General features: G+C 60.5%; 93 protein-coding genes, 1 tRNA gene and 1 riboswitch (2 of these 95 running past the window's edge). Of the genes, 43 read left to right on the plus strand and 51 right to left on the minus strand.

The features are described from left to right. The 3 genes from ESZ00_RS13285 to ESZ00_RS13295 form a co-directional block, all read left to right on the plus strand. Positions 1–841, plus strand: the 3' portion of a protein-coding gene (locus ESZ00_RS13285; protein ID WP_129208967.1) for a glycoside hydrolase family 127 protein. Its footprint begins 1,205 nt before the window's first position; only the last 841 of its 2,046 coding nucleotides appear in the window; its start codon lies off the left edge, out of view; it ends in the stop codon at positions 839–841. Positions 842–917: 76 nt separating this feature from the next. After that, positions 918–2,759 (plus strand): beta-L-arabinofuranosidase domain-containing protein, encoded by a 1,842-nt coding sequence (locus ESZ00_RS13290; RefSeq protein ID WP_129208736.1) that lies wholly within the window; start codon positions 918–920, stop codon positions 2,757–2,759. A 7-nt stretch (positions 2,760–2,766) separates the two neighbouring features. Then, positions 2,767–3,825, plus strand: a complete 1,059-nt coding sequence (locus tag ESZ00_RS13295) for a LacI family DNA-binding transcriptional regulator (RefSeq protein ID WP_164981509.1) — start codon at positions 2,767–2,769, stop codon at positions 3,823–3,825. A gap of 109 nt (positions 3,826–3,934) precedes the next feature. On the opposite strand, the gene ESZ00_RS13300 is transcribed toward ESZ00_RS13295, so the two are convergent. From ESZ00_RS13300 to ESZ00_RS13335, 8 genes are all read right to left on the minus strand, one after another. Beyond that, positions 3,935–4,026, minus strand: a tRNA-Ser gene (locus ESZ00_RS13300). A gap of 220 nt (positions 4,027–4,246) precedes the next feature. Continuing rightward, on the minus strand, positions 4,247–4,909 hold the full coding sequence (locus tag ESZ00_RS13305) for a translation elongation factor Ts (protein WP_129208737.1): 663 nt from the start codon (positions 4,907–4,909) through the stop codon (positions 4,247–4,249). Positions 4,910–5,086: 177 nt separating this feature from the next. Next, positions 5,087–5,974 carry a 30S ribosomal protein S2 gene (gene rpsB, locus ESZ00_RS13310; RefSeq protein WP_129208738.1) on the minus strand — a complete coding sequence of 296 codons (888 nt, stop codon included), beginning with the start codon at positions 5,972–5,974 and terminating at the stop codon, positions 5,087–5,089. 160 nt (positions 5,975–6,134) lie between these two features. Next, entirely contained in the window at positions 6,135–6,530 is a 396-nt protein-coding gene (gene rpsI, locus ESZ00_RS13315) for a 30S ribosomal protein S9 (RefSeq protein ID WP_129208739.1), read from the minus strand. A gap of 23 nt (positions 6,531–6,553) precedes the next feature. Then, positions 6,554–6,988, minus strand: a complete 435-nt coding sequence (gene rplM, locus ESZ00_RS13320; protein WP_129208740.1) for a 50S ribosomal protein L13 — start codon at positions 6,986–6,988, stop codon at positions 6,554–6,556. Positions 6,989–7,389: 401 nt separating this feature from the next. Further along, the gene (locus tag ESZ00_RS13325) at positions 7,390–7,773 is read right to left on the minus strand and encodes a VOC family protein (RefSeq protein WP_129208741.1); all 384 of its coding nucleotides are present in this window, start codon (positions 7,771–7,773) and stop codon (positions 7,390–7,392) included. A gap of 5 nt (positions 7,774–7,778) precedes the next feature. Further along, positions 7,779–8,282 (minus strand): hypothetical protein, encoded by a 504-nt coding sequence (locus ESZ00_RS13330; protein ID WP_129208742.1) that lies wholly within the window; start codon positions 8,280–8,282, stop codon positions 7,779–7,781. A 229-nt stretch (positions 8,283–8,511) separates the two neighbouring features. Continuing rightward, positions 8,512–9,324, minus strand: a complete 813-nt coding sequence (locus ESZ00_RS13335) for a dienelactone hydrolase family protein (protein WP_229741264.1) — start codon at positions 9,322–9,324, stop codon at positions 8,512–8,514. Between the two features lie 130 nt (positions 9,325–9,454). Here ESZ00_RS13335 and ESZ00_RS13340 point away from each other — a divergent pair, with 130 nt between their 5' ends. Next, positions 9,455–9,832: a VOC family protein gene (locus ESZ00_RS13340; protein WP_129208744.1), complete on the plus strand. Its 378-nt coding sequence runs from the start codon at positions 9,455–9,457 to the stop codon at positions 9,830–9,832. A gap of 116 nt (positions 9,833–9,948) precedes the next feature. On the opposite strand, the gene ESZ00_RS13345 is transcribed toward ESZ00_RS13340, so the two are convergent. From ESZ00_RS13345 to ESZ00_RS13375, 7 genes are all read right to left on the minus strand, one after another. Continuing rightward, positions 9,949–10,800, minus strand: coding sequence for a TrbI/VirB10 family protein (locus tag ESZ00_RS13345; protein ID WP_129208745.1), 852 nt, complete (start codon positions 10,798–10,800; stop codon positions 9,949–9,951). A 253-nt stretch (positions 10,801–11,053) separates the two neighbouring features. Continuing rightward, positions 11,054–12,727, minus strand: coding sequence for a hypothetical protein (locus tag ESZ00_RS13350; protein ID WP_129208746.1), 1,674 nt, complete (start codon positions 12,725–12,727; stop codon positions 11,054–11,056). Next, the gene (locus ESZ00_RS13355) at positions 12,715–13,539 is read right to left on the minus strand and encodes an ABC transporter ATP-binding protein (protein WP_308419073.1); all 825 of its coding nucleotides are present in this window, start codon (positions 13,537–13,539) and stop codon (positions 12,715–12,717) included. Before ESZ00_RS13355 ends, ESZ00_RS13350 begins: the two co-directional genes overlap by 13 nt. Before the next feature lie 204 nt (positions 13,540–13,743). After that, the gene (locus ESZ00_RS13360; protein ID WP_129208747.1) at positions 13,744–14,799 is read right to left on the minus strand and encodes a ribonucleotide-diphosphate reductase subunit beta; all 1,056 of its coding nucleotides are present in this window, start codon (positions 14,797–14,799) and stop codon (positions 13,744–13,746) included. A 56-nt stretch (positions 14,800–14,855) separates the two neighbouring features. Continuing rightward, positions 14,856–17,306 (minus strand): ribonucleoside-diphosphate reductase subunit alpha, encoded by a 2,451-nt coding sequence (locus tag ESZ00_RS13365; protein WP_129208748.1) that lies wholly within the window; start codon positions 17,304–17,306, stop codon positions 14,856–14,858. Between the two features lie 103 nt (positions 17,307–17,409). Then, a riboswitch (cobalamin riboswitch) is annotated at positions 17,410–17,602 on the minus strand. A 104-nt stretch (positions 17,603–17,706) separates the two neighbouring features. Then, positions 17,707–19,416 carry an alpha/beta hydrolase-fold protein gene (locus ESZ00_RS13370; protein WP_129208749.1) on the minus strand — a complete coding sequence of 570 codons (1,710 nt, stop codon included), beginning with the start codon at positions 19,414–19,416 and terminating at the stop codon, positions 17,707–17,709. A 92-nt stretch (positions 19,417–19,508) separates the two neighbouring features. Further along, on the minus strand, positions 19,509–20,495 hold the full coding sequence (locus ESZ00_RS13375) for a quinone oxidoreductase family protein (RefSeq protein ID WP_129208750.1): 987 nt from the start codon (positions 20,493–20,495) through the stop codon (positions 19,509–19,511). A 100-nt stretch (positions 20,496–20,595) separates the two neighbouring features. Between ESZ00_RS13375 and ESZ00_RS13380 the strand changes: the two genes are divergently transcribed. Both ESZ00_RS13380 and ESZ00_RS13385 read left to right on the plus strand, forming a co-directional pair. Beyond that, the gene (locus ESZ00_RS13380) at positions 20,596–21,228 is read left to right on the plus strand and encodes a TetR/AcrR family transcriptional regulator C-terminal domain-containing protein (RefSeq protein ID WP_129208751.1); all 633 of its coding nucleotides are present in this window, start codon (positions 20,596–20,598) and stop codon (positions 21,226–21,228) included. A 70-nt stretch (positions 21,229–21,298) separates the two neighbouring features. Continuing rightward, positions 21,299–22,978: an alpha-L-fucosidase gene (locus tag ESZ00_RS13385; protein ID WP_129208752.1), complete on the plus strand. Its 1,680-nt coding sequence runs from the start codon at positions 21,299–21,301 to the stop codon at positions 22,976–22,978. A gap of 71 nt (positions 22,979–23,049) precedes the next feature. Here ESZ00_RS13385 and ESZ00_RS13390 read toward each other — a convergent pair whose 3' ends face one another. Further along, positions 23,050–24,081 carry an alcohol dehydrogenase gene (locus ESZ00_RS13390; RefSeq protein ID WP_129208753.1) on the minus strand — a complete coding sequence of 344 codons (1,032 nt, stop codon included), beginning with the start codon at positions 24,079–24,081 and terminating at the stop codon, positions 23,050–23,052. A gap of 139 nt (positions 24,082–24,220) precedes the next feature. Here ESZ00_RS13390 and ESZ00_RS13395 point away from each other — a divergent pair, with 139 nt between their 5' ends. Continuing rightward, positions 24,221–25,066 (plus strand): energy transducer TonB, encoded by an 846-nt coding sequence (locus tag ESZ00_RS13395; RefSeq protein WP_129208754.1) that lies wholly within the window; start codon positions 24,221–24,223, stop codon positions 25,064–25,066. 10 nt (positions 25,067–25,076) lie between these two features. On the opposite strand, the gene ESZ00_RS13400 is transcribed toward ESZ00_RS13395, so the two are convergent. The 8 genes from ESZ00_RS13400 to ESZ00_RS13435 form a co-directional block, all read right to left on the minus strand. After that, positions 25,077–25,628, minus strand: a complete 552-nt coding sequence (locus tag ESZ00_RS13400; protein ID WP_129208755.1) for a P-loop nucleotide/nucleoside kinase family protein — start codon at positions 25,626–25,628, stop codon at positions 25,077–25,079. Beyond that, on the minus strand, positions 25,625–25,993 hold the full coding sequence (locus tag ESZ00_RS13405) for a VOC family protein (protein ID WP_129208756.1): 369 nt from the start codon (positions 25,991–25,993) through the stop codon (positions 25,625–25,627). Before ESZ00_RS13405 ends, ESZ00_RS13400 begins: the two co-directional genes overlap by 4 nt. A 263-nt stretch (positions 25,994–26,256) precedes the next feature. Then, positions 26,257–27,069 (minus strand): enoyl-CoA hydratase/isomerase family protein, encoded by an 813-nt coding sequence (locus ESZ00_RS13410; protein WP_129208757.1) that lies wholly within the window; start codon positions 27,067–27,069, stop codon positions 26,257–26,259. A gap of 163 nt (positions 27,070–27,232) precedes the next feature. Next, positions 27,233–28,120, minus strand: a complete 888-nt coding sequence (locus ESZ00_RS13415; RefSeq protein WP_229741266.1) for a hydroxymethylglutaryl-CoA lyase — start codon at positions 28,118–28,120, stop codon at positions 27,233–27,235. Continuing rightward, positions 28,117–28,449 (minus strand): hypothetical protein, encoded by a 333-nt coding sequence (locus ESZ00_RS13420; protein WP_129208758.1) that lies wholly within the window; start codon positions 28,447–28,449, stop codon positions 28,117–28,119. Before ESZ00_RS13420 ends, ESZ00_RS13415 begins: the two co-directional genes overlap by 4 nt. 139 nt (positions 28,450–28,588) lie before the next feature. Continuing rightward, a complete protein-coding gene (locus ESZ00_RS13425; RefSeq protein ID WP_129208759.1) occupies positions 28,589–30,238 on the minus strand; it encodes an acyl-CoA carboxylase subunit beta in 1,650 nt (549 codons plus the stop codon). 132 nt (positions 30,239–30,370) lie between these two features. Then, positions 30,371–32,356, minus strand: coding sequence for a GH39 family glycosyl hydrolase (locus ESZ00_RS13430; protein WP_129208760.1), 1,986 nt, complete (start codon positions 32,354–32,356; stop codon positions 30,371–30,373). 50 nt (positions 32,357–32,406) lie between these two features. Further along, on the minus strand, positions 32,407–33,030 hold the full coding sequence (locus tag ESZ00_RS13435; protein ID WP_129208761.1) for an HAD family hydrolase: 624 nt from the start codon (positions 33,028–33,030) through the stop codon (positions 32,407–32,409). A gap of 193 nt (positions 33,031–33,223) precedes the next feature. Between ESZ00_RS13435 and ESZ00_RS13440 the strand changes: the two genes are divergently transcribed. The 3 genes from ESZ00_RS13440 to ESZ00_RS13450 all read left to right on the plus strand — a co-directional run bounded on the left by ESZ00_RS13440 (position 33,224) and on the right by ESZ00_RS13450 (position 35,504). Next, positions 33,224–33,766: a helix-turn-helix domain-containing protein gene (locus ESZ00_RS13440; RefSeq protein ID WP_129208762.1), complete on the plus strand. Its 543-nt coding sequence runs from the start codon at positions 33,224–33,226 to the stop codon at positions 33,764–33,766. Positions 33,767–33,841: 75 nt separating this feature from the next. Continuing rightward, positions 33,842–34,453 (plus strand): flavin reductase family protein, encoded by a 612-nt coding sequence (locus ESZ00_RS13445; RefSeq protein ID WP_229741268.1) that lies wholly within the window; start codon positions 33,842–33,844, stop codon positions 34,451–34,453. A 214-nt stretch (positions 34,454–34,667) separates the two neighbouring features. After that, on the plus strand, positions 34,668–35,504 hold the full coding sequence (locus tag ESZ00_RS13450; RefSeq protein ID WP_229741270.1) for an isoprenyl transferase: 837 nt from the start codon (positions 34,668–34,670) through the stop codon (positions 35,502–35,504). A gap of 92 nt (positions 35,505–35,596) precedes the next feature. On the opposite strand, the gene ESZ00_RS13455 is transcribed toward ESZ00_RS13450, so the two are convergent. Beyond that, positions 35,597–36,535, minus strand: a complete 939-nt coding sequence (locus tag ESZ00_RS13455; protein ID WP_129208763.1) for a vWA domain-containing protein — start codon at positions 36,533–36,535, stop codon at positions 35,597–35,599. A 185-nt stretch (positions 36,536–36,720) separates the two neighbouring features. Between ESZ00_RS13455 and ESZ00_RS13460 the strand changes: the two genes are divergently transcribed. The 4 genes from ESZ00_RS13460 to ESZ00_RS13475 all read left to right on the plus strand — a co-directional run bounded on the left by ESZ00_RS13460 (position 36,721) and on the right by ESZ00_RS13475 (position 40,817). Then, a complete protein-coding gene (locus tag ESZ00_RS13460) occupies positions 36,721–37,545 on the plus strand; it encodes a phosphatidate cytidylyltransferase (protein WP_129208764.1) in 825 nt (274 codons plus the stop codon). A gap of 37 nt (positions 37,546–37,582) precedes the next feature. Next, on the plus strand, positions 37,583–38,770 hold the full coding sequence (locus tag ESZ00_RS13465; RefSeq protein WP_129208765.1) for a 1-deoxy-D-xylulose-5-phosphate reductoisomerase: 1,188 nt from the start codon (positions 37,583–37,585) through the stop codon (positions 38,768–38,770). An 85-nt stretch (positions 38,771–38,855) separates the two neighbouring features. Continuing rightward, entirely contained in the window at positions 38,856–40,229 is a 1,374-nt protein-coding gene (gene rseP, locus ESZ00_RS13470) for an RIP metalloprotease RseP (RefSeq protein ID WP_129208766.1), read from the plus strand. Positions 40,230–40,325: 96 nt separating this feature from the next. Further along, positions 40,326–40,817 carry a GAF domain-containing protein gene (locus ESZ00_RS13475; RefSeq protein WP_129208767.1) on the plus strand — a complete coding sequence of 164 codons (492 nt, stop codon included), beginning with the start codon at positions 40,326–40,328 and terminating at the stop codon, positions 40,815–40,817. Between the two features lie 51 nt (positions 40,818–40,868). Here ESZ00_RS13475 and ESZ00_RS13480 read toward each other — a convergent pair whose 3' ends face one another. Further along, positions 40,869–41,201: a CHY zinc finger protein gene (locus ESZ00_RS13480; RefSeq protein ID WP_129208768.1), complete on the minus strand. Its 333-nt coding sequence runs from the start codon at positions 41,199–41,201 to the stop codon at positions 40,869–40,871. 74 nt (positions 41,202–41,275) lie between these two features. Here ESZ00_RS13480 and ESZ00_RS13485 point away from each other — a divergent pair, with 74 nt between their 5' ends. The 4 genes from ESZ00_RS13485 (at position 41,276) to ESZ00_RS13500 (ending at position 45,151) form a co-directional block, all read left to right on the plus strand. Then, on the plus strand, positions 41,276–41,707 hold the full coding sequence (locus tag ESZ00_RS13485) for an acyl-CoA thioesterase (RefSeq protein WP_129208769.1): 432 nt from the start codon (positions 41,276–41,278) through the stop codon (positions 41,705–41,707). 144 nt (positions 41,708–41,851) lie between these two features. After that, positions 41,852–43,261 (plus strand): hemolysin family protein, encoded by a 1,410-nt coding sequence (locus ESZ00_RS13490; protein ID WP_129208770.1) that lies wholly within the window; start codon positions 41,852–41,854, stop codon positions 43,259–43,261. After that, complete coding sequence (gene nikB / locus ESZ00_RS13495; RefSeq protein WP_129208771.1) at positions 43,261–44,196, plus strand: nickel ABC transporter permease; 936 nt, start codon at positions 43,261–43,263, stop codon at positions 44,194–44,196. The genes ESZ00_RS13490 and nikB overlap by 1 nt, the downstream gene beginning before the upstream one ends. A gap of 106 nt (positions 44,197–44,302) precedes the next feature. Further along, the gene (locus tag ESZ00_RS13500) at positions 44,303–45,151 is read left to right on the plus strand and encodes a DUF4097 family beta strand repeat-containing protein (RefSeq protein ID WP_129208772.1); all 849 of its coding nucleotides are present in this window, start codon (positions 44,303–44,305) and stop codon (positions 45,149–45,151) included. A gap of 73 nt (positions 45,152–45,224) precedes the next feature. On the opposite strand, the gene ESZ00_RS13505 is transcribed toward ESZ00_RS13500, so the two are convergent. From ESZ00_RS13505 to ESZ00_RS13515, 3 genes are all read right to left on the minus strand, one after another. Further along, positions 45,225–47,324: a DUF6600 domain-containing protein gene (locus ESZ00_RS13505; protein WP_129208773.1), complete on the minus strand. Its 2,100-nt coding sequence runs from the start codon at positions 47,322–47,324 to the stop codon at positions 45,225–45,227. Between the two features lie 240 nt (positions 47,325–47,564). Then, positions 47,565–49,559 (minus strand): excinuclease ABC subunit UvrB, encoded by a 1,995-nt coding sequence (uvrB, locus tag ESZ00_RS13510; protein WP_188590870.1) that lies wholly within the window; start codon positions 49,557–49,559, stop codon positions 47,565–47,567. Positions 49,560–49,620: 61 nt separating this feature from the next. After that, the gene (locus ESZ00_RS13515; protein ID WP_164981510.1) at positions 49,621–51,960 is read right to left on the minus strand and encodes a GH92 family glycosyl hydrolase; all 2,340 of its coding nucleotides are present in this window, start codon (positions 51,958–51,960) and stop codon (positions 49,621–49,623) included. A gap of 168 nt (positions 51,961–52,128) precedes the next feature. On the opposite strand from ESZ00_RS13515, the gene ESZ00_RS13520 reads away from it, so the two are divergent. Next, entirely contained in the window at positions 52,129–54,906 is a 2,778-nt protein-coding gene (locus tag ESZ00_RS13520; protein ID WP_229741271.1) for a glycoside hydrolase family 31 protein, read from the plus strand. A gap of 88 nt (positions 54,907–54,994) precedes the next feature. Here the strand turns inward: ESZ00_RS13520 and ESZ00_RS13525 are convergent, their stop codons facing one another. The 3 genes from ESZ00_RS13525 to ESZ00_RS13535 all read right to left on the minus strand — a co-directional run bounded on the left by ESZ00_RS13525 (position 54,995) and on the right by ESZ00_RS13535 (position 60,172). Continuing rightward, on the minus strand, positions 54,995–57,544 hold the full coding sequence (locus ESZ00_RS13525; protein ID WP_129208775.1) for a TonB-dependent receptor: 2,550 nt from the start codon (positions 57,542–57,544) through the stop codon (positions 54,995–54,997). A gap of 352 nt (positions 57,545–57,896) precedes the next feature. Then, positions 57,897–58,589 carry an HAD-IA family hydrolase gene (locus ESZ00_RS13530; RefSeq protein ID WP_129208776.1) on the minus strand — a complete coding sequence of 231 codons (693 nt, stop codon included), beginning with the start codon at positions 58,587–58,589 and terminating at the stop codon, positions 57,897–57,899. A 158-nt stretch (positions 58,590–58,747) separates the two neighbouring features. Next, positions 58,748–60,172 carry an MATE family efflux transporter gene (locus tag ESZ00_RS13535; RefSeq protein ID WP_129208777.1) on the minus strand — a complete coding sequence of 475 codons (1,425 nt, stop codon included), beginning with the start codon at positions 60,170–60,172 and terminating at the stop codon, positions 58,748–58,750. 38 nt (positions 60,173–60,210) lie between these two features. Here ESZ00_RS13535 and ESZ00_RS13540 point away from each other — a divergent pair, with 38 nt between their 5' ends. Next, on the plus strand, positions 60,211–62,307 hold the full coding sequence (locus tag ESZ00_RS13540) for an alpha/beta hydrolase family protein (RefSeq protein WP_129208778.1): 2,097 nt from the start codon (positions 60,211–60,213) through the stop codon (positions 62,305–62,307). A gap of 68 nt (positions 62,308–62,375) precedes the next feature. Continuing rightward, entirely contained in the window at positions 62,376–62,855 is a 480-nt protein-coding gene (locus tag ESZ00_RS13545) for a L,D-transpeptidase family protein (protein WP_268235307.1), read from the plus strand. A gap of 26 nt (positions 62,856–62,881) precedes the next feature. Here ESZ00_RS13545 and ESZ00_RS13550 read toward each other — a convergent pair whose 3' ends face one another. From ESZ00_RS13550 to ESZ00_RS13580, 7 genes are all read right to left on the minus strand, one after another. Continuing rightward, positions 62,882–63,310, minus strand: a complete 429-nt coding sequence (locus tag ESZ00_RS13550) for a DoxX family membrane protein (RefSeq protein WP_129208780.1) — start codon at positions 63,308–63,310, stop codon at positions 62,882–62,884. A 39-nt stretch (positions 63,311–63,349) separates the two neighbouring features. Beyond that, positions 63,350–64,624: a carboxypeptidase-like regulatory domain-containing protein gene (locus tag ESZ00_RS13555; protein ID WP_229741273.1), complete on the minus strand. Its 1,275-nt coding sequence runs from the start codon at positions 64,622–64,624 to the stop codon at positions 63,350–63,352. Between the two features lie 14 nt (positions 64,625–64,638). Next, positions 64,639–64,911, minus strand: a complete 273-nt coding sequence (locus tag ESZ00_RS13560; RefSeq protein ID WP_129208781.1) for a hypothetical protein — start codon at positions 64,909–64,911, stop codon at positions 64,639–64,641. Further along, positions 64,908–65,384, minus strand: a complete 477-nt coding sequence (locus ESZ00_RS13565; protein ID WP_129208782.1) for a cytochrome c-type biogenesis protein CcmH — start codon at positions 65,382–65,384, stop codon at positions 64,908–64,910. Before ESZ00_RS13565 ends, ESZ00_RS13560 begins: the two co-directional genes overlap by 4 nt. Continuing rightward, the gene (locus tag ESZ00_RS13570) at positions 65,384–67,456 is read right to left on the minus strand and encodes a heme lyase CcmF/NrfE family subunit (RefSeq protein ID WP_129208783.1); all 2,073 of its coding nucleotides are present in this window, start codon (positions 67,454–67,456) and stop codon (positions 65,384–65,386) included. The genes ESZ00_RS13565 and ESZ00_RS13570 overlap by 1 nt, the downstream gene beginning before the upstream one ends. A 192-nt stretch (positions 67,457–67,648) precedes the next feature. After that, entirely contained in the window at positions 67,649–68,035 is a 387-nt protein-coding gene (locus ESZ00_RS13575) for a response regulator (RefSeq protein ID WP_129208784.1), read from the minus strand. A 204-nt stretch (positions 68,036–68,239) separates the two neighbouring features. After that, positions 68,240–71,659, minus strand: coding sequence for a TonB-dependent receptor (locus ESZ00_RS13580; RefSeq protein WP_164981512.1), 3,420 nt, complete (start codon positions 71,657–71,659; stop codon positions 68,240–68,242). 237 nt (positions 71,660–71,896) lie between these two features. On the opposite strand from ESZ00_RS13580, the gene htpX reads away from it, so the two are divergent. The 3 genes from htpX (at position 71,897) to ESZ00_RS13595 (ending at position 74,279) form a co-directional block, all read left to right on the plus strand. Next, on the plus strand, positions 71,897–72,769 hold the full coding sequence (htpX, locus tag ESZ00_RS13585) for a zinc metalloprotease HtpX (RefSeq protein WP_129208786.1): 873 nt from the start codon (positions 71,897–71,899) through the stop codon (positions 72,767–72,769). Between the two features lie 125 nt (positions 72,770–72,894). After that, a complete protein-coding gene (locus ESZ00_RS13590) occupies positions 72,895–73,383 on the plus strand; it encodes a DUF4149 domain-containing protein (protein ID WP_129208787.1) in 489 nt (162 codons plus the stop codon). Between the two features lie 176 nt (positions 73,384–73,559). Beyond that, positions 73,560–74,279 carry a ZIP family metal transporter gene (locus ESZ00_RS13595; protein WP_129208788.1) on the plus strand — a complete coding sequence of 240 codons (720 nt, stop codon included), beginning with the start codon at positions 73,560–73,562 and terminating at the stop codon, positions 74,277–74,279. Between the two features lie 115 nt (positions 74,280–74,394). Here ESZ00_RS13595 and ESZ00_RS13600 read toward each other — a convergent pair whose 3' ends face one another. Next, entirely contained in the window at positions 74,395–74,934 is a 540-nt protein-coding gene (locus ESZ00_RS13600) for an NUDIX domain-containing protein (protein WP_129208789.1), read from the minus strand. Positions 74,935–75,574: 640 nt separating this feature from the next. Between ESZ00_RS13600 and ESZ00_RS13605 the strand changes: the two genes are divergently transcribed. From ESZ00_RS13605 to opgC, 10 genes are all read left to right on the plus strand, one after another. Further along, complete coding sequence (locus ESZ00_RS13605; protein WP_129208790.1) at positions 75,575–78,421, plus strand: ATP-binding protein; 2,847 nt, start codon at positions 75,575–75,577, stop codon at positions 78,419–78,421. Beyond that, positions 78,414–79,847: a sigma-54-dependent transcriptional regulator gene (locus tag ESZ00_RS13610; RefSeq protein ID WP_129208791.1), complete on the plus strand. Its 1,434-nt coding sequence runs from the start codon at positions 78,414–78,416 to the stop codon at positions 79,845–79,847. Before ESZ00_RS13605 ends, ESZ00_RS13610 begins: the two co-directional genes overlap by 8 nt. A 134-nt stretch (positions 79,848–79,981) precedes the next feature. Further along, positions 79,982–80,761, plus strand: a complete 780-nt coding sequence (locus ESZ00_RS13615) for an MlaE family ABC transporter permease (protein ID WP_129208792.1) — start codon at positions 79,982–79,984, stop codon at positions 80,759–80,761. Between the two features lie 4 nt (positions 80,762–80,765). After that, positions 80,766–81,614: an ABC transporter ATP-binding protein gene (locus ESZ00_RS13620; RefSeq protein ID WP_129208793.1), complete on the plus strand. Its 849-nt coding sequence runs from the start codon at positions 80,766–80,768 to the stop codon at positions 81,612–81,614. 223 nt (positions 81,615–81,837) lie between these two features. Beyond that, positions 81,838–83,316, plus strand: a complete 1,479-nt coding sequence (locus ESZ00_RS13625) for a family 43 glycosylhydrolase (protein WP_129208794.1) — start codon at positions 81,838–81,840, stop codon at positions 83,314–83,316. Positions 83,317–83,418: 102 nt separating this feature from the next. After that, complete coding sequence (locus ESZ00_RS13630; protein ID WP_229741274.1) at positions 83,419–84,144, plus strand: DUF305 domain-containing protein; 726 nt, start codon at positions 83,419–83,421, stop codon at positions 84,142–84,144. Then, entirely contained in the window at positions 84,141–85,973 is a 1,833-nt protein-coding gene (locus ESZ00_RS13635) for an LVIVD repeat-containing protein (protein WP_129208795.1), read from the plus strand. The genes ESZ00_RS13630 and ESZ00_RS13635 overlap by 4 nt, the downstream gene beginning before the upstream one ends. Positions 85,974–86,095: 122 nt before the next feature. Then, complete coding sequence (locus ESZ00_RS13640; RefSeq protein ID WP_129208796.1) at positions 86,096–87,250, plus strand: acyltransferase family protein; 1,155 nt, start codon at positions 86,096–86,098, stop codon at positions 87,248–87,250. Between the two features lie 83 nt (positions 87,251–87,333). Then, a complete protein-coding gene (locus ESZ00_RS13645) occupies positions 87,334–88,512 on the plus strand; it encodes an acyl-CoA dehydrogenase family protein (RefSeq protein ID WP_129208797.1) in 1,179 nt (392 codons plus the stop codon). A gap of 143 nt (positions 88,513–88,655) precedes the next feature. Next, positions 88,656–89,873, plus strand: a complete 1,218-nt coding sequence (gene opgC, locus ESZ00_RS13650) for an OpgC domain-containing protein (protein ID WP_129208798.1) — start codon at positions 88,656–88,658, stop codon at positions 89,871–89,873. A gap of 54 nt (positions 89,874–89,927) precedes the next feature. Here the strand turns inward: opgC and mqnE are convergent, their stop codons facing one another. Beyond that, positions 89,928–91,100: an aminofutalosine synthase MqnE gene (gene mqnE / locus ESZ00_RS13655; RefSeq protein ID WP_129208799.1), complete on the minus strand. Its 1,173-nt coding sequence runs from the start codon at positions 91,098–91,100 to the stop codon at positions 89,928–89,930. A 288-nt stretch (positions 91,101–91,388) separates the two neighbouring features. Here mqnE and ESZ00_RS13660 point away from each other — a divergent pair, with 288 nt between their 5' ends. After that, positions 91,389–91,958: a hypothetical protein gene (locus ESZ00_RS13660; protein WP_129208800.1), complete on the plus strand. Its 570-nt coding sequence runs from the start codon at positions 91,389–91,391 to the stop codon at positions 91,956–91,958. Between the two features lie 9 nt (positions 91,959–91,967). Here the strand turns inward: ESZ00_RS13660 and ESZ00_RS13665 are convergent, their stop codons facing one another. Genes ESZ00_RS13665 through ESZ00_RS13675 form a run of 3 tightly spaced genes read right to left on the minus strand, consistent with a single transcriptional unit; the run spans position 91,968 to position 97,733 of the window. Continuing rightward, positions 91,968–94,610 (minus strand): ABC transporter permease, encoded by a 2,643-nt coding sequence (locus ESZ00_RS13665; protein ID WP_129208801.1) that lies wholly within the window; start codon positions 94,608–94,610, stop codon positions 91,968–91,970. 12 nt (positions 94,611–94,622) lie between these two features. After that, positions 94,623–97,376, minus strand: coding sequence for an ABC transporter permease (locus ESZ00_RS13670; protein ID WP_129208802.1), 2,754 nt, complete (start codon positions 97,374–97,376; stop codon positions 94,623–94,625). A gap of 12 nt (positions 97,377–97,388) precedes the next feature. Continuing rightward, on the minus strand, positions 97,389–97,733 hold the full coding sequence (locus tag ESZ00_RS13675; protein WP_129208803.1) for a PadR family transcriptional regulator: 345 nt from the start codon (positions 97,731–97,733) through the stop codon (positions 97,389–97,391). A gap of 176 nt (positions 97,734–97,909) precedes the next feature. On the opposite strand from ESZ00_RS13675, the gene ESZ00_RS13680 reads away from it, so the two are divergent. Further along, positions 97,910–98,683, plus strand: coding sequence for a GntR family transcriptional regulator (locus ESZ00_RS13680; protein ID WP_129208804.1), 774 nt, complete (start codon positions 97,910–97,912; stop codon positions 98,681–98,683). A gap of 78 nt (positions 98,684–98,761) precedes the next feature. Here ESZ00_RS13680 and ESZ00_RS13685 read toward each other — a convergent pair whose 3' ends face one another. Next, entirely contained in the window at positions 98,762–99,928 is a 1,167-nt protein-coding gene (locus ESZ00_RS13685; RefSeq protein ID WP_129208805.1) for a potassium channel family protein, read from the minus strand. Between the two features lie 90 nt (positions 99,929–100,018). Between ESZ00_RS13685 and ESZ00_RS13690 the strand changes: the two genes are divergently transcribed. Genes ESZ00_RS13690 through glmM form a run of 3 tightly spaced genes read left to right on the plus strand, consistent with a single transcriptional unit; the run spans position 100,019 to position 103,058 of the window. Then, on the plus strand, positions 100,019–100,243 hold the full coding sequence (locus tag ESZ00_RS13690; RefSeq protein ID WP_129208806.1) for a DUF2905 domain-containing protein: 225 nt from the start codon (positions 100,019–100,021) through the stop codon (positions 100,241–100,243). Between the two features lie 53 nt (positions 100,244–100,296). Then, complete coding sequence (gene xseA, locus ESZ00_RS13695; RefSeq protein ID WP_129208807.1) at positions 100,297–101,712, plus strand: exodeoxyribonuclease VII large subunit; 1,416 nt, start codon at positions 100,297–100,299, stop codon at positions 101,710–101,712. Then, positions 101,709–103,058, plus strand: coding sequence for a phosphoglucosamine mutase (gene glmM, locus ESZ00_RS13700; protein WP_129208808.1), 1,350 nt, complete (start codon positions 101,709–101,711; stop codon positions 103,056–103,058). The genes xseA and glmM overlap by 4 nt, the downstream gene beginning before the upstream one ends. A gap of 70 nt (positions 103,059–103,128) precedes the next feature. Here the strand turns inward: glmM and polA are convergent, their stop codons facing one another. From polA to ESZ00_RS13715, 3 genes are all read right to left on the minus strand, one after another. Continuing rightward, complete coding sequence (gene polA, locus ESZ00_RS13705; RefSeq protein ID WP_129208809.1) at positions 103,129–105,891, minus strand: DNA polymerase I; 2,763 nt, start codon at positions 105,889–105,891, stop codon at positions 103,129–103,131. A 106-nt stretch (positions 105,892–105,997) separates the two neighbouring features. Next, positions 105,998–107,053 carry a tRNA preQ1(34) S-adenosylmethionine ribosyltransferase-isomerase QueA gene (gene queA, locus ESZ00_RS13710; RefSeq protein ID WP_129208810.1) on the minus strand — a complete coding sequence of 352 codons (1,056 nt, stop codon included), beginning with the start codon at positions 107,051–107,053 and terminating at the stop codon, positions 105,998–106,000. 48 nt (positions 107,054–107,101) lie between these two features. After that, on the minus strand, positions 107,102–108,118 hold the full coding sequence (locus tag ESZ00_RS13715) for a mechanosensitive ion channel family protein (protein ID WP_129208811.1): 1,017 nt from the start codon (positions 108,116–108,118) through the stop codon (positions 107,102–107,104). A 75-nt stretch (positions 108,119–108,193) separates the two neighbouring features. Here ESZ00_RS13715 and ESZ00_RS13720 point away from each other — a divergent pair, with 75 nt between their 5' ends. Further along, positions 108,194–108,574, plus strand: coding sequence for a hypothetical protein (locus ESZ00_RS13720; RefSeq protein ID WP_129208812.1), 381 nt, complete (start codon positions 108,194–108,196; stop codon positions 108,572–108,574). A 27-nt stretch (positions 108,575–108,601) separates the two neighbouring features. On the opposite strand, the gene ESZ00_RS13725 is transcribed toward ESZ00_RS13720, so the two are convergent. After that, entirely contained in the window at positions 108,602–109,762 is a 1,161-nt protein-coding gene (locus tag ESZ00_RS13725) for an FUSC family protein (protein WP_129208813.1), read from the minus strand. A gap of 132 nt (positions 109,763–109,894) precedes the next feature. Between ESZ00_RS13725 and ESZ00_RS13730 the strand changes: the two genes are divergently transcribed. From ESZ00_RS13730 to ESZ00_RS13740, 3 genes are all read left to right on the plus strand, one after another. Further along, positions 109,895–110,338, plus strand: a complete 444-nt coding sequence (locus ESZ00_RS13730) for a thioredoxin family protein (RefSeq protein WP_129208814.1) — start codon at positions 109,895–109,897, stop codon at positions 110,336–110,338. Positions 110,339–110,445: 107 nt separating this feature from the next. Next, positions 110,446–111,159, plus strand: coding sequence for a molybdenum cofactor biosynthesis protein (locus ESZ00_RS13735; protein ID WP_129208815.1), 714 nt, complete (start codon positions 110,446–110,448; stop codon positions 111,157–111,159). Between the two features lie 17 nt (positions 111,160–111,176). Further along, a complete protein-coding gene (locus tag ESZ00_RS13740) occupies positions 111,177–112,118 on the plus strand; it encodes a VWA domain-containing protein (protein ID WP_164981513.1) in 942 nt (313 codons plus the stop codon). Here the strand turns inward: ESZ00_RS13740 and ESZ00_RS13745 are convergent. Further along, positions 112,112–112,807, minus strand: coding sequence for an outer membrane beta-barrel protein (locus ESZ00_RS13745; protein ID WP_129208817.1), 696 nt, complete (start codon positions 112,805–112,807; stop codon positions 112,112–112,114). The two genes, ESZ00_RS13740 and ESZ00_RS13745, sit on opposite strands and share 7 nt — an antisense overlap. 224 nt (positions 112,808–113,031) lie before the next feature. Further along, on the minus strand, positions 113,032–115,343 hold the 3' portion of the coding sequence (locus ESZ00_RS13750) for a PBP1A family penicillin-binding protein (protein WP_129208818.1). Its footprint extends 265 nt past the window's final position; the window shows 2,312 of its 2,577 coding nt (coding positions 266–2,577); its start codon lies beyond the right edge, outside the window — the gene reads right to left on this strand; it ends in the stop codon at positions 113,032–113,034.

A 115,343-nucleotide genomic window follows, 5' to 3' on the forward strand; every position in this document is an offset into this window, starting at 1 on the left:
CTCCGGTATGTCGCTCAGCGGCACGATGTATTGCTATCGCAATCCGCTGGCCTTCAATCCTGCGACCGGCGATAAGATTCGTAATCCGTGGTACGACACCACCTGCTGTCCTCCGAACCTCGAGCGCACTTTCGCCTCGTTGCCGGGATACTTCTACAGCACTTCGCCCGAGGGCGTTTATGTGCACTTCTATGACAACTCCACGCTGCAATGGAAGCTGGAGAGCGGCACAGCGCTCACACTGCGGCAGCAGACGAAGTATCCATGGGAGGGCACCGTGCGCATTGCAGTCGAGCCGGCGTCTGCGGAGGAGTTCACACTCTTCGTGCGTATCCCGGAGTGGTCGAAGCAGAACAGCGTGAATGTCAACGGCAAGGAAGTGCCGGGTGTTACAGCTGGCCGCTATCTGCCGCTGCGCCGCCGCTGGTCTTCGGGAGACAGCGTCGAGATCGTCTTCGATATGAGTCCGCAGGTGGTACATGCCAATCCGGCTGTGGCCGACGATCGCGGCCGTGTTGCCCTGCAGCGCGGCCCTGTCGTCTATTGCATGGAGCAGCTCGACCAGAAGCTCTCGGCCTCGGATTCCGCGGATTTTCCACGCTATGTCGCACGCCTTACGGAGACGACTTCATCCCGCTACGAGCCCGATCTTCTTGGCGGTGTGGTGACTCTCCATCATCCCGGCGCGCTGCTGACTGCTGCGACGCCGGCGCTCTATCAGGAGTCTTTGCCAAGCCAGCATGCGGAGGAGGAGACAAGCCTGCAACTCATTCCGTACTACGCATGGTCCAACCGCGAGCCCTCTGCGATGCAGGTGTGGATTCCCTATCAACAGGTCTGATGCCGTTTTGCACGCCGGGCTGCGCCATGCAGCAGCCGAACCACTCTCTTAACCCGGAAAAGGGATACTCCTGACGATGAATCGCCTGTCACGACGGACATTTTTGAAGCACTCCAGCCTTGCAGCGGGCGCAGCCCTGACCATCCCGCGCTCCTCTTCCCTGCGCGCCGCCACCACGGCCCCGGCGGCCATCCGGCCGAAGCTTGCGCAGTTCGAGTATGCGCAGGTGCGTCTGCTCGATGGCCCCATGCTGGAGCAATTCGATCGCAATCACCGTTTCTTTCTTGGCCTCGATGAAGATGGCCTGCTCAAGCCTTTTCGCGAGCGCGCCGGGCAGCCTGCTCCCGGGCCGGTGATGGGCGGCTGGTATAACGACAACCCGGCGTATGATCCGCCGAAGAACATGACCGGCTACATTCCCGGCCACAGCTTCGGGCAATACCTCTCTGGGCTGGCGCGCGCCTATGCGATCACCGGCAACAAGCCGACGCAGGAGAAGGTACAGCGGCTGGTGAAAGGCTTTGCGCCCACGGTGACGGAGAAGTTCTACGTCGATTACCCGCTGCCTGCCTATACCTTCGACAAAACCAACATCGGTCTTCTCGATGCACATCAGTTCGCCGGAGACTCGCATGCGCTGCCTGTGCTGAGCCGCGCGGTAGATGCGGTGCTGCCGCATCTGCCTGCCGGTCCGCAGACACGCGAAGAGGCCTGCGCCGTGCCGCACAAGAACATCTCCTACTGCTGGGATGAAACTTACACCCTGCCGGAAAATTTCTATCTCGCCTACCTGCGCAGCGGCGATGCCCGCTATCGCCAGCTTGCCGCGCGCTTCCTGCAGGACAAGGATTACTTCACACCGCTTTCGCAGGATGAGAATGTGCTGCCCGGACTGCATGCTTACAGCCATCTCAACGCGCTTGCCTCCGCGGTGCAGTCCTATCTCGTCGACGGCAGCCAGATGCATTTGCGCGCGGCACGCAATGGCTTTCGCATGATCCAGCAGACGCAGAGCTTTGCCACCGGCGGCTGGGGCCCGGATGAGACCTTCCGCAAGCCGGGCAGCGGCGATATGGGCGCGAGCCTGACCAAAACCCATGCCAGCTTTGAGACGCCCTGCGGCGCGTACGGCCACTTCAAGGTGACACGCTATCTCATGCGCATTACCGGCGACAGCGCCTACGGCGACAGCATGGAGAGCATGCTCTACAACACCATCCTCGGCGCCAAGCCCATTCTCGAAGACGGCACCAGCTTCTACTATGCCGACTACAACAACGTTGCCAGCAAGTTCTATCACCAGGACAAGTGGCCTTGCTGCTCTGGCACCTTTCCGCAGGTGACGGCCGATTACGGCATCAGTTCCTACTTCCAGTCGCCGGAAGGCGTGCATGTGAACCTGTATGTGCCCTCGCAGCTCACCTGGACGCAGAACGGCAGCCGCTGCGTGCTGACGCAGCGCACGGAATATCCCTATCACCCCGAAGTGACGCTCGAGGTGCGCACGGAACGGCCGGAGAGCTTCGCTATCGCACTGCGCATCCCCGCATGGGCCGGCCCGGGAACGCATGTAGCCATCAACGGCAAGGCAATCGCAGAGGAGGTCAGGCCCGGCATCTTTCTTTCGTTGCATCGCACATGGAAAGACGGAGACCGCATCGAGCTCACTCTCGACCGCACCTATCGCCTAATCCAGGTCGATCCGGAGCATCCGAATCTGGTCGCTCTTCTGCATGGCCCACTTTCGCTCTTTGCCGTCGGCGAAACTCCTGCCACGCTCTCGCGCCGCGAGCTTCTCGCCGCGCAGGAGCGCTCGGGAAGCTGGAGCGTGTCGTCCGGATCTGATGCGGTCACGCTGCTCTCCTACCCGCAGATCAAGGATGAGAAGTATCGTCTCTATCTGCCTGTCTCTGTGTAAAGCCGGTATGCCAAAACGAGTACGCGCAGAGTCGAAAGAGAAGAAGCTGGATATCCGCGACGTGGCGAGGAGTGCGAAGGTCTCCGTCGCCACGGTTTCGCGCACGATGAACCTGGTGCCGACGGTCGACGAGAAACTGTCACGTCGCGTATGGCAGGCGATCGAAGAGCTGAACTTTTATCCCAATACGCAGGCTCGTGCTCTCAAGTCTGGACGCAGCCGTATCTTCGGGCTCATCCTCTCGGAGATTACCAATCCGTTTTTCCCGGAACTGGTTCAGGGATTTGAAGAGAGCGCGATCAAGGATGGCTACGAGATACTGATTACTTCCATCAGCCATGACCATAGCCGCATGGAGCTGGCTGTGCGGCGCATGCTCGAGCGCAAAGTGGAAGGCGTCGCAGTCATGACCTTCGGCGTCGAGCTACCTTATCTCGACAGGCTTGCAGCGGCCGATATCCCGCTGGTCTTTGTCGATGACGGGCCGCCAGTTCCGCGCCGTACCATTCTGCAGGTCGATTACGCGACTGGTATTCGCCAGGGTGTGCAGCATCTCGCCGCACTCGGTCACCAGCGCATTGCCTGCATCAGCGGTCCTCCGCAGCAACTCTCCAGCCGCCTGCGTTACGACGCTTTTCTTGAGTCCATGCGCGAAATGGATCTGCCTATCGAGCCAGAGCTTCTTGTCAAAGGCGATCATACGCTGCAGGGAGGCGCCGCCGGTGCACGCCGGCTTCTATCCTTGCAGCAACCGCCCACGGCGGTCATGTGCTCCAACGACCTCACTGCCATCGGCTTGTTGCGCGCAGCCTCCCAGGCACATGTTTCCGTTCCCCGCGATCTCTCAGTCATCGGCTTCGACGATATTCATCTCGCCGATTTCGTCTCACCGCCGCTCACCACCGTGCGCATGTCGCGGGCCGCGCTTGCCGAGGCCGCCGTCGGAGCCCTGCGCAGCCATGCCGAGGCTAGCCCAGACCGTATTGCACCCGAAAATGCGCGCTTCGTCTCTATTCCCACCCTGCTCACTGTCCGGCGCTCCACCGGGCTATGTGCGTGGCCATAAAGAATGGCTCAAGGCCGATAACGGCCAGTCAATGACGCAGGCAAAGCCAGCCTTAAATGCTTGATGGAATGGGTATTTCTTTGAACCTAAGGAGATTAGGCGACTTATATGGCGGAGAGGGAGGGATTCGAACCCCCGATAGCCTTACGACTATGCCTGATTTCGAGTCAGGTGCATTCAACCGGGCTCTGCCACCTCTCCGCAGCGGCTCTCAAGGAGTGAGGCGACAAAGACAATATTATCACGCTCTTCGCGTCGGAAAAGCCGATTATCCACACTTTGGCCAGGGTTCTTGAGCAGGCCGACGCCGCACACGCAAATTGTAACCGTCGCAGTCACAATCACAAACAGCAAGAGGCCCGAACCATACGGCCCGGGCCTCTTTGTGCTTAGAAAACAGCATCTCGCTCGACAGCGAGGCTTAGCTTGCAGCCTCTTCCGTCTCGCTCAACTTCACCTGGGCAACGGTCCAGTTCGGATCGCCGACCTTGAAGCGCGCGAAGCGGCGCAGAGTGATGTTCTCACCCAGCTTGCCCACCTTGGTCGCAATCAGGTCCTTGATGGCCACCGACTGCTCCTTGATGAAGGGCTGTTCGAGGAGGCAGACTTCCTCGTAGAACTTGCTCATCTTGCCTTCGACGATCTTCTCGACCACCGGAGCGGGCTTGCCGGTTGCAGCAGCCTGCGCACGATAGATTTCCTTCTCGCGCTCCAGGTCCTCGGCCGTCACATCTTCCTTGCGGATGTAGCGAGGATCGACCGCGGCGATGTGCATCGCGATGTCCTTCAGCAGCTCCTGGAAGTCCTCGGTGCGGGCGACGAAATCGCTCTCGCAGTTGACTTCAAGCAGCACGCCGATCTTGCCGCCGGCGTGGATATAAGTACCGACTGCGCCCTCGTTCGTCGAGCGCGAAGCCTTCTTGGCGGCTGACGCCATACCGCGCTTGCGCAGGATGACGAACGCCTGCTCCATGTCGCCCTTCGACTCCTGCAGGGCCTTGAGGCAGTCGCCCATCGGCGCGCCGGAGTTGTCACGCAGTTGCTTTACCAGCTTGGCATCAATCTTTTCAGTCACAGTCGACATCCTTTTTCCCTGTTTCCTTCCTTACAGAATCCCACTCCGCACCGGTCTGGCGGATCAAGCCGCCATGAATTCCAACCTCGGCGCGAAAGAGGCTCTACGTAACGAAAGCGTGGCTGTTGTTGAATCGCAGCCACGCCTTCGGAGCCTGATGGCGGCCTGAAAAGCCGCCGTCCGCAATTAGATACCGCTTTCGGCTGCCTCGGCCTCGTCCAGCGCCGCAACAATGGCCGGAGCCTTGCGGATTCCGCCGCCCAGAGCCGCCTCGAGGTCGACAACCTCGCCTGTAGCTTCTTCGGCCGAAGCCGCTGCATCGCCTTCCACCGCCGGCTCGGCATCGCTCTGCGTGGTCACACCCGCGATCTCGGCATATTGCTTGTCGCCGGCCATCTGCACGCCCTCGACCACCGAATCGGAGATCTTGGAGGTGAAGAGGCGGATGGCGCGCAGCGCGTCATCGTTGCCCGGGATCACGTAGTCCACAACCGTGGGATCGCAGTTCGTGTCAACCACCGCGACAACCGGGATACCCAGCTTGCGGGCTTCCTTCACGGCAATCGCTTCGTTGTTCGAGTCGACGATGAACAGAGCGTCCGGCAGGCGGCGCATGTTCTTGATGCCGGCAAGGTTCGCCTGCAGGTGCTTGCGCTCACGCTCGAGCTTGATGACTTCCTTCTTGGTGAGGAGGTCATAACGGCCGTCCGTGGCCATGTCATCCAGTTCCTGAAGGCGCTTCACCGACTTCTGCACCGTCACCCAGTTGGTCAGCAGGCCGCCCAGCCAGCGCTGGTTGATGTAGAACATCCCGCAGCGGGTCGCTTCTTCCGCGATGGCATCCTGAGCCTGACGCTTGGTGCCGACAAACAGAATCACCTTGCCCTGAGCCGTGAGGTCCGTCACGTACTTGCTGGCTTCCTTGAACATCTTCAGGGTCTTCTGCAGGTCGATGATGTAAATGCCGTTGCGCTCGCCGAAGATGTATTCCTTCATCCGCGGATCCCAGCGCTTCGTCTGATGCCCGAAGTGAACACCTGCTTCGAGCAGCTCCTTCATGGTGATCGTGGCCAAACAGCCTCCTTGTGGATTGCATCGCAGCTTCACGCCGCGATTGATTCCCTTGATTCCCTCTCGGGAAGATTGAACTCCCTAATGCTTCCGGTTCCTGCCCCCACCGAACTTCCGGAGAAGCAGGAACCGGCAAACCTGATACAGCAGAACCAGCCAGCGACTAGCGCTTGGAGAACTGGAAGCGAGCGCGAGCGCCCTTCTGACCGTACTTCTTGCGTTCCTTCTGACGCGCGTCGCGCGTGAGCAGGCCATCGGTCTTCAGCGTCTTGCGCAGCTCGGCGTTGAACTCAAGCAGAGCGCGGGCGATGCCCATCTTCACTGCATCGGCCTGCGCGCTTACGCCGCCGCCGCGAACCGTGGTCACCACGTCAAACGAGCCGGTCAGCTCGGTCAGACCCAGCGGACGACGCGAAGAGACGCGCTGCTGCTCGGTGACGAAGTAGACTTCGCTCGGCTTGCCATTGACGGTGAAGTTGCCCGTGCCGGGGCGAAGGAAGACGCGGGCAATCGCCGACTTGCGGCGGCCCGTTCCGTAATACTGAACCAAATCTGCCATGCTCTGTCCTGATCCTCTGGTGCTTACGCGTTAATCTCGAGCGCCACCGGCTTCTGTGCCGCGTGGGGGTGCTGATCGCCCTTGTAGACATTCAGCTTGGTCGCCATCTTGCGGCCCAGCTTGGTCTTGGGCAGCATGCCCTTGACCGCTTCTTCGATGATCTGTTCGGGCTTGCGCTCGAGCAGGCGGAGGAACGACTCCTCGCGCAGACCGCCCGGGAAGCCGGTGTAGCGGCGGTAAACCTTCTGCTGGGTCTTCAGACCGGTCAGGCGGACCTTCTCCGCGTTAATGACGATCACATGGTCGCCCATATCAATGTAGGGAACGTACTGCGGGTTCCTCTTGCCGGCCAGCACGCTGGCCGCTTCGGTTGCCAGGCGCCCCAGCGTCTTGCCGGTCGCGTCCACCACGTACCACTTGCGGTCAATCTCGTGTGCGCTCGGAATAGTTGTCGACATCGCTCTTTCCTTCTCCCTCAAAAACCGGGCCGGCCTTGCCGTCCGAGACCCAGGTCGGCAGCCACTTCGGGCCACCCCAAACATGTTTCATCCACGCGCAAAAAGCTGCCGCGGACCGGATTCCCCGCAGCTTACAGAATGCTGTTCGCGTGAGGCTGGCGCAGACGCACTTCCTTCGGTCTTTCTACGTACACGTCCTGGCCAGAGGACTGCACACAGCCAGGCAGACGCACACTGCGCAAGGACTTTAGAATACGTCAATTCTTCGCCGGGGTCAACGAAATCGAAACAATCGCCCGGGGAACCCACGCCGCTCACGGCGCAGTCCCTCCGAAGATCCGGTCTCCCTGCCGCAGAGCCCTGGAAGAATCCTTTTCAGTCTAGCCGATTACCAGCGGATCTCATTCATAATTCGAGATTTCCACCAGATTCCGGTCAGGGTCCCGGATATAGACCGACTGCATCCGGCCCATGGCTCCGTTTCTTTCCACCGGCCCTATCTCGATATGCACCCGCAGCGCCGCCAGATACTCCACCACCTCGGGCATGGGTGCCTCGGTGATCAGACATAGATCCGCCGCGCCGGGCATGGGGTGAGCGGCCTTCGGCTCGAACTCATGTCCCCGCTGATGCAGGTTGATTTTCTGCTCGCCGAAGAGCAGCGCGGTACGTCCATTTGCCGACTCGACTTCCATGCCCAGCACTTCGCTGTAGAAATCGCACGTGGCCGGGATATTCGTCACGGTCAGCACAAGGTGGTCAATCCGATCGATGGAAAAAGCCATGCTCTCTACTCCCAATGCCCGATGAGGGACAGGCTCGCTGTTCCCGGTGTCTCCACGATCTGCGTGTCCTGACTCTGATAGTAGTTATGCATGATGAGCGTCACCGTCGTCCCTCCGGTCACCGGAATGCGAACACTCTGACTCAGCAGATAATGCGGCCGCTGGGTCAACGCGCCGGCCCGCTGAGCGGCAAAACCCGTCAGTTGCTCATAATGACCGGCTGTCGTATCGAGGTACCACTCCGGAGGCGTCGGGGTCTCGCTGTCATAATCGGCTTCGGCAAACAAGGTGTCGATCACGAAGGTCCGGCCGGCGGGAACAGCGATACAGAGATATCCCTTGCTGGCCGATTGCGGGTTGGTGTCGAAGCTCTCGAACTGGTCGTAACCGCCGCCGCTGGACTGCGGGTTGAAGCAGGATGGGGCCTGATCGGTGGGCAGGACCAGCTGCGGATCGTTGACCGGCGCATTCGGATAACGAGGGTGATGCCGGCTCTGCGCCGAGGACATGCTCGTGCATGCCGCCAGAACTGCGACCCCAAGCCAGCTGTACCTGTTTCTGCATGCTCCACGGAACCGCCCACAGAACTGAATTTCCATGCACACCCCCTGTATTGCGATGAAGTTGCCTGCAACCCACTCCAGACGCACCAGCCCGCTGCCAGGACTCACACGCTCTGTGCGATACGAGCCCAAAGACAAGCCGGAGATTTGTCACCACCTCCGGCACAGATTGCAACTATAGCCCCTTCAGCAGGGTCTTCCAGCGAGCCCAGGCCTCGGTGCGCGCCTTTACATTCGCCTCGTTGCCCGTGGTCCGAGTTGGATCTTCGCCAGCACGCATGAAGCCGTGTCCCGCGCCTTCGTAGATCACGTCCTCATACTTTTTGCCGGCCTTCTCCATCGCAGTCTTGGTGTCGGGCACCGTGGCCGAGATGCGCGCATCGTTACCCGCGTAGAAGCCATACACCGGCGCGGTGATCGCGCCCAGGTTTTCCGGCGGCGGCCCATAAAAGACAAATGCCGCGCTCAGGTCATGCCGGTTTGTCGCGAAGCGGAAGCTCTGCCCGCCGCCCCAGCAGAAGCCTGCGACCACCAGCTTTCCGTTTACTGCGGGCAGCTTCTTTACGTAGTCGGCCGTGGCGTTCAGGTCCGCCGTTACCTGGTCTGGATTCAAGCCGGAGACCGCCTTTACCGCATCGTCCTGCGTGGGAAATGCGCTGCTGCCGTCCTTGCCCGTCGTGCTGCCGTCGGGCCTCTCACCGGAAAGCAGATCGGGTGCGATGGCCACGTATCCCGCCGCCGCAACCTCGTCCGCCGCCTCGCGCGCCCAGTCCGTCAGCCCGAAGATTTCGTGGATCACCAGCACCGCCGGCGCCTTCGCGCCCACCTCCGGATAAACCACGAAGGCGTGCACGGTGCGATTCCCGTACTTGATATCGACCCACTCGTGGTGCCGCGGCGAAGCATCCAGCCGCGCCTTTGCCCACTCCTGCGCCTGCGCCACGACGGCTCCCAGAAGCCCTGCAGCCAGCACCGCATTGCGCACCATGACCCCTCGCCGCATCCTCATCAGACTCCCCACCCTTCTCTGCGCGTGGCAGTATGGTTGGCAGATTACCGGCAGCTCCCGGAACGAATCAACGGACAAATCTACCATCGCCACACCATAAGAGGTGCCCGTGAACCTGAATCAACCTGTTACCTTCCTGCTGACCGCGCAGCCCGATCAGGCTACCGCGTTCTACCGCGATATACTCGGCCTCACCTTTCTCCGTGACGACGGCTTCGCGCTCGTCTTCACCACCGGCCCCATCCTGCTGCGGATCGGCAAGGTGCAGGCGCATTCTCCTGCGCTGCATACGGTGTTGGGTTGGGAAGTCCCCGACATTACCACCGCCGTCGCAGAGCTCGCAGCGAAGAACATCGCCTTCGAGCAGTATCCGGGCATGGGGCAAGATCCGAGCGGCATTGCCACTTTCCCGAATGGGGACAAGGTCGCCTGGTTTAAGGACCCGGACGGCAATGTTCTCTCACTCTCGCAGCACGCGACCCAATAAGGCGCTAAAAAGCACAACGGGCGAGACCGAATGATTCGGCCTCGCCCGTTCGAGAGTCCAAGGAACAGTGTGGATGCAACAAGCCCGCCATCCTGCACGGGCAAAACTCTTCCTGTTTAGTTAGCCTGCGGCTGCGGCTTGGGCAGCGTGTTCTGCGCAGCGCCCACCGGCGTCGTTACCGGACCCTCATAGCCGGTCAGATTGCTCATGCCCTGCAGCTGCTGCTCTTCCACCTGCAACGGCCGCTGCATCACCATGGTGACGTTCGTCCCGGCCGGGAAGGTGATATCCGCGCCATGCTTCATGAACATCTCCACGACACCTGCCGCGGCACCTGCGCCAGCTCCGACGCCAAGGCCCAGCCCCGGCGAGCCCGCAGCCCAGCCGACCATACCGCCGACACCAGCGCCGGCCAGCGTTGCACCACCTACTGTCTTGGCATCGTCGGTCTTGGAGTTCTTGCTCTCGATGAGCCCTTCCTTATCCTTTACCTGCGCGTTCTGCGCCCCCGGAACATTGTCCACCGCGCCCGGCAGCGAGATGACCACACCATTCGGGAAAGCCATCGAGACGAAATGCATCATGATCTGCGCGCGGCCTTTCACCTTGCCGCCACGCTCCACACCATCAATATAGCCCTGCACGAAAACACCTGCAGGGATAACCACGCGTCCGGCTTCAATGACCGGAAAATCGCTGGAAAGATACACGGCATCGCCGGCCTTCGCGGTTGAGGTGCTGATCGCGGACTTCAGCGTAAGCGGAATCTTCGTTCCTGCGGGAATCACGAATGTCTGACCGCTGGCCGGCGCAGGTGCCGCTACAGCAGGAGCGACCGGAGCAGCCGGTGAGGCGGCAGCGGAAGTCGCAACCGGTGCGCTCTGAGCCAGCGCCAGCGGCGCGGCAAACAGGCAGGAACCAAGAACCAGCAACGGCAGACGAGAAACGGTGCGAGCGGGGTGAGTCATTCGATGATCTCCATGGGGAGCGGAAGCTACAACCTCTTATGGGCTGCCGGTCAGGGCCCGTAACACCGGCACTGCCTGCTCTCGCTCCGGGTGGACGGGCTTAACTCTCCCGTCGCTTTCGAACTGCTCTTATTGTTCCACCGGTGGCAACAAATTGTGCTCCTCAATTGGTAACCCGGCATAAGTCATTAGTTACCGTATTCGTCACACTATCGTGGGAATACGCCAGCATAAAATGTCCCGGGAAAGAGGGTTACCGCACCAACTGGCTAATCAGCGCCTCTCGCCGATGGAGCGCAATCCCGTCCACCTTTTTCGCAACCTGGAACCAGAACGCCCACCCAATAGCAGCGATCGCCAACAGCGCCAGCATGGCGGCGGCAACATGTCCGTGGACCGCCAGCAAGGCATAGACGGCCGCTCCCACACCCAGGATGGCCAGCTGAATGGCCATGCTCAGCAACCCGTTGCCCGCCGCGCCCTGCTCGCGCGACATGCGGGTCAGCGTCATGCGATAGGCCATGAACAGCGACAGCAGATTTCCCGCAGCAAGCTGCGTCGGCAGAGCAAAAAGCAGCCAGCACGCGGTCAGTTCGATCATCTCCGGCTTCGGTAATCCAAAGCGGAAGACGACGACCGCGGTCACAAGGATCAGCTCGACGAAGAACAATCCCAGGTGCACAAGATTCTTTGCCAGCAGAATCGTCCGAAAGCGCACAGGAGCCAGAAAGTAGAGCTGAACTCCGCCGCCATCGCCGCCGAGGCTGTTCGCGATCAGCCGCGTCAGTCCGAGAAAGCTATAGGCAGCAGCGATGGGTAACGCGAAATGGGCGAAGCCCGGAATACTGCCGTGCCCATGCCGTCCACCGCTGCCGAAAACCATCATGAGAATCGGCGGCGCAGCCAATCCATAGAGCAGCACACCACTGCGCATCAGGTAGTGCAGCTCTTTCTCGACAATCGCGCCGATCGGCCCCGCGCCATCCAGCCATCCTCCACGGACGGCAGCCTTGCTCCTCGCTTTTCCTGTTGTGCGGCCCGGACTTTCTCCGAGGCTTTCTCCGCGGTATTCCGCGCGCAGCCGCACCCCGAGCACGAGTCCAGCCAGCGCGGCATAGAGCGCGATGCCGCCTGCCTGCATTGCCTGCGCCGATCGGCTGCGCAATGCCGACTCGACGGCCATGGCCGTCATTCCCGGCGGCAGCAGCGCCTGAACCTGCTCCAGCATGGGCGCGGAGAAATGGCTTGCGGCTTTTGTCCGCCCATTCCCGTCGTCACTGAAGTGCCGGATCGCCGGTCCCACCAGCTGCAGACCAAGAATCAGAAAGAGAAAGACCGCGCCCAGAATCTCCCGCGTCTTGCGCTGTGCCAGCCAGCGATCGATCCAAGCGAAGATCATCCGCGTGAGCAGGAAATTGAACAGGGCAAAGAATACCAGCGCCAGCGTTACACCAAAGATAGCCGAAGGCCGCGCCACCACCAGGCCTACCCATATGCCGTAGAGGCAGATCACGCCCATGATGGTGGCGATATCCAGCGCGCCGTAGGTCAGAGTGAGCAGCATCCATGAGCCGAAGCTGAGCGGGAACCGCCGCAGCGCGCCAAAATCCATGTGTTCCTGAAACGATGCCACCATCAGCGGCAGAAACTGCCACAGCGCGAAGACCGGCCAGAAGAGCGCGGGCAGCAGCACGAAATGCCGGCTGCTTACGATGGAATAAGCGCCGAAACCCAGCCCAATGCCTATCAGCAAGGCAATACCGCCAAAGAAGACGCTGCTGAAGATCTGCGCTCCCAACTCGAAATTGCCACGTTTTGTGCGCAACCCATGCCGCAACATCTGCAGACGGATCGCCGCCACAGCCGCATACTGCTGCCGCGCCAGAGCGGAAAAGATTCCGTAACTCCCCGTGCCTACGCCAGCCATGACAACTCCGCCGCGGATTCCTGTCCATCCGCGCCTACGGCATTGAGGAAGATCTCTTCGAGGGTCAGCCGCTGCTCCCCTGCTTCGCCCGGCAGCTGCGATGCCACGCCAGCGCGCAGCTCCTCGAGCGAGCCGTTGGCCACGAGCCTGCCCTTCGCGATGATCGCGACGTGGCTGCACAGCCGCTCGACGATCTCGAGCACATGCGAGGTGAGGAAGATGGTCGCGCCATGCTGGATCATTCCCTGCAGCATCGTCTTCAGTGTGCCTGCAGCGACTGCATCCACGCCCTCGAATGGTTCATCGAGAAAGAGCACCTTCGGCCCATGCATCACTGCCGCAGCTAATGCCAGCTTTTTCTGCATGCCATGCGAGAAGTCCGTGACCAGCTTCTTTGGCTCGGAGGCGAGGCTCATGAACTCCAGCAGCTCTTCCGTACGCCGTGCGGTCGTTTCCTTGTCGAGACCATACATGCGGCCTACAAAACGCAGATATTCGGAGGCCGTGAGCCGGCCGAGCAGCGCCATGCCTTCGGGCACCACGCCAATCTGTCTCTTGATATCAAGGGATCCGGCGGTGAAAGCCTGCCCGAGTATCTCGATGCGCCCAGCCGTCGGTTCGAGCAGCCCGGTCAGCATCTTGATCGTCGTCGACTTCCCTGCTCCGTTCGGGCCGAGAAAACCGAAGAACTGCCCCGGAGCGACCGAGAAGGAAAGATCGTCTACAGCCGTGAAATCGCCAAAACGCCGCGTAAGCCCATACGTTGCCAGTGCCGGAGTTCCCATGCCCGCCAGCATATCTGGAAGCTTCACGGCTACAAACAGAAAAAGGCACCGGAGGCCGAAGCCTCCGATGCCCTTTCGGCTTGCAGGTGTTCAAGATGCAGGGTGACCTATACAAGCCCAGTGTTGGCTTGTGTGGCGGAAGCACGAACCCTTACTAGAAGATTCGTGTGAGCCCCCCATGACGAAAAACTGTCATGGGGGGCACCCGGCGGCCGCCTCGATGGCAAATCGCTAGAAGTCTTCGTGATGAAAGGAGACTTCGCCTTCGACTGCGACCTGATAGGCCGAGACGCGACGCTCGAAGAAGTTGGTCAGCTCCTGCACGTCCTGAAGCTCCATGAACGCGAAGGGATTCTGCGTCTTGAAAACCGGCTCGATGCCCAGGCGCGAGAGGCGCGCATCGGCCACGTAGCCAAGATACTGACGCATCTCACGCAGCGAGAGACCGGCCACCCCGCCCGAAAGCAGATCCTCGGCAAACTGTGCCTCGGCATCGACGGCTTCCCGGAGCATTTCCTTGATCTGCTCTACCAGCTCGGCATCCCACAGATCCGGCTCCTGAGCACGCACCACCTTGATCACCTCATAGGCAAACTCCAGGTGGCAGCTCTCATCGCGGAAAACCCAATTGGTACCGCCGGCCAGGCCATGCAGCAGGCCACGCGAACGGAAGAAGTAGACATAGGCGAAGGCCGCGAAGAAGAACAACCCCTCGATGCAGGCCGCAAAGCAGATCAGGTTCAGCAGAAACTGGCGACGCTGTTCCTTCGTCTCGAGCTGGTCGAGCTTCTGAATCGAGTCCATCCACTTCATGCAGAAGTCGGCCTTCTTAGCGATCGAAGGGATGTTCTCGACCGCGGCGAATGCGCCCGCGCGCTCATCGGGGTCGGGAATGTAGTTGTCGAGCAGCGTGAGATAAAACTGCACATGTACAGCTTCTTCAAATAGCTGGCGCGAGAGGTACAGGCGCGCCTCGGGCGAGTTCACGTGCTTGTAGAGGTTCAGCACCAGGTTGTTCGACACGATGCTGTCCCCGGTCGCGAAGAACGCCACGAGACGCTTGATGAGGTGAACCTCGGAGGGCGTGAGCCGCTGCCGCAGATCGACCAGATCTGTCTGGAAATCGATCTCCTCGACCGTCCACGTGTTCTTGATGCCGTCACGGAACATGTCATAGAACACCGGGTAGCGCATGGGGCGCAGCGTGAGGCAAAGGCCCGGATCGAGGATGTGCTCGGGCGCTTCGACCGACGAGCTCTTATTGACTGCTTCTTCCTGTACCGACATAGAAAACTCCTACCTTCTGTCAGTTGATATTTCGTGTTGGATCGCTGGAGACCCGCCTACTGGCAGGCCTCGCACGACTCCGGATTCTCAAGCGAGCAGGCAATCGCTGCGCTCGCAGTCACTGCAGGCGCCGGAGCAGCCGGCGCCGACACGCGGGCCGCGGCTCCCGGCACTGTCGTCTTGGCGATCTTCGTCGCCGGACGCGAACGCAGGTAGTAAGTCGTCTTCAGGCCCTTTTTCCACGCATACATATACATCGAAGAGAGGCGGCCGATGTTCGGCGACTCGGCAAAGAGGTTCAGTGACTGCGACTGATCGAGATACGCATTGCGCGCTGCGGCCATATCGATCAGCGAGCGCATCGGGATCTCCCATACGGTGCGGTACAGCAGACGCACATCTTCGGGCAACTCTTCAATGCCCTGCACCGATCCTTCCGCCATCTTCAGCCGCACACGCATCTCCTCGTTCCACAGATTGCGCGCCTTCAGCTCGTCGATCAGGTAGCGGTTCACCTGCAGGAACTCGCCCGAGAGCGTCTCGCGCTTGAAGAGGTTCGAGATCTGCGGCTCGATGCACTCGTAGCAGCCAGCAATCGAGGCGATGGTTGCCGTCGGAGCGATGGCGATCAGCAGCGAGTTGCGCACGCCGCTCTTTGCAATCCGTGCCCGCAGCGCTTCCCAGCGAGCGAGATCGGCAGGCTGCACGCCCCACAGGTCGAACTGGAACTTGCCCTTGGCCATGCGCGTCTGCGCGAAGGTCTCATGCGGACCATACTTCTCGGCCAGCTCGCAGGTAGCTTCCATCGCCGCGTAGTAAATTTCTTCCTGGATGCGGGTCGAGAGCGCCTGCGCTTCAGGAGAATCGAAGGCCAGCCGCATCTGGAAGAAGACGTCCTGCAGGCCCATCAGGCCGAGACCCACCGGACGCCACTTCGCGTTGGAGCTTGCCGCTTCCTCGATCGGATAGTAGTTGATGTCGATCACGCGATCGAGCATCGGCACCGCAGTGTGCACGGTGCGCGCCAGCTTCTCGAAGTCGAAGCTCGGCCGTCCGTCGGCATCCCAGGTCACGTGCCGCCCAAGGTTGATCGAGCCCAGGTTGCACACCGCTGTCTGGTCGCTCGAGGTCACCTCGGTGATCTCGGTGCACAGGTTCGAGAGGTGCACCACATTGCCCTGCTCGCCGGTCTGGTTGCACTTCAGGTTGGTCGCGTCCTTGAAGGTCATCCAGCCATTGCCGGTCTCGGCCAGCGTGCGCATCATGCGTGCATACAGGTCGCGAGCCTTGATCTGGCGGCGATAGAGCTTTTCCTCTTCGGCTTTCTCATAAGCAGCCTTGAAGTCATCACCATAAAGGTCGGGCAACTGCGGCACGTCCTTCGGATCGAAGAGCGACCAGGTACCGTCGGCCTCCACGCGTTGCATGAAGAGGTCGGAGATCCAGTTGGCCAGATTCAGATTGTGGGTACGGCGCGCCACGTCGCCGGTGTTGTCTCGCAACTCGAGGAACTGCTCGATGTCCGCGTGCCACGGCTCCAGGTACACGCAGCATGCGCCCTTGCGCTTGCCACCCTGGTTGACCGCCGCCACGGAGCTGTCCAGCGTGCGCAGCCACGGCACGATGCCGTTTGAGAGGCCATTTGTCGCGCGGATCAACGATCCTTCGGAGCGCACACGGTGGAATGCGAGCCCGATACCGCCGGAGAACTTCGACAGCAGTGCAACATTCTTATAGGTGTCGTAGATGCTGTCGAGCGAGTCGAGCGGCGAATCGTGCAGATAGCACGAAGACATCTGCGCATGCTTGGTGCCCGAGTTGAAGAGCGTCGGCGAGGATGGCAGGTAGTCGAGCGACGCAATCAACCGATAGAAGTTGATGGCCTCATTCGGCGACTGCGCCAGACCGCAGGCTACACGCAGAAAGAAGTGCTGCGGCGTCTCGATGATGCGGCGCGAAAGCGGATCGCGCAGAAGGTAGCGGTCGTAGACTGTGCGCAGGCCGAAGTATTCGAAGCGATCGGAGAAGCTGTCATCGATCGCGTCATTCAGCTTGCGGGCGTGGGTATGCACGAACTCGGCCGTGGCGTTGCTGACCACACCTTCATGGTGCCCGTAGTTGATCGACTGCGAGAAGGAGTAGAGGTTGAAATTCGAAACCTCCTTCGTGATGGTCGCCAGCAGCAGGCGTGCCGCCAGCCGCGAATACTGCGGCTCTTCGGCGATCAGCGAAGCCGCCGTGTCGATCGAAATCTTGTCCAGCTCCTGCGTGGTCGCGCCATCATACAGGCCGCCGATCGTCTTCGAAGCCACGCGGATCGAATCCACATGCTGCAGCCCGTGAGCGCATCGCTGCACCGCACGCACGATCTTGTTTACGTCCACCGGCTCGAGTGATCCATTGCGTTTGCGCACATGCATCACCGCCGTCTCTTCGGGCACGGGAAAACCCGGCGTCACATCGGAGAGGGTCGTCTGTACAGGAATGCGATCGGTAGTAGCGGCCATCGGGAGAGTCTCCTGGGCCTCGGAAAGCATGCGAAGAAACAGCACCAGCCGCTCCGGGCGGAGCAGCGCCAGTTACCGTTACTTCGCCTCCCCTCGGAGGCGCGAACGTATATTTCCGTTGGCAGGTCTTCGGACTATGCAGGTTCGAACCTACTTGCCAGACTTCCCGAGGTCCGAACGGGACCCAGTGTCCTCGTGGCTTTCGTACCTGCTAACCGCTGCGGGGCAGTTCCGGAGTTTCACCGGATTCCCTTTTCATCCTCCTCATAGAAGGAACCATCGGAATAAACCCACTATAAGTTGAGTCGACAGCCACAAACAAGACCACCCATTGTGGATATTCTGCAAATCTCTGCAAAACCCCACCATGGGTGACCGGTAGCCGCTCTCTATTAACGAATCAGTAACGCCAGCTCTTTACATCCGCTCCTTCGGGCGCCGTTCTCAGCATGTGATCGACCATCTGCGGAAGCACCCGCTGCGGCCAGTTCGCATTGTTTTCCTGCATCGTGTACTCGGCCGGACCGCCCGTATAGCAATGCGGCTCACCCGGCCCGTACTGAAACTGGGCGTCCGAGTGCGGATTGCGCGTCGCCTCGAGCGACTTCTGTAGATCATGCACCGCGTTGTTCAGGAAATAGGTGTCGCCGTCTCCGACCGCGAGGTGCAGCTTGCCCTCGAGCTTCGGTCCCAGCGTCGCCCAGTTCTTCTGCATATAGGCGTTCAGGTCGTAGTGCTCATGCCAGTACTCGACGACCTGCTTGTCGATCTCCCCCGTCAGCGGATCGATCACCTGTGCCGGGTAGCCATCTGCTCCCTGGGGTGAAAAGACCGCCTGCCAGATATTCCACTGCTCGGTGGAGCGCCCATGCGTGCCCAGCACATATTCGAAGCGGAACTCAGCATCGGTGTTCGCGATGATCGAGCCATCCGGCTTGCGATCAGCCGCTATCGGAATCTCGCCGAAGTCGCCCTTGCGGACAAAGGCATTCGCATCGTTGTAGAGATCGATGTTCTGATAGCCGTGGAAGTCCACCGGGTCAGGGCACGCTGCCCAGGTTCCGTTGTACATATCCGGATAGAAGACTTGCGTCGCCAAAGCTTCCCAGCCGCCGGTCGAGCCGCCGAAGGTAGCGCGCGCCCATCCCTGCCCAAGGCCGCGATACTTCTTCTCGATAAACGGGATCAGCTCCTCGTTGATCGCCGAGCCGTAAGGGCCCACATTCGCCGAGTCCACCACGTACGAGTCGTCATAGTATGGGTTCGCGTTCTGCACGTAGATCATGATCACGCGCGGCAGCCGACCCGAGGTCCAGTCCTGATAAAAGCGGTAGCCCGCGCTTCCACGGCGCGGACCGCCCTTTGCCTTCGGGTCAGGAGGCGTCGTCACCCACGGCAGCGGCCCGAAGCCCGCATGGTAGTGATCCTGATAGACAACCAGCGGATAGTGCGCATCCGGATGCTCGTCGAAGCCATCGGGCAGCAGCACCCATGCGCCCAGGTAGACGTCGCGTCCCCAGAATTTACTCAGCTTTTCACTGCGGAATCGCTCGTACTTCAGCCACTTCGCGCCAGGATCCTTTGCTGCCATCACCGCCGGATCTTCGTCCGTGCCCTCGATGGGAGGAATCACCTTGTCCAGCGTCAGCTTCAGCACAGTCTTCGACTTCGGATCAAAATGCACCTTCACCGGCGCGTCGTAAGGATTGCCTGGCTTGTGATTCCAGTGTTGTCCTTCGCCCTTGTCCGGCGGCAGCCAGAGCGTCTTGCCATTTTCGAGGTGAAACTCTTCGTAGACGTTGAAGACGGCCTGCACCGTGTAATCGCCCGCGTCCAGATCGTTCAGCGTCTTGCGCGGATAGCCGACGGTCGCCGCATCCACCACGATCGGCTTCGCCGGGTCCTGGTTGACCACATCCACGCCGAATCCCTGCGAGGAAAGATAGTTCTCCTCCAGCTGATCACGCGGCTCCGACTCCGTGTTCTTCGAGAAGACCAGGACCAGGTGCCCGTTCAAAGGCTTCGAAGCCGGAATCGAAACCTCAATCCGCTGCGCATGCGCACAGACGCACGTAAGGACAGCAACTGCCGCAATTGCCAGACGATGCATATCTCTCCTGAAAACAGAAAATCCGTGGACGAAGAATAGCAGCCCGCACGCAGGCTGCTCCTCTGTTTTCTGTCTCCGGGAAAAGTCGCCACCTATACGGTGCAAACGATGCGCGGCTTGGCCGAAGCGCTCCATGCCTCGGCGATCTCTGCAAGCGGCATGGTCTTTGTCGCGATCGATAGCCCTGCCGGCTTTACCGCAGCCAATACCTGCCCGATCACCTCCAGCAGCTTCACCATGGGCACACTCTTCACGCCGCTGCCCATCAGCTGGATCGCCGAAGAGCGTAGCGCCTCGCCCGGCAGATCTACATTTCTCTCGCCTGCCGCCGAACCGACATGCACGAACCGCACCGGATGCGCCTCTTCGACTGCCCTGGCGATCGCCGTGATGACCGCTTTCGCGCTCTCGCCCCACAGGTAGTCGACGACCACGTCGATGCCCCGCCCAAACTCCTCGATCAATGCCGACTCAAACGCCTGCGCGCCATTCGGATGGTCCGCACCCACGCGAAACGGGATTACCTTGTCCACGCCAAGCGAAAGTAGCTCCTCGAGTTCGCGCTCATTCCGCCCCGTGCCAATCACACGCGCCGCGCCGAGGTGCTTCGCGATCTGCACCGCCAGCCTTCCCGCCGTGCTGGTGGCGCCGTGCACCAGCACCGTCTCACCGCGCACCAGCCGCGCCCGCTCCACCAGCGCCGCCCAGCCGGACATGCCGGGATTCACAATTGCAGCCGCCGTCACGTCGTCCACCTCGTCCGGCACAGCAATGCATTGCCGGCTCCGCACCAGCGTTTTCTCGGCCAGCGCGCCATAAGGAGCCTCCGGCAGGACAAAGTACACGCGCCTGCCGTCGGCTGTCCGGCCCACACCGTCGGCTCCAGCCACGACCGGAAAAACTCTGCCTGAGCTGTAATGCTTGCCAGTTGAACGCAATTTGCTGAACGGGCTCAGCGCAGACGCGCTCACCCGCACCAGCTCCATGCCTTCTGCGGCTGCCGCCGCCTCAAGACCTGCCTCATCGAACTCTCCATACACCGGGGAAGCTCCTACCTCATGCACAATCGCTGCTTTCATCGTCCACTCTCCCTTCGTTCTCAAATCCTGCCTATCTAACAACGTTAGATTTATTTGAACAACGTTAGATTCAGAAAGTCAATCCTGCTACTCTGGACTCGTGAAGGTAAATCGGGACATGGTGGTCCGCGCGGCGCTCAAGCTGCTGAACGAGGTGGGGCTTGAGCAGCTCACGCTGCGCCTCCTCGGCCGCGAGTTGAAGGTGCAGGCGGCGTCCATCTACTGGCACTTCGCCAGCAAAGAGGCGCTTCTCGACGAGATGGCGACGCTCGTACTCGCAGAAGGCGCTTCGCAACTCATTCCCGCTCGCAACACTTCAGACTGGACAGCCTGGGCCGTTGCTTTCGGCACTGGGCTGCGTAAGGTGCTACTCGGCTACCGCGATGGCGCAAGGATGATCGCCGGCACGCGCCTCACCAATACCGAGTACATGAAGACGCCGGAGCGCATGGCCGCCCGTCTCGTCGAAAGCGGCTTCACCGTGCGCGAGGCCGTGGTGCTGCTGAGCACTGTCTATAACTACACGCTGAACTTCGTCATGGAAGAGCAGGCTGTCTTTCCCCAGCCCGGCGTGCGATCTCCGCAGTACGACATTGCGTCCCGCAATGCGCGTCTCGATCCGGTAGAGTTCCCGCTTATGCGGCAAAGCGGCGCGATTCTCTTTGACCGCTTCGATCGCAGGTATAAGGAGGGACTCGATCTGATTGTGCGCGGAGCTGCTTCGCAGCACTGATCTGCCGTGCCACATGGGAGGCCGTGCTTTTTTGCCGCATGAAATCTGTATAGACGACTAGAATGGCCCCATGGATCGCCGCACCCTGCTCTCCCTTTCCGCCAAAGCCGGACTGCTTTCGGCGCTGCCGTCTTTCGGGACCTCAGTGCTCTTCGCCCACCCTCTTCCTGCCTTCGCTCATGAGGGAGTGGCTCTCGCACATCCCACACCCGATCAGGTTCGCTGGGAAGACCTGGAAATTGGCATGTTCGTCCATTTCAGCAACGAGACCTATCTCAACGGCCGCCCACACGACTTCTCGGTTCCGCCTTCTGAGGTGAATCCGGTCGATCTCGACACCGACCAGTGGGCTCGCACTGCGGTCGCGCTCGGTGCGAAGTACATCGTCTTTGTCGCCAAGCATCAGTATGGTTTTTGCAGCTGGCAGACCGAGACCACCGACTTCAGCCTGAAGAGCTCGCCCTGGAAGAACGGCAAGGGCGACATCATGCAGATGCTGCGCGCCTCCTGCGACAAGTACCAACTCGGTCTCGGCGTCTATCTTTCTCCGCGTGACGACCACTTTGGTGCGGCCACCGGCGGCATCTGCAAGACACCCGAGGAACAGGCGAAGTACAACGCGATCTACCGCGCACAGCTCACCGAGCTTGTCACCCGCTACGGTCCGCTGGTCGAAATCTGGTTCGACGGCGCTACGGCCACGCCGGTCGGCGACATCCTAAGCAAGTATCAGCCGCATGCCTCGATCTTTCAGGGCCCGGCAGCCACCATCCGCTGGGTCGGTAATGAGGACGGCTTCGCACCCTATCCCTGCTGGAACGGTGTCGATCGTGAAGCCTCCGCGGCCGGCACCGCGACAGCGCTCGACAGCGATCCGAATGGCAACCGCTGGCTGCCCAGCGAGGTCGATGTATCGATCCGCCGCCCGGACTGGTTCTGGACACCGGACAACGAGAATAAGGTTCTGAGTGTCGACCAGCTGCTTTCGATCTACTACCGATCGGTGGGACGCGGAGCGCAGCTGCTGCTGAACATTCCACCCAATCCCTCCGGCCTGCTGGCAGCGCCCGATGTGGCCGCAGCCACGGCCTTCGGCGCAGAGATCAAGCGCCGCTTCGCCAGTCCAATTGCCGCCACTTCCGGCAAAGGCGCACAGGTCACGCTCAAGCTTGCGAGTTCCACGCGCATCGACACAGTGATTCTGCAGGAAGCGATTGAAGACGGCGAGCGGGTTCGCGCCTACACGCTTGAAGGACGCGTGAACGGCAGCTGGACGCCTCTCGGCGAAGGTTCGGCCATCGGGCATAAGCGCATTCAGCCGGTTGGGCCTGCAGTCGTTGATGCCGTGCGTATCACCGTCACGAAAGCGGCGGCCGCCCCTGTGCTCCGCACACTCGCGGTCTACGACACGGGTGTGGCTCCTCCGTCGGACTGGAGTGCAGCCTCGGCACTTTGGTCGCACAACCTTATTGGCGACTGGAAGGATGGGCGCTTCTCACTCGACCTGCACAAGTATGTGAATGAAGCCGCGCAGTACCAGCTGCGGCTCGTCCCCGCCGAAGGCACGATCACCGAGATCAAGGACATCTCGCTCATTCTCGACGGCGCATCGCAGCCCAAACTGCTCAAGCATGTGCCCGGCCATCCGGATGAGCTGATCATCGACGTGACCGGCCTCGGCGACACCGGAACCATCTCCGGCACCGTCATTGGAGCCACTCGCGGACAGGCGCTGCTGCAGAAGCTCTAAACCTTCAGCACAAACAAAACAGCCGCCGGCTCGCGGAAGCCGGCGGCTGTTTTGTCTCTATAGAAAAACGTCTACGCTCCGGTTTCGAGCACCACGCGGAAGCGCGCCTTGCCGCTCTCCATACGGGCAAAGGCATCGGCAGCCTGGTCCAGCGAGTACTTTTCAATCAACGGCTTCACGCCGGTCAGCGAGCTGAACTTCAGCGTGTCCTCGGAGTCGATGGAGGTGCCGCTCGGCCAGCCGGCCACCGACTGCTTGGCCAGGATCAGCGGTACTACCGGCACCTGCAGCGGCTCCGGAGGCACGCCCACCACGACGAACTTTCCGTTATAGCCAAGACCGCCAAGCGCAGCCGTCATGGCACCGGCATCAGTCACCGTCGCCAGGATGGTCTTCGCTCCACCCAGCTTCTTCAGCTCAGCAGCCACGTCCTGCGCGGTCGAATCGATGTAGTGGTGCGCGCCCAGCTCCTTCGCAAACAAGGCCTTGTCCGCGCCTCGCGCAATGGCCACCGTCTCATAGCCCATCTTCGCCGCGTACTGCACGCCCAGGTGCCCGAGGCCGCCCATGCCGAGAATTGCCACCACGTCCGGCGGACGCGCTCCGCTGTTGCGCAGCGCATTGAAGGTAGTGATACCTGCGCAGAGCAGCGGTCCGGCCTCGGCCGAGTTCAGCGACTCCGGCACCGCAGCCAAGGCCTCTTCAGGCGCCGTTACATAATCGGCCCACCCGCCGTCATAGGTGATACCGGGGATGCTGGCGCGAATACAACAGACGAAATCGCCCCGCCGGCAAGGCTCGCAGGTGCCGCAATGGCCGCCGTACCAGCCCAGACCAACACGCTGTCCGACCTTGAACTCCGTCACACCGTCACCGATCGCCTCCACGCGGCCGACAACTTCATGTCCCGGCACACGCGGATATTGAATGCCGGGGAAGATCCCGTACTTGGTGATCGAATCGCTGTGGCACACACCGCAGGCTTCCACGCGCACCAACACGTGCCCTGCCGCAGGATTGCTCACCTCGCGGATCACCACCTCGATGGCACCGCCCGCGCTGACCACCTGCGCAAACCGGCCTTTTCTCGTCTCTGCCGCCATGGCGTTTTCCTCCGTTCGTATACTTTTCGTCTGGATCAAAGCTGCCCCACTATCATCCACAGAACGCGGTCATCCCGCCATCACCAGCGTGTGATTTTACGGTAGCTCTCTCTTAGGTTGCCATGCGAAGCTTAAGACCATGCGCGCCGCACGCTGGCTTCTCATCCTTTTTCTTACTCTGCATATCCCTTCTTGCGCTGCCCAAATTGATCAAGGGAAAGATCTCGAGAATCAACTAAAAGGCCAGACCTTATTACTTCGCACCAACTACGAGCCGGATAAGCTTGCCTTCGACGCGCAGGGCGATTTGAAAAGTGCCCTCGTACCCAGCCTCTTTTACTGGAGCGGAGTACAAGTCCAAAGCATTGAACTCTCTTCCAAAGAGCTTCGAATCAAGGGGCATCGCGCTCTACTACTCATTCCGATCAGCTCCGATCAACCGCCTGTTATCAACGATGTCCGAGCTATACCCCTCGAAAAACACGCCGTTGAAATCACAATCGAACGGGATCCCACACATCCCGAAAGGTTAAATCCTGCGTTTCATCATGTCTTTGCTACTAGCGTGAATGATGCACTTTCAGATAAGACACCGAAAGAAGCCACGGCAACACTGCTCAGTCTTCCCTCTATTGCACCTGTTTCCTCGCTTAATCTCGCCGCATGCATAATCTTCGGTCAACCGGCAGGGCAGGAATTAGCAAAAGCGAGTAAAGATATAACCGCTCCACGGATAGTCCATGACGTTGATCCAATTCCTACGCGAGAAGCCATCCTTAGACACATGGGCGGCACTGTTGTTCTGAGCACTATCATCGACACGGAAGGCCGTCCCACCTGCACTCGAATCGCTCATCCACTAGAGCCGGGGCTCGACCTGAATGCCCTCATCGCCGTGAGCCAATATCGATTTATTCCGGCAAAAAAGTTGGGGAACCCCATTCCCGTCCGAGTGAATATCCAAGTCAACTTTAGGGCTGAATAGGCCGCGTCAACTATTCAAGAGCACTTAGCCATTGCCACATCCTCAGTAACGCCTCTTCCTTATCCGCGGTCATCTCCACAACCCGATGCGGCTCCGCAATCGGCTCCCATTGTGCCTTCACCGCGCGATAGAGTTCAGGTGTGCGGTTCCGTGCAGGATGTTCCGACTGCTGTTGCGCCAGCCGTGCTTCGGCCACCTCATCCGCACAGACAACATGCACCAGCCGCCAGCGCGCGCCAGCAGCCTCCGCTGCATGAATCGCCGCCTCGCGCTGTACCTGCGAGCGATAGGTGCGTCCATCGAGCAGGATGATCTGGGCCGAGCCTATGCGAGTGAGGTATGCCGCCGCGTCGTAGACAGCAGCCATGCACAGGTCATCCTGCTCACGGCTGTAGTCGGTCAGAGCTCCGGGAAACAGTGCCGCCCGAACCTGATCCTTATCGAGAATGGCGGCGGAGAAACCAGCTTTCTTCGCATGGGCCACAAGCGCCCGGGCCAGCGTGCTCTTGCCTGCTCCAGGGAGCCCGGCCAGGATTACCCACGTCGTCTTCTTCCCACTCAATCCGCGCTATCCTTCGGCTCCCACAGCTCTACCCGGTTCCCTTCCGGATCGGTGAACCATCCGAAATTACCGTAGTCGTGCCGATCGCGCTTCGGATCCACTTCGACGCCGGCTGCGATGAGTGCATCCAGCAGGGGATCGAGCGCATCCACCTGAAAATTCAGCATCGCCGGCTGCCGCTCCGGAAAGTACTTCGACGCCTGAGGAAAGAAAGACACCACGAGCGAGGCCCGTTGCGCCTCAGCAGGCAACAGGAAACAGCCATGCTCGCGCTTCAGCCCCAGGTGCTGCTCGTACCACGCATACAGTGTCTCTGGATCACGCGCCCGCAAAAACGCGCCTCCCAACCCTGTCACCTTCGCCATAATTTCCCCTCCGACCAGCGTGTAAGCCCTCGTCCTGACCTCTTATAGAAAGCGATCTAGCGTCGGACCGCAATCTTATCCCTTAACATGACAAAAAATTCAATTTTCCTGCGTCCTTCTTTCCGCGTCGCTCGTCTAGGTTGTTAGAGTTCCCATCGCTGGAAATTTGTTGAAAGGAACTCTCCCTTGGGGTTGGTGTGTTCGGGCCGTTCTTTCTGCTCATCCTGAACGCACCGATCTCCCCCCTTGCGGTTTCTCTGTCTCTACCCCTGAGAAAGTTTCTCCGCTCGCAGCGACGGCCACTCCGGCGTCCGTTTCTCCAGAAACGAGCGCACACCTTCGTGGAAATCCGCAGTCAATCGCGCTTCGGCATTGGCCGCGATCGCCGCTGTCAGCCCGGCATCCAACTCTGCGCGGCCGTACTCATTCATCAGGCGCTTGGTGGCCTGCATCGCGGCGGGACTATTGCGCAGCAGGCAGACGGCCAGCCTTCGCGCCTCTTCCATTAATTCCGTCTCGGGCACAATCCGCGTCACCAGCCCCAGGTCCAGAGCTTCGACAGCCTTGATCTGACGCCCGCTCAGCAGCAGGTCACGCGACCGCTTATCTCCGATCTGCGTGCGCAGAAAGGCGGAGACTACGGCCGGGATAAATCCGATTTTGACCTCTGAGTAGCCGAAGCGGGCCTCAGGCACGGCCAGCGTCATGTCGCAGACCGTGGCCAGCCCCATGCCTCCGGCCACGGCTGCTCCGTTCACCGCTGCAATGGTCGGCCGAGGCAACTCGTAGAGCGTGCGCAGCAATCGCGCAATCGCTTCTGATTCCTGCCGGTGCTCTTCGGTCGTCCGCTGCTCCATCGTTGCCAGGTGATCGAGATCGAGCCCAGCACAGAATGACTGTCCTGCACCGGTCAGGATCACCACACCGCAGCGCTCATCCGCTGCGGCTTCGAGGAGCGCCGAGGTCAGCTCCTCCACCATCACCGGATTCAGCGCGTTGCGGCGCTCCGGACGGTTGAGCGTAAGAACCCGTACATGGCCCTCGCTCTTCGACAAGATGGTTGTGCATGCATGCATGAAGACCTCCCGCGAGAATGACAGGAGAGTCTAACACCTGGGCTGCTTCGCGCAGGGCGATTCGCCTTCGGCCTCCGCTCCCGCTGGTCGCGAGTCTAAACGGTGACCGACGCAAGCCGCTTCAGTGGCTTCCGATAAGCACGCAAATACCGCATCCAGCACCCTATTGCGCTGCCGTTCCGAACTTCTGCCCGATTCCCTGGCTTACGCGAATCAGGCTGTCCAGCGGCTCGAGCTTTGGCAGCTCCGCGCCCAGACGTGCCAGTTCCGCCAGCACCGTCTCAGTGGCGATATTCCCCACCAGCGCATCCTGCGCGAAGGGACAGCCGCCGATGCCGCCGATCACCGAGTCGAAGCGGCGGCAGCCGGCCTCATAGGCTGCGCGCACCTTTTCGGCCGCAGCCTCGGGCCGCGCATGCAGATGCACGCCCAGCTCGATCTCATCCGCCAGCGAGGTGCGTACCTCGGCAAAGAGCGTGCCCACCTGCTCCGGTGTTGCAAGTCCCACGGTATCCGCAAGCGAAATCTGCTCGATCCCGGTATCGGCCAGCAGTTCACAGGCGGCGATCACCTCACCCACGTCCCATGTATCGCCATAAGGATTGCCGAAGGCCATTGATACATACACAGCCAGCCCCAATCCGGCCTTGTAGGCAGCCTCGCCCACCGCATCCAGCGCGTCGATGCTCTCCTCCGGGGTCTGGTTCTGATTGCGGCGCAGAAACTCCGGTGAAATCGAATAGGGAAACCCGAGCGTGGTGACGGCATTCGTCGCGATCGCCCGTTCTGCGCCTTTCTTGTTCACCACGATGCCGATAATCTCCACATCCCTGGGAGCCTCGGCAAAGGCCAGCACCTGCTCGGCATCGGCCATCTGCGGAACGGCCTTGGGTGAGACGAACGACACTGCGTCCACGTGCTTGAATCCCGCCGCGAAGAGCAGTTTCAGATAATCCGCCTTGATTTCGACAGGAATCGGTTTCGGCAGCCCCTGCCAGGCATCGCGCGGACACTCGATCAGCTTGACCTGATTGGAAATACGGCTTGTCATTGCACCTCCTGCATGTGCGGCGCTCCCTGCAAATGTGCCAGCAGGAACAGCACAAACACTCCCAGCAGATGCATGACCGCTGCCGAGCCGAAGGCTGTAACCACGCCACGTGAGCGCAAGGTGAGCATCATGAGCAGACCATAGAGGGGAAACTGGGCATACATCATTCCCTGCGAGAAGGCATCCGACAGCTCACTCGAAAGCCCCAGCACCGGATTCTTCAGCAGCAATACATACGGATAGAGAAGCCGCAGAGCCGCCGGCCCTCCCAGGGCAAAAATACTTGCAAAATGCACGGCCACCGGCGTCACCACAATGCCCAGAACCACAGGCCACCAACGTAGCCATCCGCTCTTGCCTTTCGCGCGCGAACCCTTTCGCCGCTTATTCTTTGTCGATGCAGGAGACATAAGCGACAGGATACTAAAGTTAGCTGTGCTTGATTCCATTCGCTATGGCACGCCTGTTTCAGGTCTGCAGAATCCCCGGATTGAACTTTGCGACCTCGGGGTTCAGGGCCGCGGCTTCAAGCGCGGTCAGAATCATATCGCGGGTCTTTGCCGGATCGATCACTGCGTCTATCCAGAGCCGCGCCGCGGCATAGCGGCAATCGCTCTGCTCTTCGTAGGTCGCGCGGATCGAGGCCTCGAGCTCCTTCTTCTCCTCATCGCTCAGCTTGCGGCCGCCGCGCTCGAGCTGGCGCACCTTGATTTCAACCAGCGTCGAGGCTGCCGAAGCGCCGCTCATCACTGCGTAACGGGCCGTGGGCCACGCGAAGACAAAGCGCGGATCATAGGCCTTGCCACACATGGCGTAATGCCCTGCCCCGAAGGAGCCGCCAACAATCACAGTGATCTTCGGAACTGTCGAATTGGAGACGGCGGTCACCATCTTCGCCCCGGCGCGGATGATTCCGCTCCACTCCGCATCGCGCCCGACCATGAAGCCGTTCACGTCATGCAGAAAGATCAGCGGCACCAGGTTCTGATTGCAGTCGAGGATGAAGCGCGCCGCCTTCTCCGCGCTCTCGGCGTAGATCACGCCTCCGAACTCGACTCGCTTCTCGCCTGTGTGGCTGGTCTGCGGCTGCGAGATCTTCTGGTTGGCGACGATGCCAACGGCGAAACCACCGATATGCGCATAACCGCAGATCACCGTGCGCCCATATTCAGGCCGGTACTCGTCGAACTCGCTACGGTCCACAATCCGGGCAATGACTTCGTGCATATCGTAGCTGTTCACCGCTGCCCTTGCCGGATCGGGATCGAGCAAGGCATAGAGATCCTCGGCCGCGTACTTCGGCGCGTCTACTTTTGCGTCGAAAGCGGCCCTTGCGAATGGAGCCCCCGGCCGCTGCCCGATCTTTGCGACCAGAGATCGTAACCGTGCCAGGCACAAATGATCGTTCGGCTCCTTGAAGTCGACCGTGCCGGATATCTCGGCGTGCATGGCCGCGCCGCCCAGCTCTTCCGCGCTGTATTTCTGACCGATGGCCGCCTGCACCAGCGCCGGTCCGGCGAGAAACAGCCCGCTGCCCTCAGTCATCAGCACGGTATCGGTCATCACCGGCAGATACGCACCTCCCGCCACGCACATGCCCATGATCGCCGTTATCTGCGGAATGCCCATGGCCGACATCACGGCGTTGTTGCGGAAGATGCGCCCGAAATCGTCCTGATCGGGAAAAACATCCTCCTGCAACGGCAGAAAGACACCGGCGGAATCCACGAGGTAGAGCGTGGGGATACGGTTCTCCATGGCGATGGTCTGCGCCCGCAGCACCTTCTTCGCCGTCATGGGAAAGAACGCCCCGGCCTTCACCGTCGCATCGTTGGCAATAATCATGCAGAGCCGACCGCTTACACGTCCCAGGCCGGTGACCACGCCGGCCGAGGGCGCGCCGCCCCACTCCTCATACATGCCGAAGGCAGCAAAGAGGCCGAGTTCGACGAACTCCGTCCCGGCATCAAGCAGCAGGCTCACCCTTTCGCGCGCGGTGAGCCGCTTCTTCGTGTGCTGCGCCTCGATGGATTTCTTTCCACCGCCCTCGCGGATAGCGCCTTCCTCAAGACGCAGTTCGGCCAGCCGCGCCAGCATGGCAGAAGAGTGCTGCTTCATGCGCGGAGCATTACGGTCAAGCTTTGAGGGGATCGTGTTATCAAGAACCGTGTGATTCGGGCGGGAAGAATTTTCGGCAGCCATAAGCGACCGGCCAGCATAGCACGCTGCCGTCATCTCCGGCTGCTGCCGTTACCGCGCGGCGCGATCCGGCGTCCATCGCACGAAAGAAACCGCAGGCATGGGCAGGTCGAACTCGATGACAGCTTCTCCCTGCGCATCGGCTGCAATCTGCGCATTCGGCACCAGCGTCTGCAGTGCGTCTCTCTGGTGCAGCACGCGCATCTCTGCCGCGTCCGGCCATTTCGGGCTGCCCATCGAGAGCCATGCCCCATGCACGTTCGAGTGCGTGTTGTCGATGCGATCATGCTCAACCGTATAGGTCTGTCCAGGCGCCAGTCCTTTCACCGTCAGCACTACGTGCCGGTCGAGCGACGGCGCCCCCATCGATTTCGCATGCTCTTCGGTCGCGTTGGCCAGCAACACCGTAATCGCGCCGCCATCGCGCGTGGCCACGCCTTGTACCAACCCGCCGTAACCGTCACCTGAGCCGGTCATCGCGACATGCTCCGTCCCCATGCGGTGCAACTCGTAGAGCGCCCAGTATCTCGCCTTGCGCAAACCGTCGAGGCCGATCATCCCAAAGCCGCCATGGAAGAGTGCCTTCGGGTTACCGCTCTCTTCGAAGTAGTCGCTCGCGGTCCAGCAGCTGATCAGGGTGACCTGTTCCAGGCTGTCGAGCAGGCCATGCACGGTCACGGCTGCCGAATAGGCCGTGTCATTCACGGCATCGCCGTACTCAGCCGAAACACCCCACTCCGTGAAATACACGGGCACATCTCCAAGGCCGTAGCGGCGCAGCAGCGGGCGGTAATCGGAGACCGGCAGGTAGTAGTTGTGCATGTCGAGGAAGTCAAATGGGACGTGATTTCCGCCGGTTGCGTAATCTTCGGTCGTGATGTGGCGGAGAAACGGCTCCTGATAGGTGGTGAAGGCCACCACCGGACCACCGATCTTCAGATGCGGATCGACCGACTTGATCCCTGCCGCGGCGTAATCGTAGAGATGGAAGTATTCGTCCATCGTGCCGCTCCAGAAATTCGGTGTGATCTTCAGGTCCGGCTCATTCCACACCTCGAAAGGCCACGTCTCCACTTCCTCGCGCCCATAGCGATCGATGAGGTGCTGCGCCAGCGCCGCCACCAGAGCCTGCCACTTTGCATAATCGCTGGGTGGTGAGCTGATGCCTTTATAGGTAAAGACCGTCGTCGCGCCCGGATGCTCGGCCAGCGCACGCGGCATAAAGGTCAGTTCCACAAAGGGACGCATGCCGTCGGCGCGCACCATGTCATAGAGCTGATCCACCTTGCTCCAGTTGTAGCGGGCATGGCCCTGCGCGTCCTCGGTGTAAACACTGGGATCGTCCATCAGGATGCCGTGCGCCCGCACGTAGCGCATGCCCAGCGTCTCGTGCGCCAGCTTATTCCCTGCGCGCAGACCGGCTCCGGCGTTGGGCATGTGCTTGTTGATATCTCCCTTGAGCATGTAGCTGAGGTGCTCGGAGCCAAAGGCCGTCTCCCACTTATGCGCGAAGACGCCCGCATCCTGTGCCGCATCCACGTCGATGTGCACCACCGGTTCCGCCCCGCGTATCCCCTGAGCCGTGGCGGAGGCGGTCGCACCAGCCGGACTCCACGCACTGCCATCATTCGCACGCACGCGGTAGTAGTAGGTTGTGCCAGGACGAATGTCCGTATCGACAAACGGAGGCCGTGGGAGACGGCCGAATGGCTCACCCGGATAAGCGCGTTCCAGAAGGTTCTGAAGAAAGACGGGCGCTGCTCCATACGCCGAGCTGACCAGCGCGAATGGACCATGCGCGTGGGTACTGCGCTGCACCTGGTAGCCGATTGCGTTCTCCACCGGCGTCCACGTTACCGTGATCTGTCCACGCCCTGCGTCCGCCGCGACACCATTCACCGGAGCGAGGATCTTTGACTGCGGCAGCGATGGCGGAGGCAGATAGCGAATCCACAGGTAGGCCACGCCCAGCACAAGCACGGCTGCACCTGCCACGATCAACAGAGCCCAGAATACGCGCCGCCACCATTGCCCCACGCCCGCTCAGCCTCCTGCTTTCACACTATCTGTATTGCGTGCAGCCACGGTTACGATCCGGTGACTTCCCCTTTCAGCCCCAGAGCTTCGGCATTCGCCTGCATGGCTTTGAGGCAGAAGGCAATGTGTTCATCGAGCGGTACGCCCAACTCCTCCGCTCCCAGGTACACGTCTTCGCGATGGACACCGCGGGCAAAGGCCTTGTCCTTCAGCTTCTTCTTCACCCCCGCAACATCCACATCAAAGATCGACTTTGTAGGTTTTACCAAAGCGCAGGCAGTCAAAAAGCCGGAAAGCTCATCACATGCAAAGAGAGCTTGATCGAGATGCGTCACCCGCGGCACACCAGAATAGGTCGCGTGGCCAAGGATGGCGGTCCGAATCTCTTCCGGCCAGCCTTGTTCTACAAGCACGCGATTGCCGGCAAAGGGATGCTCTTCGAGTGAAGGATGCCGTTCGTAGTCGAAGTCATGCAACAACCCGGTGATGGCGTAGCGCTCTATGAGGGCCTCACGCTCAGGACTACTCAGCCCTCGTACTTCGGCCTCCCGCTCACCATAGGCACGCAGGCAGGTTTCGACACCGAGCGCATGCTTCCGCAGGCTGGCGGACTGCGTCCATTCCGTCAACAACTCCCAGGCTCGACTCCTCGAATATCCATTTGCGATTGTCATTTACTATTCCATTTAAGTTTTCTTATTTGGTTTTCTCCGGGTTTCTTCCGGTTTTCTTTGGTTGAATCACAGTTTTCACTTGACAATGAAGATACCTCGAATGCATCCTCATGACAGTTGCCGCGGAAGTGCCGATAGACCCAGCAGTTCCACGGCTTCAAGAGAAGCCCGCTCTGGCTCTCTGCTACAACATATGGCAACTACCTTAGCTACCGTCGAGGCGCGTGAGGTACTACGTTGCGAGCATTGCAGTCTCGTGCAGTTCCGCACCGCGAACTCGCTCTGCCGCCGCTGCCACAAGCCTTTAGAGGTTGACGAACCCGAGCCGCAAACGCCGCATCTGGTTGTCGCTTCCGCATCCACCCATCAACAGGACGACATCGATGTAGCCCGCGCCGTACGCGAGATTCGTCAATCCCGCGGTATGAGCCAGCGTCAGCTTGCAGGCCGCATGCAGGTTCCTCGCACCTACATCTCGAAGATCGAAAACGGCAAGGCCATGCCTACGCTCTCCTCGCTCGAGCGCCTTGCACTCGCGCTTCAGGTGGACGTCTGTGCCCTGCTCCGTGATGCCCGCAGCCGCCGCCAGGCTGAGACCAACGCCATCTTTGCCGATCCGTTCCTGGCCGAGATTGCGTCGCTCATGCCTCGCATCGATGCTTTCCAGAAATCCATGTTCCTGAACCAGGTGCGTGAGATGGCCTCGGGTCGTCGCCGTACCCAGGCCGCCAGCTAACCTTCACTTGTTTCCCGCAGCGCTGCGCAACCGGCGCCGCTGCGTCTGTCTGTAGTTTTGTCAGGAGTATCTGTCTTGCGTCGATTTGACCCCGCCGACCACCCGAGCGCCGATATCTACAAGCTCATGACCGGGGCCATTGTGCCGCGTCCTATCGCCTTCGTCTCGACCGTGGACGCCGAAGGCATCGCCAATCTTGCGCCGTTCAGCTATTTCACAGCCTGCAGCTCGAATCCGCCCGTGGTGTGTTTCTGCACCACTGTGCGCATCGGTGCGCACCCATATAAGGACACGCTCAGCAACGTTCGTGCTACCGGCGAGTTCGTAGTCAATATCGTCTCCGAAGAGTTCGCTGAGAAGATGAATGCGACCTCGGCCGAGGTCGCCCCGGAGATCGATGAGTTTGAACTCTCCGGGTTAACACCGATTCCAAGCGAACTGGTGCGCCCGCCTCGTGTTGCCGAGAGCCACGTCCACATGGAGTGCCGTCTCCGCCAGGAGCTCATCATCAGCGATCAGCCGAACGGCGGCATCCTGGTCTTTGGTGACGTGCTCCGCTTCCACGTGGATGAGGCCGTGCTCGACGGCAATAAGATCGACCCGGGCCTGCTGCGTGCCATCGGCCGCATGGGCGGCCCCACCTACATCCGTACCCGCGATCGCTTCGATATGGCGCGGCCGAAATAATAAAGTCGGAAGCAGTACCTGAGCATGTCCCTCACCGCAGCTTGATCCGCCTGCGATATCATTACCCTGCGCGTAGCCGCGTGCTACGGTCAGGCATGCGGGGGGAACAAGCCTCCCGCATCCTTCCTTCCCCCGTTATCATGGAGATTGGAACGTAACCGCGCCGATGCGGAGCTCTTTCGCTCCGGCCGCCAATACGAGATAGAGGTTCTGGTTGTCCCTGAATTTCAGCCGCGTACATGAGCTTCCTCCCGACGAGCTGGCCGTTTATCGCCGCCTCGATCCGGCCCGCCTGCCCAAGCACGTCGCCATCATCATGGACGGCAATGGCCGCTGGGCCGGTAAGCGCAGCCTGAAACGCTTCCTCGGGCACCAGCAGGGCGCCGAATCGGTGCAATATGTCGTCGAAACGGCATCGCGCATCGGCCTGCCCTGGCTCACGCTCTATGCGTTCTCGCTCGAGAACAACCTTCGCCGCCCTCGTCTGGAAGTCAGCTTCCTGATGCGGCTGCTGCGCTCCTATCTCAGCAACAACGTGCAGCGCATGAACGATAACAACGTGCGCATCCAGTACATCGGCCGCACGCAGGAGCTCGAGCCCGAGGTCCGCGAGCGCATGGAATGGGCTGCCGAAGCCACCCGTCACAACACCGGCACCGTCCTGACGCTGGCCCTGAACTATGGAGCCCGCTCCGAACTGGTCGACGCCTTCCGCGCGCTGTATCGCGAGGTCAAGGCCGGCGAGCTCAGCCTTGAAGATCTGACCGAACAGGATATCCAGCGTCATCTCTACACAGCGCATATGCCCGATCCGGATCTGCTGGTCCGCACCTCGGGCGAGATGCGCATCTCCAACTACCTGCTCTGGCAGATTGCCTACTCCGAGATTTTTGTCACGGATCGCCTCTGGCCCGACTTCCGCGGCATTCATATGCTTGAAGCGATCGAGGCCTATCAGCGTCGTGAGCGCCGCTTCGGCGGCCTGGGTGAAAGCACCGATGCCGCTGATATCTCGCATGAGGCCGCCGGCAAGACACTCGTGCCTCGTTAATCGATACAGCCATCCAAAAAGCAAAGGCCGGAGATCACTCTCCGGCCTTTGCCTGTCTTTGATAAAGACCTTAAACAGCTACTTTAATAACTTCACTCAACTGGCGGCAAAAGCACGCGATCTGCGGCTGTCAGCTTTGTGCTCGGAGCTTCCAGCTTTACCTTGAGAGACCCCACTTCGGGCTTGGTGTTCTTGGCTGGAGCCAGGAAGTTCAGCTCGTACTGGTTCTCGAGCCTCCGCTCCAGGTCTGCGAAGAACGGGCTAAACGAGACCGGATTGCCGAAGCCCTGGTAGTAGTAGTAACCGCCCGTTGCATCGGTCACCAGCGACATGAGGTTCTGCCCCGTATTTGTCCCCGCGAAGGTGCGGCTGGCAAAGCCGGCATCGTGCCAGAAAATACCGTGGATCACCACTCCTGCCTTCACCGCGTCACTGATGGCAGTCTGCAGGTACGGGTCATCCGGGTCGAAGCGCGGATTGTATGGATCAAAGCCATCCGTAATCACCACGGCTTCCCTGCGCGTGTCGCGATCCGTAGAGGGCCAGTTCTTCGCCAGGTCGGAGATGCAGAAGTAGGGGCTGGCGCTCGAACCGACCATGCCGCCAGGCAGGTGGAGGCCCTTCAATGCTGCCGCCTTGTCCGCGGTAAACGGGGTAGCAAACACCGCCCGGCCATTCTGCATGTATGAGATGGCTACCTTGGTGGTGGGAGGCAGGCTCTGCACAAACTTCTGGATGTCGTCCAACTGACGTCCCAGGCTGTTGCGGGCTCCGCCGTCGATGAGCACTGCGAGTTCGAGGGCCGCGCGGTCGCCGCGCAGCGGCGTTACATTGCTGATCTGTGCGGTCTTGCCATTCACCTGCACCTTGAAGTCCTTCGCTTCGAGCGCAGGCTGACTCTCCGCGTTTTTGCTCAAGACCGTAACCACGGACTGAGACTGGACCGCCCCACTCTGTGCCAGCGCCACCGATCCCAGCCCGCATACACTCAGGGTGGACACACAAAGCGCGGTCGTAACTGCTTCACGCATCTTCATTCTCTTGCTCCTCGGCCGCCTCGAACTACAGGCTCGCCATCGCTTCGGCACTTCTGTCAGCGATCTTCTCTGAAGTAAACACTATTCCAGAACATCTGTTGCTTGGACGCAGCGACACATCTGAAAGACCCGACGTTGCAAGGCCCTCCAGCGCTTGCCCGTGTATCCTCAACTTCAGCATGAAACGTGTTCTCACCGCTGCGGTCCTGATTCCGCTTGTCCTGCTGCTGATCTTCAAGGCCCCTTTCTGGCTGATTACCCCGGTCGTCGCCGTAGTCGCCGAACTGGCCCTCTGGGAGTACCTTACCCTCGCCGACGGCTTCGGTGCCAAGACACCGCGCATCGCCGCGATGATCGCCGTGGGACTGGTCTTCCTGTGCGTCTTCTACCGGCCGGAGCTGCTGGCCCAGCTTCTCGGCGCCATCGCGCTTGCGCTGCTCACGCTGAGCGCCTTCCGCTCGCCACTCCATCGCGCCTTGCCGGATACGGCCTTCTCCGTTTTCGGCGTGCTCTATACCGGCCTCTCGCTGGCGACCATCCCGCTGATCAGCGCGCAGGAAAACGGTCCGTCGCTGCTGCTCTTCCTCTTCTTTGTGGTCTGGACCGGCGACATCGCCGCGCTTTACGTCGGCCGCTCGCTGGGCAAGCATAAGCTCGCTCCAGCCATCAGCCCGGGCAAGACGTGGGAGGGCTCCATCGCTTCGATAGCGGGCTCTGTCCTCATCGGCGTCGGGCTTGTCTACCTCGCGCAGGCGCTCAACGCCCGGAATCTTACCTTCCTTTCGTATCCCGGTTCGATCTTCCGCTGGATCTTTCTTGCCATCCTTCTCAATGTGGCCGCACAGGTCGGCGACCTGATCGAGTCAGCGATCAAGCGGGGGGCTGGAGTCAAGGACTCCGGAACCCTGCTGCCTGGCCACGGAGGCATCCTCGACCGCATCGATGCGCTGCTGCTTGCCGCTCCTGTGCTGTGGTACGCTCTATTAGCGCAGCAGACCTTTTAATGCCGCACAAGCCTTTTGATTTGATGGACTTAACACGTTGAAACGGATCGCCATCCTCGGTTCCACCGGCTCGATCGGGCAAAGCACCCTCAGCATCATCGAATCCTTCCCTGACCGCTACGCGGTGGCTTCGCTCGCCGCGGGTCAGAATGTAGAAGAGGCTTTCCGCCAGGCCGTTCACTGGCGTCCGGCTGTCCTTTCGATGGCCACGGCCGAACCGGCTGATCAGCTTTCAAAACGGCTGCGGGAAGCCGGTGTGACCGGTGTCGAAGTGGTCCACGGAAGCGAAGGCACTGTCCGGGTCGCAACCCTGCCCGAGGCTGATTTCGTCGTCTCGGCCATCGTCGGCGTCGCGGGGCTCGAGGCCACGTATGCTGCGGTCCTCGCCGGTAAGCCCATCGGGCTCGCTAATAAGGAAGCCATGGTCGCCGCAGGAGAAATCCTGACCGCCGCCGCGCGCGAAAAGAACGTTCCCCTGCTGCCCATCGACTCCGAACACAATGCTGTGCACCAGTGCATGCGCGCCGGTGAGCGCGGCGAGATCAAGCGAATCTGGCTTACCGCTTCGGGCGGTCCCTTCCGCAACAAGCCTCTGGCAGAGTTCGAAAGCATCACCGTGGAGCAGGCGCTCAAGCATCCGACCTGGGTGATGGGACGGCGCATCACCATCGATTCGGCAACGCTGCTCAACAAAGGCCTCGAGATTATCGAAGCCTGCCGCCTCTTCGACATGCCCCCGTCGCAGGTCAAGGTTACGGTGCATCCGGAATCGACCGTGCATTCGCTCGTCGAGTATGTGGATGGCAGCATCCTTGCCCAGATTTCAGTCACGGATATGCGGCTGCCGATTCTTTATGCCATGGCTTATCCGGAACGTCCGGTTTCCGACCTGACTTTCGACATGACGGCACTCTCCCAGCTCAACTTCCAGCCGCCTGATTTTGAACGGTTTCCCTGCCTCAGGCTGGCCTACGAAGCAGCCGAAGCCGGCGGCGCGCACACGATTGCTCTCAATGCGGCGGACGAAATCGCGGTGGCGGCCTTCCTCGAAAGAGCCATCCCCTTTACGGCCATCCCGCGTACAATTGAAGCAGTATTAGAAGAAACCCCCGAGACCCATCCGACCACGATCGCCGAAGTGCTGGCCCTGGACGCTGAGGCCCGCGAGGCTGCACGGCGCATCGTTGCCACGGCTGGCCGGACATCTGCCCCTATCGGCGCCTGAACGACTCCGGTCCTGCTCTTCCGGAATCCGGCGCTGTCCCCATCGGCAGACGGGTGATCCGCATACGTAGGAATCTGACAAATCTATGTCCTTTGCGTTGACCGCCATTGTTTCCATGCTCATCGTGCTCGGCATCATGGTGCTGGTGCACGAATTCGGCCATTTTGCCGTGGCCAAGTTCTTCGGCGTCCGAGTCGAAGTTTTCTCTATCGGTTTCGGCAAGCGCCTCTTCGGCTTCCGCCGCGGTGATACCGACTACCGCCTCAGCCTGCTGCCCCTCGGCGGTTATGTGAAGATGGCCGGCGAGACCCCGGGGGAAGCCCGGACCGGCGATCCCGACGAATTTGCTTCCCATCCCCGCTGGCAGCGTGTGCTCATCGGCCTGGCCGGCCCGGTAGCGAACTTCATCCTCGCTTTCGTGCTCATGACCGGGCTCTACATGATGCACAACGAGGTCGAGAATTACCTTTCCGGCCCCGCTGTTACCGACTTCATTCCGCAGGATTCTCCTGCCGGACGCGCCGGACTCCAGTCCGGCGACCGCATTGTCCGCTTCGACAAGGATCACAATCCCAGCTGGGAGCAGGTCCGCATGCGCGCCGCGCTCGACGTGAACTCGGCCGTGCCGGTCACCGTGGAGCGCACCGTGGATGGCCAAACGCAAACCTTTAATACTCAGCTCTATCTTGCTGATTCCACGCATGGTGGAGATTTTGAGATCGAGTCCATCGGCCTGCTCCCGAAGGAGCAGAACAACCCCCTCGGTGTGCGCGATGTGATGCCCGGTAACCCCGCGGACAAGGCGGGCCTGAAGGCCGGCGACGCGATCGCCTCGATCAATGGCCAGTCCGTGCACTCCGTTGCCGCGGTCATGGCTGTCCTGCAGCAGACGAATGGCAAACCCGCGGAACTTATCGTCGACCGCAAGGGACAGACACTCAACCTTTCGGCGCAACCCATCTGGGGCGACGACGGCACCGGCCGCATGGGATACCGGCTTGGCTTCCACCCTGCGCAGGCACCCTTCCACGTCGAGCAGCTGCCCATTTCAGCGGCCGTTCGCCAGTCCCTGATCTTCAATCGCGATAACTCCGGCTACATCCTCGATGTGCTGAAGCGGCTGGTCACGCGGCACTCCAACATCCAGCAGCTGAGCGGCCCCATCGGTATCGCCCGTGAGACCGGCGAAGCTGTCACCATGCCAGGCTGGCAGCCGCTCATCGCCTTGATGTCGCTTATCAGCCTGAACCTCGGCATCTTCAACCTGCTGCCGATCCCCATCCTCGACGGCGGCATGATCCTGCTGCTTCTGATCGAAGGCACGCTGCGCCGCGACCTCAATCAGGATTTCAAGGAGCGGGTCTATCAGGTAGCCTTCGTAATGCTGATCCTTTTCGCCGCATTTGTGATGTTCAACGACGTGGCGAAGCTCAACATTCTTTCTAAGCTGAAGCCGTAAGCTTCAGAAAATCAGCGCGAAGGGGCACAGCCTGCTGTGCCCCTTCGCGTTTCCCACGCATCGAACTTGCCGCATCCTCATCCAATCAACACTGCTATGTCTGAGAACGTCTTTCCGCTGATCCTTGCCGAACTTAAGGCTTTTGCCTCAACTGCGCCCAGCCTCACGGCCGTGCAGGAATTTCTCGTCGAACTCATCCCCGCGCGCCTCTCCTATTACAACTGGACCGGCTTCTACATGCTCGATCCTGAAGATGCAGAGACGCTCGTCCTCGGCCCCTTCCGCGGCGCGCCCACCGAGCACGTCCGGATTCCGGTCAGCCAAGGCATCTGCGGCGCTGCCGTTGCACAGGACCAGACCGTCATCATCGACGACGTGAATAGCGACCCACGCTACCTCGCCTGCTCGCTGGAAACGCGCTCGGAGATCGTCGTGCCTGTTCATGCCCACGGCAAGGTCATCGGGGAGATCGACATCGACAGCCACGATCTCGCCGCTTTCACCGCCGCCGACCGCGCGTTTCTTGAAGAATGCGCAAAGATTGTCGGCAGCTATGTCGAGCGCACCGGGATTTCATCCAAAGCCTGACAGTAACCCATGCAAGCCCATACAGGGCTTGAACGGGAAACATATGCAGCCTTACCCGATCGCCTCAAAATAAAACTGATAGTGATTGCGGCAGCCGGGATTGAAGCCGGCTCCGCAATCCGGGCAGGCATAGCCGCTGGCCATGTACGCGGCGATCGTCATCTCTGTTCCGCATACCCCGCACAGTACTGCTTTTGTTGCCCACTGATTGCGCGGCCATACTGCAAACGGATGCCCTGCCAGGGCTTCGTGGCAGTCCTTGCAGGCGTAGTACTCCCCGCAGCATGCCATGCGGATCGCGATCACATCCAGCGGAGAATGCCAGTGCGCACACCGGGTCTGCGCATCGAGGTCGAGCCCGTGAACCTTCGGCCGCTGTTCCATCTCCACAGCCTAAACCAGCGCACTGATACCCTGAACGTTCTAGAGCCTAACAGGCTCTAGGCAAAGGAGTCCGCATGGCATCACCCACTGCGCGCGCCACCGTTCGTGTGCGCTACGCCGAAACCGACCAGATGGGCGTCGTCTACCATGCCAACTACTTTGTCTGGTGCGAGATCGGCCGTGTCGAGTTCTTCCGCCAGCTCGGCCATGACTACAGGAGCATGGAACTCGAAGACGACTGCCATCTCCCGGTCGTCGAAGCCTCCTGCCGTTACCGCACCCCGGCCCGCTATGACGATGAGGTGGTCATCGAAACGCGCGTGAAGCTCCTCCGCGGCCCCATCGTCAAATTCGGCTACCGCCTTCTCCGTATCGGCGCCGAAAACGAAGTCATCCTCGCCGAGGCCGAGACCACCCATATCTGCGTCGACCGCAATATGCAGAAACGGAACCTGCCCAGCCGCTATGCCGAAGCCATGCGTGAGACCATGACGGCACAGGAGTAATCGCACTCTCCGGGCTTTGTCGCGTTGTGGCGCGATCCGCACCGAAGGCGCCTTTCACCCCACGCGCTGTGGCGACCAGCGGGAGCGGCACGCCGAAGGCAGGTCGCCCTGCGCGAAGCAGCGCGATAGACTGGAAAGCATCCGATGATCCAGTTCCTGTTCCTACGTGGCGCCGCCATCGTCGTGCTCATCCTGGCCAATGGATTCTTTGTGGCCGCAGAGCTCGCCCTGGTCAGCGTGCGTGAAACCCGCATCGAACAGCTCATCGCTCAGCGCCGCCCCGGCGCCGCGCTCGTCCGCCGCCTGCAGCAGCATCTGGACGACTTCCTCCCTGCGGTCCAGCTCGGCGTCACCCTCTGCAGCCTGGCTCTCGGCTGGGTCGGCGAGCCGGTCGTTGCCGACGTCCTCGTCGCCTGGTTCGACGCCATTCCGCATGCGCATCTCTACGCGCACCTCATCGCTGTACCGGTGGCCTTCGCCTTCATCACCTACTTCCATGTCCTACTCGGCGAACTGGTGCCCAAGGCGCTCGCCCTGCGCAAGACCGAGCAACTGGCCGTCGCCGTTGCCGGTCCCATGGATGTTTTCATTCGCCTCACGCGTCCGGCCGTGCGGCTGATGAACAACTCGGCGCGCATGGTGCTCTATCTCTTCCACACGCCCATGGCGCATGAATCTTCGGCACATTCTCCGGAAGAACTGAAGCTCATCGCCACCGCTGCCCGGCGCACCGGAGCACTGCCCGTCTACCAGGAAGCGCTGATCCACCGCGCTCTCGAGGTCGGCGAAATTCCTACGCGCGAAATCATGACCCCGCGCCAGCGCATCTTCTCCCTGCCCTTCGACCTTCTCATCGAAGACGCCAGCGCCCGCATCATCGAAGAGCAGCACTCCCGCATCCCGGTCTACGATCCGGCCAAGGGGCCGGAGTCCATCGTCGGCCTGGTTTACTCGAAAGACATTTCACGCCTCATGCACTTCCGCGCCTCGGCTCGCACCCGCTTCAAGCAGGCGCCCTTCGTCGATCTGCGCCTCAAGCAGGTGATGCGCGAGGTCCTCGTCGTGCCCGAGACCAAGCCGGTCCTCGATCTGCTGCGTGAGTTCCAGCAGCGCCGCCGCCATCTTGCCATCGTTGTCGATGAATACGGCTCGACGGTCGGCCTGGTTACGGTCGAAGACGCCATCGAGCAGCTCATCGGAGAGGTGGAAGACGAGTTCGATATCGCCGCGAAGGCCGTGCTCACCACTGCCAGCGGCAGCCTCATCCTCGACGGCGGCGTTAACCTGCGCGACCTCGAAACCCAGATGCAATGGAGCCTGCCCCGCGACGGTGGTGTCGAAACCCTGGCCGGCTTTCTCCTCGCGCGGCTGGGCAGAATCCCATCGGGCGGCGAAACGGTCGAGTTCGAAGGCCGCCGATTCACTATCCTTGAGATGAGCGGCCACCGCATCAGCCGCGTGTGTATCGAAACCCTCCCCAACGAGGATACCGGCGCCGCCAAACCCATCCCTCCGCGGCAAAGCCCGTCCCATTCTCTGGAGCATGCCCGCTGATGTCCCAGTCCCGCCGCGCCCTGCGCGCCTTGCTCCTGCGCCTGCTCTACACCGTTCCGGTCGTCTGGCTGGTCGTCTCTGTCGTCTTCCTGCTGATTCACCTTGTTCCTGGCGACCCCATCCAGCAGATGCTCGGCGACGGTGCGCGCCCTGCCGATATTGCTGCGCTGCGCCATGCCTACGGTCTCGATCTGCCGCTGCACACGCAGTATCTGCACTACTGGCGCGGCGTGCTGCACGGCGATCTCGGCCAGTCCCTGCGGATGAAGGACACGGTCATGCACCTTGTCCTTTCGCGCTACCCCTACACGGCTGAACTCACCATTGCGGCTCTGCTCATCGCGCTCGCGCTCTCGATTCCCGCAGGCATCGCCAGCGCCACGCACCGCGATCGCTGGCAGGACCGCACCCTCAGCGTCGTCAGCCTCTTCGGACTGTCTTTTCCAGGATTCGCTCTTGGCCCGATCCTCATCCTGCTGGTCTCGATCAAGCTCGGCTGGCTGCCGGTCAGCGGCGCAGGCGACCTGAGCCATCTCGTGCTGCCTGCCCTGACCATGGGCAGCGCACTCGCTGCCATCCTTACCCGCATGGTGCGCACCGCCATGCTCGAAGAGCTCGGCCAGGACTACATCCGCACCGCGCGCGCGAAAGGCCTGCCGGAACGCACTGTTGTCTATAAGCACGCGCTGCGCAATGCGCTGATCCCGGTCATTACCCTGGTCGGTCTGCAGTTCGGAGCGCTGCTTGCCGGCGCCATCGTGACGGAGAAGATCTTCAGCTGGCCTGGCATCGGCCGCCTTACCGTCGATGCGATCTCCAACCGCGACTATGCCCTGCTCCAGGGCTGCATCCTGGCCGTCGGCGTCACCTATGTCCTCGTCAATCTCGCGACCGATGTGCTCTACCTGCTCGTAAACCCGCGCATCCGCGGCTAAGCATGCAGCCGGACAATCCCCGGGAACCATTCGCCCGTGACATGCGTATCTGCTCCCGTGGGAAGCGACCGCTCACCCGGCTGCGCTTCCGCCTTAAGGAGAGACCATGAAATTCGCCTGGATCGCAGCCACGCTGCTTGCCGTATCCCCTGCCGCACTGCTCGCAGCCGACGGCACCTTTGACAAGACCGTGCATGTGAGTGGCGGAGCATCGCTCTCTGTCGGCACCGGCTCCGGCTATATCCATGTATCGCCCGGCTCCGATGGCCAAATTCACATCATCGGCCACGTGCACGCCAACCATAACTGGGGCAGCTGGGGAGGTTCGCCGGAAGAAGCCGTCAAGCAGGTCGTCGATAACCCGCCCATCGAACAGGACGGCAACAGCGTGTCTGTCGGAAAGCATACGAATTACCACAACATCTCGATTGACTACGACATCACGGCTCCGCGCGGCACTGAGCTTGACGCCGGTTCCGGCTCCGGCGATCTGCAGCTGCGCGACCTGGAGGGACCGCTGAAGGCCAACACCGGATCGGGCTCCATCGAGGCCATCGGCTTCACCGGACGCGTCGTGCTAGGCACCGGCTCAGGAGACATCCATGCCGAGCTGCGCGGCACCCCGGACGTGAAGGCAGAGACCGGATCGGGCTCCATCCGGCTGAGCGGAGTCAATGGTGCGCTCTATGCTGAAACCGGATCGGGCGATATTGAGATCGCAGGCAATCCCTCTACGAACTGGAAGCTCGAAACCGGGTCAGGCTCCGTCTCCATCGACACCGCCGGCCATGCCAAGTTCAGCCTCGATGCTTCGACCGGGTCCGGCTCCATCCATAGCGATCCGCCGATCTCGACCCATGGCAGCCTCGAACGCCACCACATCACCGGCGATATTAACGGCGGAGGTCCGGTTGTCCGCATCGAGACCGGCTCCGGAGATATCCGCATCCGCTAAATCATCCCATCATAAAAACAAAGGCCTCGCCACGAAAACGCTTCGTGGCGAGGCCTTTTGTTTTGCCGCATTTCTACTGCGGCTGTTTCTCCTGCTCTTCTTTCTTCTGCTCTTCCTGCTTTTGCTCTTGCTGCCGCTTCTTCTCCGCCTCCTGCTGCTCCTTTGTCAGAGGCTGCTTCTGCTGTGGACGCGCCTGGGGCTGCTGGCCCTGCCGCGCTTCCGGCTTGGCAGCCTGCTGCTCCGGACGAGCAGGCGTGGGACGAGCCTGTTGCGGTGCCGGGCGCGCCTCCGAAGTTGCAGGGCGTGCCTGGGTTTCGGGACGCGCCGTCTGCGTTTCAGGACGGGTTGCCTGCTGCGCTGGACGAGCCTGTTGCTGAGCCGGACGGGTATTCTCGGCCGGTGTTGCGGGACGAGCATTTCCATTGGTTGGGGCTTCAGGCCGTGCCTGATTGCCGGCAGGCGTAGTGGGACGAGCAGCGTTCCCCGGTGCAGCCGGACGAGCGTTATTCTCCGGAGCCGCAGGACGGGCATTGTTTCCTGCCGCCGGAGCGACTGGACGGGCATTATTGTTCACCGGCGCTGCAGGACGCGCATTCGCGCCAGGCGAGGCCGGCTTCAGGTTCGGAGCAATAGGCCGCGCCGCGGGCTTGATCGCCGTTGCCGGCTGCGGCTTGGGGAGGGATACAGGCCGCGCTGCAGGGCGATTCGCCACGGGCGTCGCGATCACCTGGCCATGCGGCGTCATCAGCGCCGGACGAGCCACGGGCCGCGCTACCGCTGCCGCCGGACGAGCCTGCAGCAGAGGACGCTGCGGGGCCGGAGCCGGAGACTTCGCCACCATGATCGGCGCACGCGAGATCTGCTGCACCTGCGCCTGGTTCAGTCGCACCGGCTGCACGCGTCCGCCACCGGCGAAGTTGTTGGCCGGCACAGCCACGACACGCTGACGGTTCACATAATTCACGTTCGTCACGTTGATCTGGTTGACGTTATTGACGGTACGCGTGTTGGTGATGAAGGTGTTGTAGTTGTTGATGATGGTCGTGTTCCTGATGACCGTCACATTGACGTTGGTCACGTTGACGTTCTGCACATAGTGCGGCGAGCAGTGATACCAGGGCACATACGGCTCAGCGACACCCAGCGGGAACCACGCGGCCACACCACCGCCACCACCACCGATGCTGATCCCGATTGAGAAGCCCGGACCGCCGCCGACAAAAGCCACCAGTGCCGGTGAGTAGACAGGCCGCACTGCCGGCGGTCCCGGCACCCAGCCCCAGCGGCCGCCGATCACAGCCCAGCGGCCATAGTGGAAGGGCGCATACCCCCACGAGGTGTCATCGACCCAGGTATAGCCCCATGGCGCTACATACGCCCAGTGGCCCACGGTATACGGCTGCCAGCCCACGGCCACGCCCGTCGGATACCATACCGGTCCATAATCCGGGGTCACCGACCAGTTACCGTTGTCATCCAGATCGTCATACCCCGGCATCTCGCGGCTCACATAGCGCGCAGAGATCGAGTTGAGGATGTGGTGGTCGCGATCAATCGACCAACGGTCAAGATCATCGAAGCCCGGCATCTCGACAAGACCCAGCTCTACCGGATTTGTGCCGTAAAGCTGAACGGCCTGTCCCTGCACAACCTCCTGATTCACTCCCGGAGCAGCAACCTGCACCGCGCCTGCATTCACCGCGACCAGCGAAGCATCAGGACCATAGGCGTTGATGCGATAGTCGCCTGGCTGCTCGATGATGACCGCGCCATTCGGAGTATCGACCTCGATCACATTCTGCGGATCGATGGCAAAGACGCGCACGCGCACCGAACCCGAGGCCAGACCAATCTGCTCATAGTTATCGGTAAGGTTGGTAAGCGTCACATCCGTGCCGCCCCACATCCTCACATCCGAAGCCCCAAGCTGGATGATCGCCCGCGAGCCCTGATCTGTATAGAGACGGTCACCACTGACCATCGGATAGTTCGGCGGTGCGGCATTCCAGGTATCCACACCTGACGGCTGCAAAGATACTGCGCCCTGCAGATATCCAATCCTCGCCACACGTGCCGGCGGGTCCATGTCCTGCGCCTGCAGCGCAGGAATCCATAACAGCGCGGCTGCCGCCATGATGGCGGCTACCGCTGGTATCGTTTTCAAACTCTTCATACGTGGGTTTTCTCCGTAGAGTACAGCCGTTCATCCAAAGCCTGCGCGATAAGCAGCGGAGAGAGCTCGCGAGGCACGAACCATCACTGCACTTTAACCCACATAGATGAGGAAGTTGTCATGGAAGAAAAGACACGGCAAGCGGCAAATTCTACGTACTCACGCACTGAAAGGAAAAATGAAAAGCGGACATACTGAAGCTCCAAAGAACAACAGTACGTCCGCCTGTTGTGCCAGCTTTTAACTGAAGAGAAACTCTTTTGTCCGCAGCTCTTTGATGGTATCGCGAAGTTTTGCGGCCTTCTCGAACTCGAACTTTTTCGCTGCCTCGCGCATGTCGCTCTCAAGCTTTCCGATGTGCGCATCCAGTTCCGCCTGCGATGCGAACTCGGGCATCGATTCGGATTCATCCGTCAGGTCCGCATAGTCTGCCTTCAGAATCGCAGCCAGCGACATATCTGCCGAGCGAGACACAGACTTCGGTGTAATTCCGTGCTCCTCGTTGTAAGCCCGCTGCACCTCGCGCCGGCGGCTGGTCTCATCCATCGCCTGCTTCATCGAATCGGTGATGCGATCGGCGTAAAGAATCGCGCGTCCGTTGATGTGCCGTGCTGCACGGCCGATGGTCTGGATCAGCGATCCGCTCGAACGCAGGAAACCTTCCTTGTCCGCATCGAGGATCGCCACCAGCGAAACCTCCGGCAGATCCAGTCCTTCGCGCAGCAGGTTAATCCCGATCAGGACGTCGTACTCGCCCTTGCGCAGATCGCGCAGCAGCCGCACGCGCTCGAGCGTCTCAATCTCGGAGTGCATGTAGCGGCACTTCACGCCGACCTCGGAGTAGTACCCGGCGAGGTCTTCGGCCATGCGCTTGGTCAGCGTCGTAACCAGCACGCGCTCGTTTTTGGCGGCGCGATCCCTGATCTCCGCCAGCAGATCGTCGATCTGCCCACGGATCGGCCGGATCTCGACTTCCGGATCGATCAGTCCCGTAGGCCGAATGATTTGCTCCACCACGACACCCGCGCTCTTCGTTAGCTCATAGGCTCCCGGCGTCGCAGAAACATAAATCACCTGGTTGATGCGTCCCTCAAACTCCTCGAACTTCAGCGGCCGATTGTCTGTCGCCGAAGGAAGACGGAACCCGTAATCGACGAGATTCTGCTTGCGCGAACGGTCACCATGCCACATGCCATGAAGCTGCGGCACCGTTACGTGCGACTCGTCGATGAACAGCAGATAATCCTGCGGGAAATAGTCGAGTAGCGTCGGTGGGGGCTCGCCCGGCAGGCGTCCGGAAAAATGCCGCGAGTAGTTCTCGATGCCGTGACAGTAGCCGACGGACTTGATCATCTCCAGATCGAAGCGCGTACGCTGGTGAATACGCTGCGACTCCACCAGCCGACCCTGCCCTTCGAGTTCTTTCTCCCACCAGCCCAGCTCGTCGAGGATCGAATCCATCGCCGTCCGCTTGCGATCTGGCTGTACGACGTAATGGCTCTTGGGATAGATCGGCAGCCGCGCATACTTCTGCTTCACCGTGCCGAAGAGCGGATCGATCTGCGAAAGTGTGTCGATCTCATCCCCGAAGAGCTCAATGCGATAGGCCATCTCATCGTAGGTTGGATAGACCTCGATCACGTCTCCGCGGACACGAAAGGTGCCGCGCCGGAAGTCGGCATCGTTGCGCTCGTAGAGAATCTCCACCAGACGCCGCACGATATCATCACGCCGGATTTTCTGCCCTTTTTCGAGCAGCAGCAGCATGCCGTAGTAGGCTTCCGGGGAGCCAAGGCCATAGATGCAGGAGACCGACGAAACGATCACCACATCGCGGCGCTCGAAAAGCGAGCGGGTAGCGGAAAGGCGCAGCTTATCCAGCTCCTCATTGATCGTCGCTTCCTTCTCGATATACAGGTCGCCCGAAGGGATGTAGGCCTCCGGCTGGTAGTAATCGTAGTAGGAAACGAAGTATTCGACCGCGTTGTTCGGGAAGAACTGCTTGAACTCGTGATAGAGCTGAGCGGCCAGCGTCTTGTTATGCGCCAACACCAGCGCGGGGCGGTTCAGCTCCTCGATGACCTTGGCCATGGAGTAGGTCTTGCCCGAACCCGTGACACCGAGCAGCACCTGATGCTGCTCGCCCGAGTTCACGCCCGAGACCAGCTCCGGAATTGCCCGCGCCTGGTCACCGCGCGGCATATATTCGCTTACCAGTTCGAAGTCCACACTCATGATGGTATATGGATGCTGGAGCAAGCGTCGCCGACGCTTGCTCCAGCATCATTCCACTGCGTTATGGCTGCTCCTCGCTCACCGACGGCGGTGCATCCTGCGGCGCGGCCCCCCATGACTTGTCAGGTTCCGTGCCCAGGACAAACTGCAGGCGGCCTCCATCGCTCATGTTCTGGAAGGTGATCCAGTTCTTCGCGTGCGCCGCTCCGTTCAGCCTCACACCCTGGATATATGGCGTGCTCTCCGGATTGGGCGAGGTCTCGATCGTGAATATCTTGCCCTTGTACGGCGCCTGCAGGTGGATGACAACCTTGGGAAATACCGGGCTGGTCAACTCATAGGCGAGACTCGCAGGATCGACCGAGTAGAAGCCCATCATGCTCATCACCGCCCAGGACGACATCTCTCCACAGTCGTCGTTGCCGGGAATGCCATCCGGCGTATCCGGATAGTTCTCCTTGAGCACACGCCGCACCACGCGCTGCGTCTCCCATGGCTGTCCGGAGAAGTTGAACTCAAAGGGTGCCTGCAGATCCGTTTCGTTATAGGGGTTGTAGTACTGGCCGTACCAGCCCGGCGTCTTGTAGTCGAAGAACGCAGTCAGGCGCTGGTTGAAGAGATCCTGCCCCATAGCCTTCACCAGCCAGGCCATGTCCGCAGGGGCGAACCACTGGTAGTGCCAGCCTGAGCCCTCAATGAAACCTTTGCCGTTCTGCACCGGATCGAAGTTCGGCACCCAGCTTCCATCCGCATTGCGAGGCTGGAAGTAGAGGTTCTCAGGATTGAAGACGTTCCGGTAGTACAGTGCGCGGTCATACATCGTCTTCGCGTCGTCCGTCTTGCCCAGCGCCTTCGCCAGACGATACAGCGAGGCATACGCGATCGCGTCCTCCTGGATCTGCGACACCGAGCCATACTCCACCTTGTCGTTGGGCACATAATGCAGCGTGTTGATCCACTGCATGCCGATCTGTCCCTGATATGGCTTGCCTTCGGGAGCAGGCTGCGTTGCATCGAGCCACATACCCTTCCATGCTGTGTCGATATCGAAATCATGCAACCCATCGAGCCACGCCGTGCTCACGATCACGCTCAGAGGACTGCCGGCCATGATGTTCGTATAGGCGTTGATCTGTGGCCAGCGATCGATCCATCCGCCCTGCCGATACATCAGCGCGACCGACTCCGCCATATCCTCCACACGCTTCGGCTCGATCAATGCCAACAACGGCATCTGGCTGCGATAAATATCCCATCCGGAGAAATTTCCGTAGAGCAGATGGCCGGCCTTTACTTGATGAATTACGTTGTCGAAGCCGATATAACGCCCATCCACATCGCTCAGAACGCTCGGCATCAACAGACTGTGATAGAGCCCCGTATAAAAGACCCGTGTATTCGTCTCCGATCCGCCGGAGACTTCGATCACACTCAGCGCCTTGTTCCATGCGGACTCGGCGCTTGCACGAATCTGCTCGAAGCTCTTTCCCTCAGCCTCTGTCTTGAGATTGTTCCGCGCGCCTGCAAGATCGACATACGAGATTCCGATCTGCGCCGTCACCGTCTGTTGCTGGTTCGACGCCGGCCACGAGGCATAGGCTCCGATCCACCGGCCGGGAGCTGTCTGTGTAGCCGAACGGCCGCTTTCTTCCGGAGCAACCGCGTGGTCTGGGACACCATTCCATGTCCCGGAGCTCCCGACGCTGCGGTCGAAGCGGATCACAAAATAAATCTTGTATGTCTGCTTCACGCCGCAGAAGGCTTCGTTTTCCACGAAACCCTCCATCTCGCGATCGCCTACAACCCGAATCTCTGCGCCCGTCGTGTGATTCAGCGTGTGGCTGATGGGCACCAGAACATTCGCGGCTTTGCCCGCTGGAAAAGTAAAGCGCACCATGCCCGTGCGATCTGTCGCGGTCAGCTCCGCGTTCACGTCCTGGCGCAGCAGACGGACCTGATAGTAGCCAGGGGCAGCCTTCTCCTGATCATGCGAATAAGGCGATTCAAAATTGGCTTCCTGTGTCGAGACCGGGCCGGTGGTCGCCGTAACGAAAACCTCGCCCTCATTGGAGCAGCCCACGCCACTCATGTGGGTCATGCTGAATCCTTTGATCGTGTCCTGATAATAGTGGTAGCCGAGCCCGTGATCTTCCGTGTCAGGACTGAACTGTGCCATGCCGAACGGCATCACCGCTCCCGGAAACAGATTCTCACTGTCGCCCGGCCCCTTGCCGGTTCCAACAAAGGGATTAACCTTCTGCGCCGGCCCATCGGCCTGCGCGTCATTCCCGGCTGACGCGTATGCAACCGTGCCCACAGCGATCAATGGCGTAAGAGCAAGCGTAAGAATCCCTATCGACCTCACACGGAACAACCCCAGGACAGAACAATGGACCGGCATGCATGACTCCTCTGGAACGGACATTCCCTGCTTTCGAGCACGGCAACGTTGCAGCCCGGTATTTCCGCCGTGCGCTCTGCGCAGCTATGGTAACGTTTCCTCAGCAGATACGGAAACCCTCTTTTGTATTCGCTCTTCTATCCCTGCAACCGTTATTCTGACTGCGCTATGCCCCCGATGCCACGCCTGCTCCCTCTCTGCCTTGCTGCCGTCTCCGTGCTGCCGTTCGCTGCCGCCGCACCTGCTGCTCTGGCCCAATCGTCGCAGTCCGCGATCACCACAGCACCCGAAGCCTCCTATAGCCCCATTGCCGACCCCAAAGCCATCGTCCGCTTTGGACACACGCGCTTCACCGTTCTCACTCCGCAGCTCATCCGCATGGAGTATGCAGCCGACGACAAATTCGAAGATCACCCTTCCTTCGTTTTTCTCAATCGCCGCCTCCCTGTTCCAGAATTTTCCGTGAAGCGCTCCGGCAAGAAACTCACTCTCATCACCCACAGCCTCACGCTGGTCTATGACGGCTCTGGAAGCGGCGGCTTCACTGCGGACAATCTCACCGTCACGCTTCAACTCGACGGCAAACCTGTCACCTGGCATCCTGGCCTTGAAGACAGCGGCAACCTGCTCGGCACCACACGCACCCTCGACGGCGCTCTCGGTGACAAAACCCGCGAGCCTATCGGCCAGGGCCTTGTCTCACGCAATGGATGGTCTGTTGTCGACGACTCCAAGCGGCCACTTTTCGATTCCGACGACTTCACCTTTGCGAAGGGCGAAAACAGTGAATGGCCCTGGGTCATGGTGCGCCCTGCGGGCGACCGCACCGATCTCTACTTCTTTGGCTACGGCCACGATTACAAGCAGGCGCTTCAGGATTATGTAACCGTCGCTGGACGGATTCCCCTGCCGCCTCGTTTTGCCTTCGGTGCATGGTGGTCACGCTACTGGGCATACAGCGACCAGGAGCTCGAGAACCTTGTCCGCGGTTTCCGCGAGAACGATGTGCCGCTCGATGTATTGGTCATCGATATGGATTGGCACCTCAACAAGCGGCAACTCGAGGCCAAGCATGAGGAAGACCAGTCCGGCCATGATCTCGGCTGGTCGGGATACACATGGAATCCGCTGCTCTTCCCCGATCCCAAAGCGTTTCTCGACCATATCCACAAGGAAGGTCTGAAGGTTACGCTCAATCTGCATCCGGCTTCCGGCGTGCAGCCATGGGAAGACGCCTACCCGGCGATGGCGCGCGCCATGGGCATCGATCCGGCCACACATAAATACGTGCCCTTCGATATCTCCAATAAGAGATTCGCGCTGAATTACATGAACCTGCTGCACCATCCGCTGGAGAAAGAAGGCGTAAACTTCTGGTGGCTCGACTGGCAGCAGGAGCTCGACTCGAATCTCCCCGGTGTGAACAATACGTGGTGGCTTAACTACGTTCACTTCACCGACCAGGAACGCGAAGGCAAGCGTCCTCTGCTCTTCCACCGCTGGGGTGGGCTCGGCAACCATCGCTATCAGATCGGCTTCTCCGGCGACACGGTCTCCGTGTGGCCATCCCTCGCCTTCCAGCCCTGGTTCACCGCGACCGCCGCCAATGTCGGCTATGCCTACTGGAGCCACGACATCGGCGGCCACATGCCTGGCGCTGTCGAACCCGAACTCTTTACCCGCTGGGTGCAGTTCGGCGCCTTCAGCCCCATCCTGCGCACGCATACGACGAAGAATCCGGACTCCGAACGCCGCATCTGGGCTTATCCGGCCACTTATGCCGATGTCATGCGCAATGCCTTCCAGATGCGTTACGCGCTCCAGCCTTACATTTACACCGAAGCGCGCCGCACCTATGACACGGGCCTCGCCTTCGTTCATCCGCTTTACTACGACTGGCCGGAAGCTGACGCAGCCTACTCGCAACGCAGTGAGTATGCCTTCGGCAGCCAGATGATCGTGCAGCCTGTCGTCACGCAGATGGACGCTTCCACGCAACTTGCACACGAGAAAATCTGGATTCCGGATGGAGAGTGGGTAGAACGCGACACCGGCAAGCACTTTACTGGCCCGCAGCTTGTCGATCGCAACTTCTCGCTCGATCAGATTCCGGTCTACATCCGCGCCGGCGCGATCCTTCCCATGCAGCCGCCCATGCTGCACACCGGAGCGAAGCCGGTGGATCCGCTCATCGTGAATGTCTATCCGCTCGATGACGGGCAGAAGTCCACGTATCGCCTCTATGAAGACGCCAGCGATTCCGAGGCATACAAGAGCGGTGTCTGCACCTGGACTCCGCTCACCGCAAGCCAGTCCGGCGACACCCTGACCGTCGAAGTCTCCCCGGCCGAAGGCCAGTATCCCGGCATGCTCGAATCGCGCGGCTACGAAATTCGTCTGCCGCTCGACTGGCCGCCGGATTCTGTAACCGTCAATGGCACAGATATCGCTCAGCATGATGGCGAGTCGGGATGGACCTACGATGGCAACAGGCTGACTACCACGATCCGCGTGCCCAGCCAGTCGGTGCACTCGCCACTGCGTGTCGAAATCCATCGTGCGCCTGGCTCGCTTGCTTCACGCAGCAAACTCGATGGCTTCCCCGGCTCCATTACCCGTTTGCGGGCCGCTTATGATGCGCTGAACTCCATGTGGCCCTTCACCTGGTCGTCCGATCCGCTAATCGATGCGCTGCAGACAGGCGACCGCATGCACTACCATCCGCAGGATGCACGCAACGAGCTCACCCGCTTCTCCGGCGTCTATGCGCAGGCGATGGACGAACTCCATGCGAAAGTGACTGCGGCAAACATTCCCGACGATCAGCTCGCAAAACAGCTCATGCAGGACAAAGGAGCTGACACCAACATCGAGCGCGCCCGCCGCTACAAAGCCGCTCTGAACCGCGCGCTCGCACTCCTGAATGACGGCAAGCCAGCCCAGTAATCGAAACGGACAACACAACCCTGGCAGCAAACAAAATGCGGAGGGCCCAAGGGCGCTCCGCTTTTTGTTGATAGAGGTTTCGTGCGCTTTAGAACTGGAAGCGCATGGCGAGCTGCGTACGCCGCGGAGCATACGCACTTGTTACCTGACCGAAGTCCGTGCTGCCCTCTGTCGTATCCACGTACGAACCATTCGGATGGTTCAGCACATCGAAGGACGACACTGAGAAACCCAGCGTCGGGCTCTTATCCACTTCCTTTGGCTGCAGCTTGAAGTCGTAGCCCCAGCGCAGATCCACGTCTGCGTAGTCCGGTCCGATCTCCGAGTTGCGCGGCACACCATCCGGCCGGGCATTGAAGAGGTCGGTACCGTACGCATCCGTTCCAGTGAGAATCGACCACGGCTTGCCGCTGTTCGCAAAGACGCCGACGCCCAGGTTCAGCAGATGCTGCGGATTGATGGCTCCATACACGCCGAACTTATTGCGCTGCTCCCACGAGGATGGGCCCCATTCCGCTTCAGGATCGCGCTGATTCTCCGGGAACCACGAGATGCCGTCGGTGTTGTTGCCGCTGTTGGCCAGCGTGTACCACGCAAAACCAGTAAAGCGCTTGTTGAAGCGGCCACGATAGTTGATGTCCAGCGCCGAACCGATCTGTTTGCCCTCGGACTGGATCTGCCTCAACTGCGAGATGTTGGGATTGGGCCGTGTCGTATAGTCCGGCCCCAACGGCGCGTTCTCATCGATCGAGCGATACAGTCCCGTCCAGCGGCTGATACGGCCACCAACCGAGACCACACCCTTCTCGCCGACCTTGCGCTCCAGCGTCAGGCCGTACTCCACATCATATGGCGTACGGATGCCCTGCTGTAGTTCCACATACGAGACCGGGAGCGTCGCTGTATCGATGCAATTTGTAATGGGATAGCAGAGCGTCTCCTGGTTCGACGAGAGTTCCATCAGCCGCCGCTTCGCATCCTGGTAGCGTGCGAGGTCGATAAGCGGACCCGATCCGCTGCGATCGAAGTAGACGCCAGCACCGCCGCGCAGCACCATCTCGTGTTTCTGATCCCACACCCAGGCGAACGAGATACGCGGAGAGAAGTTATTCGTATCTCCAGGGAAGGTCTGCCAGTCATAGCGAAGTCCCGGGGTCACCGAAAACCAGGGTTTCAGCTTGATCTGGTCCTGCACGAACGCGCCAACTTCCTGCTGGTGATAGACGAAGCGTGTCTGCCCGTTCGCCATGCTGAAGCCGGAAGGTACGCCGGCCTGCTGGTTCTCGATTGACGTTGCGATCACCGAACCATCCGCCGCATACGTCGGGCTGAAAGTATAGGTACCATCCTCGTTCGTCATGTCGTCGCGCACACGGCGACCGAAATGCGGCACATTCACACCGAACTTGAGCGTGTGCGGGCCTACAGTCCAGGTCAGCATCTCATTGGCGCGCAGATTGTATTCGGTGTTCAACTGATCGGCCTGGGCGCTGCCGCCGGTGTAGTTACCACTCACCACCAGCATCGGGCCTTCCTGCACATCCTTTACCGGGTCATAGCTGCGCTCGAGCGCCAGCGATGCCTCATTCAGCATGGAGCCGGAGACGATGTAGTTGTCATGGAGGGTCAGGTCGTCTTCACGCGTCTGCGTATCGTATCCGGCCTCGGGCAAGGTCTGGTTGCCGACGCCTGAGTTCGTGTTGTGCGCGTTCTGGAACGAATACATCACCGATGCGCTGTGGCTGTCGGTGAACTGGTGCCCGATCTTGATGGAGAACTCCGTATCCGTCGTCGGCGCCGGTACATTCTCGTTGTATACACCATCAGGATTCTCCGCCGTCGGGGCCACCGTCGCGTTCACCACGGCAGTCAGATCTTCCACCGCGCGGTTCAGAGAGAACAGGAACATGGTCGACTTCGAATGCGCCACCGGTCCAGTCAGGCTGCCCTCATAGATCTGCCGCTGCTCATAGGGCTTACTCGGCGAGAAGTCCTCCTGCGCATTCATCGCCGAATCACGGAAGGTGAAGTTGAACTCACCGTGGTAGGCATCGGCGGCCTGCTTGGTGATGATGTCAATCTGTCCGCGGCCCGGCCAGAAATACTGCGCAGAATATGGATCCTGGTTGATGCGCACCTCCTGCACCGCCGAGGGCGACACGAGAGCGCGGTTGGCCTCCATGCCATCCACCATCAGCCCCGAGCCCGATGTCCCCTCTGAGCCGCCGTCGAGAAAAGAACTCATCGCCGTAACGTAATCGTTGTCGAAGATGGGCAAATCCTTCATATCACTGGCCGACATCACCGAAGTGTTGCCATTGCTATCCGAGGACGTCAGATCCACCTGCGATCCGGCATTCACCGTCACCTGCTGCACCGCTTCCGCGACAGCGAGGGTGAAGCTGACGGGCGCGGCAGGCGTTGCGCTGCTGGTTACGGTCACGGTCTTTGTCGCCGGCTGAAAACCATTGATACTCACCTGCACGTTGTAATTTCCCGCGCGCGGAGCTTTCACCTGAAAGGCACCCGAGGCGTCGGTCGTTGTCTTGACCACAGTCGCGCCCGTCGCATCGGTCAGGTCGATCTCAGCCCCGGGAATGATCGCGCCCGAAGAGTCGGCTACGGTACCGGAAATCATCGGCTGATTTGCAGCTGCAGCGGCCGCTGCTAGAACGGGGTTTCGAGTCTGGGCAATGGCAGAAGAAGAGAGCAAAAGGAGAAGAACTATCGTCTGACGACTCACGGCAACCTCAGGCAGTAGGAGTAAAAGCAGGGTGAAATCTCACCCCGACTGGAATCGTTTCCATTACTGCCGATACCACACAGAAAATGAGCAGGCATCGACAACATGACATGTATCCGCAAACGCAGATGCGCATGCAGCGGTTAGCTATGGAATTGGATCTTTCGGTTGGCGCTCCAAAAATCCTGCGGCCCGGCAAACTACTATGCGCGCGCCTCTCGTCGTACCAGGGGGTTGGGGCGAGCTTTTAATGCTGAAGGGCTACGGTCCATTCTGATGCCGCATCGACCAGGCAATCAGAGGGGATGGATTCCAATGTATGTGACGAGAGCCCAAACCTGCAACCCAGCGCCCATGCCCCGGCGCGCCGCGCCGTCAATATATCCACATCGGAGTCGCCAATCATCAGTGTTTCCTGCGGCTTCACACCGGCCTCGGCAATCAGGGTGCGCAATCCTTCAGGATCAGGCTTCTTCGTCGCAAAGCTGTTCCCGCCGTAGATCTGGAAAAAATATGGGCTCAGGCCGAGCGCCTCGCAGATGGCAACCGCCGGATTGACCGGCTTGTTGGTCAGCACCGCCATTCTGCGCGGTGAACCTTCCGGCATTGTCTTCAGTTCTTCGAGAGAGGCAAAAACACCGTCGTAGACATAGGTGTGATCCAACTTGTGCTCGCGGTAGTAGTCAAGAAAACGCCGCAACCCGTCTTCGACCAGAGCCTCGTCGTCCGGATCGCCCAGGGCGCGACGCACCAGCATCCCGGCGCCATCCCCGATATAGGTCGCGATGATCTCTTCCGGCAACTCCTGCCGACCCAACTGTGCCAGCATCGCATTGACAGAGGTAGCAAGGTCTTTCTTCGAATCGATGAGCGTCCCGTCCAGATCGAACACAATCAGGCGGATCTGCTCTGCAGGCAGCGCATTCCGAATCTCCAGCATGTTTTGAGTGTAGACGGGAGCCCCCTATCTGGAGAATGCGAGGCCTGGGGCATCCAGCTGGTTCGTTGCCCAGAGAGCGCGCAAACCTCAGCTCGCAACCGGAGGAAGCAGAGGCCAGGCGATCCGCCCTGCTCACAGCAGCTAGAGCCTGTTAGGGACTAAATCTGTTGCTTCTTCCAGCGCCCCCCACGAAACAGCACCATGCTCGCTGCCGCCATCGCCGCTTCCGCAATCACGATGGAGAGAATCGCCCCCTGCGAGTGCATACGCGTGTGCGTGGCCAGCCACCAGCCCAGAGGCAGTTCCAGCACCCAGAAGCCGAAGAAGTTCACGATGGTCGGCGTCACGGTATCCCCTGCCCCATTGAAAGCCTGGAGCATCACCATGCCATACGCGTAAGCGATGTTGCCACAGCTCATGATGCGCAGGGACATCGCCGCCAGTGGCACGACCGCCGGATCGTTCACAAACAGCCGCACCACCGGTGCCGCAAATACGATAAAGAACAGTCCAATTACGCCGAGGAACACCATGTTGTATAAGCCTGTCCGCCACACAGCCTGCTCGGCGCGGTCCGGATGTCTGGCGCCAAGGTTCTGCCCTACCAGCGTTGCCGCGGCATTGCTCAGACCCCACGAGGGCAGGATGAAGAAGATCACGATGCGGATGGCAACGGTATACCCCGCCACCGCTGCCGCGCCAAAGAGCGCGATAATCCGCACCAGGCCGATCCAGCTCGCATTCGCGATCGTGAACTGCAGCATGCCAGTCAACGAAACACGCAGCAGCCGCCACAACACTCCTGCATTGATCCGAAGATGCCGTGCCAGCACATGAATCCGCTCGGTGCCTTTTAACAGCCGATAGAACTGATACAGCACGCCGATGCTTCGTCCAGTAAAGGTCGCCAGCGCAGCCCCCGTCACACCCAAGCCATGGAACGGCCCGATACCAAAGATCAGCAGAGGATCGAGGATCAGGTTCAGGATGTTCGAAACCCACAGGAGACGCATCGCGATCGCCGCATCGCCGGCGCCGCGGAAGATGGCGTTATTCAGAAAGAGCAGGATGATCGCCCCGCAACCACCCAGCGCGATCCGCGCATATCCAGAACCGATGGCCACAATCGCAGGGGAAGCCCCCAGCAGCGCCAGCAGCTTCGGCGCATAGATCCCTGCTGGAATACCCATCGCCAGCGAGACCAGAAGCCCCAGCGCAATTGCCTGCACACCCGAGATCGCCGCGTCTTCAGGATCTTTCTCGCCGATGCGCCGCGCGACCATCGCTCCGGTTGACAGAGAAAGCCCCATGCCCACGGCAAAGACCAGCGCCAGCATCGACTCTGTCATGCCCACCGTGGCCACGGCATTGGCACCCAGCCGCCCAACCCAGAAGACATCCACCACCGCAAACAGCGATTCGAGGACCATCTCCAGCACCATCGGAATTGCCAGCAGCAAAATGGCGCGGTTCAGACTGCCTGCCGTAAAGTCCTGGTGCGATCCCCGCAACGCCTCGCGCACCGCGGCCCAGACTCCAGTGGAAGGCGCGGTTGTGGATATGTTGTCCTGCGAAGGATTCATAGCCCGATTTCCTGTCTCTCCAAGATATGCTGTAGCCCATGGTGACACGCTTTTCTCTCGGGCTCTTTCTCTCTGCTTGTGGACTCGTGCTTCCGGCCGCGGCGCAAGCACCGCCGCAGGGTCTCCACTTCCCCACAAACGAAGAACTGCGTCACACCCGCAGCATGGCCCAGCCGCGCCTCTCGCCCGACGGCCGCAGCGTGCTCCTCACCGTCACCGACTCCACCGCCGATGGCGCCCGCAGCCACCTCTGGCTGGTCGACATCAAGCAGAACACCGCCCGCCAGCTCACCTTCACCCCGGCCGGAGAGAAGCGCGGCGAGAACAACGGCCAGTGGATGCCGGACGGCGACTCCATCCTCTTCCTTGCGCATCGCGGCGAGCACACGCAACTCTATCGTCTTTCCATGGAAGGTGGCGAGGCCCGCGCCTACGACCTCAAGATCACGCCGACTGTCGACACCTCGAAGCTGCCGGACGCTATTCCGCCCGCCAAGACGGATGCCGCAAAGCCCGATACCGCCGATAAGCCTGAGCAGATTCCCCTCGACGTGGAAAACTACAGCCCGTCACCCGACGGCCGCTGGATCGCCATTCTTGCGCACGATCCGGAAACGCCTGGCGAGAAAAAAGCGCACGATGACAAGGCTGACGCTGTATGGGTCGATCACGATCCTCATGGCTCGCGTCTCTATCTTCTCGATCCCGAAAGCGGCAAGCTCACACCCGTCTCCGTTGCGCCCGATGTCGACTCTGTAGCCTGGGCCCGCCAGTCCGACCGCATCCTGGCCGTGGCCCGCGGCATGAACAACGCCGGCGACCTTGGCCCCGATGCGTCCTCATGGCTCGTCTCTACCGGCGACCCCGATCATCCTCGTAAGCTCACCCAGCTTCCCGCCACGGTGGAAGGAGCTATCTGGTCCGACGACGGCAAGCATCTCTACTTTATGGCGCAATCCGCTGCCGACGCCCCTCCGGGCTACAGCGATCTTTACAGTTACAGCTTTGACGACAGTTCCATCAAAAACCTTACCGGCGGCTACAGCGGCAGCCTCGCTCACCAGTTGCCGATTCAGGATGACAGCCGACTCCTCGTTCCCGTCCAGACCGGCACCCGCATCGGCGTCCTTCGCCTCAACCCCGACTCACCGGCCGACAAGCAGGAGCCGGTCAAATTCGACACTGCCACGGTGACAAATCTCGACACCAATGACCGCCGCAATGGCTGGGTCTGGCTGGGCTCTTCCAGCACACAACCCATGACCCTCTTTTACGCTGAAAAACTGAGTCGCAGCGCGCACGCACTCAACGCGCCCACGCTCATGCCGGCTGCCTGGCCACAGGTACAATCGCAGCTCGTAAGCTGGAAGAATGAGGGCCTGACCATGGAGGGACTCCTCTATCTGCCGCCAGAGGCTGCGAACAGGAAGGTCCCGCTCATCGTCGATGTTCACGGCGGCCCCACCGGCGCCTTTGAAGATGCCTACTACCCGCTCATCGAGTTTCTACTCGGCCAGGGATGGGCTGTCTTCCGCACCAACCCCCGCGGCTCCACAGGCTACGGAGCCGCCTTCGCTGCTGCGAATAAGAACGACCTTGGAGGCGCCGACTATCGCGACATTATGAGCGGTGTCGATACCGTGCTTGCCCGCTATCCGCTCGATACCTCGCGCATGGCTTTGATGGGCTACAGCTATGGCGGCGAGATGGCCGGCTTTGTCGAAGGCAAGACGACACGCTTCAAGGCTATTGTCAGCGGTGCGCCGGTCATCGACCAGAACAGCGAGTACGGCACCGAATCCGGCTCCTGGTACGACCGCTGGTTCTACGGCAAGCCGTGGGAGCACGAGGCCGACGCCTGGCGGCAGAGCCCGCTCTCAGGCGTCTCCCATGCCAAGACACCGTTCCTGCTGCTGCAGGGCGAAGCAGATACGACAGACCCACTTGGCCAGAGCCAGGAGATGTACCGCGCTCTCCGCCAGATGGGGGTACCCGTCGATATGGTGCAATACCCGCGCGAGAACCATGGACCGCTCGCCAACGGCATCTTCGGCAACCCCAGCCCCGAACCCTGGCATGGCTTCGATGGCCGCCAGCGCATCGTGAAGTTTTTCAAGACCGCGTTTGGAGAATGAAATCCCCCTGCATGCAAAGCAACGCTGTTCTACACGCAAGACGCATCCTGTCATCTCTGCTGGCTCTGATGTGCCTTTTAGCGGTGACAGCTTGTTCGCACCACACACAGCCGCTCCCTGCGGGAGAGCAGGCTGACCACATCGTAATTCTGAAATCGCAGCACCAGATGGTTCTGATGACCCAGGGAAAGCTGCTCAGAACCTATCGCGTCGCTCTCGGCCGGGCAAGCGGTAACAAAGAGCGGCGAGGGGACCATAAGACGCCATTAGGGCACTATGTGATCGATCAGAAGAACGCACAGAGCCGGTTCCACCTAGCGCTGCACGTCTCCTATCCGAATGCAGCCGACCAGCAGCATGCCCGTGAAGCCGGTGTCGATCCGGGAGATGCCATCCTGATCCATGGCGTGAGAAAGCAATTCGCGTGGCTGGGCTCGCTACAGCATGACATCGACTGGACCGATGGCTGCATCGCCGTAACCAACGATGAGATGGATGAAGTCTGGAAGCTGGTTCCCACGGGGACTCCGGTGGATATCGAACCTTAGCCACAGACAGGACTGGCTGGCACATCTTATTCCCGACTCCGCCGCATCCACGCATCTATAGAGAGCCCATCGAACCGCCGCAGACCCAGCAGCGCCGCATATACCAGCCCATAGAGAAGCTGGATGGATGCGGCCTGCCAGTCCTGAATGAGCGAAGAACCGAAGGTCAGCACCATCATCCATACCATGGCCGCCACCAGCGTGGCACGCGTGCGCAAGCCGATCAGCAGCAGCGCGCCAAGGATCATCTCCACCGGCGGCAACACGGAGAAGAAAAGCTGCGTCAAGACAGGTGGAAGCACGCTGTGCGCAAACTCCGCCTGCATCTTTCCACTAAACGCAGAGGCACCGCCAAGAATGCGGCTCGCCCCGTGCATCAGCAGGTTTAAGCCGGCAAGCGCACGGAGCAGTCCATAAGCCAGCTTCTCGTCAGCAATTCCCTTCTCTCTGGCCATGCTTCCTGTCTCCTGGATCACAATGCCGCGAGCGGCGAGCTAGACTACCGCCGAAGCCCGTGCCAGTGCACGCTTCAGCACCACTTCGAGCGCGGCTTTCTGCTCCTGGTATTCGGCCTCGGATAAGCGTCCAGCGAGCCGTTCCGTCTCGAGTGCGAACAGCTCCTCCTTTAGGCTCGCCAGCAGCGGATCGGCGACACCGGCAGCAGGCTTTACTCCTGCGGCAGGCATGGGTGTAGGCACCAGCGGCGAGGGCTCTCCCAACACCGGAGCATCTGCCGGCTTCCCACGCAGAAAGAACGCCGCCGCCATCACCAGCAACAGTCCCAGGCCGCTCAGTATCCACCACTTATATTTCTGCAGCGGATCGGGCGTGTCGATCGGCGCGCTCATCCCACCGCCCGGCCTCGTATCGGCCTCTGGCGATGCAGACTGCTGGCCATTAGCATCGCTGCCGTCCTGCTGCTGCGCTTCACGCGGCATCACGCCTTCGCCGGATACCGTAAATGCCAGCGTCTGGCCCTGCTTAAGACCACGCGCGAGATATGTCTGCGCTCCCTGCTCCACGTCGGCTGCCGTAAATATCGTGCCGCCATCGAACTTCATCGTCTTGGGCAGGATCACAGCAAAATTTGCTGTCGGCAGGGCCGGCTTCGGCGTGAATTTGTAACTGCCGCTGTACGGAATCGTATAGCCTACCTGGAAGCGCGTTTCTCCCGGCCTTACCGGAAAGACAAAGGCATAGTTTCCGGGCTCTCCTGTGGGCATGGGCGAGGACGCCACCGGCATACCCTGCGGCCCCATTGCCGCCGAAGACTGAATCTTCGCTTCCGCCGGCAGCGTGATGGGATACGCATCCTTACCGAATTGCGTCCGCGGCGGCTTCGACTCGTTCTTCACAAAATAACTCTCTACCACCTGCATGCCTTGCGGACCAGCTTCAATCCGCATCACATCCGCCTCGGTGCTCACACCTTCCACCTTCGGCTCCACGTCATAGACATCCACATCCACGACGGTTTTGCCCGGCTGCACCGGCTCAAAGTAATTGGCTTTCTGGTGATCCACGCGGATCAGGTGCATCCCATTGTCCGGCACATCGATGCTGTAGTGACCGGTGCCGTCCGTCTTCGTTCGCCCGGCCTCCTGCATCCCCTGCCCGAAGCCGATCAGGACCACGTCGTCGCCCGCTGCAGGCTTGTTGGTCGTCTTATCTGTCACCATACCGGTTACAGTTGCGGCAGAAGCCGTCATCCCGGCAAAGAACACCACCGCCAGCGCAGCTGTATGCTGCACGCCCAGGAAAGCCTTCATTTTCCCCCTCATTCTTATCGAGCCTGCGCTTCCAGCACTTCCATCTCGGCGATCACCTCGGCCGCCTCATTCTCAAGCACAGCCTGTTGCGCCGCATAGTCCTCTTCCACGAACTTGCCCGAGCGGTACTCGAAGTTCAGATCACGCAGGTTCTCGTAGAGCACGTCCTTGCGCTCGCGCAGATACTCGAGGCGCGTCTTCTGCCGTTGCGCGGCCACATTCCGTTCCGGATAAAACACGTACCCCAGCACGCCTGCCAGCAGCAGGCCACACGCCAACAGGATCATAACTCGGTCTCCCGCCGCACCCGTTCACGGATGCCCTCGAACTGCTCGGTCCGCACAGGAACCGGCTTCATTGCTGCACGCCTGCGCCACCGTCGGATCAGCACCACCGTCCCGCCCATCCCCAGCAGCAGAAGCAGCGGCGGCATGATCCACGCCAGCATATTGAATCGCGTGAACATGGGCGCTGCAAGGATCGTAGGTCCATACTTAGCCTGGAATGCCGACAGGATGGCCGTATCGCCATCGCCACGCCGAATATCGGCACGCAACTCTTCGAGCATCGGTCCCGAGTCCGGGCAGCCGAAATGATTGCACTCGATCAGGACCTGCCCGCAGCCACAGGCGCACATCATCTTGTGGCCCAGATCATTCAACCGCGAGCCATTATCCGCCGCTCCCATGGTGAGCACCGCGAGCACGGCAACCAGCACCGCAGCGCCTGCACGGCGCCGGATCGTAGTAACCGCACGCATCAATCGCCTCCCGAAGCAGGCACTGCGCTGGCTACTGAATCAGAAGCAACTGCTTTGACGCGGTTCGACGCAAAGGCTGCCGTCATATTCGGCATCAGCGCCACGGCTGTCCCAAAGACGATGATTCCCACGCCGATCCAGATCCATGCCACAAGCGGATTGAGGAACACTTTGATGATCGGGTTCCCCGTATCCGGATTCTTGGCCTCGTAGATCACGTAGAGATCCCAGGCCAGCGTCGAATGGTTCGCTACGATCGTCGACGGCTGCTGGCTTGCCGAGTAGAACCGTTTCTCCGGTGACACCTGGAAGAGCTTCTTATCGCCGTGATAGACATCCAGCAGCGCGTATTCGCTGTCATAGTTCGGATTCGTATCTTGCGAGAAGCTCTCGCATTCGAGGCGATACGGACCGATATAGATGTTCTGCTTGTAGGTCAGTTCCTGCTCACGCGACAGGTTGAATGCCTGCCCTGAGATGCCGATGAAGATCACCACGACGCCGAAGTGCACGATGTAGCCACCGTAGCGCCGCGTATTGCGCCGCGTCAGCTGCACCATCGCCGCAAACAGATTCGAGCCCGTATGCCGTGCGATCACACGCGCGCCACGCAGAAACTCCGAGGCGATTGCCGTCACCACCATAGCGCCGATGGTGAAGGCAAAGAAGGCATAGAACGAACCCTGCTGATCCGTGGTGAAGATTTCCCACGGATGTACTCCGCAGGAGATGACGACCACCGCCATCACCAGCGCCGCAATCACCGGCAGAACAAAGTTCTTGCGGATGCTCTTGAACGAGGAGTTGCGCCACGCCAGCAGAGGTCCGATGCCGGTGAGAAACAGCAGGAAAATGCCAATCGGTACCGCGACGCGGTTATAGAACGGCGCACTCACGGTTACGCGATTGCCCTGCACATACTCGGAAAGCACCGGAAACAGCGTGCCCCACAGCACCGTGAAGCAGGCGGCCAGCAGTACGAGGTTGTTGAAGAGGAAGCTCGACTCGCGCGACACCAGCGACTCCAGCTTGTTCTCCGTCTTCAGATGATCGCGGTTCAGGATATAGGTGAAGAGGCACACCGCCAGCACGATCACCAGGAAGGCCCAGAACCAGTTCCCGATCGACGACTGCGCAAAGGCATGAACTGAGCTCACCAACCCCGAACGCGTGAGCAGAGTCCCCAGGATCGCCAGCAGGAAGGTGGAGAAGATGAGCCACACATTCCAGGTCTTCATCATGCCGCGCTTCTCCTGCATCATCACCGAATGCAGAAAAGCAGTGCCCGTAAGCCATGGCATCAGCGAGGCATTCTCGACCGGGTCCCATCCCCAGTAGCCGCCCCAGCCCAGCACCGCATAGGCCCAATGCGCGCCCAGGAATATACCGCAGGTGAGGAAGAGCCATGTCACCATCGTCCAGCGCCGCGTGATGTGGATCCACTTCTCACCCGGATAGCGCATCATCAACGCGCCCAATGCAAAGGCAAACGGCACAGCAAAGCCCACATAGCCGAGATAGAGCATCGGCGGATGAATCACCATCTCCGGATACTGCAGCAGTGGGTTCAAGCCGAAGCCGTCCTGCGGCACGTTGCCGGTCACCAGCGAAAAGGGCGGCGCGGCAAAGTTGATCAGCAGCAGGAAGAAGACCTGCACGCCCGCGAGAATCGTCGAGGCGTACGCCGTCAGCTTCACGTCTACCTTGTGGCGGATACGCAGCACAAAGCCGTAAGCCGCCAGCAGCCAGGCCCACAACAGCAGCGATCCCTCCTGCCCGGACCACAGCGCGGCAAACTTATAGGGAGCCGGCAATGCGCGGTTCGAATGGTGCAGGATGTAGGAGACGGAAAAGTCGTTGGTGAACGCAGCCCACACCAGCGCAACGGCGGCTGCCGTGGTTGCGAAAAAGGTGCCAATCCCCGCACGCCGAGCCGTCTCGGCCAGCCGTTCCGGGGTAACGCGTGCACGTGTGCCTGTAGCCAGCTGTCGCAGCGCAACCGCACCGGCCAGCAGGTTATAAGCACTCAGCGCGAGGGCAAGCAGAAGGGCGAAGCTGCCGAATGTAGGCATGAGTGGACCACTCATTGTCTCAGACCGCACTCCGCCTCAGCAACGAGGACTGGCCGTCCCGACACTCGCGCCTTCGGCGCAGTCATACCGCTACATGGGATTTGGGCGCTCTGCTGCTCGCGGTCAATGTAGCTGTATCGATAGAAAGGGAGACGGTGTGTCAGCTCAAGGAGCGGTTCTACGAAAACTTACTTAGGCCGATTGCCGATAAGGGGTATCGAGCAGGGATGTGACCAGGGCGATCAGCATATCCGGGGGAAAAGGCTTGATCCGATAAGTAACATTCAGACCGGCGTAATCGTTTTCCGCATCCGTCATGCCACTGAGCACAACGACGGGAATTCCGATGCCCCGTTCGCGCAATGCATGCACGAATTCCGGGCCCATCATGCCCGGCATGCAGTGGTCGGTGATGACCAGAGACAAAGAGGAACGGAACTCCTCTGCCTCGAGCATTCCAAGCGCCTGGGCAGCGCCTGAAGCAACTGCGACTACCCGTCCTGCTCGTTCCAGGATCGCCTTGCGAGTCGCCGACTGGACGGCATTGTCATCCACAATTAGGACTTCTGCTGAACTCATGCGCTGCGATGACTTCCCAGGCTGAACAGGTATGACCTCTACTGTTCTACACCTTGTCGATAAAGGATGCTATTCGTTTTGCTGGGGTTGCCAGCAGTGTCCGGAAGATATACCCGCTTCCTTGTCAGAGCTGAAAAGAACATTGCCCGTCAAAGAAAAGGGACAGCCGAATTGGCTGCCCCTTTAGTGTTTGTTATTGAAAAATTAGAAGTTAACCTTGCCAAACACCTGCAGGACGCGTCCGCCGACACCCGCCGACTGGAACGAGCCGTAGGGGCTGGTCGGAGGCGCCACGATGCTGCCGCTGCTGCCGATGCTGCCGGCGCCCACGTCATTTGCAGGGTTGGAGAAGTTCGGGTGATTGAAGACATTGAAGCCCGATGCACCAATCTGCAGGCTGTACGCTTCGGCATTAATAAACTTCTTGCTGAGCGTCCAGTCCGAATCGGCATAGTGCGGGCCATAGAAAGAATTACGACGGACATTGCCGAAGCCTGTCTGTGTCGATGCCGTCTCGAACTGCGAGACAGATAGACAAGGCGTTACGATGCCGTTGCCGTTGCAATTATGGTTCAGCACCGCGCCCGGCACTGCCGCCGCGAGCACCTGGTCTTCACCGGACACCGGGTAAAAGTCACCCGCGACCAATGAGCTGTCCACGATTGAGAACGGAGATCCCGTGCGCCAATAGGTCTTGCCCGAGAACAACCACCCTCCGGCCACCGAGTTAATCAGGAAGCTGCGGCCCTTGAAGCGCGGCATCTGATAGACATAGTCCGCCGTGAAGTTATGCCGATAATCGTAATCTGCATTCGAATAATTGAGATGAGAGACGCTGTACGGCGACACCATCTCGTTGATGGACTGGAGATTGTAATACTCACCCAGGCCGCCGTTCGATACGTCGTCCAGCGCGTGGCTGTACAGATAAGTCAGGTTGAGCGAGAGCCCATGCGAATCGATATGCTTCCAGGTAACCGAACCGCCGTTGTAGTTCGAGTTCGCTTCGTTCAGATACTGGTTCACAGCATTGAAACGAGCATCCGGAGCCGAGGTCGGTAGTCCCCCGAAGCCGGTGGACGAAGAAGCATTCACTAGCGGGTTCTGGATAATCTCGTCATAACCCTCGTTACCCACGTAGCTGACGATTACCGCGTCATACCGACCAACCTGACGCTGCACCTGCAGGTTCCACTCCAGGTACTTCGGGTTACGCCAATGCTGCGGTGCCACGTTAAAGCTCGGGGGAGAGAACGGAACTCCAATCGCCGCCAGAGCAGCGGTCATCTGTGCCGCCGTCTGCCCGCTGCTGAAACCTGACTGCAGCAGAGAGTTCGACTGAGCCGCGTAGTAGCCCGCACTCGTCGTCGAAGTGGAAGGAGCCACATCACCGGAGGTTACCGTTGCCTCATACAGCGACGGGAAATTCTGCGCGAAGCCGTCAAGGAAGGTTGCCGCCGGCAGATCGCTGAACAGGCCGACACCGCCGCGCACCACCGTGCGGCCATCGCCGTTCACATCATAGTTAAAGCCGAATCGCGGCTGGGGAACGACCGACTCGATGCTTGCAAACGCATGCGATAAACCGCTATTGATAGCCTGGTTGTATGCGCCATCGGTCGAGCTGCCCGGGAAGGTGCCGTTATAGCTGGCAAAGCAGTTGTTATTGCACAGCGGATTGCCGGTGCGATCGAAGCGAATGCCCAAAGTGGTATGCAACCGCGGCGTCGCCTGCCACTCATCCTGCAAATACGCACCCAGGTTGTAGAGCGCCAGATAGGCCGTCGACTTCTGAGGGAAATTCTGGATGTAGTAGGACTGATTGCTGCCGTAGGACAGCTGTCCCTGCGCGAGGTTCGTCAGCGACAAGAAATCGTAGTATCCGTTCGTCAGTTCCTGCGCGTCATAGTCGGAGAGGTCATCGCGGCGGAAGTCATAACCGAAGCGGAAGGTGTGCGCACCCTTCGTCCAAGTCAGATCATCCACAAACTGGTACTGTGTCACATTACGGCCCTGCGGGAAGTAGTACGGCACACCCAGCGAACCGAAGGCAGATCCGGCATTGATCGCGCCGTCAGAGAAACCCCAGTATGTCGGGAACTCGGAGAGCGACTGCGACAGGTTGGAGGGACCAAAGTAGGCGGTATACCAGTTTGCAGCAAAGATGAACTGATTCGTCAGGTGTGGATTGAAGGAGATGGTGTCATTCAGCTGGCCTTCGTACGCGGGCTGCGACGAGATCGTATCGAAATCCGGGCTCACAAAGCTGGTATAGGTCGGCTGGGTGCCGCGATCCATCTTGAAACGGCCAAACAGCTTCTGACGATCGCTGATGTTCCAGTCGACGCGTGCGGTAAAGAGATATTCCTTATTGGTCGCCGAGGCCGAACCAACCGCTGCGTTCTCGCACGAAACTGTCGTGCCAAAATCACCCGTACCGGCGAAATTGCCGCAGCCAAGAGCTCCACTCGAGTCCTGCAGAGGACCGCTGCCCGTAGTCACCGCAACAGCGTTCTTCGCCGAGGGCGAAGCGTTGTACAGGGCAAAGGCCTGCTCGTACATCGGAAGCGCATCGGAAGGCACATTGGCCAGCATGTAGTTCTGGAATGCGGTGGTCGGGAAAACAGCATATCCCGATGCGGGCAGCACGTAGTGCAGGCCTTCGTAGTCCGCGAAGAAGAAGAGCTTGTCCTTGATGATTGGGCCGCCCACGTTCGCTGCCCATTCGTTCGACACCGCCTTCTGGCGGCCTTCCCCGGCATAGTTGCGGAACCAGTCATTCGCGTTCAGCACATCGCCGTTATAGAAGTAGTTGAGCATACCGTGGAAGCGGTTAGAGCCCGACTTCGTTGTGTAGTTCAGAATGGCGCCGGCAGCACGTCCATATTGCGCGCTGTAGCCGTTCAGCACCACGCTGGCCTCGCTGATCTCGCCCTGACCAAGCGACAGATTCGAAGAGCCGGAGTTGTTCAGATTCAGGAAGGGATCCTGGTCGTCAAAGCCGTTCAGCACATAAAGGTTCGAAGTGCCCGGAAGGCCATCGGCGCTGAAGTTACCGTAAGAACCGCCCGCATTTACCGCAACGCCGGGGACGGTGAAAGCCACCGTCGTAATGTCACCGCCCGGAGCCGGCAGGTTCTGTACCTGCTGCTCGGTGAAGGTAGTAATCAGAGCCGGCGACTGAGTATCCGTCAGCTGCGCCGCCTGCGCCGAAACCGTCACCGTCGTGTTCTCACCGGCCGGACTGACCGTCAGATCCGAGGTCGCTGTCTGTCCAATTGTGACCGCCACAATGGTCTTTCCAGAGGCAAGCCCCGTGTACTTGGCGCTGATCTCATAGCTCGAGGGCTTGAGCAGCGGAGCGGAGAAACGTCCCTGTTCGTTCGTGGTCACGGTGAGGGTCGCGCCGGTTGCGGTATCGCGCACGGTAACCGAGGCACCTGGGACAACCGCCCCGGAGGTATCAGCAACCACACCTACCAGCGCGCCGGTGGTCCCGGTCTGCGCGAAAAGGCTTGCCGGTGCAAGCACCATTCCCATCAGCAGAGCGACTGCGAGAGTAAAGACAGCTTTCAAAGAGCGTTGCGGGCAGATCTTCATGCCAGAGGACATTGCAATTGTCATACCTTTTTGCCATTCCGCATTTACCATTCGTTAACATATTCATCGCAAATGAGTTGTTCTCCAGGTGACTCTGCCAGAATGACGATTTCGTAACGCAACCCCTTCATCTCCATACTGTTAACGGAAATGAAAATACAAAAAAACGTAGGCCCGGGAAAAGCGCTGCCCTCTTCACGTTGCGGCGTGGAACAATAGCTAAGCTATGGATACGCCCGAGCCGAAGGAGCGGGCCTGGCTATGAACACCCTCAAGACCGCCTTTCTGCTGACTGCCCTCACCCTTCTGCTGGTATTGCTTGGCGAACATTTTGGCGGCCGCAACGGTATGGTCCTGGCCTTCCTGGTCGCCGCCGGGATGAACTTCTTCTCTTATTTCTTCTCCGACCGTCTGGCCCTGAGCATGTATCGGGCCCAGCCCGTCACCCGCGAACAGCTGCCGCGGGTCTATACCGTCGTCGAGCGGATGACCCAGCGGATCGGGCTGCCCATGCCCAGGATCTATGTAATCCCGTCGGACTCGCCGAACGCCTTCGCCACCGGACGCAACCCGCAGCACGCCTCGGTAGCTGTAACGCACGGCATCCTGAACCTCCTCAACGATGAGGAACTGGAAGGGGTGTTGGCGCATGAGCTGGGGCATGTGAAGAACCGCGACATTCTGACCAGCTCCATTGCCGCAACCCTGGCCGGCGCGGTCACGATGCTGGCTCGCATGGGCTATTGGGCCTCGCTCTTCGGCGGTTATGGAGGCGGGGGACGTGACCGCGAGCGTGGCGGCGGAATTGGCGCTCTCCTGATGCTGATCCTGGCTCCGATTGCGGCCATGCTGGTGCAACTGGCCGTCTCACGCTCTCGCGAATATGAGGCGGACGCAACAGGGGCGCACATTACCGGCAATCCCCATGCGCTGGCCTCGGCGCTCGAAAAGCTGGAAGCCTACTCGAAACGGCTGCCCATGGAGGCCTCGCCCTCGACGGCACACCTGTTTATTGTTGCGCCGGTCATCAGTGCGCGAGACCTAGGCAACCTCTTTTCGACCCATCCACCGATCGCAAAGCGGATCGAGCGGCTGATTGGCCGCCCGAGCCTTTATGGCGGTCCGCGATCCTAGCGCTGCCCGCTTCGGATTCCAATAAGGGGCAATCCGATCGGCATCTACACGAACAAAGCAACCTTCTATAGAGCGTTCTAAAATCTATATCGCTCTATAAAAGGATATTAAGGACCCTGCGATCGATGAAGACTATTATCCGCACCCTGATCCTGCTGCTGATCGTCATGTGGCTCGGCGGGGTGATGTTCTTCCCCATCGTGGCTGCTACTGCCTTCGGAACGCTTTCCGACACGCATGCTGCCGGGACCGTCGTTGCCCATTGCCTGCGCATTCTGCATGAAGAAGGTCTCTTTGCAGGCGCGGCCATTGTCGTGCTGCTGATTGCCGGACAGGTAACACGCGCACTCCCTCGCCCGGGAGCAGCGTCGGTCGTCGTCACCCTCATCATGCTCGCCCTCACCGCCTTCTCACAGTTCTGGACCATTCCCCAGATGGAGAAGGACCGCATTGCCGTGGGCGGCGCGATTGACGACGTTCCCGCGACAAACCCGTACCATGCGGATTTCAACCGGCGTCATGCCCTCTCCGAGAAGACGGAAGAAGGCGTGCTGCTGGCCGGTATCGTACTTGTGGTGCTGCTCTGCCGCGAGCCGAAGACGGTGCGCGGCTAGGCCGCGACAAAGAGACGATTGGCTCCACCCAACCAAGTCCTGGTTTGAGATTGAGGCATCCTCGGCCCGCAAGCAGTTTCTCCGCAAAAGAATAGAGCGACAGAAATCGCTGTTATGATGAACGATTGGGTTCAGCCCGGATTTTGTACTGACTGAACCCTCTTCGATTTCAGATCATGCTGCTCTCGCTCACGCTCGGATTGATTGCTGCGCTTGCCGATGTGCTCGGCGGGCTGGTGCTGGTGCGCCGTCACTGGGAGAAGCGCTACCTGCGCTACTTCGTGGCTGTGGGTGCTGGATTCATGCTGTCGGTCGCCATCCTGGAGATGACTCCGGAAAGCCTGAAATTTTCGCCGACGTGGTCGCCAGTGCTCATTCTGGCCGGATACTGCGCGATTCACCTGCTCGAGCACACCATCACGCCGCACTTCCATTTTGGCGAAGAGACGCACCACCACGAGCTTTCGGCGCACACCGGCTATTCGGTGCTGACCGGCCTTGCGATTCATGCGCTGTTCGACGGTGTGGCCATCGGCTCGGGGTTTGTGCTTTCAAGCTGGCTGGGCTGGCTGATCTTCTTCGCCGTGTTCCTGCACAAGATGCCCGAGGGTTTCACCGTAGCCTCAGTGATGCTGGCCTCGGGACGAAGCCGCCGGGCAGCGCTGGTCTCGGCTTCCGTCCTGGCATTGACCACCGTGCTCGGAGTGCTGGTCATCAACCTGCTACCGCGCTGGGTCGAGGCCGGACTACCGCTCTCCGCGGGTGTTTCCATCTACGTCGCGGCGACGGATCTTGTGCCAGAGGTCAATCGTGAACCGGGTATCCGTATGGCGCTGGTCTTCTTCGCCGGGGTCGCGATGTTCCTGCTTATCAAGCTGCTGATTCCGCAGATTTAGCTGCCGCGCGGGACTGGCCGTCCAGGCCTTTTGCCTTAGGCACCCGCTCCCGCTGGTCGCGAGCTGTGAGCTTGTTCTCTCAAACAGAGAAGAACCAAGGCGCCTATCAGGAGTCTTACTTCTGCCGCTCTTTCCACATCTTGTAGAGCCCCCAGGCGGCGATGGTACAGACATCCTGAATCGTGCCATCCATCATCATCTGCTCGAATTCGGCGACGGTGGCGGTCTTGAGGACCAGGTCGTGCTCTTCGGGGTCCGGCTCGGTCTCTCCAGGGGTGAGGCCGGTGGCAAGATAGACGTGCTGCTTCTGCTTCGCGAAGCCATAGGCGATCCACATGCTGCCCAGGTAAATCATGGTATCGGCGACCAGGCCGGTTTCCTCGCGCAGCTCGCCGCGCGCCAGCTCCTCGGGATCGACACCCGCCTGCTCCCAGCCCCCCTGGGGCAGTTCGAGGGCACGCTCCTGAATGGTATAGCGGAACTGCTCGATGAGATAAACGGTATCGCCTTCAAACGGCAGAATGACGGCGCAGTCTTCCTTGTCCACCACCCCATAGATGCCGGGGACACCGTTCGAGCGCTCGATCTGGTCCTCACGGACGCTGAGCCAGTGATTGCGATAAACCTCACGGGTACTGAGGGTGCGAATGCTCAAGGGAGAGTTTCTCCTCGCAGAAAAATAGACCAGCCAGCCTCATTTTCCCATGGGAGTGCTGCGGGACTGGCCGTCTGGGCCTTTCGCCTTCGGCACCCGCTCCCGCTGGTCGCAGCGTGAACTGGCAGAGAGAAGTGAAAACTGCCCGTTTCTGCGCCAGAGCCTAGTCTTCTCCCAGAACACCAGCGACAAAGACAACGCCGGAGTATATGCTGTTGGCGACAACCTCCGGCCCATCCGGAGAGCTCAGGAGGACAACTGTGGCACTTTTCTCGATTGCGGGCTTTGTGGTGGTTTTCGCAGTGTCCATTCTCTGGGCGACCCGTCCTGCCGCCAGCAGCCATCACCACCCGCATCAGCACTAGACAGAACCAGTTTTCGCCGCCCGGGCGTAGGTTTCAGGACTGAAATCGCTTTCCCTTGAAATATGACTTTTCATATTTCAAAACGGAATTCTGCATTCCCGGTTGTGCACTACGAAAAACGGCTTCTTTCCGGCTTTGCCGCCTATTGCTCGTATTTCCTTACGTTGCAACGATATACTGAACTGCACAAAGAGTCGCTGGGTCTTTCCGCAGCTTGGCAGGGCATTTGCATGCGGTAGCTCTGGGTAAGCGGTAACTCCGCGTGTCTCCCACCCATGGAAAGGTCGTTTCAAACCCGCATTACCGTGGTGCTGCTGGCGGTCTTCACCGTGGCGGCAGCGGTGCTTGCGGTCTTCAACCTGCTCCAGGAGAGTACGTACCAGTCTCCTACCGACGGCGTCATCTGGGTTGAGGCAAACGGCGGCCTTCAGGCACAGCGCGTCGCGCCGGGCAGCAACGGCGACATTGCCGGACTTAAAACGGGCGATCTCCTCATCCGGGCCAATGATCACGCCGTGCCGCGATGGGCTTCTCTCTCCCGGGAGATGATCCGTACCCGCGCTTACAACACCATCAATTACACGGTCATGCGCGATGGTGTCCGCCTCGAGGTGCAGGTAATCCTGGGAGCGCAGGATCGCAGCTTCAATGACGGTTTCCGGGCGATCGCGCTGGTGTACCTGTGTATCGGCCTGTATGTGCTCTTCCGGCGCTGGACGGCACCGCACTCGACGCACTTCTACATCTTCTGCCTGGCGTCGTTCGTTCTCTACTCGTTCAAGTACACGGGCGAGCTCGATGGCCTGGACCTGGCCATCTACTGGGGCAACATCCTCGCCGAAGCCCTGCAGCCTGCGCTCTTTCTGCATTTTGCGCTGGCCTTTGCAGACGAGCGTGGACGGCGGCGGCCACGGCTGATGTCGCTGGTCTATCTGCCGGGCATCTTCGTCGTGGGTCTGCGGATGTTCGCGATGTGGAAGTGGTCGGCGACGGAGCTGCTGCGCCACCGGCTCGACCAGATCGGTATCGGCTACGACGCGACGTTCTACGTGCTGGCGGCCATCGTTCTCTTCGTCAGCTACCGGCGTACGCAGGCCCCGCTGCGCCGCCAGCAGCTCAAGTGGCTGACGCGCGGCACGATGGTCGCGGTCATGCCCTTCGCCCTGCTGGTCGCGATTCCCTACCTCGCAAACATCCACGTGCCGGATCTGGTGACCAAAATCGCCGGTATCTCGCTGGTCTTCCTGCCACTGACATTCAGCTGGGCAATTGTGCGCTACCGGTTGATGGACACGGACCTCATCTTCAAGCGCGGCGTCACGTATACCCTTGCGACAGCGGCGCTGGTCGGCCTCTACTTTGCGATTGTTGCTGTCGCCGGCGAAGTTGTTCGCAAGCGCGTGCCGAATGCAGGTACGTGGGGCGTGATTGCGGTCATCATCATCACCGCGCAGCTTTTCGATCCCATCAAGCGACGCATCCAGGACCGCGTGGACCGGGTCTTCGACCGCAAGCGCTATGACTACCGGCAGACGCTCATCGACTTCGGCCGCGGCCTCAATACCCAGACGGATCTGAAGGCTCTGCTGCATGCGATTGTCGACCGGTTGCCGCGCACACTGCTGGTGACACGCATCGCGGTCTTCCTTACCGACGGCGCAGGCAGCTATCGGCTGGCCGACGGGCACGGGTTGCCACCGAGCACCTATGAGCTGGCCGGCAAAGGACGTCTCGATCTTGGCTTTCTCGATTTCGACCAGCCAGACGCGGGCACACACATCTTTCTCGAGAACCCGCAGCAGGCGCTGCACCTTACAGAGAACGAGCGGCGCGCCGCCGAGCTGCTGGACCTGAACTACTATCTGCCCTGCCGCGTGCAGGACCGCGAGCGGGGCAGAGCCATCGCAGTGATCGGCCTCGGACGCACGGCTGACGGCGACTTCCTCTCGAGCGAGGATGTGGAACTGCTTGAGTCGCTGGCCGACTACATCGGCATCGCCATCCAGAACGCGCGGCTTTACGCGAGCCTCGAAGAGAAGATCGTCGAATACGAGCGGCTCAAGGAGTTCAACGAGAACATCGTCGAGTCCATCAATGTCGGCATTCTGGCGGTCGATCTCGAGGACCGCATCGACAGCTGGAATTCGCAGATGGAAGTGATGTACGCGCTGCCCCGCGCCGAGGCGCTGCGCCAGCCGCTCGCCAGCCTCTTTCCGCCCGCCCTGGTCGAGGCCTATCACCGCGCTACGAACGAGAGCGGCGTACACAATCTCTACAAATTCCGTCTTGAGACACGCACCGGCGAGGTACGCACGGCCAACATTGCCATTGCGCCGCTGGTCTCGCGCGACTTCACCACCGTGGGCCGCATCATCCTGGTGGACGACATCACCGACCGCACCGATCTTGAAGCGCAGCTCTCGCAGGCGGAGAAGCTCTCTTCGATCGGCCTGCTGGCTGCCGGGGTTGCGCACGAGGTCAATACCCCGCTGGCGGTGATTTCGTCTTATACGCAGATGCTTTCGAAGCAGCTTCGAGGCGATACAAAGTTCGGCCCGCTACTGGAAAAGATCACCAGCCAGACCTTCCGCGCATCGGAGATCGTCAATGGCCTGCTGAACTTCTCGCGCACCGGCACGACGGAGTTCAAAGAGACTGATCTCAACGGGATCATCCGCGATACGCTTTCCCTGATCGAGCACCAGTTCAAGACCTCGGGCGTGACACTCGACACCTCCCTGCTGCCCGAACTGCCGCCGATTCTCGGCAATGCCGGCAAGCTGCAGCAGGTCTTCCTGAATCTTTTCCTGAACGCCAAGGATGCGATGGCCGGCGGAGGCACGCTGCGCATCGAGACGACTGCGAACGGCCACGTAAGCGTCGCCATCTCCGATACCGGCTCGGGCATCTCTCCCGAGCATCTGCGGCGTATCTACGATCCGTTTTTCACTACCAAGTCGGCGCCGAAGGAAGGCCAGCGTCGCGGCACAGGCCTTGGCCTGGCCGTGACCTACGGCATCATCCAGGAGCACGCCGGCAAGATTCACGTGGAAAGCGAGGTAGGCTCGGGCACCACGTTCTACCTCGAGTTCCCCATGTTAAGGAAACCTGCGCATGTCTGATGGCACACTTGCGATCGATCCCCCGGCAGCAGCCGAGGCCACCTCGATCGAACGCATCCTCATCATTGACGATGAGGCGGCAATTCGTGAATCGCTCGAGACCCTACTGAGCCTCGAGGGCTACACCATCGAGATTGCCGTCAACGGCGAAGATGGCCTCAAGGCTATCGAGAATTCGGTCTACGACCTGGTCCTGCTCGATCTTGCCCTTCCCGGCAAGAACGGTCTGGAAATCCTCAAGCTGATCCGCGAGAAACACACCTCTCTGCCGGTCATCATGATCACGGCTTACGGCAAGGTCGACAACGTCGTCGAGGCTATCCATTCCGGCGCGCAGAACTTTGTACAAAAGCCCTGGGATAACGAGAAGCTCCTCGCCGACATCCGCTCGGCCATCGGCCGCTATCACGCGGAAGAGGAGAACGTACAGCTGAAGCGCGCCATGAAGCAGCGCTACAGCTTCTCGAACATCGTCGGCAAGAGCGATGCCATGCTGCGCATCTTCGACCTCGTCGCCCAGGTTGCGCCCAGCAAATCCACGGTCCTGATCCAGGGCGAGAGCGGCACCGGCAAGGAACTGATTGCGAAGGCGCTGCATGCGAACTCCGGGCGGCGCGACAAGCCTTTTGTGCCGATCAATACTGGCGCTGTACCCACGGATCTGCTCGAATCGACGCTTTTCGGCCATGTCCGCGGAGCTTTCACTTCAGCAGTCGCGGCCAAGAAGGGCTTATTCGAAGTCGCGCATGGCGGCACGCTCTTCCTCGACGAAATCGGCACCATGCCGATGGACACCCAGGCGAAGATCCTGCGCGTGCTGCAGGATAAACGCTTCATGCCCCTGGGCGGCGTGCAGGAGATGCAGGTGGATGTCCGCATCGTAGCCGCTACCAACGCCGACCTGCGGCAGGCCGTGCGCGAAGGCAAGTTCCGCGAAGACCTTTTCTACCGGCTGAACGTGATCAATATCGAACTGCCGCCGCTGCGTTCGCGGCGCGAGGATATCCCTCTGCTTGCCTCGCACTTCCTCAGGTACTATGCCGAGGAGAATGGTCTCGAGACGCGCACCCTCTCGCCCGATGCGCTGCGCGCAGTTCTCGACTACGACTGGCCGGGCAACGTCCGCGAACTTGAAAACGCCATGGAGCGCGGCGTCGTTCTTTCCGCTACTCCCACTGTGGGTGCCGATCTGCTTCCCGGCCAGATCACCGGCCGCAGCTATAGCTCGACGCTGATGGAGCACAATGCCGATGCCTCGCTCTTCGAAATCCTCGAGGACATCGAGCGGCGCATCATTATCGACAAGCTGGAGCGCTGCAACTGGAACCAGACCGAGGCGGCCGAGCAGTTCCGCGTACCGCTCTCGACGCTCAACCAGAAGATCAAGCGCCTGAATATCGAGATCCGGAAGCGGGTGAAGGAATAGAGGGTAATTTGGAGCTAAGAGGCGCACGAATCGCCAAAATGGTAGTCTCCCACTAGAAGCGAAGCGGGGTGGATCTGCATCTTAACTAACGACTCGCCATCCGGCTACGAACACAGGGGATCCAACTCTTAGACATGCCCTTCGCCACGATCGACGATGCAGCCAAGCGAGGCGTAAACGCCGTCCAGCAGTATTCGCTGCTCTCGGCGCGCGCGCTCGGCAACCTCTTCCGGCGCCCTTTCTATGGCGCGGATATCATCACGCAGGCAGACCTGATCGGCGTCGGATCGCTGCCGATCGTCATTCTGACGGGCTTCTTCACCGGCGGCGTGCTGGCCCTGCAGTCCGCTTCGACCCTTTCGCAGTTCGGAGCAGCGGCAGTGACCGGTCAGCTGGTCTCGCTCTCCATGATCAAAGAGCTGGGGCCAGTGCTCACCAGCCTGATGGTCTCCGGGCGCAATGCTTCGGGCATGGCCAGCGAACTCGGGTCGATGATGGTCACCGAACAGATCGACGCCATGCGGGCGCTGGGCACCGATCCTCTGAAAAAACTGGTGATGCCGCGCATGGTGGCAACGATCGTGATGATGTTCTTCCTGACCATCGTCTCCGACGCGCTCGGCACTCTTGGCGGCGCGGCCTGCGCGATCTACCTGCTCGGCCAGGACGCCTCGCAGTACTTCCACACGGCCTACCAGTCGCTGCGCTATCCGGACGTGGCGCAAGGCCTGGCCAAGCCGCTGGTCTTCGGCTTCATCATCGCCTCGATCGGCTGCTTCTACGGCATGAACACCCGCGGCGGCACGCAGGGCGTGGGACGCGCAACGACGCAGGCCGTAGTTGTCAGCTCGGTGCTTATCATCGCCTCGGACTTTCTTATCAGCAAGTTCATGATCGGGCTCTTCGGGCGCTGACACGATGGCCACACGCACGGCGGAGTTCGCCGAAGAACAGAAGAGCATCCTCGAGGCGCATCCTGACGCCCCGGCAGTGCAGTTTGAGCATGTCAGCATCGGCTTTGAGGGCAAGCAGGTTCTCGAAGACATCTCCTTTACCGTCAAGCGCGGCGAGACCCGCATCCTGCTGGGACCGGCGGGCGTGGGCAAAAGCGTGCTACTCAAGCTTGCAAACGGTCTTCTCAAGCCGGATTCCGGCCAGGTCTGGGTCTTTGGCTTTGAAGTCAGCGCCATGCGCGAGCAGGATCTCTTCCGCTTGCGCGAATCGATCGGCACTGTATTTCAGGAAGGCGCGCTCTTCGATTCCATGACGGTGCGCGACAACGTGGGATTCCGCCTGATGGAAGAACATGTGCCCGATGCGGAAATTGACCGCAGGGTGACCGAGGCTCTGCGCTTTGTCGAGCTGGAACACACGCTGACGAAGTTCCCGGCCGAGCTTTCGGGCGGCATGCGGCGGCGCGTGGCGATCGCGCGGGCCATCGTAACCAAGCCGGACCTGATTCTCTACGATTCTCCGACCGGTGGCCTCGACCCGATCACCTCCACGACGATTGTCGAACTGGTCATCAAGCAGCGCGATGTCTCCCATACCAGCTCCATTGTCGTCACTCACAGGCTGCAGGACGCCTTCATGCTGGCCACGCACTGCTTCAACCAGGAAGCGAAGGCGGTTACACCGCTGCCAGAAGGCGAACTCGATGCAAGCACCAGCTTCATGATGCTGCACCAGGGCAAACTGGTCTTCGACGGCTCGACACGAGACCTGGTCCGTTCGGACGATCCGTTCATCCGGAATTACCTCTCTTAAGTCTGCGAGATTCCCCGCATTCCCTGACCGGGGCAGCGCATTCCAGGTACTTTCAAGCAATCACGAGATAACATTTTCCCTTCCTTCCATGATCACTGAAATCTCCGCAAAGAATTTATTGACAGGGGATTCTCGCAATCATTATCTTGCGGCGCCAGGGCTGAGAATCGATTTTCAAAGTTAACGTTTTCTCTGCCGACTCCTTTTTCTGGCTGGTGACTCCATGCGTTTGAAACAACTGCTTCTCTTCTCCTGTGCGTGTGCCCTGGCAGGCACGGCATCCGCACAGGTCACCGTCGACACGACCACCTCCTACCGCATCGTGAATGTGAACAGCGGACTCGAACTGGCACTTGCCGGCGATGCGCAGACCGCAGGTACCAGCGTCGTCCAGGAACCCGAGGGCACACTCGAGAGCGACCGCTGGCAGTTCGCGCCGGAGGGCAACGGCGAGTACCTGATCGTCAATCTCTACACCGGACAGGTGCTCGGCATCTCCGGCGCTTCGCTGCTGGCCGGCGCAGGAGGACTGGACTGGGCAGACAACGGCACCAATGATCATCTCTGGAGCGTCATCAGCGCGGGCAGCGGCGAGTACAAGCTTCAAAACCTGAACAGCGGACTGCTGCTCGGTGTATCCGGTGCTTCAACCGAAGCCGGCGCCGCGACGCTGCAGTGGATCGACAACGGAACGCCGGATCACCTGTGGACTCTGGCGCCCGCGGGACCGGCCTATCAGGAGCCGCTGCCGGTCGACGTTCAGTACAGCTCGACCGATACGGTCGGGACTCATGATCCTTCCATGGTTCCCTCCTTCTGGGGTTACTCGCTGTTTGCGACCCACAGCTCGATCCATCAGCATGTGTCTCTCGACATGCGGCATTTCTACGATGCAGGTACCGCGTTGCCGGCAGCTCCGGCCTGGACTAATGCATACACTGCAGACAGCGGCGATCTGTGGGCTCCCGATGCCTCGTATCGCAATGGGAAATACTGGCTTTATTACGCGGCATCGAGTTTTGGCAGCGACACCTCTGCGATTGGCCTGGCAACCAGCCAGACCGCTCTGCCGCAGAGCTGGAAGGATTCAGGAGGAGCCGTGCTTACCTCGTCGGCGTGCCCTGGCTCGAATGCCATCGATCCTGGGCTGGTTACCGATACAGATGGCACGCCGTGGATGGTGTTCGGCTCCTATTACGGCGGCATTTATATCACCCAGATGGATGCCAAGACCGGGCAGGTGGCCAGCGGAGCGAGCTGTATTCATCTGGCCAACCGCTCGAACAGTCTCGATGCGATCGAAGGTTCCTATATTTCCTACCATGACGGTTACTATTACCTCTTCGTCTCGCTCGATGCCTGCTGCGATGGCGTAAGCAGCACCTATCACATTGGCGTAGGACGGGCGACGAGTGTAACCGGACCATACTATGACCGGGGTGGACTGCCGATGACCGAGGGCGGCGTGACTGTGCTCCGCAGCTCGCAGGGACGATTTATCGGGCCTGGCGGTCAGACGGTGATGAAGGACCGGAATGGCTCCGTGCTGGTGTACCACTACTACGACGGCAACAATAACGGGCTGCCATCGCTGGGCCTGAACTACCTGGAGTGGACGGCCGACGGCTGGCCAACAGTTGCTCACGAGCGGCAGAAGAATCAACAGGCACAACGCGAGCAGAACGAGCAGCAGAGCTGGTAATTCGCAATCCATACGCGGCTCCGGGAGACAGTAACAATCTCTCCGGGAGCCGCGCATTCTTTGATTGCAAGTGACTGTGCTCCATGTTTAGATACAGGCACTTTGAAAAATCCAGAAACGTACACCGTGCCCAGGCTGCGCCTCCTGATGTGCGCAACCATGCTCATGGCCTGTACATGCCTTGCGCAGCAGACACCGTCTGTCGTTGAGCCGGGCGCACCGGGCGAGCCCACACACACGCTCTCTCCGGCTGCTACGGCGGCAAGCCCGCAGACGCCGAGCGCAGCCGATATCGCGTTCATGCAGGGCATGATCATGCATCATGCGCAGGCCGTGGAGATGACCGAGCTGCTGCGCACACACGGCGCCAACAAGGATGTGCTCGAGCTGGGCGAACGCATCCGCATCTCGCAGGCCGACGAAATGCTCTCGATGCGGAAATGGCTCAAGGATCATGGGCAGACGGCGCCGGATGACGGCGGCATGGCGAATATGCCCGACATGCCGGGGATGCATCACGCGTCGATGCAGATGGCTCCGATGCCCGGCATGCTCACACCGGAACAGATGAAGCAGCTGGCCGCAGCGCATGGCAGAGAGTTCGACCGCTTATTCCTGACAGGCATGATTCAACATCATGGCGGCGCGCTGGTGATGGTAGACCAGCTGTTTGCAACAGCGGGCGCGGCACAGGATGCCGAACTGTTCGACTTCGTCACGGACGTGGACAACACGCAACGGGCGGAGATCGCAATTATGCAGCACATGCTTGCAACACAATTCGCAGCCCCCACCGCCAACCCTTCCAAGGAGAAGAAGACGCAATGAAGCCTGGCCGATCCCGACAGCTTACACGCATCACCACTCTGGCAGCAGCCGCCCTCGGTACAGTTCTTGCATATGGGCAATCGATGCCCACTCCCGATCCTCGCGTAGGGCTGAAGGCCGGGTTGCATGATGCGGGGGAAGCGCAGTTCGGCTTGCAGAGGCTGGCGAGCCTGCCGAAACCTGCGCCCTTCGAGCCTCCACCGAGCGCGGCGAACTCGGTGATGGCGAGCATCAATTATGCGAATTCGGACATTGCCTTTCAGGGCGGGCATCTCTTCCTGGGCAATTTCTATGGCGTGAACATCTATGACATTGCGCAGCCGGCGAAAATCTCATTGCTGACATCTCTGGTCTGCCCTGGTGGGCAGGGTGATGTCTCGGTGTACGGCAAGCTGCTGTTCATGTCGGTGGAGATGTCGAATGGACGTCTGGATTGCGGCACGCAGGGCTTCCCTGCTCCGCCTCCCCCGCCAGCTCCGGCGCCGGGACAAAAACCGGAGCATCCGCTGCCGGCAGCCGATCCGGCGCGCTTCCGCGGACTGCGTATCTTCGACATCAGCGACATCAATCAGCCGAAGCAGGTGGCTGCGGTGCAGACGTGCCGCGGATCGCACACGCACACGCTGGTGATGGATCCCAAAGATCCGGACAATCTCTACGTCTACATTTCTGGCACCTCCTATGTGCGATCGCCGGAGGAGCTGGAGGGCTGCTCGGGCAAGCAGGATGAGGAGAACTCGCGCTTCAGCATCGATGTCGTCAAGGTGCCGCTGGCGCATCCCGAAAAAGCAGAGATCGTCGCGAGCCCGCGGGTATTCTCCGACGCACAGACAGGCGCAGTGAACGGACTGTGGAAGGGCGGCAATCACGGCGACGGCACGCAGACGACGTCGCGCACTGATGCCTGCCACGACATCACGGTGTATTCCGCGATCGGGCTTGCGGCGGGCGCCTGCTCGGGCAACGGGCTGCTGCTCGATATCTCGGACCCGGAGCATCCGAAGCGCATTGAAGCGGTGAGCGATCCGAACTATGCCTACTGGCATTCGGCGACCTTCAGCAATGACGGCTCGAAACTGGTATACACGGATGAGTGGGGCGGAGGCATCCAGCCACGCTGCCGCGCGACGGACCCAAAGAACTGGGGCGCGGATGCGATCTACTCGCTGCATGACCACACGCTGACCGAAGCGGGCTATTACAAGATGCCCGCGCCGCAAACGGAGATGGAGAACTGCGTGGCACACAATGGCTCGCTGATCCCGGTACCGGGACGCGATATCGAGGTGCAGGCGTGGTACCAGGGCGGTGTGTCGGTGATGGACTTCACCGATCCGAAGCATCCGTTTGAGATTGCGTACTTCGACCGCGGGCCGATCGACGCGACAAAGCGCGTGCTGGGCGGCTACTGGTCGGCGTATTGGTACAACGGCTTTGTGTATGGCTCGGAGATCGCACGCGGCATCGATGTCTTCCAGCTGGTGCCGAGCGCCTACCTGACGCAGAACGAGATCGATGCGGCGCGGCAGGTGCAGGTAAACGAGCTGAATGTGCAGAACCAGCAGCGTATCGTGTGGCCGCCGAACCTGGTGACGGCGCGAGCCTACGTGGATCAGCTGGCCCGCTCGAAGGCTCTGCCGGCGAAACAGCTCTCCGCAGTGGAATCGGCAATCGGCAAGGCTGGCAGCACCTCACCGAAGAAGAAAGAGCTGGCAAAGCTGCATGCTCTGGGCGCGAAGCTAATCTCCGGTGCAGATGCGGCGAAGTCGCCGGAGGACGCGAACCGGATGAAGGCACTGGGAGCCATCCTGACGACGTACAAAGCATAGAGCGTGTACGGACAAAGCCGCAGGCGGACGCGAAAGGGCGTCCGCCTGCGTGTTTTTTGAGCTCTTGGGTTCGACAGCGCTGACCGCAGGCATGTAGTTTGGTTCTTCACGGACAAACGAATATGCTGACTGCCTCCACGAAAACAGTTCAGGGGAAGACCGCTCCGGGTTCTCTTGCCGCCAAGAGCCACTACCAGGTTCTCGATGGCCTGCGCGGCGTTGCGGCACTGATCGTTGTGATCTTCCACACCTTCGAGCCTTTCTCGAAAGGCGACCACACCAAGCAGATCCTCAACCACGGCTATCTGGCCGTGGATTTCTTCTTCCTGCTCTCGGGCTTTGTCGTGGCGTATGCCTACGACGACCGATGGGGACGCATGGGACAGTGGGAGTTCTATAAACGGCGGCTGGTGCGACTGCAGCCGATGGTGGTGATGGGCAGCCTGATCGGCGCGGCGCTGTTTTACCTGCAGGCTGGGCCGGCCTTTCCTCCGATCGCGCACACGCCGGTGGTGAAGATGCTGATGGTGATGCTGATCGGCTGCACGCTGATTCCGATCACACCGTCAATGGATATCCGCGGCTGGGATGAGATGCACCCGCTCGACGGGCCGGCGTGGTCGCTGTTCTTCGAGTATGTTGCAAACATCCTGTACGCCGTGGTGCTGCGGCGACTGGGCAAGGCGCTGCTGAGCGTGTTCGTGTTTGCGTCCGGCGTGTTTCTCATTCACATGGCGGTCACCAGCCGGCACGGCGATGTGATCGGCGGATGGAGCGTGACACCGCATGAGCTGCATGTGGGCTTTGCACGGCTTCTCTATCCCTTCTTCGCTGGCGTGCTGCTGATGCGGCTCGGCTGGCGCATCCACGTGAAGCATGCTTTCCTGCTGTGCAGCATCCTGCTGACAGCGGTGCTGGTGCTGCCGAGACCAGGCGGCCCGCTGTGGGTCAACGGGCTCTACGATTCACTATCGATCATCTTTATTTTTCCGCTCATCGTGGCCATGGGCGCGGGCGCGCTGCATGCCGACGGCGAGGATGCAGGACGGGTGTGCAAATTCCTGGGCGAACTCTCCTACCCGCTCTACATCACGCACTATCCGCTGATCTACATCTATACGAACTGGGTAGAGAAGGGCGTGATGACGCCGGTTCGGGGCTGGCTGTGGGGCGCGGCGCTGCTGGTGACCGCTGTATCGATGGCCTATGCGTGCCTGAAGCTCTATGACGAGCCCGTGCGGGCATGGCTGAGCCGGAAGTTACTGCGCCGAGCATAGGCTGAAACCTCAGCTTTGCCCAACGTTTTCATGCTCTGGTAGGCTTGCTGGTTTCTTAGCATGCTTACCGGAGCGTTTTCTTTATGGCTTTTCCTTTTAAAGGCGTCGACTTTATCGGCTTCGACGCGATGCTGAACGACGACGAGCGCATGGCACGCGATGCCACGCGCGATTTCATCGAAGACAAACTGATCCCGATCATCGAATCCTGCAATCGCGAGGGGCGGTTTCCGCGTGAGCTGGTGCCGGAGATGGGCATGCTCGGGCTGTTTGGCGCAAACCTGCATGGCTATGGCTGCGCGGGCATGTCGAATGTGGCCTATGGCCTGGTGATGCAGGAGCTGGAGCGCGGCGACTCGGGGCTGCGCAGCTTTGTGAGCGTGCAGTCGGCGCTGGTGATGTATCCGATTTACACCTTTGGATCGGATGCGCAGAAGGATCTCTGGCTGCCCAAGCTGGCTACCGGCGAGGCGCTGGGATGTTTCGGGTTGACGGAGCCCGATTTCGGATCGAACCCCGGCGGGATGCGCACACGCGCGGTCAAAGATGGTGACAGCTACATCCTGAACGGCGAGAAGATGTGGATCACCTCGGGATCGATTGCGGATGTGGCCGTGATCTGGGCAAAAATTTCCAACGAAGACGACCGCGTGCGCGGATTTCTCGTCGAAACAGACCGGCCGGGATTCAAGGCGCACGATGTGCATGGGAAGTGGTCGCTGCGGGCATCGGTGACCTCAGGTCTTTCGCTGCAGGATGTGCGCGTCCCGGCGGAGAACCTGCTGCCCGGCTCAGGCGGCTTGAAATCGCCGCTGATGTGCCTGAATCAGGCGCGGTATGGCATCGGCTGGGGAGTGATCGGCGCGGCCATGTCCTGTTACGACACGGCGCTCCAGTATGCGCTCGACCGAAAGCAGTTCCACGATGCGCCGATTGCAAGCCATCAGCTGGTGCAGGAGAAACTGGCGTGGATGATCACAGAGATCACCAAGGCGCAGCTGCTCTCTCTGCAGGTAGGGCGGATGAAGGATGCCGGAAAGGTAGAGCACCAGCACATCTCGATGGCCAAACGGAATAACGTGTGGATGGCGGTGGAGTGCGCACGGATGGCACGCGATATTCTAGGCGGCGCTGGCATCACGGACGACTACCCGATCATGCGCCACATGATGAACCTGGAGTCGGTGAAGACCTATGAGGGGACGCACGATATCCACACGCTGATTCTGGGACAGAGCGTGACGGGGATCTCGGCGTTTTAACCTGCTGCATGCAACATTCTTTGTCCGGGGTTTGAGTTCCTGCCTTCTCATCCAGCCTCGCCTGGGTGGGAAGGCAGGCAATTACGGAAGAAGCCTGCGCAACCCGGTAGCGCTACCCGCGTCTAAACAAAGAGACAGGCTTTATGTCTCTGCATCTGCCCAAACATCTGCCGAAGCTCGAGCGGCGTCCGGAACTCGATGCCCTGCGTGGACTCTTCCTCGTCTGGATGACGCTGACACATCTGCCGACCCGCTTCGCGGACTTCGTGAATCAACCCATCGGATACGTATCTTCGGCCGAGGGCTTCGTTTTTCTCTCGGCGCTGCTGGTAGGACGGCTGTATATCCGCGACCTGATCCACGACGCGCCCGGGGTGCGCGCAAAACTGTGGAAGCGGTCGCTGAAGATCTACGGCTACCACCTGCTCATGCTGGCCTTCGCCTTCACGATCGCAGCGGCGCTTGCGGTCCATACCCACAAAGCCGCCCTGATGAACCTGCTGGACTTCTACCTGGCGCATCCGGTCGAAGCAATTGTGGGCTCGGTACTGCTGATCTACTGTCCGCCGCTGCTCGACATTCTGCCGATGTACGTGACGTTCCTCTTCTTCACGCCGCTCTTGCTTTCCGGCGCGGTGCGCTGGGGATGGAAGAAGATCCTGGCGGCGAGCGGGTTGATCTGGCTGCTGGCGCAGTTCGGTCTGCGCGAGGCCGTGCATGGAGCAATCGTCAGCATCACCCACCTGGAGATTCCGCTGCAGGAGACAGGCGCGTTCAACATGTTCGCGTGGCAGGCGGTGTGGATCGCAGGACTCTATCTCGGAGCAAAATCGGCTGTCGGAGAGATCCCTCTGAAGCGCATTCCGGGCTGGGCCGTCGGTGTCGCGGCAGCAGTCTGCCTGTTTTTTATCGGTGTGCGCCATGGCTGGCTCGGACCGCACCTCACGCAGCAGGCGCTGGGCCTCAAACTCGACAAGTGGCAGATCGGCTGGCTGCGCGTGCTCAACCTGATCTGCTTTACGACGGTCTTCTACTGGCTGCGAAAGTACGTGGTGAGGATCGTCTCGATCGAGCCGTTCCTGACGCTGGGCAAGGCTTCCTTGCAGGTCTTCTGCGCGCACCTGTTCTTTGTTTTCGTGGGGCTCACGCTGCTGTATGGCGAGGTGGAGCAGCTGCAAGGCATCACAGCCATCACCCTGATTATCGCCACCTTTGCCGCGCTCATGTGGGTCGCCTCAAACGAAGTCCGGAAGAAGCGCCGCAAACGCGAAAAGAGGCAGCAAAAGAACGATGCGGCAAAACGCGAGCATGTCCTGCCTCCGGCAGCAAAGGCTATGGCCTGCGCAGAGCAGCAGCCATAGCCAGAGACGACAAAGCCCCGGGTGTGATCGGGGCTTCGCTCTTGCGGTAAGAAACTAGACTGCCACGGTGAATGAATCTTCCGTGCGGGTCACGTTGCGATACAGCGTATCGCGCTCGACGGGAACACGGCCGGCCTCAGCGATGAGGCGCATCAGATCCTGGCGGCGCATGCCTTGCGGAGTGGTTGCGCCGGCATCGTGGTAAATCTTCTCTTCGATGACCGTGCCATCGACATCATCTGCACCGAAACGTAGCGCAATCTGGGCGATCTGCGGCGTCATCATCTGCCAATAGGCCTTGATATGCGGGAAGTTGTCGAGCAGCAGGCGGCCGACGGCAATCTGCCGCAGATCGGTCATGCCGGTGGTGCGGGGCAGATGGTCGAGCGGCGTGTTGTCCGGATGAAAGGCGAGGGGGATAAACGTCTGGAAGCCGCCCGTCTCGTCCTGTACCGCGCGCAGCCTGAGCAGGTGATCGACGCGATCCTCGTCGTTCTCAATGTGGCCGTAAAGCATGGTGGCATTGGACTTGAGGCCAGCCTGGTGCACCATGCGCGCAGTATCGAGCCACTCGCTGCCGTCGATCTTGTGATCGCAGATGATGTGGCGGACGCGGTCGGCAAAAATCTCGGCTCCGCCGCCGGGGCAGGAGTCGAGGCCCGCGGCTTTCATGCGCTCGATGGTCTCGGGGATGCTCAGCTTGGCCCGCTTGGCGAGGAAAGCAATCTCGACCATGGTGAAGGCCTTGATGTGCACTTGCGGAAAGCGCTCCTTGAGGCCGCTGATGAGGTCGAGGAAGAATTCCAGGGGCAGATCGGGATGGAGGCCGCCGACGATGTGGAACTCGGTAACGGCTTCGCTGTATCCGGAGGCTGCGGCTGCCCACGCCTGCTCGAGGTCCATGGTGTAGGAGCCGTCGGTTCCCTTTTTGCGGCCGAAGGCGCAGAGGCGGCAATTGGCCACGCAGACATTCGTCGGATTGATGTGCCGGTTGACGTTGAAGTACGTCAGGTCGCCGTGGAGCTTTTCACGCACGGTGTTGGCCAGCCAGCCAACGGCGAAGATGTCCGGCGAACCATAGAGGACCAGGCCGTCGTCGAAGTTGAGGCGCTCGCCGGCCATCACCCTGCGGGCGACAGGCTCGAGGCGAGGATCGCTGGTGCGGAAGGGCCGCGCCTGGGCGGCGGAAGAAGGTCCGAACTGGGTGCCGGCGGATACTTCGCTCATCGATAAAACCTCACCTTTGATGATACTGCAACATGGGAACTGGGCTCTTTCAGGCCGGAGCAACCGGCGGACCGGAACCTTTGCGGCGGCTACGCCGTATCCCTTATCAAAGAGCCAGAAATGCTTCTTCCGGAACCCGCCCTCCACGAGTTCCTCCGCATACGGCGAAACGGCTGATAGTATGCGTCAAAGAGCTGAGAAGCCAGAAAGCTAAGTACCCGGGAACCAAAGAGGCCAGGGCCAAACAGCCAAGGTACGTCTACTCGAGAGAACTGATTGATTTTCCGCATGCGATCTGCCGCCCAATATGCCCTCTGCCTGACCCTGCTGCCCGGTTGCGTGGCCGCACAGACCGACCGTGCAGCAAAACCAGCAGTCTTTCCGGATGTCGTCTCCTACAGCCTGGACAAGGCGCGCGTGGACCTGCCGTCCGGCTTTGAAGGGAAGGTCAATCTTCTGCTGCTCTCCTTTGAACCGGAGCAGCAAAAAGACATCGAAACCTGGTATCCGGCGGCCCAGGCATTGCAGCATACGAACTTTGCCTTTCGCTGGTACCGGCTGCCCGTGGAGGCGCGGGAAAACTTCATCTTCCGCTGGTGGGACAATTCATCGCTGCGCAGCGATGAGACCGATCCGGAGATGTGGCACTGGATCGTGCCCATCTACGTGAATAAAGACGATTTCCGGCGATCACTGCAAATTCCGAACGAGCATGAGATTGCCGTGCTGCTGGTGGACAAGGAAGGGCATGTGCTGTGGCGCAGCTCGGGCGTGATGACACCGCAGAAGCGTGCAGCGCTCGATGCCCTGCCCGAGCTACAGCTCGCGGCACAGAAGCCGGCGAGCGCCTCTCACTAACAGGCAGTCCTACTCCGAGCGCAGGGCCTGCATGGGGTCCACAGCGGCGGCCCTGCGTGCGGGAATGAGCACTGCGGCAAGCGAGACGATCATGAGCAGCAGAGGGACCGCGAGGTAAGTGAGCGGATCAAAGCGGCTGACGTGGTAGAGGCTGCCACGCAGCAGGCCGGTGGCGACAAAGGCGAGCATCAGGCCGACGATAGCACCAGAGGCCCCGAGAAAGAGGCCGCGGCTCGCGATCAGGGTGAGGATGCGACGCCGATCTGCTCCGAGCGCCATGCGCACGCCAAACTCCCGGCTGCGCTGCTCTACCAGATAGGAGAGCACCCCGAAGAGGCCGATGACCGCAAGCACGGTCGCCGAAACAGCAAAGGCAGTGAGCACCTGGAGCGTGAAGCGACGCTGAGCAAGCGATGCTTCGATCAGCGTGGAGAGCGTGGTGACGTTGTAGAGCGGAAGCTCGCGGTCCAGCGACCATACCGCCTGCTGGATGGCGGCGAAATCGGGAGTGGAGTCACCGGTGCTCCGCAAGATAAAGGCGACGCTTCCAGCCACTCCGTGGCCACCGACCTGATTGAGAGCCATGTACGTCATCGCGGGAGGATCGGTGTCGAGTGCCGCAATATGCACATCCGCGGCAATGCCGATGATGGTGAAGAGCGCGGGTCCGGACCACTCGAAACGCTGACCGATGGCATCCCGTTCAGGGTAAAGCTGGCGGGCAAAGGCCTGGCTGACGATCACCACCGGTGTGGACGGATTGTTGTCCTGGGCAGTGAAGTCGCGTCCGCGCAGGATCGGAATGCCCATGGCGCGGAAGTATCCGGGACTGACCATGGAGTTTTCCGCCCAGTGGTATTCATCCGGCGGCGCATGCTCGATGTGAATGCCGATTTCGCGTGAGTCTCCCAGTGGCAGGTGGCTGGCAATCGCAACGCGAGTGACGCCGGGGAGATGCGAAAGCCGGTCGAGGACTTCGAACTCCGCCTGCACACGCTTCGCAGGATCGGGATAGCGAGCCGCATCGAAGACCGTGCGCACCACCGTGGTGGATTGCGGGTCGAAGCCGAAGGGCGCAGAGATGAGTCGCTCGAAGCTGCGAATGAGCAGACCTCCGGCGATGAGCAGGGTGATGGCCAGGGCGATCTCCGACACCGCGATGGCATGCAGCAGGCGCTGGCTCGAACGCGTACCGCCAATCTGGGTGGTGTCCTTGAGCGCGGACTGCGGCGCGGTGTGCGAGAGCTTCCACGCCGGCACAAGGCCGAAGAGCACAGCGGCCACGACCGTGATGCCCAGCGCAAAGAGCAGCACCGGACCGTGCAGTGAAACATCATGCAGGCGTGGCACTGCGGCTGGCCCCCAATGACGGAGCGCGAGGATCAGCACCTCGGCAAGCGCGACGCCCGCGATGGCTCCTCCGGTGGAGAGCACCAGGCTCTCCACCAGGCACTGGCGCAGCAAACGGATGCGACCGGCACCGATCGCAGCACGGATGGCCATCTCTCGCGTGCGATGACCGGCACGGGCAAGCAACAGACTGGCCACATTGGCGCAGGCGATGAGGAGCACGCAGGCGACAGCGGCCATCAACAATAGGGCCAGAGGCCGGGCTTTCTGCATGGAGTAGGCCGCGAAGGGATAAAGGCTCGTCTCGAGACGCAGCGTACCGGAATAAATATCGGAGTGCTCGGTCTCAAAGGCCGCACAGAGGTGAGCGATCTCGGTGCGTGCCTGCTCGACGCTCACGCCTGGGCGCAGCCGACCGACAAGGCCGACGCCGAACTCCATGATGCGGTTATGCGGCTCAAGCAATTTTGGCGAAGGCACATCGGGGAGCCAAAGATCAGCCATCTCCGAGAAGGGCTTGCCATCGAAGGGAAAGCGGAAAGACGGCGGCATGATGCCGATCACCTGCACCGGTCTTTCGTCGAGCTGGATCGTCCTGCCAAGGATGGCGCGATCACCGCGGTATTCGTTCTGCCAAAGACGCCAGGAGAGAACAGCAACGGCGTCATGTCCAGGCTTGTCCTCTTCTTTCGTGAATGTGCGGCCGAGCACAGGTGAGACTCCGAGCAGCGGAAAGATCGAGGGAGAGACGGTGGCTGCGTTGATGCGCATCGGCTGACCAGAGCCGGTGAGGTTCAGTCCCTCACTGTTGTATGTGCCCATCGCCTCGAAGGATCGGCTGCGGGCCATGTAATCGCGCGCCTCCTGCACGGAGACACCGACTTCATCGAGGCTCATGGCGGGCAGGGTCTCGGTGATGAACATGATCTGTCCGGCATCGCGATACGGCAGTGGATGAAAGAGCACCGCATCAAGCAGGCTGAAGACCGCGACGTTGCCTCCGATACCGAGCGCGAGGGTGAGCAGGCAGGCCAGGGTGAATCCGGGCGCGCCTGCGAGCTGGCGCAGAGTAAAGCGCACGTCGGCGATAAGGCTTTCTGCGGTGGGCCACTGCCAGGCCTCACGGCTGCGCTCTTCGAGCAGCGCCACATTGCCGAAGGCGCGGCGGGCTGCCAGCTCAGCCTCTTCACGGCTCAGGCCTTCGTCCATCAACTCGTCGATCTTCTCTTCGAGGTGCTCGCGGATGGAAACGGAGAGATCGTCATAACGGCGTCGACGAAAGAACGGACGAAGGATGCGCATGACAGGGATCTCCTATTCCGAACGCAGGGCCTGCATGGGATCGACAGCAGAGGCACGAAACGCCGGCTGAAGGCTGGCCAGAAATGCAACAGCCAGCAGCATGACGGCGGCAGCAGCAAGGCTTGCCGGGTCCCAGGCAGCAACGCCATAGAGCTGGTCGCGAACCAGGGGTGCGAGCGCCGCGGAGGCTGCGGCACCGAGCAGAAGACCGCATGCAGTATCACGCAGAGCAGACCTGGAAATACCGGCAATCACCTGCCCCCGCCGAGCGCCAAAGGCCATGCGCAGGCCGATTTCCCGCGTGCGCTGGGCAACCTGGTAAGACGCCATCCCGTAGAGGCCGACAGCCGTGAGGGTAAGCGCCAGAAGGCCGAAGAGCATGGCCATGCGCGCCAGCAGGCGATCCTGCGTGAAGCTCGCTCCCACCTGCTCGCTCATGGTGCGAAAGCCGCCTGAGGGAAGATTTGGGTCGATCGTGTCGATTTCCGAGCGCACACGCCGCTCAAGCTCGGCGGCAGAGCCGGTGTAGTCCATCACGATGACGGAGATGGCATGGGTCTGCGCCTCAAGATTCACGAAGATGGGATCGGTAAGATGATTCTGCCACTGGGCAAGCGGCTCGAAGACCATCGGCCTCGAACCGGAGCGCAGATCACCATAGAGAGCATCGCCGACAACTCCGACGACCTGGTAAGCTCCGACATCCTCGTGTTCATAGAGACCGAAACGGCGCCCGATGGGATTACCACTTCCAAGAAACTTCCGGACAAAAGCCTCATTGACAACAGCAACCAGCGGTGAACCCGGGCCATCCGAAGCCTGAATGCCGCGACCGAGCAGCACCGGCTGGCCGATGGTCTCGAGGAACCCGGGAGAGACACGATTGAAAAGAACCTGATTATTCTCTTCAGACGCATCGGAGATATGACCCGGCAGATATGCTCCGAAGACCCAGGGATCGTCATCGAACGGCGCATACAGGCTGAGGCCCACCCTGTGCATGCCGGGCAACACCTTGAGCCGCTCCTCGAGAGCGCGATAGAGACCCGCCAGATCGGCTGAGCCGTACCCCGCGGCCTGCGGATCGATATCCAGGACATAGCGATGCTCGGTGCGGAAGCCGAAGTGCTCGTGCTCGCTGTTGTAGAGGCTGTGCGTGAAGAGACCGGCAGCAACCAGCAGCACAAGCGAGAGCGCCGCCTGGAAGACGACCAGGCCACGCTGTGTCAGAACTGCCTCGCCTCCGAGCACCCGGCTGTTGCCGCGCAGCGCCTCGGCAGGTTCGCGGCGCACGGCGACAGAGGCAGGAAAGATGCCGAAGAAAATCCCGGTGAACAGCGAAAGACCCAATGCAAAGCCGAGCACCGGTAGAGAAGGCATAGCGTGGATCGTGCTGTGTGAAGCGCCCGGAAAGGCCAGCGCAAGGATCACGTGCGTTCCGCCATACGCAACGATCAGCCCGGCCGCTCCGCCTATCACGCCCAGCAGGATGCTTTCGGTGATCAGCTGCCGGGCCAGACGCATGCGGGCCGAACCGAGCGCCAGGCGCACCGACATCTCCAGGCGGCGGCGCAGGCCGCGTACCAGCATAAGATTCGCCACATTGGCACAGGCTGTCACCAGCAATAGCGCGGAGATGGCCTGCAGGAAACGCAGCTTCCGGCCTGTCTCCTGTTGCAGCCTCTGGATACCGGCGCCGCCGGGAGCAAGCACGACGCGGGCGCGCTCAACACGCGGCCGCAGCCCGTGTGCGCGATATTCGGTCTGGGTCAGCATCCAGTGGCGCAGCTCGGCAGACACCTGCTGTTCAAGGATCGCCGGCGAGACACCCGGACGCACACGGCCGATGAGGAAGAGCCAGCTGGCGATGGGCTGGTGCAGCACGGAGCTCGATTGCTCGAGCAGCGGTTCGGCAGAGAGTGGAATCCACAGGGATGGAGGCGCCTCGCTGACGCGATCCCCGAAGAACGCAGGAGCGGCCACTCCGACAATGGTGACCGGCTGGCCTTCCATCCGGAATACCGAACCAATGACCGCAGCATCGCCTCCATAGGAGGACTGCCATGCCTCATAACTCAACACTGCGACAGCCGGAGCTCCCGGCTGATCGTCTCCGTCGGTCAGCAGCCGTCCAACTGCCGCCTGCACGCCGAAGGTCTGAAAGTAATTGCCGGAGACGAACTCACGCGTCATCGACGCTACGTGTCCACCCGGGCGCCGCACACTCATACGGCGGATACCCGCCTGCATGGCAGCGAGTTGTTCAAAGCCCGGAGCCGAGGCACGAAGATGCCGGTAGAACTCCCACGAGAAGATGTCGACGCGCCCGTCTGCGTTCTCGAGACCATTGGTGAAGCAGCAGTCGTCGTAAGAATCGCCTAGCCGATAGAGCTGTGCCGGATCGCTCACCGGCAACCGGCGCATGAGAATCTCATGCACGAGCGTGAAGATGGCCGTATTCGCACCAATGCCAAGCGCCATGGTGAGGATCACAACCACCGCGTAGCCCGGCGAGCGGCGCAGCTGGCGAACGGCATAACGGATATCCGCGAAAATACTTTCGGCCGTGGGCCACTGCCAGGCCTCGCGGCTGCGCTCCTCCAGTAACGCCACATTGCCGAAAGCGCGACGGGCAGCCTGCTCGGCCTCTTCACGACTCAGGCCTTCGTCCATCAGCTCATCGATCTTTTCCTCGAGATGCTCGCGAATGGAGACGGAGAGATCGTCATACCGGCGAAGGCGGAAGATGGGACGAAGAATGCGCATGGGCTGAGTTCCTCAGGCTTGCGAGATGGCGAGAACGCGGGTAATACCGGCGAACATGCGCTCGAAGCTGGAGATTTCCTGCTCGAGATGACGAAGACCGGTGTCTGTCAGGCGATAGATGCGGGTAGGGCGGTTCTTGGCGGAGATGCCGGTCTCACACTCAAGCCAGCCCTCGCGGAGCATGCGCTGCAGCGCGGGATAGAGCGAGCCTTCCTCGATTTGCAGCAAGTCGTCGGAGACCTGCTGGATGTGCTTCACGAGCGCATAACCGTGCATCGGGCGCTGGCGGAGCGACTGGAGGATCATCATTTCGAGCGCGCCGGGAAAAAGATCGCGAGAGGCGGAGTTTCTGGGCATGGAAGAAATAGTAGGGACAAATACCTATTTTGAAAATAGTTATTTTTAGAGCCAGACCTGAATCTTCAAAACCACGAAAGACAGACGTGATGTATTCAATAGTGGTGACGAAAGGCCTAAGTCGCGTATGCTGAACGATTAGTAGCTCCACGAAACCAGTCATTTTCCGGGGAAGAATGCGAGAGAAGGCAGGCAGCTCAGCCAGCGTGAAGGCGGGATCCAAAGGTAAGAAGGGCGGAACAGCGAAGGCATCGAAGGCAGAGCATGGAACCAGCCTGCTGACCGCGTTCCAACAGATTCGCGAGCTGATTGTGCACGGAAAACTGGCTCCGGGAACATGGATTGTGGAAGGCGACCTGGCCGACCGTCTGGGTATGAGCCGTACGCCGGTGCGCGGCGCCCTGCACTGGCTGCAACGCGAAGGCTATGTACTGGAGCAGAAGAGTGCGAGCAAGACGCGCATGTTCGTGGCTCCGCTGACCAAGGATGACGCGCGTGAGCTGTATGCGATCATCGGCCGCGTGGAAGGTATGGCAGGACGCCAGACGGCCAAGCTACCCGAGTCCGAACGCAAAGAGATCGCAAAGACGCTGCGGGGGATCAACCAGCAGCTGGACGACATCGTCAAAGATGGGCGGCCTTCGGCTGCCGGAGGAATCTTCGACCTGGACCGGCAGTTCCATCGCACGATTGTCGCCTCGAGCGCGGGACCACGCCTGACGGTGCTGCACAACGCCATCGAGCCGCAAACCGAGCGCTACTGGCGGCTCTATGCAAGCTCGATCATCAATGACCTGCACATCTCGCTCGAGGAGCATGAGGAGATCATCCGTGCCATTGAGGTCGGCGACGCGAATCGTGTGGAGAAGGCGCTGATGGCGAACTGGGGCAACGGCTGCGAGCGGCTGGAACACGTGATCGAGATGTTCGGCGAACGCGGGAGCTGGTAGCACCAGCCTCTACGCATCAAGACCAAAAGGGCTGCATCCGCAGCCCTTTTTCTCTGCCCAATTCCCTTCTTCCACACATTAGAAGATGTGGTGCTCTTCGTCGGTGACGACGATCTGTGCGGCCGCGTTTTCGATGCCTGCCGACTCGGCCGCGGCGCGGACACGGGCGACGGAGAGCCAGTTGTCCTTGTGCGGATGATTGGCCACCCAGGGCGGCAGCGGCATACAGAGATAATGGCTGAGCGCTTCGGCATACCCCTCGTAAAGAGCGCGCATGGCTGCGAGACGGGCCATGGAGTCTCCGTCACGGCAGACGCGGATACCTGACTCACAGAGAAGGCCGTAGAGTGCGTCAAAGCGCTCGGGCGGGAGACGGTTTTCGGACTGCTGTGCGGGTGGGAGCGAGAAGATCTGCGCGATATCGACGAGAGCGTGGCGAGCAATGGCGAAGGTAAGCTGCGCCTGGCGGGCAGCGTGATCCTGCACGCCGGCGATCATGAGCGCGCAAACGTCGAGGATCGCCGTGAGCGCGGAGAGCCAGCTCTGGTTGGAGTGCTGGGAACGGAAGTAGCAGAGCAGCGGATAGGAGATGTGGCTTTCGAGCAGCTCCGCCGACCAGCGCTCCCACTCGATGAGCAAGATGTTGAGCGCCTCGCTGCCGCCGGGAAACGCGTGGCGGCGCATGAGCTCGGCAGCAGTGGGCGGTGAACCGGCACGGGCATCGAGCAAAGAGATATTGACCTCGCGGCGCGAAAAAGCCCCATAGAGCACCGGGAAATAGCCGATGACAAGGGCAAGAAAACCGAGGCCGATACCGGATTCAATCACGACGCAGGCACGAGCCGAGGGGGAATGCGGCGTGAGATCGCCAAGGCCAAGAGTGAAGATGGTGGTACCGCTGAGGTAGAGATCGGACCAGAAGCCGGCATGCGGGGCCAGCGGGTCGTGGATCGGCGTATTCAGCGCGGCATAGAGCAATGCAAAGCCGAAAAGCAGCGCCGCAGCCCAGATAAAGATGAGCAGGAGAAGCGAAAGTGGACCGTAATAGCTGAGCATGGTCTCGCGCTGGCGCGCGTCGCGGATAAGGCCGGCCATGGTGGACCATGGGCGCCAGGTAAGCGCGTAATGCACGTTCGTGATGCGGAAGCGGCCGACGGCACGGCGCGGCACGATGACCGTTTGAAAGGCGTCAAAGAGCGCAGCGACGAGGCACGTAATTCCGGCAAAGAAGAAAAGAATATGCAAGGGAAGGATCTCCGCCAGAGCAGGTTGGCGCTGGGCCAGTGTACGTCATCGCGGTGCGGAAAGGATGAGTCTGAACCCGGAGCATATGCGATGAACGGGCTGGCACGGCTGCTGGTGAAAATGGGAGTGCTGCTGATCGTAGCCGGCGGCTTAGTGTATCTGTTGGATCGCGTGGGGATGCGGCCAGGACATATCCCGGGTGACCTGGCGTGGCGGAAAAGGAATGTTGCCGTCTACTTTCCGCTCGGCACGTCGATTCTGTTGAGTGTGCTGTTGTCACTGGTCTTCTACCTGCTGTCACGCTTCCGGCGATAACGCCGCTGTGCGCTGTGTTTTACGCATGGGGAGCGCATGTAGACTGGGAAGTCGTGGGAGTACCGGAACAGCAGAGCCGCCGCAGAGCGCAGCTCGGATTCAGCTTCGAAGAGGCTCAGGCGCCACAACGGCGAGTCTGGCAGGTAAGCAGCCTGACCGCCCAGTTGCGCGCCGAAGTGGAGCGCAGCTTCCAGGACCTGTGGGTGGAGGGTGAAATCTCCGATCTGCGGATCGCCGCTTCCGGCCATATCTATTTCAACCTGAAAGATGACGGCGCACAGTTGGCGGTGGTCATGTTCCGCCGACAGGCCGGGCTGCTGCGCTTCCGGCCGGAAGATGGGCTGCAGGTGCTGCTGCGCGGGCGGCTGACGGTGTATGAGCAGCGCGGATCGGTGCAAATTGTGGCCGAGCATCTTGAGCCTATGGGCGCGGGCTCGCTGCAGATGGCCTTCGAGCAGGTGAAAGCACAGCTGCAGCGCGAGGGGCTCTTCGATCAAGAGCGGAAGAAGCCACTGCCGGCATTTCCGCACTGTGTGGGTATTATCACCTCGCCCACGGGCGCAGTGATCCGCGACTTTCTCAACGTGGCCGGTAGACGGCATGGGGCGCTGAAGGTGTTGCTGTATCCGGCGCTGGTGCAGGGCGACAGCGCGGCGGCGGAAGTCGCCGCTGGAATTCGCTATTTCAACCAGTCGCGCGAGGTGGATGTAATCGTCATCGCGCGCGGCGGCGGATCGCTCGAAGACCTGATGGCCTTCAACTCCGAGGCTCTCGCACGTGTGATCGCGGCATCCGAACTGCCAGTGGTTTCAGCCGTCGGGCATGAGACAGACTTCACCATTGCCGATTTTGTCGCCGACCTGCGCGCGCCAACTCCTTCGGCCGCGGCGGAGTTGATCACTGTGGCGCAGCATCGGATCGAAGAACAGGTGGAGGAGCTTTCGCTGCGCCTGCAGCGGGCGGCCCGTTACGCGCTGATGCGTGCGCGCGACCGGCTCTCGCGTATCGCTGCACCTGCAGCACTGGCACGATTTGAGGATGCACTGCAGCGCCGCCAGCAGCGCATCGACGAGCTGATGCTGCGCCTGCAGACGCACATGGGGCGCAGACTACAGCACGAGGCAATGCGCTGGCAGCAGATGACCGAGAGCCTGATGCGACACGATGTACGGCATCGTCTACGCCTGACAGCCGGACAGCTGGACGCGCTGGGTGGACGACTCATGCAGGCACAACAAGCCGAGCTGCAGCGCAGGCGGGCGAGGGTAGAAGCGCTCGAACGCATGCTGCATTCACTCTCACCGCTCGGTGTGCTGGAGCGTGGCTATGCGCTGGTATATGACGATCAGGGAAGGTTGCTGCGCTCCTCGAGCGAAGCACAGCCGGGACAGACGTTGCGCACACGGCTGGCGCAGGGCACGGTGGAAAGCCGTGTGATTACGACTTCAGAGGACACGACGAAGGAATGAGAAAGCTTTTTGGTACGGATGGAATTCGCGCAGTAGCGGGTGAGGCTCCGCTCGATGCACGCACGATCTTCGCCGTGGGTGTGGCACTGGCGCATCAGCTGAAGCCGGTGGCCGATCGTCCAACGGTAATCCTCGGCATGGACACGCGCGAGTCGAGCGAGTGGATCGCGGCGACACTGACGGCAGGGCTGCTCCAGGGGGGCGCGCATGTCGAGAGCGCGGGAGTAATCACGACGCCGGCAGTCGCCTTCCTTGCGCGCAAGCATGGATTCGCGGCAGGTGTGGTGATTTCGGCTTCGCATAATCCGTGGCATGACAACGGCATCAAGGTTTTTGGCGGTGATGGTTACAAATTAGCGGACGAGGTGGAGCTACGCATCGAAGACGAGATCTTCCGCCAGCTGGAGTCGGTTACGGCTCCGCATGTTGCAGCGCTGAAGGCTCCAGCTGTGAAAGCAGAGTATCGCAAAGAGTATGAAGATTTTCTGCTCTCCTCCGTGCCGGGGCTTGCGCTCGGTGAGATGAAGATCGTGCTGGATTGCGCGAATGGCGCAGCTTCGGCACTGGCGCCGGAGTTGTTTGCGCGGCTGGGTGGCAAAGCTGTGCTGACGCACGCACAACCCGATGGCCGGAACATCAATGACGATTGCGGCGCGCTGCATCCAAAGACGGTTGCCGCAGAAACGAAGGCCCAGGGAGCGGACCTCGGTGTGACCTTTGACGGCGATGCGGATCGCGCACTCTTCGCCGATGCAAATGGCAACGTGGTGAATGGCGATGGGGTACTGCTGCTGGCGGCGCGGGATCTGAAGGCACGCGGCCTGCTGCAGAAGGACACGGTCGTCGCCACGACAATGTCGAACATGGGGCTCGAAGCTGCGCTACGGCGGGATGCGATTGCGATGCTGCGTGCTCCGGTGGGCGACAAGTATGTGCTCGAGCGGATGCAGAACGTGGGCGCATCACTCGGCGGCGAGCAGTCGGGGCACATCCTCTTCCCTCACCTGGCGACAACGGGCGACGGCCTGCTGACCGCGCTGGTGGTGCTCGATGTCGTGCGCAGGAGCGGCAAGCCGCTGCACGAGCTGATCGGCGACCTGAAGGTTTTCCCGCAGGTGATTCTCAACGTGAAGGTGCGTGAGAAGAAGCCGCTGCTCGAAATTACAAGCGTGGCCACAGCCATTGCCGCAGCGGAAACAGAGCTCGACGGCAATGGCCGCGTCGTAATCCGCTACTCCGGCACGGAGCCGCTGGCGCGAGTGATGATCGAGGCTGAGTCGGAAGAGGCAATGCGTCGTCACGCCGAAGCGATTGCAGGGGCAATCCGCACAGAACTGGGCGCATAACGTTTGAGGAAGAAAAGCGGCCGCTGGATTCAACTCCGGCGGCCGCTTTATTTGTCACTGCAACGGTAACCTATTTCAGATCCCGCCAGTTCGCACCGATGCCGACTTCGGCGACAAGCGGCACGCTGAGCTCGATGACGTGCTCCATCTGGTGTTTGACGAGCTGCGCCACCTCGGCGACTTCGGCTTCGGGTACGTCGAAGAGCAGTTCATCGTGAACCTGAAGGATCATGCGCGTCCCGAGCTTGCGCTTTGTGAGCTCGGCGTCGATGCGAATCATGGCGAGTTTAATGAGATCGGCTGCAGTGCCTTGCAGCGGTGTGTTCACCGCGGTACGCTCGGCGAAGCCACGCAGATTCGCATTGCGGCTTTGAATATCGGGAATAGGACGGATGCGGCCGAAGAGCGTGCGGACGCGTTGTTCAGCGCGCGTGGTCTCCAGCAGTGAATCGATGAACGCTCGCACGCCCTTATAGCGCTCGAAGTAGGTCTCGATGTAGAGACGAGCTTCGTTCTGCTCGATACCGAGCTGCGCGGCAAGGCCAAAGGGCGAGATACCGTAGACGATGCCGAAGTTCACAGCCTTGGCGCGGTTGCGCGTCTCCTTGCTCATGTTCTCGGCAGGGACACCGAAGACCTCGGAAGCAGTGAGGGTGTGAATGTCCTTACCGGTACGATAGGCTTCGACAAGTAGCGGATCGGCGGAGAAGTGCGCCATGAGGCGCAGCTCGATCTGCGAGTAGTCGGCAGAAATCAGGCGATTGCCGGGCGCAGCGATGAAGGCAGCGCGAATCTCGCGTCCAAGCTCGGTGCGGACAGGAATGTTCTGCAGATTTGGATTCGTCGAAGAAAGACGGCCCGTAGCGGTGCCGACCTGGTTGAAGGTGGTGTGGACACGGCCTTCGGAGTCGGCAAGCAGCGGGAGCGAATCGACGTAGTTCGACTTGAGCTTGGCGAGCTGACGATACTCGAGCACGAGACGCGGTACAGCGTTGTGCTCTGCGAGCTCTTCGAGAACATCCTGCGCCGTGGAGACGACCTTACCCTTGCCATACTTGAGCGGCTTGGGCAGATTCATCTTGTTGAAGAGCACGTCACCGAGCTGCTTGGGTGAGTTGATGTTGAAGCGATGGCCGGACTGCGTGAAGATCTCTTCCCCGACGCGCTGCATCTCGGTGGAAAGCGTCTCCCCCATGCGGTTCAGCAGCGCGGAGTCGATGCGGACACCTGCTTTTTCCATCTCAAAGAGAATGGGGACGAGTGGCAGATCGATAGTTTCGTAGAGTCGCCGTTCTTCCAGCGCATCCACATCCTCGCGCAGCGTCGGTGTGAGCGCGTGGATGGCGTGGGCAGCCTCAGTCAGCTCGCGTTCCCCTGTCTCCCGCAGCGGCGTGGTGCTGAAGCGCGCGGCCACATCGCTGAGGCGATGCGTAGTGTGGGTCGGGTTAACGAGATAGGAGTAGAGCATCAGATCATCCTGTGCTCCGCGCAGCGTAACACCATGAGCTTCGAGAGCACGCAGTGATCCCTTGAGATCGTGCACGCGCTTGGGAATGCTTTCATCTTCCAGCAAAGAGCGGATAGCATCGAGTTCGACGAGCAGGGCTGCATCGGCTTCAGCTGCAACAGCAACCTTGTGCTTTGCTGGCCGAGGATCTACGTCTTTCTGCGCTGCCTTTTCGACGAGATCGAGCAACGACATGGTCTTGTACACCGGCTCGCGTTCTTCGATGCCTTCCGATTCCTGCTCGGAGACCTGCCCCGAGGCGGACTCGAGAGCGGAAGCTCCGACGGCGATGGCGAAGCCGCTCTCACGCGCCGCCTTCTCAAAAGCAGCGAACTGCTCCAGCGTGGGCTCAAGGAGATGTTCGTAGGCTTGCGTCACTTCGGCTGGCGCGAGTTCCTTGAGCATCGTGGTGAATTCGAGCTCGGTAAAGAGTGCGCGACAGGCGGCGATGTCCGGCGCGGTGGTGCGCATTTTTTCGAGATCGAGCTCGATGGGCACAGAGCAATGGATGGTGACGAGTTCCTTGCTGAGCAGCACGGTATCGCGATTGTTCTCGAGAGACTCGCGGTAGGTCTTGCGCTTGACCTCGGAGGCGCGATCGAGCGCGGCTTCGACAGAGCCGAACTGCTGAATGAGCTCGATGGAGCCCTTGTCGCCGATGCCAGGCGCGCCCGGGATGTTATCGATGGAATCGCCGCGCAGCGCCATCACGTCGATGACCTGTTCGGGTGGCACGCCAAGGGTTTCTACAACCTTGTCGCGATCGAGGACGAGATTGTCCTTGGCGGGGTTGAGGATCTTTACGCTGTCGGTGACAAGCTGCAGCATATCCTTGTCATTCGAGACAACGTAGACGGGATGACCAGCTTCGGCAGCCTTGCGCGAGAGTGTGCCGATGACATCATCCGCCTCGAAACCCTCCGCCGAAACAATGGGAATATGGAAAGCCTCAAGAGCACGCCGGATATAAGGGAGTTGCTGCGCGAGATCGGCTGGCATCTCGGCACGATTGGCCTTGTAGCCGCCGTATTCGACTTCGTCGAACTGCTGCGTCTTGATATTGAACTTGCGCACGGTGGTCATGGTCTTCGCGCGCTCATCACGGAAGACAGGGCCACTGAGATCGAAGACGGCGGCGAAATACTCCGGGCCGAAATCCTTGCGCAGCTTGTTGATCATGTTCACGAAGACATACGTCGCGGCGGTGGGAACGCCGGTGCGCGTGGACATGGGCCGCTGCCTCTGCATCGCGTGATAGGCACGGAAGATGAAAGACATGGAGTCGAGCAGATAGACGGGCGCGGCAGTGCTGGCTACGTTAGACATCCTGTTGAGTCTACCGCTTCAGGGCGAGGAATTCCCGGGCGTGGAGTCGTGCTTTCCCCCACTCAAGCCGACTGCGGGCTTGAATGGGCCACCCGAGGTATGCAGCTCAGGAGAGGAACATGCAGTCGCCGTAGGAGAAGAAGCGGTAGCGTTCTGCAACGGCATGGCGATAGGCGGCGAGCACGTGATCCTGGCCTGCAAAGGCACTCACCAGCATGAGGAGGGTGGATTGTGGGAGGTGGAAGTTGGTGAGCAACGCGTTAACCGCTCGGAATCGGAAGCCGGGCGAGATGAAGATGTTTGTACTCCCGGCATGCGGCGTGAACTCTTCACCCAGTAGCGCGCAGTGCTCGAGAGTACGCACGGTGGTCGTACCGGCAGCAACGATGCGGCGGCCTTCGCGGCGCGCGGCATTCAGCGCTGTAGCGGTAGCCTCCGGCAACGTATAGCGCTCGGTGTGCAAATGGATATCCTCGAGTCGCTCGACACGCACCGGCTGGAAGGTCCCGAGGCCGACATGCAAGGTGACATAAGCAACCTCGACGCCACGCTGACGAATGCGGTCGAGGATCTCCGGGGTGAAGTGCAGGCCGGCGGTGGGCGCGGCAACGGAACCGCGGTCCTCGGCAAAAACAGTCTGATAGCGCTCGCGATCGGAGTCTGCGTCTTTTTCGCCGCGATGGATGTAGGGCGGCAACGGGATGCGGCCCAGGGCCTCAAGCGCCGCGAAAAAATCGGGAACCGGTTGGAAGCGCAATGTACGCTCGCCGAATTCACCGCGGTCCAACACTTCGGCGTGGAGGTCTCCAGCGCCGAACACAAGCTGCGTGCCGGGCTGCACCTTGCGGCCAGGCTTGACGAGCACTTCCCACTCCCATTCACTGCGCTGGGTCGTGAGAAAAACTTCGATGCGGCCGGTGTGCTCGATGCCGGAAGCAGTATCGACCCGACGGCCATAGAGGCGCGCGGGGATGACGCGGCTGTTGTTGAGAACGAGCAGATCACCTTCGCGCAGCTGCTCGGGAAGATGCTGGAAGGCGCTGTCCTGCCAGTGCCCGGTGTTGCGATCAACGAGCAGCATACGGGCGCCTGAGCGCTCGGAGGGCGGCTGCTGGGCGATGAGCTCTTCAGGGAGTTCGTAGTCGAAATCGGTAACGAGCACTGCTTTGATTTTATCGGGAACGCGCAGGGCAGGCCTGCGCGTTCCGGCTTATAGCCCTTCGCCGGTAAAGGGGTTGATCTCGTTCGGCTTGGCAGATGTGGGATCGATTTTCTTGGCTGGAGGCGCTAACGCGTGGCCGGCAGCGGCTCCAACCGGGATATCGCCTGGATTGGCGGAGAAGACGCGAAGCGGATCACCAGGAAGCATACCGTGCTCGGCCAAGGCGATACGGATGCGGCGCTGGGTTTCGCGCATCGGGACCCACTGCTGGTTGGCTTTGGTACGCAACTGGACGGGATAGATCACCTGCGACCCCTTGATGGCGTCGACGCCGAGGAGAGTAGGATCGGCCAGATAAACATCTTTATACGCAGGATCGTTGCGCACGCCCATGGCTACCTCCTTGAGCAGCTTCATCACATCGTCAGGATTGGCGGAGTAATCGACCGAAACATTGATAGTCGCCACAGAGAAGTCGCGGGTCTGGTTGGCCACGATGGTGATCTGCGAGTTCGGTACGACATAGAGCGTGCCGTCGCTATCGCGGAGCATGGTTTTACGCAGAGACATGGCCTCCACCGTCCCGGAGACCCCAGCGATGCGAACGATATCCCCGATACCATACTGATTTTCAAGAAGAATGAGGATACCGTTCAGACCGTCCTTGACGATCGTCTGTGCCGCCAGACCGATGGCGACGCCGGCGACACCGGCCGAGGCAAGGATTGGCTGCAGATTGAAGCCGAGCAGAGGCAGAATTTCGAGCGCGGCGATGAAGGTGATAATACCGACACCGGTAGCACGGATGACCGAGGTGAGTGTTTTGACCTGGGCCACATTGCCTGTGCCTTGCGCTGCATGCAATTCAGCCAGCTTTGCCACGCGGTTGGTGACGGTCCGGAGCACCCTGGTAAGAATCCAGGCCCCGAGGGCGGTCACCAGAACCTTCGGCAACACGCTGTGCAGGAACTCCTGCAGGTCGCCAAGCCACTCCGTGTTCAGCGAATCAAAGAATCCGCGCGGAGAGGACGCAAGTGCGGAAAGTGGTTGAGTAAAGGGATGCATTACAAATTCCTATTCCTATAATGAACGCAACTTCGAATCGCCACGACACAAATCACCATCAGTCTGGAGGCGGGGATGCGAGCCAAACTGTTCGATGCAATAGGATGCTGGGCAGTCGTCTTCCTTGTGGCAGCGGGAACGGCCGGCGGGCAGCAACAGGATCAGACCACACCGCCTATCTCCTCCACTTCGACCGTGCACATGGGGAGCAGCTCGAATACCGACAGCAGCATGATCGAGCAGGAGATGGCAGAAAAGCTGGCGAAACGGCGGAATTCCGAACGCCAGCAGCGCATTGTAGATGACACGACACAGCTGCTGGCTCTTGCCCAGGAGCTCAAAGCAGAGGTCGACAAGAGCAACAAGGACCAGCTCTCGATCGATGTGGTGAAAAAGGCGGAAGAGATCGAAAAACTGGCCAAAGCGGTCAAGGAGAAGATGCGTGACGGCCAGTAAGCTTCGGCTCCGAGCCTGCTACCCGGCTCAGGCCTGAGTATTCGCAGGCTCCTGGCTGACATGGAGCGAGAAAAACCGCTTCCGGCGATAGAGCACGATCAGCCGGACGGAAAGTGCGAGCGCTCCGCCGATCGCGGTACAAAGAGCCCGGCGATGCGCGATCACGTCACTCGGCGTAGAGGCCAGCGAGAGCAGGAAGACGATGTATCCGGTGATACAGACGGTGAAAAGTGCATAGTTGATGTTCATGGTTGCGTAAGCAAGCCACGCAAACAGGATGCAGCAGACCACGATCCATGTCAGGGATGGCTGCCACCAGCCAATAGCGACAGACAACAGGTAAGCGCCGGCAATGGTGCCGACGGTGCGCGCGATGGCGCGGCTGGCTGTATCCGCAAGCCCCGGCTTCAGTACCAGCATGGCGGTCATCGGAATCCAGTAGCCGCTGGAGAAATGCAGCCGGCGGTAGATTTCCGTGCTTACGCCGAGCGTAACCATCAGCCGCAGGGCATACGGGACCACGGAATTGGTGATCCGCCCCGTTCTGAGGTGTGCAGAGAGCTCGACGACCATGGTGCGCAAGGCCTCACGCTCGGCGCGAACATAATGCCCCATCCGGACCAGGTCCTGGCGCAGCTGGCTCCATAGCTGGAGCAAAAGGGTGGAGCACAGCACCTGAACGCTGCCACCAGCCAGCAGCAGCAGGGCACGGATCAACGCAGCATGCGCGGTAAACGGAAAAGCGGAACCGACAAGCAGAGTGGTGACACACTGCTGTCCAACCCATCCATAGCCGCCTTCGCGGCTGGTCAGCATGCCGTAACCGAATCCCCAGAGCGCCGCAAGCGGCACGAGGATGCTGTTCTCGTGACCGGCAATCATGCCGATGAAGCTCGAAAAGGCGATGCCGAATGAGGCAAGGATCATGGGCAGCAGGCGTGATTGATCGATCTGCTGCTTGGAGCCAAATCCTACCGTCGCCGCGCCACCACCGGCGATCAAAGCCGCGCCCGGATGTCCTGCCAGCATGCCGATCACCAGGCACAGCGCAACCGGGACGACAAAAATGAGATCGGCAGCGAAGGTCTGCTTCTTCCAGTCAAATACCAGGACATCCTGCATATAAGCAGGGACAGAATGCGTCTGCGTCTCAGGATTGATGGAATTGCTGACTGGAGTCGAGGACATCTTCTCTTCTAGGATGGCACGAAGCCCGGCAGCCGGACACCCCACTGAACCCGCCACGGTGCCATCCGCATCTTACTTAATAGATGCAAAAGACGGGCGAATCCGCGGATTCGCCGGAAGAAAAGAGAGAGTATGCCCATCATCGAAACGTGCGGACAGTGTGGTGCAAAAAACAGAATTCCGGTTGAGCATCTGGCGGACACAGGGCGCTGCGGAAGCTGTAAAGCTCCGCTGCCGCCCACACGCCAGGCTATTGCCGCCGACATAACGCTGTTCGATGAAGTGGTAAACAAGGCGCGCGTCCCGGTGCTGGTCGATTTCTGGGCAGAATGGTGCGGCCCATGCCGCATGGCGGCTCCGCATGTGGCGGAAACAGCCAGGCAGATGGCCGGTCAAGCCATAGTGCTCAAAGTGGATACCGAAGCGCATCCTCAGCTGGCAGCACGCTATAACGTCCGCGGTATCCCCAATTTCGCGGTCTTTGCCGAAGGCCGACTTGTGCACCAGCAGGCCGGGCTGGTCGGCGCTGATCAGATGACCCACTGGCTGCGTGACGCTGCTGCCGCTGTCCGCTAAAAAAGCCCGGATCGAGCAGCAAAATACCCGTCGAGGGATCGATTGTTACAACTGCCTGGACAGAGAGAGGAGAATGCGCGTCTATCTATGAGTATCCTGAAACCTGCATGCGTGTCCGCCTCCTCCTCTTCGGTGTTCTGAAAGACCTCTTTCCTCATAGCAGCGGCGAGCTGGAGATTGCAGCGGGCAGCACGGTAGCGGATCTTCTTGCCCGCTGGAGCATGCTCCCCGGATCGGCACAGATTCTGCCCTCGCTCGCCGTCGCGGTGAATCAGGAATATACCGGAGCGGAGCACATCCTTGAGGATGGCGATGAGGTTGCATTGCTGCCTCCGGTCAGCGGCGGCAGCGAGCCCGGCGACGTGATTCTGCTGACCCGTGACCGCATCGATGCCCAGTCTTTGATCTCCGGATTGAAGTCCGGAGCCGACGGTGCGATTACCGTCTTCGACGGCATTGTGCGCAACCATACCCGTGGACGCCAGACGCTCTACCTCGATTACGAAGCCTACGAAGAGATGGCTCTGAGCCAGATGCGCGCTCTTGCAGCCGAAGCGCGGTCACGCTTTGGCGTCCGCCAGGTTGCCCTTGTGCATCGCCTGGGCCGTTTGGCGATTGGGGAAACCAGCGTCCTCATCGTAGCGGCTTCTGCCCATCGGGCAGCGGCTTTCGATGCCTGCCGCTGGCTGATCGATACCTTGAAAAAGACAGTACCGATCTGGAAGAAGGAGTACTTCACGGACGGTGCGGTCTGGGCGGATGGCGATCCTTTCCCCGAAGGTATCGCTCTGCATTCCACTCCTCCGGCAGGACAGTCATGAGGTGTCCGGCGCTCCACTTGACCCGAAGCTGCGCCGCAGTGCTGGCATGCGTGCTGGGCACGGTCTATGCGCTGGCCCAGGCTGTCCCCGAGGTCTCTGCCCCGCCGCAGAGTTCCCCTCTGCCTCCTATCCAGGTGAATGTCCGGCTGGTGAATGTGTTTGTCACCGTCACAGATACCAACGGAGCGCCGGTACCGGGCCTCGAAAAAACAGATTTTGCGCTTACGGAGGATGGGCATCCGCAGAAAATCGCGTACTTCGAGCGGGATACAGAGATGCCGCTGTCTATCGTGCTGGCAATCGATACCAGTGGTAGCGTGCACAAGGATCTCGATATAGAAAAGACCGCTGCTCACCATTTTGTGCGCGCACTGCTGCGGCCTGTCGATCAGCTGGACCTGATCGATTTCAATTCCGATGTGCGCGAAGTCGTGCCCTTCACCAATAACCTGCACCGCATCGATAACGGGCTCGATAACCTGTCCACGGGACCGGCAACAGCGCTTTACAACGCGGTCTATCTTGCCTCACAAAGCCTGGCGAACCGCCACGGACGGAAGGTGCTGGTGCTGATCTCCGACGGCGGCAACACGGTAAAAGGCACAGATTATGCACAGGCGCTGGAAGAGGCGCTGCGCGGCGAGGTCATGGTCTACAGCATTATCGATCTGCCGATCCTGGCCGATGCCGGACGAGACACGGCTGGTGAGCACGCCATGATCACCCTCTCCGAACAGACAGGCGGCAAGTATTACTACGCCCAGGAAGGGGATCTGGAAGCAATCTTCCAGAAGGTCTCAGAAGACCTGAGAACACAATATCTGCTGGGCTACTATCCTACGCGGCGTATTGCCGACGGGCAGTTTCGCGCGATCAATGTCACGCTGACCAAGCCGCCCGCGCAGAGCAGCCCGTACGTCGTGCGTAACCGTACGGGCTATTACGCTGCGAATCAGTAGCTGGCCCGCTTCCGGGTAATCGTATGAAAACGATAGACCACACCGGCCGACGCACCGAAGTGCACAGCCATGCCGCCGGTATTGTCCGAGTGGGTGAAATCGTCCAGCACCGCTTCGGGCTCCAGGCGAATCGCCCAGTGGTTGGTCACGGCAAAGTCAGCGGCTCCACCAAACGAGCTGACGAATGCAGGCTCATCCTTGTAAAGCCCTACGAGCTCTGGATCGATGTACTCGCCGGATTTGAGCCTCAGACTTCCATTGATCTGGTTATAGCCCGCGCCGAAAAAGGCATGCAGCGAGAGATTCAGGTGCTCGTTGCGCGCATAGCGGTATTCAGGACCACCCATGTACATGTATTCCGTAACAGGCGGCTTGGTAAAGCCATAAGAGTTCGGATCGGGGTGAGCCGTGCCATAGACGCCGCGGCCGGTCGCTGCAATCGCCCAGTGCTCATTAAAGAAGCGCGCCGCCTCGCCGTTGAAACCCCACATGGTTGACGTGTGGCCATCTCCCGGGCCCGCCTGAAAAGGCTTATAGGCAATACCGCCATACACCTCCCAACGATGGTTGGAGAGTGGATTCTTGATGGGAGAGGTGGGGGTGTAATCGGGAAGGGGTTCTTCCGCGCGGAGAGCGGGAACAAGCGTAAGTACCGTACCAAGAACAGAAAACAGAACGAACCTTTTCACTTCAAGACCTCGCAAGGCCCAGCCGCACAACTTGACAGCGGTCGGCTACAACAAATTATTTACATCCTCGCTCACGGTACTTGAAACCGCTTCCCCACGCGTCCCCCGTTGGTATGCGCGTAACAGAGTAGTTAGTCATCAAGGTTTATTGAATTGGTATTACTTTTCTGGGAGGTGACCCGCAATCAGGGACTTACATGAGAAGTAAGTCCGGACCGCAGCCATTACTGAGGTGTAGATGGCTGGGCCGGCTGGTTGCTCTGATCGTCATTATCCTTTTTCCCTCCGCCAAAGAGGCGGCGGAAGAAACCAGGCTTCTTTTTCGGCTTGTCATCGACAGCAGGAACCGGAGCCTGCGCTGCCGGCTGAGGCTGCCCGGCAGGAACCGGAGTGGCCGGCTGAGAGGCCACAGGCTGTGCCCCGGGCGTACTGGGAGGCGCAGCCGGTTTCTCTCCAAGACCAAAAATGCGCTGGAAGATATTCCGCTGATCGCCGTTTGCGTGGTCGCAGGTGTCTGTCGGCTGGGTGCCATCGAGAAAGTACGCCGTATAGTCCGCTTCCGAGCAGCTCGCATCGGCGATCAGGTTGGTTGCCTTGTCGAGCGTAACCTGCGTAACCCCTGAAGGCGGAACGAAATCCTTGGTATCGGAGTATTCGGGCAAAGCGATGGCGCGCTTCATGAAGTCAGCCCAGATAGGGGCTGCAGCATGCGCGCCTTCGATCTTGATATCCGAATAATCATCATTCCCAACCCAAACAATGGTGAGCAGATTCGAGGTGAAACCTGCGAACCAGGCGTCATGCGAGGTACCGGTCTTGCCTGCAGCCGGAGCCCGGAAACCCTGTAAGCGGACACCCGCCGCAGTGCCGTGGTTGATGACGTCTTCCATCAGGGCGGTGGTCAGGAAAGCCGAACGGGGATCGAGGATCGGCTTGGTCGTCGGCGTGTAATCGGCGACCGGATCACCGTTGGGATTCCGCACTGAAGCGACCATCCAGGGATCGATCTTGACGCCGCCGTTGGCGAAGACCGTGTAGGCACCGGCCATCTCGAGGGGCGTGGCGTCATAGGCGCCAATCGCCATGGCTGGTGTGCCGCGAGCGGACTTGATGCCGGCATCGCGCGCCAGCGAGGCAACATTGTTGTAGCCCACCATCTCTGCCAGAGAGATGGTCGCATTATTCAATGAAAACTCGAGTGCCGTGCGTGCCGTCACCTCACCCATGTATTTGCCTTCGAAATCCTTGGGCGTGTAGGTCTGGTTGCCGGCAAAGGTAAAGGTGGTCTGCTCATCGTTGAGCGTAGTCACCGGCGTGAAGGTTGCACTCACTCCGTCCGAGTTCGTAAGCTGCGCTCCAGCCAGGCTGGTATTGAAGGCCGCGGCAAAGACAAACGGCTTGAAGATGGAGCCTGTTGGACGATGAGCCACGGCATGGTTGTACTGGCTGGAGCCGTAATTGCGGCCCCCGACAAGAGCCAAAATCTGGCCGGTGTGAGGATTGAGTGCAATCAACGCCACCTGCGGATAAACGATGGGCGATTCATCCCCCGCCTTGACGCGGCGCTCATGGAGGCGCTCCACCTGCTCATCGACATTCTTCATCTCCTCGTTCACGGCCTCGGTGGCCGCACGCTGGAGATCGGGATCGAGCGAGGTGTAAATACGCAATCCCTGCTGGTTGTAATCCGCATCGTTGAGCCGCTGAGAGAGCTGATCGCGGACAAGATCTACAAAATACGGGGCTTCGCCGGCATCCACGGCACCAGGAACAAGGTGCAAGGGTGTGGCTTTGGCCTCTTCGGCCTGCGTCTTGGTGATCGCGCCGGTCTCGACCATTGCGTCGAGAACCACATTGCGCCGGGAGATCGCCCGCTCGGCATGGCGGTAAGGATTGAGGCGGCTCGGACTCTGGATGAGTCCGGCAAGCAGCGCGCACTCGGGGAGTGTCAGCTGGCGGACATCCTTGCCGAAGTAAGCCTGCGCGGCTTCGCCAAAACCGTTGATCGAAAAGCTGCCGCGCTGTCCCAGGGGAACCTGGTTGGCGTAGATCTCGAAGATCTTCTGCTTTGAGTAATGGTTCTCCAGCTGGAAGGTGATGAGCACCTGGCGGAACTTGCGCGAAAAAGTGCGTTCCGGGGAGAGAAACATAATCTTCGCCAGCTGCATGGTCAGCGTGGAGGCGCCGCCGGCATAGCGCCGGTCGCCGCGAAGATCGTGCCAGGTCCATCCGAGGATGCTGTAGTAATCGACGCCGCCATGCTCGAAGAAGCGGCGGTCCTCGATTGAGGTGACCGCATGCACCAGTGTCTGGGGAAGCTCGTCGTAGGTCACCAGGCGCCGCTTGGCGCGATTCTGGTCAGAAAGATCTGTTACGAGCAGCGGCTCGAGCTCATAGGCGGCGAGCTGCTGGCCGTTGCTGCCGGTGATCTGGCTGATCGCTCCGCTGTCAAAGGTGACCGTGGCCGAGTCCGGCGCATGAAACGACTGCGGACCCGGGTGGATGGTGATGCTTTCCGCACCGGCGGTGAAGGTGC

The sequence above is a fragment of the Silvibacterium dinghuense genome, assembly GCF_004123295.1.
In the GTDB taxonomy this organism is placed as follows: Bacteria; Acidobacteriota; Terriglobia; order Terriglobales; family Acidobacteriaceae; genus Silvibacterium; species Silvibacterium dinghuense.

Excerpts from the sequence above, each read along its gene's own strand:
- ESZ00_RS13290 (WP_129208736.1), top strand. The coding sequence starts at position 918 with ATGAATCGCCTGTCACGACGGACATTTTTGAAGCACTCCAGCCTTGCA.
- ESZ00_RS13295 (WP_164981509.1), top strand. The coding sequence starts at position 2,767 with ATGCCAAAACGAGTACGCGCAGAGTCGAAAGAGAAGAAGCTGGATATC.
- ESZ00_RS13305 (WP_129208737.1), bottom strand. The coding sequence starts at position 4,909 with ATGTCGACTGTGACTGAAAAGATTGATGCCAAGCTGGTAAAGCAACTG.
- rpsI (WP_129208739.1), bottom strand. The coding sequence starts at position 6,530 with ATGGCAGATTTGGTTCAGTATTACGGAACGGGCCGCCGCAAGTCGGCG.
- rplM (WP_129208740.1), bottom strand. The coding sequence starts at position 6,988 with ATGTCGACAACTATTCCGAGCGCACACGAGATTGACCGCAAGTGGTAC.
- ESZ00_RS13325 (WP_129208741.1), bottom strand. The coding sequence starts at position 7,773 with ATGGCTTTTTCCATCGATCGGATTGACCACCTTGTGCTGACCGTGACG.
- ESZ00_RS13330 (WP_129208742.1), bottom strand. The coding sequence starts at position 8,282 with ATGTCCTCGGCGCAGAGCCGGCATCACCCTCGTTATCCGAATGCGCCG.
- ESZ00_RS13335 (WP_229741264.1), bottom strand. The coding sequence starts at position 9,324 with ATGGTGCGCAATGCGGTGCTGGCTGCAGGGCTTCTGGGAGCCGTCGTG.
- ESZ00_RS13345 (WP_129208745.1), bottom strand. The coding sequence starts at position 10,800 with ATGACTCACCCCGCTCGCACCGTTTCTCGTCTGCCGTTGCTGGTTCTT.
- ESZ00_RS13350 (WP_129208746.1), bottom strand. The coding sequence starts at position 12,727 with ATGGCTGGCGTAGGCACGGGGAGTTACGGAATCTTTTCCGCTCTGGCG.
- ESZ00_RS13360 (WP_129208747.1), bottom strand. The coding sequence starts at position 14,799 with ATGTCGGTACAGGAAGAAGCAGTCAATAAGAGCTCGTCGGTCGAAGCG.
- ESZ00_RS13365 (WP_129208748.1), bottom strand. The coding sequence starts at position 17,306 with ATGGCCGCTACTACCGATCGCATTCCTGTACAGACGACCCTCTCCGAT.
- ESZ00_RS13370 (WP_129208749.1), bottom strand. The coding sequence starts at position 19,416 with ATGCATCGTCTGGCAATTGCGGCAGTTGCTGTCCTTACGTGCGTCTGT.
- ESZ00_RS13375 (WP_129208750.1), bottom strand. The coding sequence starts at position 20,495 with ATGAAAGCAGCGATTGTGCATGAGGTAGGAGCTTCCCCGGTGTATGGA.
- ESZ00_RS13385 (WP_129208752.1), top strand. The coding sequence starts at position 21,299 with ATGGATCGCCGCACCCTGCTCTCCCTTTCCGCCAAAGCCGGACTGCTT.
- ESZ00_RS13390 (WP_129208753.1), bottom strand. The coding sequence starts at position 24,081 with ATGGCGGCAGAGACGAGAAAAGGCCGGTTTGCGCAGGTGGTCAGCGCG.
- ESZ00_RS13395 (WP_129208754.1), top strand. The coding sequence starts at position 24,221 with ATGCGCGCCGCACGCTGGCTTCTCATCCTTTTTCTTACTCTGCATATC.
- ESZ00_RS13405 (WP_129208756.1), bottom strand. The coding sequence starts at position 25,993 with ATGGCGAAGGTGACAGGGTTGGGAGGCGCGTTTTTGCGGGCGCGTGAT.
- ESZ00_RS13410 (WP_129208757.1), bottom strand. The coding sequence starts at position 27,069 with ATGCATGCATGCACAACCATCTTGTCGAAGAGCGAGGGCCATGTACGG.
- ESZ00_RS13415 (WP_229741266.1), bottom strand. The coding sequence starts at position 28,120 with ATGACAAGCCGTATTTCCAATCAGGTCAAGCTGATCGAGTGTCCGCGC.
- ESZ00_RS13425 (WP_129208759.1), bottom strand. The coding sequence starts at position 30,238 with ATGAAGCAGCACTCTTCTGCCATGCTGGCGCGGCTGGCCGAACTGCGT.
- ESZ00_RS13435 (WP_129208761.1), bottom strand. The coding sequence starts at position 33,030 with ATGACAATCGCAAATGGATATTCGAGGAGTCGAGCCTGGGAGTTGTTG.
- ESZ00_RS13440 (WP_129208762.1), top strand. The coding sequence starts at position 33,224 with ATGGCAACTACCTTAGCTACCGTCGAGGCGCGTGAGGTACTACGTTGC.
- ESZ00_RS13455 (WP_129208763.1), bottom strand. The coding sequence starts at position 36,535 with ATGCGTGAAGCAGTTACGACCGCGCTTTGTGTGTCCACCCTGAGTGTA.
- ESZ00_RS13460 (WP_129208764.1), top strand. The coding sequence starts at position 36,721 with ATGAAACGTGTTCTCACCGCTGCGGTCCTGATTCCGCTTGTCCTGCTG.
- rseP (WP_129208766.1), top strand. The coding sequence starts at position 38,856 with ATGTCCTTTGCGTTGACCGCCATTGTTTCCATGCTCATCGTGCTCGGC.
- ESZ00_RS13475 (WP_129208767.1), top strand. The coding sequence starts at position 40,326 with ATGTCTGAGAACGTCTTTCCGCTGATCCTTGCCGAACTTAAGGCTTTT.
- ESZ00_RS13480 (WP_129208768.1), bottom strand. The coding sequence starts at position 41,201 with ATGGAACAGCGGCCGAAGGTTCACGGGCTCGACCTCGATGCGCAGACC.
- ESZ00_RS13485 (WP_129208769.1), top strand. The coding sequence starts at position 41,276 with ATGGCATCACCCACTGCGCGCGCCACCGTTCGTGTGCGCTACGCCGAA.
- ESZ00_RS13490 (WP_129208770.1), top strand. The coding sequence starts at position 41,852 with ATGATCCAGTTCCTGTTCCTACGTGGCGCCGCCATCGTCGTGCTCATC.
- nikB (WP_129208771.1), top strand. The coding sequence starts at position 43,261 with ATGTCCCAGTCCCGCCGCGCCCTGCGCGCCTTGCTCCTGCGCCTGCTC.
- ESZ00_RS13500 (WP_129208772.1), top strand. The coding sequence starts at position 44,303 with ATGAAATTCGCCTGGATCGCAGCCACGCTGCTTGCCGTATCCCCTGCC.
- ESZ00_RS13505 (WP_129208773.1), bottom strand. The coding sequence starts at position 47,324 with ATGAAGAGTTTGAAAACGATACCAGCGGTAGCCGCCATCATGGCGGCA.
- uvrB (WP_188590870.1), bottom strand. The coding sequence starts at position 49,559 with ATGAGTGTGGACTTCGAACTGGTAAGCGAATATATGCCGCGCGGTGAC.
- ESZ00_RS13515 (WP_164981510.1), bottom strand. The coding sequence starts at position 51,960 with ATGCCGGTCCATTGTTCTGTCCTGGGGTTGTTCCGTGTGAGGTCGATA.
- ESZ00_RS13520 (WP_229741271.1), top strand. The coding sequence starts at position 52,129 with ATGCCCCCGATGCCACGCCTGCTCCCTCTCTGCCTTGCTGCCGTCTCC.
- ESZ00_RS13525 (WP_129208775.1), bottom strand. The coding sequence starts at position 57,544 with ATGATTTCCGGTACCGTAGCCGACTCTTCGGGCGCGATCATTCCCGGG.
- ESZ00_RS13530 (WP_129208776.1), bottom strand. The coding sequence starts at position 58,589 with ATGCTGGAGATTCGGAATGCGCTGCCTGCAGAGCAGATCCGCCTGATT.
- ESZ00_RS13535 (WP_129208777.1), bottom strand. The coding sequence starts at position 60,172 with ATGAATCCTTCGCAGGACAACATATCCACAACCGCGCCTTCCACTGGA.
- ESZ00_RS13540 (WP_129208778.1), top strand. The coding sequence starts at position 60,211 with ATGGTGACACGCTTTTCTCTCGGGCTCTTTCTCTCTGCTTGTGGACTC.
- ESZ00_RS13545 (WP_268235307.1), top strand. The coding sequence starts at position 62,376 with ATGTGCCTTTTAGCGGTGACAGCTTGTTCGCACCACACACAGCCGCTC.
- ESZ00_RS13550 (WP_129208780.1), bottom strand. The coding sequence starts at position 63,310 with ATGGCCAGAGAGAAGGGAATTGCTGACGAGAAGCTGGCTTATGGACTG.
- ESZ00_RS13555 (WP_229741273.1), bottom strand. The coding sequence starts at position 64,624 with ATGAAGGCTTTCCTGGGCGTGCAGCATACAGCTGCGCTGGCGGTGGTG.
- ESZ00_RS13560 (WP_129208781.1), bottom strand. The coding sequence starts at position 64,911 with ATGATCCTGTTGGCGTGTGGCCTGCTGCTGGCAGGCGTGCTGGGGTAC.
- ESZ00_RS13565 (WP_129208782.1), bottom strand. The coding sequence starts at position 65,384 with ATGCGTGCGGTTACTACGATCCGGCGCCGTGCAGGCGCTGCGGTGCTG.
- ESZ00_RS13570 (WP_129208783.1), bottom strand. The coding sequence starts at position 67,456 with ATGCCTACATTCGGCAGCTTCGCCCTTCTGCTTGCCCTCGCGCTGAGT.
- ESZ00_RS13575 (WP_129208784.1), bottom strand. The coding sequence starts at position 68,035 with ATGAGTTCAGCAGAAGTCCTAATTGTGGATGACAATGCCGTCCAGTCG.
- ESZ00_RS13580 (WP_164981512.1), bottom strand. The coding sequence starts at position 71,659 with ATGACAATTGCAATGTCCTCTGGCATGAAGATCTGCCCGCAACGCTCT.
- htpX (WP_129208786.1), top strand. The coding sequence starts at position 71,897 with ATGAACACCCTCAAGACCGCCTTTCTGCTGACTGCCCTCACCCTTCTG.
- ESZ00_RS13590 (WP_129208787.1), top strand. The coding sequence starts at position 72,895 with ATGAAGACTATTATCCGCACCCTGATCCTGCTGCTGATCGTCATGTGG.
- ESZ00_RS13595 (WP_129208788.1), top strand. The coding sequence starts at position 73,560 with ATGCTGCTCTCGCTCACGCTCGGATTGATTGCTGCGCTTGCCGATGTG.
- ESZ00_RS13605 (WP_129208790.1), top strand. The coding sequence starts at position 75,575 with ATGGAAAGGTCGTTTCAAACCCGCATTACCGTGGTGCTGCTGGCGGTC.
- ESZ00_RS13610 (WP_129208791.1), top strand. The coding sequence starts at position 78,414 with ATGTCTGATGGCACACTTGCGATCGATCCCCCGGCAGCAGCCGAGGCC.
- ESZ00_RS13615 (WP_129208792.1), top strand. The coding sequence starts at position 79,982 with ATGCCCTTCGCCACGATCGACGATGCAGCCAAGCGAGGCGTAAACGCC.
- ESZ00_RS13620 (WP_129208793.1), top strand. The coding sequence starts at position 80,766 with ATGGCCACACGCACGGCGGAGTTCGCCGAAGAACAGAAGAGCATCCTC.
- ESZ00_RS13625 (WP_129208794.1), top strand. The coding sequence starts at position 81,838 with ATGCGTTTGAAACAACTGCTTCTCTTCTCCTGTGCGTGTGCCCTGGCA.
- ESZ00_RS13635 (WP_129208795.1), top strand. The coding sequence starts at position 84,141 with ATGAAGCCTGGCCGATCCCGACAGCTTACACGCATCACCACTCTGGCA.
- ESZ00_RS13640 (WP_129208796.1), top strand. The coding sequence starts at position 86,096 with ATGCTGACTGCCTCCACGAAAACAGTTCAGGGGAAGACCGCTCCGGGT.
- ESZ00_RS13645 (WP_129208797.1), top strand. The coding sequence starts at position 87,334 with ATGGCTTTTCCTTTTAAAGGCGTCGACTTTATCGGCTTCGACGCGATG.
- opgC (WP_129208798.1), top strand. The coding sequence starts at position 88,656 with ATGTCTCTGCATCTGCCCAAACATCTGCCGAAGCTCGAGCGGCGTCCG.
- mqnE (WP_129208799.1), bottom strand. The coding sequence starts at position 91,100 with ATGAGCGAAGTATCCGCCGGCACCCAGTTCGGACCTTCTTCCGCCGCC.
- ESZ00_RS13660 (WP_129208800.1), top strand. The coding sequence starts at position 91,389 with ATGCGATCTGCCGCCCAATATGCCCTCTGCCTGACCCTGCTGCCCGGT.
- ESZ00_RS13665 (WP_129208801.1), bottom strand. The coding sequence starts at position 94,610 with ATGCGCATCCTTCGTCCGTTCTTTCGTCGACGCCGTTATGACGATCTC.
- ESZ00_RS13670 (WP_129208802.1), bottom strand. The coding sequence starts at position 97,376 with ATGCGCATTCTTCGTCCCATCTTCCGCCTTCGCCGGTATGACGATCTC.
- ESZ00_RS13675 (WP_129208803.1), bottom strand. The coding sequence starts at position 97,733 with ATGCCCAGAAACTCCGCCTCTCGCGATCTTTTTCCCGGCGCGCTCGAA.
- ESZ00_RS13680 (WP_129208804.1), top strand. The coding sequence starts at position 97,910 with ATGCGAGAGAAGGCAGGCAGCTCAGCCAGCGTGAAGGCGGGATCCAAA.
- ESZ00_RS13690 (WP_129208806.1), top strand. The coding sequence starts at position 100,019 with ATGAACGGGCTGGCACGGCTGCTGGTGAAAATGGGAGTGCTGCTGATC.
- glmM (WP_129208808.1), top strand. The coding sequence starts at position 101,709 with ATGAGAAAGCTTTTTGGTACGGATGGAATTCGCGCAGTAGCGGGTGAG.
- polA (WP_129208809.1), bottom strand. The coding sequence starts at position 105,891 with ATGTCTAACGTAGCCAGCACTGCCGCGCCCGTCTATCTGCTCGACTCC.
- ESZ00_RS13715 (WP_129208811.1), bottom strand. The coding sequence starts at position 108,118 with ATGCATCCCTTTACTCAACCACTTTCCGCACTTGCGTCCTCTCCGCGC.
- ESZ00_RS13720 (WP_129208812.1), top strand. The coding sequence starts at position 108,194 with ATGCGAGCCAAACTGTTCGATGCAATAGGATGCTGGGCAGTCGTCTTC.
- ESZ00_RS13725 (WP_129208813.1), bottom strand. The coding sequence starts at position 109,762 with ATGTCCTCGACTCCAGTCAGCAATTCCATCAATCCTGAGACGCAGACG.
- ESZ00_RS13730 (WP_129208814.1), top strand. The coding sequence starts at position 109,895 with ATGCCCATCATCGAAACGTGCGGACAGTGTGGTGCAAAAAACAGAATT.
- ESZ00_RS13735 (WP_129208815.1), top strand. The coding sequence starts at position 110,446 with ATGCGTGTCCGCCTCCTCCTCTTCGGTGTTCTGAAAGACCTCTTTCCT.